Consider the following 113,389-nt stretch of genomic DNA (forward strand, 5'->3'; position numbering starts at 1 on the left):
ACTTGGTTGCGGACATTCTCATTGCCGCTGAAAAAGTGAGCAACATTATCCAGCACCACAAGCCCGGCACCCATTTCGCGAATGGTCTTGCCAAGCCACTGGTAGGCCGGCGACGGTGCCATTCGCCCGCTTGCGTCAAAGGTAGCCAGTTCGGCGTTCAGCGCACCAGCGAGGCTGACCACGCCCATCCAGCCATCGAGGTCCGCGATCTGGATACCGGTGGACTCGAGGATGGCGCTCTGACGCCTGTGAAGCTCGCTGCTGTCATCCTCGCACGTCACGTACAGCGAGACAGCCCGGCGCGTCTGAAGGCCCATCCACAAGGCTCCTGCGGCGACGCTGGTGCATATCTGCTGGCTCAGCAGCGACTTACCCGCGCCACCCGGCGCGTAGAGCATCGTGACCTCACGAGAGGCGACCCAATCCACTACCGTCCAAACGCGCTGCTCAGGCGCTTTCCTCGCCCAAGCGGCAACGTTGATGACGTCAGGTTCATCAACCATCTGGACCGGTACAGGAGCGGCGGCGACTTCGTTGCGAAGCGGCGCGCCGTTGACAGTCACATTGGACGTATCGACAAGCTTAATCTCAGGCCGGTTAAAAGCCGTCTCAATCGTTCTACGGCGGTAGTAAGGTCGGGCTTGCGTCTTGTCCTTGTTGTTAGCAGCATTGACACGATGGCCAAGCGGCGATGCCAGCCAAATGCGTTCAACCTGCTCACGATTTCCAGACAGGATAGCCAAGGAATTGACTAGCGCTTGGTCGGCGCGACTATTATCTTTGCCATCGTGCGAAATGTCGCCATTGTAGCGCGCGGCCATCACCGGGTCACGGTAAAGCAAGGCTACAACTTCAGCATCGCTTTTATTGACAGCGCGGTCAGCCTGAATACCAGCGTCAGCCTCTTTGCCGCCACCCATCTCCTGATGTAAAGTATCAAGAAGCTCTTGGCGACTGGCAATAGGCGCATTGTTGACGATATTGCCGGTCATGGTGAAGAAGCGGTCAGACGAATAAACTTCAACACCGTCGCGACGACGCCCGCACGAGACGTTGCCCTTGACAATGATGTGCAAGCCGGTGCCGCTGGGACTTACCTCAGTATAGCTGTCAAACTCACGACAAATCTTCTCTTGAAGTCGGTTCGCCTCGGGGTCGCCATGCGTGTCGTCAAGGTCAATGCCGGTATAAGGGTCATCGTCACCGAACATAAAGCCGATGCCGCTAAACCCTGTTTCCTCGACAGGCGCGATAGGGCTGCAAGGTCCGACTAGCGATAGAGGCGCTGAGCAAGCTTGCTCAAAGCTACCCCATTCGGCGGGCCGATTAGCAGCCGCTTTCTTGCCGCCGGGCCAAGGCTGGTAAGGAACCTTTGTGGGCTTGGAGCCACCACGAACCTCAAGACGCCAGCACACCCACTGTGAGAGATTACGCAGTTCATTGGGAATGTTGTCGTAGCACGTAGACATAGTAAGCCTTCGGGTCGCTCACCGGTCTTTTCTAGTTCACCCTCTTTACAGGGGATGCCTTCGCAACTAAAAAATACGGGTTCGCAGATTTGGATCGTTTGCGGATCGTTTGTCAGGAAGCCTCAGACCCTCACGGTGCGTGCTGTCACCGTGAGGGTTTTTACTGGCTCACGCGGCAACTTTGGAGTTAATCCACTCTGAGATTTGCGCCTCGGTGAAAAGCGTTCGCCGGCCAAACTTTAGCGGCTTCAACTCGCCGGCTTGAACGGCTCGGTAAATTGTAGCGCGTCCAAGCTTGGTGAACTTCATAACACCCTGAACATCAATCAATTGCGGTAGGGCTGGTGTGGTGTCGATTTGCATTGTGCATGCTCCCGAATGATCTAATGACCACTCAGGTGCCTCAACGTCCCAAATTGCGTCAAGGGAAAAACAGTGTCAAAGCCCAGAAATCGCGCCTGTTCTTTATACGTTCTGCTATTCGTGCTTAAGTTTGCTTATAGTTGCTTTAAAAGCCAGCCTAATACTTGCGATAAAAGCCAGCGAGCTAGCCAGCCAAGCCAGCAGGGTCAGCCTGAAAGCCAGCCAAGTGGGCCAGATACGCAAAAGGGCCAGCATTTCTGCCAGCCCTTAGCGGATGATATAGAAGCCAAGCCCACATTGAAGCAGATGAGTATGCCGGCTACGTGCTGATAAGGGGGTATCGTCTCGTGCTTCAGATCATTTTCGGGGATGATGAGCATACGGCAGCGGATGGGCCGTACGCGCGGCTGATGAAGACCCGTAAGTGGCTTTACCTCTCATCCGCGACCTTGTCGATCGTACACGGCGGACTTTACAACGAAAAGGCTGCATCAAGCCTGCTAAAATTCGTTAAAGCGCCAACATCGGTTGTTGAGCCGGCTCTTGCGATAGGTGTTGCCTATCTTTTGCTGCAATATAGCCTCTTGGTCGGACAGCTCTTATCGACCTACGACATTGTTATTTCTGATAGGTTCATCTTCCGACGATCAGATGACTTAACCTCTGCTCGCGACAGAATTAAAGAGGCAACGAGCCAGCTTCAATCCAGCATCAATGCTTTTCGGCAGGATTTTGCAGTTGCACTTCAAGCTCGACAGAATGAACTTGTAAATCAGATTGCGTTAGAAGGTAAGAAGCTAAACGCCCTGACCGAACAGAGAGTTAAGCTTCAGCAGCAATTATCGGGCAACGGCTCTCTCGCAAAGGTAATGCACGATGAGGGTCGGCAAAACGCGATAAGGGCAAGGCTAATCAACTCTTTAAAGAAGCTAAAATCCTCGCCTTTAGAGGAGCTTGATCCTTCCTACGACCCAAATGTCAAGCTATGCCAGTCGGCACTTCTGGAAGCGGAGCAGGCTTTTAAAATCTTACGCTCCGAAATGCCGTCTGAGAGGCATGGATATAGGTTTGCAGAAGTGATTATCGATACTCTACGTTTGGGGCCGCCTTGGTTATTTGCCGCCCTCGCCTTGCTGCATTATCTGGTGATTTGGCCCTTCAACGGCTGACCTCTCTTTGTAATTGAACTTGTCCTTCGTTGATAAAATTCTCCCAAGCCGACATAAGCTCGATTCTCCGCTCAAGATAATTCGTGCGCAGATACGCCGCCCGCACGGCATTCGTATCCTTGTGGGCAAGTGCCGTTTCCAGCACCTCACCGGGGAATGACGTTGCCTCAGCGCCCCAATCGCGAAAGCAGGAGCGAGCCAATCCATGAGCCGTAATAGCCGGCATAACGGCATGAAGCGTCTTGTTGATGGCCACATCCGATAGCAGCCCGCCGGTAGGGCCGGGGAAGACCCTGCCCACAATAGGCGCGTCGTCGGGCTGGCCAGCGCTGGTGAGCTTCGCACGCGCCCGCTCAGCCATCGTGGAGAGGATCGACAGCGCTTCAGCGCTCAGCGGGACCGTGTGAGCCTCGCGTGCCTTCATGCGCGCCTCAGGGACGTGCCAGAGCGCCTTGTCGCGGTCGATCTCGCTCCACTGAGCGCCGCGTACCTCCATCGACCGTGCGGCGGTCAGGACGCTGAAGCGGAGAGCGAGGGCGGACGTGCTGTCCTTCTCCCTGAGCGCTGCCATGATCGTCGGCACCTCCTGCCATGGCGGCGCTGCGTGGTGCTTGACCTTGCCGGCTACCTCGCGAGGCGATGGCATGATTTTGTCCAGGTGGTTTTTCCACCGGGCCGGATTGCGCCGGTCAATTTCCTCAGTGATGTAAGCGTAATCAATGACAGCCTCGACCCGCTGACGGACTCGCGTAGCCGTCTCGGTCTTGGTGGCCCAAATGGGTGTCAGGATCGCCATTATGTCCGCAACCGTAATGGCAGCGGGCCGTTTGGCTCCAATGTGGGGATATGCGTAAGCCTGAAGCGTGGATGGCCATTGAGCAAGGTGCTTGGCGTTAGGCTCGTTGCCGTTCCTGCCACGCTTGCCTTGACGGTTGGCGATATACTCGACCGCGTAATCCTTGAAGGTTTTCGCCATCGGCTCAGCCGCCGGCTTCAGAATCAAAGCCGGGTTACGATCCGCCGCAACCTCAGCGCGTAGCCGCTCAGCAATCTCGCGAGCCGCTTTAAGCGACTTGGCAGGGTAAGACCCCAAGCCAATCTCAACCGGCTTACCCTTGGCCGCTTCGCCAGCCCAAGTGGCGGTCAGTCTGACCTTGAAGCGGAAAACGAAGTTGATGCCTGACCCGCGACGCCGGACATAAAGATTGCCGCCATCGCTGGTGTAGCCCTCTTTGGCCTTCTTAACCTGAGAGTCGGACAGTAGGTTGATAGCCGCCATAAACCCGCCTTCCACCCGCCTATTCGGGCCATCCCTCAGCCTTACCCTAGGGCTGAGAAATGGGCAAACAGGGGGAAACGTCCTGAGACGCTGAAGTTAGCTAAAAGCCAGCATTTCTGCGGGTTTGAGCTAATTTCTGGCTGTTTTGCATGGCGTAATTGGCGGAAGAGGTGGGATTCGAACCCACGGAGAGCTTGCACCCTCGCTGGTTTTCAAGACCAGTGCCTTAAACCGCTCGGCCACTCTTCCTGACGTGCGGTGCGGCTGCCTATGGCAGCAACGCTTGGCCGTGTTCAAGCCCCTGACCAACGCTGCGGTCATCCGTGCCCGCCCTGCGACGATTTGCGGTACCGCTGTTGCGCGCGCTGTGTCAGAACCGGGCGATCATGAAAGCGGTAACAACTCTCACGCGCGGCCTGGCAGCAGCAGTGTGCCTGATCGCGCCGGCGGCGGCGTCGGCACAGGACGACAGCGGATTCAGCACCTATCTGGCGCAGGTGCGCGGACGCGCGGCGGCGGCAGGCGTGACGAACGCCACGCTCGACAACGTGCTGCCCGCGCTGACCTTCAACCCGCGTGTCGTCGCGCTCGATCAACAGCAGCCGGAGGCGCGCCCCAACGCGCCGGTCCCACGCTTCGCACCGTACCGTACCACGCACGTCGACACCGCCCGTATCTCCCGCGGGCGCGCCACCTACGAGGCGCAGCGTGCCCGGCTGGCGCGCGTCGAGGCGGCGACCGGCGTGCCCGAACAGATCATGGTCGCGATCTGGGGCCACGAAACCAATTACGGGTCGTACACCGGCGATTTCGACACGATCCGCAGCCTCGCCAGCCTCGCCTATGAAGGGCGGCGGCGGCCGTTGTTCGAGGGCGAGCTGATCGCGGCGCTGAAGATGATCGACCGTGGCGTGTCGCGGACGCAGCTCACCGGCAGCTGGGCCGGGGCGATGGGCAATCCGCAATTCCTGCCCTCGGTCTACCTCCGGCTCGCGCGCGACGGCGATGGCGACGGACGGGCCGACATCTGGAACTCCGCGGCGGACACGCTGGCGTCGATCGGCAATTACTTCGTCCAGGCCGGCTGGCGCCGCGGCCAGCCGTGGGGCGTCGCCGCCAACGTCCCGGCCGCCTTCGACCGCACCGAGGTCCGCAACCGGCTCGTCTCGCCACGCTGCCCGCGCGTATTCGAGCGGCATAGCGGCTGGCGGTCGATGGCCGAATGGCGCGCGCTTGGCGTGTCCGCGCAGGGCCGCACGCTCGCCGACGACGTACAGGCGACGCTGATCGAACCCGATGGCCCCGGCCAGACCGCCTATCTGCTGACCGGCAATTACCGCGTGATCCTCGACTATAATTGCTCGAATTTCTACGCGCTCTCGGTCGGTCTGCTCGCCGATGCGATTGCGTCATAGCGGCGGCGCGCTATGGCATGATGCCGACCAATTCTCTTCGCTTCGACACACGGAACCATCGATGACCAAGCTGCTGACCGTTCTTGCGCTTCCCGCTGCCGTCGTTGCGCTGGCGATGCCCGCCGTCGCCTCCGCGCCGCAGTTCGACACGCCTGCGCCGGTCGCGTTCCTTGAGGATGTGTCGACGGGCGCGGTGCTGTTCGCGCGCGACGCCGATCGCCGGATGCCCCCGGCGTCGATGGCGAAGATGATGACGGTCTATACCGCGTTCGAGATGATCAAGCGCGGCGACCTGAAGCTCGACACCGAGTTCGAGGTGCGGCCTGAGACCTGGAAGAGGTGGCACGGCCCGCAGGCGGGATCGACGATGTTCCTGTCGTCGGGCGAGCGCGTTTCGGTCGCCAACCTGCTCTATGGCATCGTCACCTTGTCGGGGAACGACGCGTGCATCGTGCTGGCCGAGGGCATCTCCGGCACCGAGCAGGCGTTCGTCGAGCGGATGAACGAGGATGCCGCGAAGCTCGGCCTGAAGAACAGCCACTTCGGCACCGCGAACGGTTGGCCGGATGGCGGCGTCACCTATGTTACCGCGCGTGATCTCGCCACGCTGGCCGCCGCGACGATCCAGCAGCATCCGAAGCTCTACAAGCAATTCTATTCGCGCCGCGATTTCACTTGGGGCAAGACGATGGGCGCCGGTCAGGCGATCACCCAGGCCAATCGTGATCCGCTGCTCGGCCGCGTCGCCGGGGCCGATGGACTGAAGACCGGCCACACCGACGAGGCCGGCTATGGCTTCACCGGGTCGGCGGAGCAGAACGGCCGCCGGTTGGTCATGGTGCTGGCCGGCCTGACCAGCTTCAACCAGCGCGCGAGTGAATCGGTGCGCTTCATGGAATGGGGCTTTCGCGCCTGGCAGGCCAAGCCGGTCGTCAAGGCCGGCCGCGAGGTCGGCACCGCCACGGTACAGCTCGGCAGCGCGCGCGAGGTGAAGCTCGTCGCGCCGAAGGATCTGAGCGTCACCATCCCGTCGGGCAGCCGTCCGAAGCTCGCCGCCAAGATCGTCTATGACGGTCCGATCAAGGCGCCGATCAAGCAGGGCGCGCATATCGCCGATCTCGTCGTGTCGTCGCCCGGCCTGCCCGAGCAGCGGATGCCGCTGGTCGCCGGTGGCGACGTCGGCGAGGCGGGCTTCTTCGGTCGCGCGTGGCAGGGCCTGTTCGGCTGACCGGCAGCAGCGGGATGACGAAAGGGCGGTTTCTTAGCCTCGAAGGCGGGGAGGGGGCGGGCAAGTCGACGCAGGTCCGCGCGCTCGCCGCCGCCCTCGCCGAACGCGGCATCGACACCGTCGTGACCCGCGAACCCGGCGGCAGCGAGGGGGCGGAGGCGATCCGCGCTCTGCTGATGCAGGGCGACACCACGCGCTGGAGCGCGCGCGCCGAGGCGTTGCTGTTCGCCGCCGCGCGCGCCGATCATGTCGAGAAGGTGATCCGCCCCGCGCTCGACGCCGGTCGCTGGGTAATCTGCGACCGTTATATCGATTCGACACGCGCCTATCAGGGGGTCGCGGGCGGGATCGACGACGCCGCAATCCTCATGCTGCATGGGTTCGGCGCATCGGGGCTGCTTCCCGATCGTACCTTCCTGCTCACGCTTCCGGCGGACGTGGGGGCAGCGCGCGCCGCGGCGCGCGACGGGACCGCCGCCGATCGCTTCGCGCGCCGCGATCCGGGCTTCCACGGCGCGGTCACCGCCGCCTTCGACGCGTTCGCGGTCAGCGATCCGGAGCGGTTCCGCCAGATTGACGCGACCATGCCCGCTTCCGCGGTGACCGCTGCGATGCTCGACGCGTTGGCGGACTTGCTGCCGTGACGACGGTGCGTGGCCACCGCGCCGCGATCGACGCATTTCTGGCCGCGAGCACCGGTGGCGCGCTCCACCATGCCTGGTTGCTTGCCGGGCCGCACGGCGTCGGCAAGGGGACGTTCGCGCAGGCCGCGGCATTGCGATTGCTCGCCGACGCAATGACGCCCGGCGCTCTGCCTCCCGGCTTTAGCGTGCCTGACGAGCATCCCGCGGCAAGGCTTGCGGCGGCAGGATCGCACCCCGATCTGCGCGTGCTGCGGCGGCTCGCGAAGAAGGACAAGGAAGACGAACTCGCACGGTCGATCACCGTCGACCAGATCCGCAGCCTCGGGCCGTTCCTCGGCACGATGCCGTCGCTGTCGCCGCGCCGTGTGATCGTGATCGACGCCGCCGACGATCTCGAACGCCCCGGCGCGTCGAACGCGCTGCTCAAGAGTCTGGAGGAGCCGCCCGCCGGCACGGTGTTTCTGCTGGTCAGTCATGCGCCCGGCCGGCTGCTGCCGACGATCCGCTCCCGCTGCCGGCTGCTCCGCTTCGATCCGCTCGACGATGCCGACATGGCCGCGGTCCTTGCCGAAGCCTTGCCGGAGGCCGATGCCGAGGAGCGCGCGGCGCTGGTGCGGATCGGGGAGGGGCGCCCGGCCGCGCGATCGGCTATGCCGGGCTCGATCTCGGCGCGCTCGACACCGCGGTCGAGGCGATCGGGCGCGATGGCGATCCGATGCTCTCGCGCCGCGCCGCCCTCGCGCGGGCCTTGTCACCCAAGACCGCACAAGCCCGTTACGAGGCGTTCCTCGATCGCGTGCCGACCGTCATCGCGCGAATGACCGCACTGCGCGTCGGTGAAGATTTGCGTGCTGCGCTCGATGCCTATGACGAGGCACGCCAAGTCGCGGCCGCCGCGCGCAGCCTGTCGCTAGACACGCAAGGTACCGTCTACGAGCTGACCGGAATCGTCGCGCGACTGGCGGAGCCCGGTAAGCTTCACGAAGTCAGCCCGTCATTGCGAGCGCAGCGAAGCAATCCAGAACCGGGCCCGTAAGACGTCGTGTGCCTCGCTGCACTCGCAATGGAGGCAGATAGCCGACCGTTCAAGCCGTACGGGTCGAGCCAGCGTCCCACACGCCACCGCGCGCTTGTTCTACCGATCGTCAAACCCTAGGACGACGCCATGGGCGAACCCTTCTACATCACCACCGCGATCAGCTATCCTAATGGCCGTCCGCATATCGGCCATGCCTATGAAGCGATCGCCGCCGACGCCATCGCACGGTTCCAGCGGCAGGCCGGGCGCGACGTCCGCTTTCAGACCGGCACCGACGAGCACGGGCTGAAGATGGTGCAGACCGCGCGCGACAAGGGCGTCGAGGTCCGCGCACTCGCCGATGAAATGTCCGGCTATTTCAGGTCGATGTGCGACGCCTTGAGCATCAGCTATGATCGCTTCATCCGCACGACCGATGCCGATCATCATCTCGCCAGCCAGGCGCTGTGGCGCGCGATGGCGGCCGCAGGCGACCTGTACCTCGACCGTTACGAGGGCTGGTACTCGGTTCGCGACGAAGCCTTCTACGACGAGAAGGAACTGGTCGACGGGCAGGGGGCGAGAAGTTGTCGCCGCAGGGCACGCCGGTGACATGGACCGCGGAAGAGACATGGTTCTTCCGCCTGTCCAAATACCAGCAGCCGCTGCTCGACTTCTACGCCGCCAACCCCGACTTCATCCGGCCGGACTCCCGCCGAAACGAGATTCTGCGCTTCGTCGAGGGCGGGCTGTCCGACTTGTCGGTGTCGCGTACCAGCTTCGATTGGGGTGTGCCGGTCCCCGACAGCCCCGGACACGTCATGTACGTCTGGGTCGATGCACTGACCAATTACCTGACCGGCGCGGGTTATCCCGATGGCGACATGCCGCATTGGCCGGCCGATCTGCATCTGATCGGCAAGGATATCGTCCGCTTCCACGCTGTTTACTGGCCGGCGTTCCTGATGTCCGCCGGCGTTGCGTTACCGAAGACTGTCTTCGGCCACGGCTTCCTGCTCCACCGCGGCGAGAAGATGTCGAAGAGCCTCGGCAACGTCGTCGATCCGCTCGATCTGGCGAACGCCTTCGGCGTCGACGGTCTACGCTATTTCCTTCTCCGTGAGGTCAGCTTCGGACAGGACGGCAGCTACGCCGCCGATGCGATCGTCACCCGCGTCAACGCCGAACTGGCGAATGCCTTCGGCAATCTCGCGCAGCGCACCCTGTCATTCATCGCCAAGAACCTTGGCGGTACGTTCCCAGAGGCCGGGCGCACCGACGTCGCAGACGGGCAGTTGATCGAGGAGGTCGTCGTCGCCTGTGCCGGCTTCAAGGCGGCGTTCGCCGATCTGATGCTCAGCCAGGGCATCGAGGCTTGGATGCGCGGCGTCTTTGCGTGCAACCAATATATCGACGCACAGGCGCCATGGGCGTTGCGCAAGACCGATCCGGAGCGGATGCACGCCGTGCTCGGCACGTTGGTCCGCGCGATCCGGATGCTCGCGATTACGATCCTGCCGGTGGTGCCGGCCGGGGCGGGGCGCGTGCTCGATCTGCTCGGCGCCGACGATCGAACGCACGCGGCGGTCGACGATGACGGCTGGTACGCTCGGCAGGTCGCTGCCGGCTTCGTACTCGCGACGCCGACGCCGGCTTTCCCGCGGCTTGAAATGCCTGTCGAGGCGGAGCCGGCCTGATGCTCGCGGACAGCCATTGCCACCTCAACTACAAGGGGTTGGTCGAGGAACAGCAGGCGGTGCTCGAACGCGCCCGCGCGCGCGGCGTAACCGCGATGCTCAACATCGCCACCAGAGAGAGCGAGTGGGATGCGGTGCTGGCCACCGCCGAACGCGAGCCCGATGTCTGGGCGACGGTGGGCATCCACCCCCACGAGGCGGACGCCCACCCGCACGTCGACACCGCCAAGCTTGTGGCGCGCGGCCAGCACCCCCGCGTTGTCGGCGTCGGTGAGAGTGGGCTCGACTATCATTACGAGCATTCAGATCGCGCGCGGCAGCAGGCGAGCTTCCGCGCGCACATTGCCGCCGCGCGCGCTCTGCAGGTGCCGATCGTCGTCCACACCCGCGACGCCGAGGATGACACGCTCGCGATCCTGCGTGAGGGAATGGAGGAAGGAAGCTTCACCGGTGTGATCCACTGCTTCACCGCAAGCGGTATTTTCGCCGATGCGGCGCTACAACTCGGCCTGTTCATTTCTGTTTCCGGCATCGTGACGTTCCGCAACGCGACCGACTTGCAGCAAACCGCCGCACGTTTGCCGCGTGAGCGGCTCCTGATCGAAACGGATGCGCCGTTTCTTGCGCCCGTTCCGAACCGCGGCAAGCCGGGGGAGCCGGCGTTCGTCGCCGACACCGCGGCGTTTCTCGCCAACCTACGTGGCGAGGAAGTCGAGGATTTACGGTCGTATACGGCGCACAACTTTCACCATCTCTTCAGCAAGACGCTGTCACGGTGAAGGTCCGCATTCTCGGCTCGGGCACGTCCTCCGGTGTCCCCCGGATCGGCAACGACTGGGGCGATTGCGATCCAGAAGAACCTCGTAACCGTCGGAAAAGATCATCAATTCTCGTCGAGCACGACGGTAAGCGTATCCTGGTCGACACCAGCCCGGACATGCGTCAGCAATTGCTCGACGCCGACGTGAACACGTTCGATGCGGTGATCTGGACGCACGAGCACGCCGATCATGTCTTTGGAATCGATGATCTTCGTCAGGTCTACCATGCGCTCGGACGTCCGGTAGAGGGATACGCCCGGCCGCGCACTGCCGCAGCGCTTCGCCGCCAATTCGGCTATGTCTTCGAAGGCAATCGCGGATACCCGCCCACGGTAAATCTCAATGACTTGCCGGATAAACTTCGCATCGGCGCGATCGATATCAGCATCGTCGACCAACCGCACGGCGGCATCACCTCAGCGGGATTGCGCTTCGAAGCCGGCGGCCATGTCATTGGCTATGCCACTGATATCAGCGCAATGACCGCCGACATGCAGCAGCATTACCAGCACCTCGACGTCTGGATCGTCGACGCCCTGCGACGCCGCCCACATCCCACGCATCCCGACCTAGCAACGGTGCTGGGCTGGACCGACGACCTAAAACCACGCCAAACCGCACTAGTCCACATGGATCAGTCGATGGACTACGCCACGCTCTGCGCCGAACTACCGCCGGGCGTAGAACCGGGCTTCGATGGCTGGGAGTGGTCGGCGTGAGCGACAGAGCAATGCAGGCCGCAATCCTATTGATCGTCCTAGTTCTGCCGCTTGCAGCGCTGGTCGCACGGCGTGTGCCGTTAGGAACCACGCTGAAGTACGGCGCTATCTGGCTGGGGATCATAGCCTCCTCGCCATACTTCTTCGCAGTTTTACATAATGTAGATTATCGAGATTGACTGTGAAGCTGGATGGACGGCTACGCGTTACCCTGGCGTCGCCTTGGTCGCCTTAGCCTCCGCCGTCAGCACCAGTTCCGCTGCCAGCAAGGCGCCCGCCTGATCCTGCGCCACAGATGTGCCTTCGACGATATCGTTGATGAATTGCGGGCCGAATGGCAGCGGGACTTTTGAGCAGTCGATGTAGCGCGTGCCCTTGCGATCGGCGATGAACAGATGGTTGCCGCCGGGGTGCCCGGCGATGTCAACGTACTTACGTAGCTCGATATATCCCTCGGTGCCGAGGATGAAGAGTCGGCCGTCACCCCAGGTCGGCAAACCGTCCGGGGTGAACCAATCGACCCGAATATACCCGGCTCCACCGCTGCCGTGGAGCATCATATCACCGAAATCCTCGAACTTCGGATGCTCCGGGTGCGCGAAATTGCCGGTTTGCGACGCGAGCACCTGCGCGCGCGTACTGCCCGTCAGATAGACGAACTGATCGGCCTGGTGGCTGCCGACATCGGTAAGGATGCCACCGTTGCGCGCCGGATCCCAGAACCACGCCGGACGGTTCGACGCGGACAGGCGATGCGGCGCGAGGTTGATGGTCTGGATCACGCGCCCGATCGCGCCGTCGTGCACCATCTGCCCAGCCATTACCGCGGCGGGCACCTCCAGCCGTTCGGAATACATGATCCCGTACTTGCGCCCGGTCTCCTTGATCGCACGGCGCACGTCGGCGAGCTGCGCGAGCGTGGTCACCGCCGCCTTGTCGCTGAGATAGTCCTTGCCCGCGCGCATCACGCGGATGCCGAGCGGTGCACGCAAACTGGGGATCGCGGCGCTGCACACCAACTTGATCGCACGATCCTGAAGGATCTCGTCCTCGCTCCGCGCCAGCTTCGCGCCGGGATAGCGTTGGCGGAACGCCGCGATCTGCTGCGGATCGGTCGCATAGAAGCTGGTGAGCACCCCGCCCCCGCGGATCATCGCATCGGTGATCCCGTAGATGTGGTTGTGATCCATCCGGATCACGGCGAACGGCACGCGGTACTTGGCCTCCGATGCAGGTTTGGCGACGGCGGTTTCGGTCGGCGCGTCGCCGCGGGTCGCGGATTGCGCCAGCGCATCGCCGGCCAACCCCATCAACCCTGCGCTCAACCCCAACCCCAGCACCGAACGGCGATCGGAATGCGTCATCGTCTTCGTCCCCCTCAAACCGTAACCAGCGACGTCGGCCAGGTCATCGCCTCCCCGCGGTCCATCGCCTGTTCGCCGAGCAGCGAGGCCACGCTGGCGTAATAGGCCTGCTGCAACAAACCCGGCAGCGGTTTGCCCGAACGGACCGCCTCGCCGAAGCCTTCGAACTGCAGCATCGTCTCGTCGTACTCGCCCCAGCCGAGCGACTCACCCGGAGTCGTCACCGGCAGTTCCGGAAACCACGTCGCGCCGCCGATCGGGATCGTGCGCTTGTGCCCCCGCTTCACGTCGGCCTGCATCCGCTGCAACGCCAGCGCACGCGCCGGCACCTCCTGATAGATGCGGCCGAGTTCGGGCTCGATCGTTCCCTTGCTGCCCTGGATCTGCTCCTCGCATCCGTAACGGGCGTTGTTGAGCAGCGAGGTGTAGATCACCTTCCTGCCGCCCGCATATTCGTAGATCAGCGCGACATGGTCGTAGACCTCACGCCCGTCCTTCCAGAAGCAGATGCTGCCCGAGCCGATCACCCGGGTCGGCACGCCATCGAGAAACCAGTTGCCGACCTGAAGCTGGTGGGTCGCCAGCTCGGTCATCAACCCTGCCGAGCTTTCGCGGTACAACCGCCAGTTGATCCGGCGATCATCGCTGTCGGCAGGGACCGGGCGACGCCACGCATTGTTGCGATGCCAGCTCGCACGGATCTGCGTGATCGAGCCGATCTCCCCGGCCTTCACGCGGCGCAACGCGTTGAGATAGGTCGGATGGAACATGCGCTGATGCCCGATCTGGAGGATCTTGCCCCGCGCACGCGCGCGCTCGACCATGCGTCCACAATCCGCGATCGTTCGCGCCATCGCCTTCTCGCACCAGACGTGGAGCCCGGCGTCCATCGCGTCGAACGTATGCTGTGCGTGGCGATGGAGCGGCGTCGCGATCACCACCGCGTCCAGTCCGCGTGCGTCGAGCATCGCGCGATGATCGCTGAACTCGGGCGTGCCCGCCGCCCATTTACGCGCCTTGCCGAGGTTCGGTGCATAGGTGTCGCACATCGCGGCGACCACGCAGTTGCGCGTCTTTGCGATATTCTGGATCAGCGCGCGTCCGCGATCGCCGGTTCCGATCACGCCGAGCCGCACCTTGCCCGACCCGGCGGTTTCCGCACCGGCGGCGATCGCCGCCCATGGCGTCGCGGTCGCCATCACGCTGCCGGCAGTGGCCATCAACACACGATCGAGGAACGTGCGACGCGTCACATCGAATATCTTGTCGGTCATCAAACGAACATCCTGGTCGGTGCGGCAGCAGTCTCGAGTTCGAAGAGCATCCGCCTGGTCCCATCATGCAGCCGTCGTGCCGCGGCGTCATCCGCCACGATCAGCGCGGTACTCAACATCTCTGCCATCGCGCCGCTGCGGTCGACGACGATCGCCGTGCGTGGCGCAACGATCGCGGCGGCGTCACCCGGCCGCAGCATCGCCGCGCGCTCGGGCGCATCGATCCCGCCGCCGATCGTCGCCGAGATCGACAGCGCCTCATCGATCAGCGCGACCTCGACCAGCATCTGCTCGGCGTCGCGAGGATCGGGAATGGCGAACGACCACGCGCCGCCCAGCGGGTGCTCGCCAATCACCGCGATCGAGCTTTCCCCCGCCGACAGCAACGCGCAATCGACCTGCGTCTCGCGTAACGCCACCACCGCACGATCGAGCGCATACCCCTTACCGAATCCACCGAAGTCCATCGCGATCGGCGCGGCGCAGGCGATCGTCATCGCGCGTCGATCCAGCCGTACGTCCTTCCAGCCGACCGAGCCATGTCGCGCATCGACACTGGGATCGAACAGACCGGCCGTCACACTGCGCGCATCATCGATACGGACCAACGCGTCGAGCAGGATCGGGTCGTCGATCGCTGCGCATCGTCCGCTGCGCAGCGCCTCGTTCAGCGCCGTCGCCGGCGATGGCCGATGAATCGTCAGCGCGTCATCGACAAGCTCGATCGCGCGCTGCGCCATGGCCAGCGCCTCGGGCGCACCGCCACCGAAGCGGTGCAGCTCGATACGCGTTCCCATCGCGGCGAAGCACAGTTCGCCGGTCGCGGTCAGTGCGCGGGTCGAGACGGCCGGCTGGGTCAGGCCCTCACCTCCCAGCCCGGCTGATAGTCGACCGCCCACAATTTCATCGCCTCGGCGCTGGCGGGCTTGCCCGTCGCCGGGTCGATCGTCAGCACGCTGTTGGTGCGATAGGCGATGTTGCCGAGGTGGCAGAGCGTGGTGCTGATATGCCCCTCGGCGATCGGCGAAGCGAGCGCGCTTGCCTTGCCGCGGATCACGTCCACGAAGTTGCGCGCGTGATAGACGTCGAGCACGCCTTCCCCGACCGTCCCGGTCGTCTCCGACGTTGCAGCCGCCTTGACCTGCCGGGTCTGCTTGCCCGCCAAATCATATAGCTCGAAGCCGTTGCGATCGACGATCGCCGATCCCTTGGTGCCGAGCAACAGCACCCCGCGACCGCGACCGTAGGTCTGCTGCCCGTTGCAGCTTTCGCCCTTCCAGCGGATCACGCGATTGTCGTCATAGGTGAGATCGAGCGCGAGCGAGTCGTACATTTCCCAGTCGTCGCCCGCGTGGAAGCGCTTCGCGCCACGGGCCGCCACCGTGTTCGGATAGGTCAGCCCCATCAGCCAGCGCGCGACGTCCAGTTCGTGCATCGCGTTGTTGCAGATTTCGCCGGTGCCGTACTTCCAGAACCAGTGCCAGTTATAATGGACGAGGTTCGAGCGATACTCACCGCGTGGACGTGGCCCCTGCCACAAATCCCAATTGAGATTGGCCGGAGGCGCGACAACATTGCCCTTGCCGATCGAGCCGCGATTGTTGGCGTACCAGGTCTGCGCCTCATAGATGTCGCCCAACTCCCCGGCGCGGATCAACGCCCCCAGCTGCTGCGTCTCGGGGCTCGAGCGCTGCTGGTTGCCGACCTGCAGCACGCGCCCGGTGCGCTTCTGGGTCGCGATCAGCGCCTCGCCCTCGGCGGGCGCGATCCCGATCGGCTTTTCCATGTAACAATGCCGCCCGGAATCCATCGCGTCGATCGCGAGCTTGGCGTGCCAATGGTCCGGGGTGGCGACGGTGATGACATCGACCGCTTTGCGATCGAGCAACCGGCGGTAATCGCCCTCGGTCTTGATCGCGCTGTTGCCCTTGGCGGCGAAGGCGGCGGCACGCTTGGCGAGCACGTCCGAGTCCACGTCGACAAGGTGGGTGATCGCGACATTCGGCTGCTTGCTGAACGCGCTGAGATGCGCCTGTCCGCGGCCGTTGACCCCGACCACCGCGACGCGCAGCCGGTCGTTCGCGCCCTTGATCTGGGCATAGCTTCGCGCGCTGATCGCGACTCCCAGTGCCGCGCCGGCCCCGGTCAACATCGTGCGACGATCGATCATCGGTGCATTCCCCTCGATATTCGCGGATCTTGATCGATCGGAAGTCGACCCGATCGCCATGGTCCTGCAACAGGATCGGGCCTTGCGCCCGTTCGCCGAACGACGGCCATTTGGCATATTTGCTTTGCGCCACCAGCGCGCGGAACTCGGGCGAGCCACGCTCATATTCGACGACCTTGAAGCCGTTGAGCCAGTGTTCGACATGCCGACCGCGCGAGACGATCACCGCGCGGTTCCACTCGCCTGGCGGGTTGACGCGCTTGCCGAGGCTGCTCGGGTCGGAAAGGTTGCGCGCGGGAATCAGGTCATAGAGGGAGCCGATCGTGCGATTGCCGTCGCGCCCGCGCTTGGCGTCAGGGTGGCGCGCGTCGTCGAGCAATTGATATTCCAGCCCGATCGCCGACCCCTCCCCCTTCGACAGGTCGGGATCGACGAAATATTTGACACCGCTGTTGGCGCCTTCGGTCAGGCGGAAGTCAACCGACAGTTCGAAATTCTTATATTCGCGCGTCGTGACGATGTCGCCGCCGTTGGTCGACTCCGCACCATTGGCGCCCTCGACGGTCAGCAGGCCGTTACCGATCGCCCAGCCCTTGGTCGGGAAGCCGCTTGCCTTGGCAGCCTTCCATCCGGTGCTGGTGCGCCCGTCCCACAACAGCTTCCAGCCCGCGCGGCGCTCGCCGTCCGACAAGCGGTTCGACAGCCAACCCTGCTGCTCCAGTCCGGTGGCCGGCATCGCGAAGCGCGCAGGGCGATCGGTGATCATCCGGACGTTGCGGAACCGGGCCTCTGGATGCCGCGCCGCATCGGCATCGGGAATGGCATGGACCTGAAAGGCGATGAAGCCGCGCGCGTCCATATCGTCGACGACGTCCGCGGCCGGCACACCGTTGATCCAGGTGCGCAGCCGGTTGCCGATCGCCTCGACGCGATAGTGGTTCCAGTCGCCGGAACGGAAGGTCTTCCGTGCCGCCTCGTTACGTCCGAGCGTATACAGCCACTGACGGCGCTGCTCGTCATACAGCCCGCCGCTCCAGGCGCGCTTCGACGGATCGATCTCGGCCTGATAGCCGAATACGACACCGTTGCGATAATCCGGGCGGCTCTGCCCGCGGATCATCACGCCCGAATTGAGCGCGGGATCGGTCTTCGCATCGAACTCGATGATGAAGTCGCCATATTGCGCGTCCGACACCAGCCAGCTGTTGGTCTTGCCCGGCTCGGCGCGCCCGACCAGCTCGCCGCCCGCGACATCGTAGGTGGCGGTGCCGCCGACCTTGTGCCAACCGGCCAGCCCGGCGCGCGGCGTCACGTCGCGCCACGGAGCATTCTGTTGACGGGCTTGCGGCGGCCGCGCCGTGCCTGCGGTAGAGAGCGTCGTGGCCAGCAATGCCGCCGCTGCGAGTGTACGGACCTTCATCGAGTATCCTGCCCTAATGCCGCGGCCGCGCCGATGGCGTGGACCGTCCTGTTTTTCGGATGCTTCCGCACCTCTTCACCTCACGAGCCTAAGTCGCGGCCCGACCACTTGCAATAGAGATGTCAGACATTGGCGTCTGCTTCGCGTTCGGCTACGGTCGATCTCCGGCGCCGTCGCGGTCGATGCGCCCTGCTGACGAAACGGACGTTCGATGCGCAAGACAGAAAGTGGCGGCAAGCTGTATCGCGGGATCGTCGATGCGATCATGACCGACATCGCCGCCGGCATCTATCCCGTGGGTGCGCGCCTTCCCGCCGAACGCGACCTGACCGAGCGGTTCAAGGTGAGTCGCCCTACCGTGCGCGAGGCGATGATCGCCTTGGAGATGCAGGGCATCGTCGAGGCTCGCAAGGGATCCGGGGTTTTCGTGCTCGCGACCGGCGCGGTCGATGCGAGTCGCGAGCTGGATATCGGCGCGTTCGAGATCACCGAAGCGCGACGGCTGCTGGAAGGTGAGGTCGCGGCGGTCGCCGCCACTGAGATCGATGCCGCGCAACTCGCCGAACTCCGCGCCTTGCTGGGGCAAATGGAGCAGAGTGACGTAACGGTTGCCGAAGATGCCGACCGCCGTTTCCACATCGCGATCGCCGAGGCGACCGGCAATGCGGTGATCATCGCCGCCGTCACCGACTTCTGGGACATGCGGTTCCGCTCCCCGCTCGCGCGCGAGGTGCTCGTCAAGGCAGGCAGCCTCGGCACGGAGAGCCGCATGGCGGAACATGGCCGCATCCTCGCGGCGCTTGAGGCGCGCTCGCCGGTCGACGCGCGCAACGCGATGCGCGACCATCTAAGCCGCGTGATCGACCATCTGCTCGACGTGACCGAGACCGAGGCGGTCGAGCGGGCGCGTGCCGAGGCGACACAGCGTCGTCATGCGCTCAGACGCCGCGCGGTTTAAAGCAAGCGAGTGCATTGTCAGCATGGACTGACAATGCTACCTGACAACTCGGTTAGGACACGCTTGGGCGACTGTCACAAGACAGCGCCCGGATTGCACAACGCAGCGTGCCGGCCGACAGGGAGAGGGTTTTTGACCAGTCAGCACCGCTTTAAGCGCCATCTGCACGTCTCGATCAGTCTGATGAGCATGGTCGCCGCCACGCCGCTCGCAGCGCAGACGACCGGCCAGACGCCCTCACCTGCCGCCGCCAGCGCCGATCAGGAACTGCCCGAGGGTCAGGTCGCCGATATCGTCGTCACCGGTTTTCGCGCCGCGCTGAACAACGCGCTCAACCAGAAGCGCAACGAGACGGCCGCGATCGACAGCATCGTCGCCGAAGATATCGGCAAATTCCCCGACTCCAACCTCGCCGAATCGATGCAGCGCATCCCCGGCGTCGCACTGTCGCGTGGTGACGGTGGCGAAGGGCGCAACATCTCGGTCCGCGGGCTCGGCGCGCAATTCACGCGCGTCCGCATCAACGGTATGGAAGGCGTGTCGCAGGTCAGCGGTAGTGATATCCGCGGCGGCGTCGCGACCGGGCGGTCATTCGACTTTGTGACCTTCCCGACCGAGATCTTCTCGGCGCTGTCGGTTCGCAAGACGATGTCCGCCGACGTCGAGGAAGGCTCGCTGGGCGCAACCGTCGATCTGCGCGCGCCCCGCCCGTTCGACCAGAAGAAGGACTTCGTCTTCTCAGGCACCGCTCGCGGCATCTACAACGACATCAAGAAGGACGTCGACCCGCGGCTGTCGGCGCTGTTCTCGAAGAAGTTCGGCGACACGTTCGGGATCCTCGGCAGCATCGCCTATTCGAAGCGCCACATCGACGAATATGCCTATTCGGCAGCCGACGTGGTCCCGACCTATGTCTACGGCCTCGAGGCTCCATCGAGCGTTCCCCGGACATCGACCGACCCGCTGATCGGCAGCGGCCCGAACCGCTCACTGATCCTCCCGTTCTGCACCCCCGTCGGCTACACCTATCGCGGTGTGGCGGTGAACGGCCCCAGCAGCGGGTTCACGCAATCGAACGGCACGCCGATCGGCGCGGACGCCAACAATTGCAGCACCAACAATCCCCGCACCGGCACTGCTGCGGCTTATGATTACATCATGAGCCGCCCCGGCGCGAATGGCCGTCCGGGTGGCGGCGTGTTCCTGCCCCGGCTGCCACGCCCGGTGAAGAGCAGCCAGGACCAGCAGCGGATCGCCGGATCGTTGACGCTGCAATGGAAGCCAAGCGATCTCACCGACATCTCGATCGATGGCCTGTATTCGCGCTTCAAGGTCAACCGCCTCGACACGATGTTCGACGCCCGCTCGTTCGGTCGTGCGCTGTCGAACAACGGTCAGCCGCTCACCTCGGTGCGAGAGATCGAAGTCGACGACAACGGCTCGCTGATCCACGGCCTGTTCGATGGCGTCGATCTCCGCTCGGAGATGCAGGACGAGAAATTCACCTCGGAATACAAGCAGGTAAACCTCAACATCGACCATCGCTTCTCCGACACGTTCCGCGTCTTCGGCCTTGCCGGCATCAACCGTTCGGAACTCGACGTGAACCGCCTTCAGGTCGCGATCGACTCGAACGACACACGCAATTGGTCGATCGACTTCCGCGACAATCCGGACATTCCGAAGGTCGGCTACGGCATCGACACCACCAATCCAGCGCTCTTCCAATATGGCCCGCCGCTCGCCACCGGCGACCAGCGCGGACAATTGTCCAATTTCATCCGGCGCAACACGATCACCAGCAAGACCTTCGAACTGAACACTGAATGGAAAGCGGCCCCCGGTTTCACCGTGCAGGTCGGCGGCCAATATCGCACCAACGAATATGTCGCGCTGGAGCGGCAACTGACCAATACCACGCCATTGACACTGCCCACCGGTGTGTCGGTCAGCGACTTCACCTTCGTGACCAACGGTATCGGCAAAAACCTCGGCGGTCAGCTTCAGGATTTCGTCGCGGTCGATCCCGACAAATTCCGTCGCGCGGTCAATTTCGACACCTATAGCTATTGCAACATTGAATGCGCGCGCGGGACCTACGGCGGGGTCAGCGAGAAATATTCGACCGGCTATTTGATGTTCAAATTCGACACCAGCAACGCGCTGCCGTTCGCACTGCGCGGCGATGCCGGCGTCCGCTACGTCCATACCAAGCTCGACACCTACGGCCCGATCACCGCCGCGGCGCCGGCTGGGGCGCCGTTCGCGTCGCGCTTCGTCATCTCGGAAGTCGGTCGTTCCTATGACGACTGGTTGCCGTCGATGAACCTCGCGCTCGACGTTACGCCCGATCTGATCGCGCGTTTGTCGACGTCGCGGGTCATGTCGCGCCCGTCCTATGGACAGTTGATCCCCGCGGGTAGCGCCAATCTGGTCATTCAGACCGCCTCGTTTAGCAACCCGTTCCTCGAGCCGATCCGCGCCAATACCTTCGACGCGTCGCTCGAATGGTATTTCGCCCCCGGCTCGCTGATCTCGCTCGCCTATTTCTACAAGAATATCGAGAGCTACATCCAGACGACCAGCACGAGCGTCGCCTTCCAGGACATCGGCCTGCCGCTGTCGCTGCTGTCGGGGACGCTGCTGAGCGGCAATGACCAGTTCACCGTTCAGCGGAGCAACAACACGCCCGGTGGCCCGTTACGCGGGTTCGAGGTCAACGTGCAGCTCCCGTTCCGCTTCCTGCCGGGTGCCCTCAGCAATTTCGGCGCGCTCGCCAACTTCACGCGCGTGCGATCGAACATCAACTACATCATCTCCCCGTCGCTCTCGCGCACCGCGCCGCTCGTCGGACTGTCGCCGGAGACCGCAAGCGGCACGCTTTATTATGAGGACAGCCGCTTCAGCATCCGCTCGACCGTCAACTATCGCGCATCGTTCCTGACAGCGGTGCCGAGCGGATCGGTCGACGCGGACTCTACGTCGAACGCCAGTTCGATCTTCGTCGACGCCTCGGCCTCGTACAACCTGACCGAGAACATCAAGCTGATCGCCGAAGTGTCGAACATCACCAACGAAACCAACCGGCTGACCGTCGATACCGTCCGTCAGGACCCGCTCTACACGGCCTATTTCGGGCGCACCTACGCGCTTGCGATCAACTTCCAGCTCTGACCTGACGGATGCCGATGACCGATCAACAACCTGCGCCGCTCAGGGCCGGTGGCAACATTCGCTGGGTGATCTGCGCCTTGCTGTTCTTTGCCACCACGATCAATTATATCGATCGGCAGGTCATCGGCATCCTCAAGCCGACACTCCAGTCGGTGCTTGGCTGGTCCGAGATCGATTACGGCACGATCGTCTTCTGGTTCCAGGCCGCCTATGCGATCGGGCTGCTGGCGTGCGGCCCGATCATCGACAAGGTCGGCTCCAAGCTCGGCTATGCTGCCGCCATCACCTTGTGGAGCGTCGCGGCGATGTTCCACGCGCTGGTGCGCAGCCCCGGCGGGTTCGCGATGGCGCGCTTCGCATTGGGGCTGGGCGAAGCGGCCAACTTCCCGGCCGCAATCAAGTCGGTCGCCGAATGGTTTCCGAAGAAGGAGCGCGCGCTGGCCGCGGGCATCCTCAACGCCGGCGCCAATGTCGGCGCGATCGCGACGCCGATCGTCGTGCCGATGATCGCGCTCAGCTACGGCTGGCAGGCGGCCTTCATCATCACCGGCGCGCTCGGCTTCATATGGCTGGCGGCGTGGCTGCTCTTCTATCGTGCGCCCGCGCATCATCCACGGGTCAGCGCGCAGGAACTGGCCTATATCGCAGCCGATCAGGACAATGACGCGGGCACTGCCCCGATCCCCTGGAGCCAGTTGTTCCGCCGCCGCGCGACCTGGGCGTTCGTTATCGCAAAATTCCTCACCGATCCGGTCTGGTACCTTTTCCTCTTCTGGTTGCCCGATTTCTTCGCGAAGCGGCACGGGCTGGATCTCAAGACGTTCGGCCCGCCGCTGATCGCCGTCTATCTGCTCGCGGACGTCGGAAGCATCGGCGGCGGCTGGCTGTCGTCGGCACTCATCAAGCGCGGCTTCAGCGTCAATGCCGGCCGCAAGCTCGCCTTGCTCGTGTCCGCCATCCTCGTGACGCCGATCGTCTTCGCCAGCAGCGTGTCCAGCCTCACCGCCGCAGTGGCGATCATCGGACTGGCGGCTGCCGCGCATCAGGGCTGGTCGTCGAACCTCTACACGATGGTGTCGGACACCTTCCCGCGCACCTCGATCGCTTCGGTGATGGGGATCGGCGGCGCTGCCGGCGCCATCGGCGGGATGATCATGGCCAAATATGTCGGGCAGGTGCTGGAAACGGTCGGCACCTATGTCCCAGTGTTCCTGTGGGCCGGCAGCGCCTATCTGATCGCGCTGCTCCTCGTCCACCTGCTCGTGCCGCGCCTCGACAACAAGGCGAGCCGCTGATCTAGCGGGGCTCCGGACTGGGTCCGGAGCCCCGCTGTTATTGACCGCCGATAAATCAGGGATGGCGTTACGCCTTACCCCTGCGCAGTCAGCGTCTTACCCAGCGCCTTGTGCCACCCGGCAGCCAGCGCGCCCCGCGCCTCTTCCGTCATCTTGGGTTCGAAGCACGCCCCGCGCGCCCAGGTCGCCGCCAGCGCATCAAGATCCTTCCACACCCCCGTGGCCAGCCCGGCATGGAAGGCCGCGCCCAAGGCGGTCGTCTCGAGATGTCGAGGCCGCTCGACCGGCACCTGCAACATGTCGGCGAGGAACTGGCAGAGCCAGTCGTTGGCCGCCATCCCGCCATCGACGCGGATCGTCGCCGGAGGGTCGCCACCGTCCGCGACCATCGCGTCGGCCAGATCCATGGTCTGATATCCCACCGCTTCCAGCGCGGCGCGCGCCAGATGCGCCTGCGTCGACCCCAGCGTCAGCCCGAAGATCGCGCCGCGCGCGTCCGGGTCCCAATGTGGTGCACCGAGGCCAACGAATGCCGGCACCATATAGACGCCGTGGCTGTCGGGCACCTGCGTCGCCATGTCGTCGGTGTCCCGCGCATGGGTGATGACCCCGATCCCGTCCCGCAGCCACTTCACCGCCGCCCCCGCGATGAAGATCGATCCTTCCAGCGCGTAGATGACCTTGCCATTCAGCCGATAGGCGGGCGTGGTCAGCAGTCGATGCTCGGATGCCACCGCTTCCTCGCCCGTGTTGAGCAGCATGAAGCAACCGGTGCCATAGGTCGATTTGACCATGCCCGTGGCGAAACACGCCTGGCCGAACAGCGCCGCCTGCTGATCGCCCGCCACGCCCGCGATCGGGATCGCTACGTCGAACAATCCCTCGGCGGTGTGGCCGAAGATATGGCTGTTGTCGTGCACCTCCGGCAGCAACGCCATCGGCACGTCGAACAACGCGCACAGCGCCTCGTCCCAGCGCTGCGCATGGATATCGTAGAGCAACGTGCGGCTGGCGTTGGTGATGTCGGTCGCGTGGACCGCGCCGCCGGTCAGCCGCCACAGCAGGAAGCTGTCGATCGTCCCGAAGGCCAGTTCGCCCTTCTCCGCCCGCTCGCGCGCGCCCTCGACATGGTCGAGGATCCACGCCAGCTTGGTCGCCGAGAAATAGGGGTCGAGCAGCAGCCCGGTCTTCGCGCGCACGCTGCGCTCGTGCCCCGCTTCCTTGAGCCGCGCGCACAGTTCGGCGGTGCGACGATCCTGCCAGACGATCGCGTTGTGGATCGCTTTACCGCTCGCGCGGTCCCAGACCACCACCGTCTCGCGCTGGTTGGTGATCCCGATCCCAGCGATACCGGTCGCGCCCACGCCGCTTTCCGCCACTGCTTCGCGAGCGGTCGCCAGTGTGTCGCGCCAGATGTCCTCGGGGTCGTGCTCGACCCAGCCGGGCTGCGGATAATGTTGCGCGAACTCGCGCTGCGCCGTCGACACCGGGGCCGTGCTCACGTCGAAGACGATCGCCCGCGTCGAGGTGGTCCCCTGATCGATCGCCAGAATATGCTGCGGACCCGCCACCCTCTTCTCCTTGTCGATCAAGCGCGTGCGTGCGGCGGCAGATAAGGCCGCACCAGATATTGATAGATCGCCGCGCCGGTTACGCCGCCGACCAACGGTCCCGCGATTGGCACCCACCAGTAATTATCGGGCCCGGGCAGCGCGGAGTCGCCCCACCCCATCAGCCAACAGAACAGGCGTGGACCGAAGTCGCGCGCCGGGTTGATCGGCCAGCCCTCCAAATACCCCGCCGACGCCCCGATGCACGCCACCAGCAGGCCGATGATGAGCGCGCTGGCATTCGCCATCGGCGCCTGCGTGTTGAACTCGTCAGTGATCGCGAAGATGCCGAGCAGCAGGATCGCGGTCAGCACCACCTCGTCCCAAAAGGCATGGACCGGCGTGATATGCGCACCCGGCGCGGTGAAGAACACGCCCGCCGCGCCTCCCCCGGCGCGGGTGAGGCCGTGCGCGCTGTTGAACGCCTCGATCACCGGCCCGAACAATTGATAGACCAGCGCCGCGCCGATCATCGCGCCGACCACCTGCGCCGCGACATAGGGCAGCACCTTGCGCTTGGGAAAGTCCCGGAAGATCGCGAGCGCCAGCGTCACCGCCGGGTTGGCGTGCGTGCCCGAGACCGCCCCCGTCACATAGATCGCCAGCGTCACCGCCAGCCCCCAGGCGATGCAGACGCCCCAATAAGCGGTCGCATAGGGGCTGGGATCGTAGAGGATCAGCATCGCCGCCGCGGAGTCGCCCAGCGTGATGATGATCGCCACCGCCAGCGCCTCGGCGATCAGCTCGCCTCTGAAGCCATGCTGCCCCGTCACGCTTTGTCCTCCCCTCGCGCCTCATGCGGGCGCTCCCCGCTACCTTCCTGTGTTTAAGGCGAAGGTCAATGCAGGTTTGAAGCATCGAACCATCTTGCCGTATGTTATTGCTCATCAACCGCTACGAGGCACCGTTCGTGCAGCATTCGACCTCACCTGCCATCGCCGACGTCGACCTCCTGATCGTTGGCGGCGGGATCAACGGGGCCGGCATCGCCCGCGATGCCGCCGGCCGGGGGCTGTCGGTGATGCTGGTCGAGCAGGACGATCTCGCCAGCCATACGTCGTCAGCCTCCACCAAGCTGATCCATGGCGGGCTGCGCTATCTCGAATATCGCGAGTTCCGCCTGGTGCGTGAGGCGCTGATCGAGCGTGAACGGCTGTGGCGAATGGCGCCGCACATCATCTGGCCGCTCGAGTTCGTGCTGCCGCAGAGCAACTCGCCGCGGCCGGCGTGGCTCGTGCGGCTCGGCCTATTCCTCTACGATCACCTCGGCGGCCGCGAACGCCTGCCGGCGACGCGCACCGTCGCGCTCGATCGCGACGCGGTCGGCAACGGGCTGAAGCCGGGTAATCCCAAGGCATTCGTCTATTCGGACTGCTGGGTGGAGGATAGCCGGCTCGTCGTCCTCAACGCGCGCGACGCCGCCGATCGCGGCGCGACCATCCTGACGCGCACCCGACTGGTCGACGCGCGCCGCGATGGCCAAGGCTGGACGGCCACGATCGCCGATGCCGCGGGACCGCGCGATGTGCGGGCGCGCGCGATCGTCAACGCCGCGGGACCGTGGGTGGCGGACGTGCTCGGCAAGGTTCCCGACGCACGTCGGGACCGTGGCGTGCGGCTGGTGAAGGGCAGTCACATCGTCGTGCCACGGCTCTACGATGGCGCGCACGCCTTCCTGCTCCAGAACCCCGACCGTCGCGTGGTGTTCGCGATCCCGTACGAGCAGCATTACACGCTGGTCGGCACCACCGACGAAGCGTGGCAGGGGCAACCCGGCCGCGCCACCATCGATCAGCAGGAAACGGATTATCTGCTCGGCACGATCGCACGCTATTTCGAGCGGCCTGTGGCGCAGGACGAGATCGTCTGGAGCTATTCCGGCATCCGCCCGCTGTACGACGATCACGCCACCAACGCCTCGGCCGTGACCCGCGACTATGTGCTCGATCTGGATAAAGGTGCAGGCGGCGCACCGATGCTGAGCATCTTCGGTGGCAAGATCACCACCTACCGCAAGCTCGCCGAGCACGCGCTGCAGGAACTCGCCGGCTTCTTTCCTCGGCGGGGCCGGCATGGACCGCGGGCGCCGCGCTGCCGGGCGGTGACATGCCGGGTGCAGATTTCGAACACTACCTCGCGACACTGCAACGACGCTATCTTGCGCTTCCCGCCGAACTGCTCCGACGGCTGGCGCGCGCTTACGGCACCAAGGCGGAGCACCTGCTGGGCGATGCGCAAACCGTCGCGGACCTCGGCGAGAATATGGGCGGCGGCCTGTTCAGCCGCGAAGTCGATTATCTACGAACAGCGGAATGGGCCACCTGTGCCGAGGACATCCTCTACCGCCGCAGCAAGCTTGGCCTGCACGTCCCGCCGGGCACCGCCGAGCGCGTCGACGCCCAGCTAGGCCGCAGTTAGTGAAACAGCCCGTGGCGGCTCACCAGGGCGTTGAAGGCATCTGCCGATAGCGGCGAGGCGAAGACGCACCCCGCGACGAGATCGTCCGCCCACACCACCATAGCGGCGATCATGCCGAGTCCGGGCAGGTTGAGCCAGATCGGCTGGTTGCGGTCCATGCTCGAAAAGGTGAGCAGCCGACAGCCATGTTCGGAAAGGTCGACGACCTTGCACAGCGTGCGGGCCATGCCGCTCTGCTCTGCAGGTGTTTCAAGCTCCAGTCGCGCACGCTTGCTGCGGCGGAAGGGGCGGACGGCGGGGGTATATTCGGCTGCGAACATGGCGGCGAGCCTACGCCGCCATGCTTAACGCGCAGTTAAGGCTATCGCAATTACTTGCGCAGCGTGAGCCCACCACCGAAGCGCTTGTTGAAGCGCGCGACCTGGCCGCCCGAATCAAGCAGCTGACCACGACCACCGGTCCATGCCGGGTGCGCCAACGGGTCGATTTCCAGCGTCATCGTGTCGCCTTCCTTGCCCCAGGTGGAGCGGGTCTCGTACACAGTGCCGTCGGTCATCTGGACCTTGATCATGTGATAGTCGGGATGCGTGTCTTTCTTCATGGTCGTGCTCCGAAATGGCTGGTTCCGACCAGCCTGAAAGGAAGGCGCGCGCCTAATCGAAACGCGCGCCGAAGTCAAAGCCTGTCGCTGTGGGCTACGCGCGCTTGGGCGGATCCGCGATCATCGCGGTGAAATTCGCTTCCGCCGCGACCTGGCCGTTGATCTTCGCGACACCGGCGAACTTGCACACCGACGAACGCTTCTGGACGAACTCGACTTCCAGCGACAGAAGCACGCCGGGCTCGACGGGCTTGCGGAACTTCGCACCCTCGATGGCCATGAAATAGACCAGCTTCCCCGATCCGGCGAGACCGAGGCTTTCGACCGCGAGCACGCCCGCGGCCTGCGCCAGCGCCTCGATGATCAACACGCCGGGCATGATCGGACGTCCGGGGAAATGCCCCTGGAAGAAGCCTTCGTTGATCGTCACGGCCTTGATCGCACGGATCGAGCGATCGCGAACGATCTCCTCGACCCGGTCGACCAACAGCATCGGGTAACGGTGCGGCAGCGCCGCCATCACGGCCACGATGTCGAGCGGACCGATCGGTCCGCCCGTCGTGTCGGTCGGCGCCTCGCTCACCGGCCGGTGGGTGCGCGGGTGGTCGCCGCCGGAGCGGTCGCTGCCGGGGCGGCTGCTGCGCCGGCTGCGTCACCCTGCTGGCCCGGCTGCCAATTGGCGGGCGGGGTGATCCCGACGGTCGGGACCAGACGATCCAGCTCGGCGGTGATCGCCGAGGTGATGTCGGTGGTGGGCTGCGCGAACAGCGCCGCGTTCGGGCGCAATAGCAAGCTGACGTTCTTGGCACGCACCGCGCCGTTCACCGCGTCGGGCAGCTTGGCCGAGATCTGCTCGATCGCATAGGCCTGCGCACGGCTCGCCGGCGCCGTCAGCCGCTGCAGTTCGGCATTGGCGGTCTGCTCGCGGGTTTGGATCGCCTGGGCCTGCGTACGCAGCGACGCCTCGGTCGCACCGGGGGCGGCGGCCGCCTTCTGGTACGCAGCGACGAGCGGCTGCAGCTCGGTCGTGATCGCCTGACGACGCGTGTTCGCCTGATCGAGCTGCGCCTTGTAGGTCGTCTGGATCTGCGTGCGCGCGGTCGCCCAAGCCTTCGAATTGGCCACGGCTGCCTCGGGATCACCGACGGCGATGCCGGCAACCTGTGCGCTGGCGGTAGCGGCGGTGAACGCACCCGGCGTCACGAGCGCGGTGGCGAGCAGGAGGTGCTTGAAGTTGGTCATCAGAACTGAGTCCCTACGTTGAAGGTGATAAGCTTGCGGTCGTCGCCTGCCTGCGAGACCAGCGCCTTGGCGAGGTCGATACGCAGCGGGCCGAACGGCGAATTCCAGTTTACGCCGATGCCGATCGACACGCGCGGCTGCGCCGAATTGCCGAGGAAGCGTTCGTCGAACGGCTGCGACGCGATTTGCGGCGAGTTGGGGACGATGCCGTTACATCCGCCGTTGCCGTTCGGAATGCCGGCGGCGCAGGTCGTCGGCACCAGCACACCCGCGGCGTTGACGTACGAGAAGAGCGGGTTGCCGGCGCCGTCCTTGACTGGCAACGGCAGCACGATCGTGTTGCCACTGGCGTCGGTCGTGGTCGGGAAGACCGCCGTCGGCAGCGGACGCGTGATATTGAACAGGCTGCCGAACTGCGCATAGATCGACGGCCGCAGCCCCATCTCGCGCGCGCCGGAGCCGAGCGGAATCTCGAGCTCGAAGCGGCCGAGGTAATAAGCCGTGCCGCCCAGCGCGTCGTCGACCAACTGGTCGCGATCGGTGATCAGCACCTGCTTGCCCGCGGCGTCGGTGGTATAATAACGACGCTGCACGCGCGGCCCGACGCCACGAATGTCGAAGCCACGGAACTGCGGCTCGCCGAGATAGAAGCGGTCGTTGATACGGATCCGGTCGATCCCCTCCCCGCGCGACTTCTCGAGCGACTTGATATAGCCGCCCTCGCCGACGAACGAGCCGATGAATCCTCCCCCGATGTTCACGAACTTCGAGAAGTCCAGCTTCGAACGGATATATTTCACATCGCCGCCGAGACCGGCGAAGTCTTGGCTGAACACGAAGCGCTGACCCGCGGTCGGGCGCAAGCGGCTGTTGAGGCTGTCGAAGATCAGCGAATAGCCGACCGACGACGTCAGGCGGTTGCCCAGTGAGTCGCAGAGATAGCGCCCGGCCTTCAGCGGATCGCACTTGCCGTTGGTATAGAAGCTGTTCTGGTCCAAACCGACTTCATCATAATTGAAGCCATAACGACCGGCAAGCTGCCAATATTCGGTCAGCGGTACGCCGGTTCGGACCTGGAACCCGGTCGAAACCTGGCTGTACGTGGTGTTGCGATTGGTGCCGATGAAGTTGAACGCATTGTAATCGCGGCGGAAAACATCGACGCCCAGCGCGATGTTCTTGTCGAACACGTACGGCTCGGTGAAGCCGAGCTGGATCGACTTCGAATAGGTCGAATAGTTCACGCCCGCGCTGAGCGTCTGCCCCTTGCCGCGGAAGTTGTTCTGCGTGATGTTCGCCTGGATGATGAACCGCTCGAGGCTCGAGAAGCCGGCCGAGAGCTGCAACTGCCCGGTCGAGCGTTCCTCGACATTCGCATCGAGCACGACGCGGTCGGGCGCGGAGCCCGGCGTCTGCTTGATCTCGAACTTGTCCTGGAAGAAGCCCAGCGAGTTGATGCGGTCCTGCGAACGCTTCACCTGGAAGCTGTTGAAGGCATCGCCCTCGCCCAGGCGCACTTCGCGACGGATGACCTTGTCCTGCGTCTGCGTGTTGCCGGTGATGTCGACGCGCTCGACGTAGGTGCGCTGGGCCTGACCGATGTGGAAGTTGATCGACATGGTCAGCGTTTCGCGATCACGCTGGAACTCGGGCTGCGTGTTGCTGAACGCATAGCCGAACAGCCCGGCCGTCTCGCTCAGATTGTCGACCGTGTCCTCGACCGCCTTGGCGTTATACCAGTCGCCCTTCTTGATCGGCAGCCCCGCGGCGAGCTTCTTGCCGTCGAAGTCGCGGATGTCGCTGTCGACCGTCACGTCGCCGAACTTATAGCGCGGCCCTTCTTCCACCACATAGGTTATGATGAAGTCCTTGCGGTCCGGAGTCAGCTCGGCCACCGCCGAGGTCACGCGGAAATCGGCATAGCCTTCGGTCAGATAGAATTGCCGCAGCTTCTGCTGGTCGTAGGCAAGCCGATCCTGATCGTAGGACGTGCCCGACGACAGCAGGCGATAGAAGCGCGCTTCCTTGGTCGCCATCTGCGCGCGCAGCTTGCCCGCGTCGAACACCTTGTTGCCGATGATGTTGATCTGGCGAACCTTCGACTTTGGACCCTCAGTGACCTCGAAGATCACGTCGACGCGGTTCTGGTCGAGGCTGACCATCTTCGGCTGCACGGTCGCCGCGAAGCGGCCCTGGCGGCGATACAGCTCGATGATGCGCGCGACGTCGGCACGTACCGCCGATCGGGTGAAGATCTGACGCGGCTTGAGGCGGACCTCCTTACCGATCTTGTCTTCCTTCAGGCGCTTATTGCCCTCGAAGATCACGCGGTTGATGATCGGGTTCTCGCGCACGCGAATCACGATATTGCCGGTCGCCGCACCGTCGATCTGCACGTCGGCGAACAGGTCGCTGGCGTACAGGTCCTTGATCGCCTGATCGAGCGTCTCGTTGGTGTAGCTGTCGCCCTGCCGCAGCTTGGTATAGCTCAGCGCGGTCTCCGGCTCGATGCGCTGCGTACCCTCGACCCGCAAGGTCGTGATCGTGCGCGCGGCCGGCTGTGCGATCGCGGGCGCCTGCGCGGCCTGCGTCGTAGCGGCCGCTGGCGTCGTGGCCGCTGCGCGTGCCGGCACCTTGGCGGCGGGGCGGGTCTGGGCTGGGCGCGTCTGGGCGGTCGCGGCCAGCGGCACACCGGCCAGCATGGTGCAGCCCAGCAAGGTCGCCGAGGCACGCGCCCGCGAAGTCGAAGTGTTCAACACCGTCACTGCAATCCTACCCGAGAGTAAACGCCGTCCATCCCAGCGCGGTCGACGGCGCGTGCGCCGCCCTGCCTTACCTTGCTCACCCGATCAACCCGGCCAGATGTCGCCACAGGCCGTAGTTGCCGAGATCGTTGAAGGTCGCCAGCAGCATCAGCGCCAGCACCGCCACCAGCCCGCCGCGATACGCCCACTCCACCGCCTCGGGCGCCACAGGGCGCCGCCGTACCGCTTCGATCGCATAGAAGAGCAGATGCCCGCCATCGAGCATCGGCACTGGCAGCAGGTTGATGAACCCGAGATTGATCGACACCAAAGCGATCAGGAAAACGAACGCGTCCGGTCCCAGCGTCATCTGCTCGCCGGACACCTTTGCGATCGACAGCGGGCCGCCGAGTTCCTTGACCGACCGACGACCCGAAATGATCTGCCCGATCGTCTCGACCATCATCTCGACGATCTGTCCGGTACGCCGCACCGCGATCACCGGTGCTTCGAGCACGCCGACGGGTTCGATCACCGGAGCTGCCGGCGAGATACCGAGCAATCCGACCTTGTAGCTGTTGCCGAAGCGGTCGCGCTGTTCCTGCGTCCCGATCACCGCCTCGACGCTCGCGGGGGTCGTGCCGCGCAAATAGTCGACACGCACCCGCTCCCCCGCGCGGATCTTCACAAAGCGGACCATGTCCTCGAACGTCTCGACCGGTCGTCCGCCCAGCGCCGTCACCCGGTCGCCCGGCTGCAAGCCTGCCGCTGCCGCTGCGGTGCCGGGGATCGCCTGCCCGACCAAGCTGGGCGTCCGCGCGTCGCCGTAAGCGAGCGCGAAGCCGGCGAGGATCAGGATCGCGAGCACGAAGTTCACGAATGGTCCGGCGGCAACGATGATCGCGCGCTGCCAGACCGGCTTCGCCTGGAATGTCTGCGCCCGCTCCGCTGGAGAAAGGGCCAGCCACTCGCCGGTCGGCTGACTGGCCGGGTTCATGTCGCCCGCAAACTTGACGTAGCCCCCCAGCGGCAGCCACGCCAGCTTCCAGCGCGTCCCACGCTTGTCGGTCCACCCCACGACCTCGCGTCCGAAGCCGATCGAGAAGGCGTCTGCCTTCACGCCGAACCAGCGTCCGGCGAGATAATGCCCCATCTCATGGATGAAGACGAGCGGACCGATCACCAGAGCGAAGGCGAAGACGGTCAGCAAAAGTCCGGGTGTCTGGATCAAGCCACGCAATCCTTCACGCGCTCGCCCGCCAACTGTCGCGCTTCCGCGTCGACGTGGAGCACCGCGTCGAGCGTTTCCGGCGCGGCCGGGTCGTAGCGCTGCAACGTATCGTCGACGATTGCGGCGATTTCAAGAAAGCCGATCGCGCCTTTCAGGAAAGCGGCAACCGCCACTTCATTGGCGGCGTTCAGGATCGCTGGTCGTGCGCCCCCGGCATTGACCGCCGCCCGCGCCAGCGCCAGCGAGCGAAAGCGCATTTCGTCAGGGGCTTCGAAGTCGAGCCTGCCAATCTTCACGAGGTCGAGCGGCGCCATGGGCGTCGCCATTCGTTCCGGCCAGGCAAGGCAATGTGCGATCGGCACACGCATATCGCTGGGTCCCAATTGTGCGAGCATCGAGCCGTCGACATAATCGACCAGGCTGTGAATCACCGATTGCCGATGGATGACGATCTCGATCCGGTCGGCGTCGATCGGGAACAGCGCCGCCGCCTCGATCAACTCCAGCCCCTTGTTCATCATCGTCGCGCTGTCGACCGAGATCTTCGCGCCCATCGACCAGTTCGGATGCGCCACCGCCTGCGCAGGCGTCACGGACGCCATGTCCTCCAGCGACCAGTCACGGAACGGCCCGCCGCTTGCGGTCAGGATGATCCGCCGCACGCGATCGACCTGCGCGAGGTCGAGGCACTGAAAGATCGCATTATGCTCGCTGTCCGCCGGCAGCAGCGTCGCACCGTGCCGCGCCGCCGCTGCGGTGATGATCGCCCCCGCCGACACCAGCGGCTCCTTGTTGGCGAGCACCACCGTCCCGCCCTGCTCGATCGCCGCCAGCGTCGGGCGCAAGCCGGCGCAACCGACGATCGCCCCCATCGTCAAGTCCGCGCCGTTCGCCGCCGCCTCGCACACCGCCTGCGCGCCACCAGCGCTGGCGACGCCCGTGCCCGCGAGCGCGGTACGCAGCGCATCCAGGCATGATTCGTCCGCCACCACCGCCAGTTCGGCGTTGGTGCGGATCGCTGCCGCCGCCAGTCCGGCGACGTCGCAATTGGCAGTCAGCGCGCGTACGCGAAACGCCTCCGGCGCGCGCTCGACGAGGTCGAGCGTCGACGTGCCGACCGATCCGGTCGCGCCGAGAATGTTGACCGTCTTCATGCCGATCCGCCCGTCAGAACCAGCACCAGCGCCGCAGCCACCGGTGCGACCGGCACCAGTCCGTCCAACCGGTCGAGCACACCACCATGTCCGGGCAGGATATTGCCCGAATCCTTCACCCCGGCGCGCCGCTTGAGCCAGCTCTCGTAGAGGTCGCCGATCTGCGCCAGCACCGCCAGCGGCGGCGAGCAAAGCGCCAGCCCGAGCGGCAATCCCGCCGTGGCATGAAGCGACAGCCCCAGCGCGCCGGCGGCGATCGTCCCGCCGATCAGCCCGGCCCAGGTCTTGTTCGGCGACAGCTTCGGCGCCAGCTTCGGCCCGCCGATCGACCGACCTGCGAAGAATGCTCCGATGTCGCACGCCCATACCAGCGCCATTGCCCAAAAGGCGTAGAGCAGCCCGTGTTCGTCGTGGCGGCGCAGCACCACCAGCGCCAGCACCGGCACGCCGCAATACACCACACCTGCCGCCAGTCGCGGCATCTTGGTAACGATGACCACGAAGAACGCCGCGCCACCGATCAACCCGAGGGTGAAGAAGTCGTGCGGCTCGATGATCAGCCATGCCGGCGCCATCGTCGCCAGCGGCACGCTCAACGCCATCTGCGCCAGCCGTTTGGTCCTCGCGTCGACATGATGCAGGTCCGACCATTCGGCCATCATGAACAGCGCGATGACGACCGCCAGCAGCCAGAAGGCGATATCACCCACCACGAGCGCGACCGAGGCGACCGCGATCATCCCGACGCTGGCAATCATGCGCAATCGCAGGTTCGACGGCGTCCGCAGCTTGGCGTCGGGTGTCGGCGGGAGCGGAGCGTCGTCGCTCATGCGGGGCTGATCACAGCCCGCCGTAGCGACGCTGGCGACGGCCGAACGCATCGACCGCCGCGGCCAGCGCGTCGGCATCGAAGTCCGGCCACAGCGTCTCGACGAACAGCAATTCGGCGTACGCCGCCTGCCACAACAGGAAATTCGACAAGCGCTGCTCACCCGAGGTGCGGATCAGCAAGTCGAGCGGCGGCAGATCGTGGGTTTCCAGTTGCGCCTCGATCGCCTCGGCGTCGATCGACGCCGGATCGAGCGTACCGTCCGCGGCCCGCGCCGCCAGCGATTGCGCCGCTGCGACCAGTTCGGCTTGCGCGCCATAGTTCAACGCGATCGCCAGGATCGGCCCGCGATTGTCCGCGGTGCGGGCCAGCGCATCGTCGATCAACGCGACGACATCTTCGGGGAAGCGCCGATAGTCGCCCAGCACCCGCAAGCGCACGTCCTCACGCACCAGCTCGGCCAGATCGTTGCGGATGAACAGCTTGAGCAGCTTCATCAACCCGCCGATCTCGTCCGCCGGCCGCCGCCAATTCTCCGAAGAGAAGGCATAGAGCGTCAGCGCCTCGATCCCCATCGACCGCGCCGCGCGCGTTACCGCGCGCACCGCCTCGACCCCCGCGCGATGCCCCATCGCGCGCGGCAGCCGCCGGGCGGCTGCCCAGCGCCCGTTGCCATCCATGATGATCGCCACATGACGCGGCAGGACGGCGGGGGCGGCCTGCGGGATCGCCGCGGTCGCCATCAGAACCGTCCCCGAAGCGCTCGCAGCATCACTTGTTGAGAATTTCCTTCTCTTTCGCCGCCGATACGGCGTCGATCTCGGTGATCGTCGCGTCGGTCAGCTTCTGCACTTCGGTTTCCAACCGCTTGCGATCGTCTTCCGAAATGACGTTCTTCTTCTCGTCGGTTTTCAGCGCATCCATGCCGTCGCGACGCACGTTGCGCACCGCGATCTTGGCCTTCTCCGAATATTGCCCCGCGAGCTTCGCCAATTCCTTGCGGCGCTCCTCGGTCAGATCGGGGATCGGCAGGCGCAACGTCTGGCCGTCGTTGATCGGGTTGAGGCCGAGCCCCGCGGAGCGGATCGCCTTTTCCACCGGGCCGACGTTGGTCTTGTCCCAGACCTGCACCGACAGCATCCGCGGCTCGGGCACCGACACGGTCGCCACCTGGTTGAGCGGCATGTGCGCGCCGTAGACCTCGACGGTCACCGGATCGAGCAGCGACGTCGAGGCGCGGCCGGTCCGCAACCCGCTAAGATCGCCCCTCAACGCTTCGATCGCGCCGTTCATGCGACGCTCGAGATCGGCCTTGTCATACGCGGACATCGATAGTCTCCATCTTCTTCTGCACGACCGTCGACACGCCCTTGCCATCCAGCACGGCGGCGAAATTGCCGTGCTCACGGATGTTGAACACGACGATCGGAATATCCGAATCACGGCACAGCGCCACGGCGCTGGCATCCATCACCTTCAGATTCTTTGCCAGCACCATGTCGTAGCTGACCGTATCATAACGCTTCGCATCGGCGACCTTCTTCGGGTCGGCATCATAGACGCCGTCGACCGAGGTGCCCTTGAACAAGGCGTCGCAATTCATCTCGGCCGCGCGCAACGCCGCGCCGCTGTCGGTGGTGAAGAACGGCGACCCCACGCCCGCCGCGAAGATCACGACGCGGCCTTTCTCCAGATGTCGCTCGGCCCGGCGGCGGATGAACGGCTCGCACACCGAATGCATCGGGATCGCGGACTGGACGCGCGTATCGACGCCGATCGTCTCCAGCGCGTTCTGCACCGCCAGCGCGTTCATGACCGTCGCCAGCATTCCCATATAGTCGGCGGTCGCACGCTCCATGCCGTTCGCCGCGCCGGAAATGCCGCGGAAGATGTTGCCGCCGCCCACGACGACGCACAGCTCGTAACCCTGCGCCCGCACGTCGGCGATCTCCTCAGCGACGCGCGCCGTCACCGCCGTATCGATCGCGAGCCCCCCTGCCCCATCAGGACCTCGCCCGACAGCTTCAGCAGGATGCGTTTGTAGCGGGGCTCGGTCACATGAATTCCGTTGTAATGGGAGGGCGAAGCGGCGCGGACCCTAAGCGGCGGGTGCGCGACTGGCAATGGGTTGACACGATCCGGACGCTCGCCGCGCGTGGCACACATGCGAACCGCCGCCCCGGTCTGGACCGGAGCGGCGGCACGGTATCCGACCGGCACCACGGGAAAGCCCGCGATGCGGCAGATGGATCAGCCCTGCGGCACGCCCGAAGCGGCGGCGACTTCGGCGGCGAAGTCGGACACTTCCTTCTCGATGCCTTCGCCGAGCTGGAAGCGGACATAGTCCTTCAGCACGATCTCGGCACCGGCGTCCTTGCCGGCCTTCGCAACGACGTCGCTGATCTTGGTCTTGCCGTCCATGACGAACAGCTGGCTGACCAAAGCGTGCTCCTTGCGGTACTTGGCGATCGAACCTTCGACCATCTTGGCGATGATGTCGGCAGGCTTGCCCGACTCGGACGCCTTCTCGGTCGCGATCGCGCGCTCGCGCTCGATCTCGCCCTCGTCGAGGTCGTTCTCGTTCAGCGCCTTCGGGAAGGCGGCGGCGATGTGCATCGCGAGCTGCTTGCCCAGGCCCTGCAACACGTCGTCCGACGCGGTGCTCTCCAGCGCGACCAGCACGCCGATCTTGCCCAGACCCGGCGCCTGCTGGTTGTGGACATAGGCCACGACCGCGCCCTGCCCGACGCTCAACTGGCGCGCGCGGCGGATCGACTGGTTCTCACCGATCGTCGCGATGTTGTTGGTCAGCGCTTCGGCGACGGTGGTGCCCGACGGCATCGCCTCGGCCTTGATCGCCTCGACGTCGCCGCCGGTCGCCAGCGCGATCTGCGTCACGTCGCGGACGAAGTTCTGGAACTGCTCGTTCTTGGCGACGAAGTCGGTTTCCGAGTTGACCTCGACCGCCGCGCCCTTGGTGCCGGCGACGGCGACGCCGACCAGACCCTCGGCCGCGGTGCGGCTCGACTTCTTCTGCGCCGCGGCCAGGCCCTTGGTGCGCAGCCAGTCTAGCGCGGCGTCGGTGTCGCCACCGGCCTCGTTCAGCGCCTTCTTGCAATCCATCATGCCCGCGCCGCTCTTCTCGCGCAGGTCCTTGACCATCGCTGCCGTAATATCGGCCATTTGACTGTCCTCAGCTTTGATTGCGTCGACGCGCGACGATCGGGTCGATCGCCGCGCGTCGAACGGGAAACAGGGAGGCTCCCGCCATTACGGAGCCTCCGTGACATTCGCGCGTCGCTTACGCGGCGGCGGGTTCGCCTTCGGCAGGGGCCGGCTCGGCGGCCAGCGCCTCTTCGGCCGGCGGCTCACTCATCGCGCCCAGGTCGACGCCGCGGCTCGCCTGCTGCTGCTGGTTGCCACGGGTCGAAGCGATGGCGATCGCCTCGCAATACAGGCGGATCGCACGCGCGGCGTCGTCATTCGCGGGCACCGGGAAGGCGATGCCGTCCGGCGACACGTTCGAATCGAGGATCGCAACGACCGGGATGCCCAGCGTGTTGGCTTCCTTGATCGCCAGCTCTTCCTTGTTGGCGTCGATCACGAACATCACGTCCGGGATGCCGCCCATGTCGCGGATGCCGCCCAGCGACAGTTCGAGCTTGTCGCGCTCGCGCGTCAGCTGAAGGACTTCCTTCTTGGTGAGGCCCGCGGTGTTGCCCGACAGCTGCTCCTCGAGGTTCTTCAGACGCTTGATCGAGTTCGAGATCGTCTTCCAGTTGGTGAGCATCCCGCCCAGCCAGCGGTGGTTGACGAAATGCTGGCCAGCGCGACGCGCCGCCTCGGCGACCGGCTCCTGCGCCTGGCGCTTGGTGCCGACGAACAGCACCTTGCCGCCGGCCGCGACCGACTGGCTGACGAAGTCGAGCGCGCGCGCGAACAGCGGCACGGTCTGCGACAGGTCGATGATGTGGACGCCGTTACGCTCGCCGAAGATGTAGGGCTTCATCTTCGGGTTCCAGCGGTGGGTCTGGTGGCCGAAGTGCGCGCCGGTTTCGATGAGCTGCTGCATGGAGACGACAGGAGCCGCCATGGTGTGTTTTCCTTCCGGTTGAGCCTCTGGGGAGCGAGTGACGCGACCTTGAAGGCCAGCGCACCGGTTGATGGTGCTCCCCATGCGGGGTTGAGGCGCGAGCCTTAGCCGAAGCCGCCGCACGTCGCAACCTGCGTTCAGATGTTGACACCCGCGAACATAGATGGAACAAGCCGCTGGAACAGAGCGCGAACCATGTTGCTAAACGTCCGCTCTGAGGTTGATTCAGGAACCATGCCGCTGTGCAGGAATTTACAGTGGGACGGTTCGCACGATGTGCGAGGAGGCGATCATGACGACCTTTATGGCAGTAATGGTGTTCGGCGGCGCGGCGGCGCTGGCAATCTATGTGCTCGCCGCCACGGTGCTGCCGCAAGCGGCGCGGATCGCCGGGATCTTGCGCGGTGGGTCGTCCATCGCTCGGTTCGAACCGCTGTCGGCGCTGGTACGCGCCGAACGGCGGATCGCGGTCAGGCGCTGGGCGGCAGGTCCGGTGCTGGCCCCAATGACGTTGCGGTCGCGCGAAGCTGCTTGACCCGCGCATAGCTGGCGACGCTGAACGGCAATGCCAGCAGATAAGCGATCCCGGCCGCAGCGGCGGTCTGCCAGGGCGCGCTGACTGCTGCCGCACCGACCGCGACCACCACCACGATCGCCTCGAACCGGATGTTCGGTCGCAGCTTGAGCGATCCGGTCGAGAAGGTGGCAAGGCTCGACACCATCAACAACGCGACGCCCACCGTCCACGGTGCGACCAGGCGCGGATCGCGCAACAGCGGCGCTTCGGTCACGAACCAGAGAAAGAGCGGCAACAGCGCAAGCGCCGCGCCGGCGGGCGCAGGCACGCCGGTCAGGAAACCTGCCGATTTATGCGGTTGGTCGTCGGCATCGATATTGGCGTTGAAGCGCGCCAGTCGCAGCGCACAGAATACCGCCAGCACCAGCGCCGCCATCCAGCCGAACCGCGGCAGCGCGTGCAGCGACCAGAGATAGAGGATCAAGGCCGGTGAGACACCGAACGAGATCGCGTCGGAGAGCGAGTCGAGTTCCGCACCGAACCGGCTCTCGCCGTGCAACATACGTGCGACGCGGCCATCGAGCCCGTCGAGCACGCCGGCGACCAGCACCATCACCACCGCCAGCTCCCATTGCCCGGAGATCGCGAAACGGATCCCGGACAGGCCCGAGCAAAGCGCCAGAGCGGTTACGGCATTCGGCGCGACCGCGCGCAGCGGCAGCCCGCCCGGCGGGCGACGAAGCGGACGACGGATCGGTGGTCTCATGTCCGCGCGCCTATTGTGATTTGCCGGTGATGCGCAGCACGCCGACGCGCCCGAGCACCGTCTCGCCCGCGACCGCGCGCTGCCCCAGCGCGACCTGCGGTTCGTAGCCTTCGGGCAGATAGACGTCGACCCGGCTGCCGAAACGGATCAGCCCGATCCGCTGCCCGGCCGCCACGATGTCGCCGATCTTGGCAAACCCGACGATCCGCCGCGCGACCAGCCCGGCGATCTGCGTGAAACCGACGCGCCGTCCGTCGAATCCTTCGACGACGAAATGCTGACGCTCGTTTTCCTCGGATGCCTTGTCGAGGTCGGCGTTGAGGAACTTGCCCGAAATATAGACCACCTGCCGGACCGTCCCAGCGATCGGCGAGCGATTGATGTGAACGTCGAATACCGACATGAACACCGACACGCGCACCATCGTCCCCTCGCCGAGATCGCCGATCAACTCGCGCGGCACCGGCACGCGCTCGATCATCGTGATCAGGCCATCGGCGGGCGACACGATCAGATCGTCCCCGATCGGGGTGGTCCGCACCGGATCGCGGAAAAATGCGGCAACCCACAGGGTCAGGCCAAGGAACGGCCAGAAGAAGATCTTCGAGACGATCGTCATCAACAATGTGATGCCGAATGCGATAGCGGTGAACTTCTGCCCTTCGGGATGGACGGCAGGAAAGCGCCACTTGACGGTGGTCGTGACGACCGGTGGCTTGTCGAGCGAAGTCATCGCTTCGTCCTACCGGGGAAGCGCGTGGTGACAACGCCGTAGGTTGATCCCCGCCCCCTTCCCCCTATCGCCGCACCAAACCACCCACTCGAAGGACAAGCGAGCATGGCGAAGATCAAGGTAAAGACGCCCGTCGTGGAGATCGACGGCGACGAGATGACGCGGATCATCTGGGAATGGATCCGCGAGCGCCTGATCAAGCCGTACCTCGACATCGACCTCGATTACTACGACCTTGGCGTCGAGGAGCGTGACCGCACCGACGATCAGGTGACGATCGACAGCGCCAAGGCGATCCAGAAGTACGGCGTCGGCGTGAAGTGCGCGACGATCACCCCCGACGAGGCGCGCGTCGAGGAATTCGGCCTCAAGAAGATGTGGCGTTCGCCCAACGGCACGATCCGCAACATCCTGGGCGGCGTGGTCTTCCGCGAGCCGATCGTGATGAAGAACGTCCCCCGTTTGATCCCGGGCTGGACGCACCCGATCGTCGTCGGCCGTCACGCTTTCGGCGACCAGTACAAGGCCACCGACTTCAAGGTGCCCGGCAAGGGCAAGCTGACCATGAAGTGGGAAGGCGAGAACGGCGAGACGATCGAGCACGAGGTCTTCGACTTCCCCGCAGCCGGCGTCGCGATGGGCATGTACAATCTCGACGAGTCGATCCGCGATTTCGCGCGCGCCTCGCTCAACTACGGGCTCGGCCGCAACTGGCCGGTGTATCTGTCGACCAAGAACACGATCCTCAAGGCGTATGACGGTCGCTTCAAGGACATCTTCGCCGAAGTGTTCGAGAGCGAGTTCGTCGACCAGTTCAAGGCGGCGGGCATCGTCTACGAGCATCGCCTGATCGACGACATGGTCGCCTCGGCACTGAAGTGGAACGGCGAGTTCGTTTGGGCCTGCAAGAACTATGACGGCGACGTCCAGTCGGATCAGGTCGCGCAGGGCTTCGGCTCGCTGGGTCTGATGACCTCGGTGCTGATGACCCCGGACGGCAAGACGATCGAGGCCGAGGCGGCGCACGGCACCGTCACGCGCCACTATCGCCAGCATCAGCAGGGCAAGGCGACGTCGACCAACCCGATCGCGTCGATCTTCGCCTGGACCGGCGGCCTGAAGTATCGCGGCAAGTTCGACGACACGCCCGACGTGACGCGCTTCGCCGAGACGCTCGAGCAGGTCTGCGTCGAAACCGTCGAGAGCGGCGACATGACCAAGGATCTCGCGATCCTGATCGGTCCGGACCAGCGCTGGATGACCACCGAGCAGTTCTTCGAAGCGGTTCGCGTCAACCTCGAGAAGAAGATGGCCAACTGGGCCTGATTTGACGAACGGGCGGCGGACGATCGCTCCGCCGCCTGTTCTTCGGTGCGCCTGCCTTCTCCCGTCGTCCCGGACTTGATCCGGGATCCGGCTTCTTACTTCTATCGGCAGGAAGCGTCGTCCCGGACCAAGTTCGGGACGACGAACAGGGGTGTTCGGTGAAAAACACCGACGATCCTTCATCAAAACCTCGGGTGCCGGTCCGCCCTAGGCTGCGCTGACGCCCTCGGCGGCGACGCGCCCCTACCCACAAACCACACCCCGCACGCGCACGCGCTTCTGCACGTGGTCGACGGGCACGCGCGGCAGCTCCAGCACATAGCGCCCGCCCCGGTCGCATTGCAGCACGAACGCGCCATGCTCGCGCACCAACAATCCGGTTTCGTCGATGGGGGTGCCGATGCTGCTCATGGGCCGCACATGGCGATGTCGTCAGCGGCGCGCAATGCGCCGCCGAAACACGGTGGTGGGCCCGGCAGGACTCGAACCCGCAACCTAGCCGTTATGAGCGGCCAGCTCTAACCATTGAGCTACAGGCCCCGACACCGCGCCGCCCCGTAGCGCCGCTGCGCGCCCGCTGGCAAGCGTCTACGTCGCCCCACCGGTCGCGTGCCCTGCCGCATCCGTCTCGACCGCGGGCAGCAACAGCGTGAACAGCCCCGGTGCGATCACGAAGCGGCCGCCCAATTGGGTGGCGAGATTGCGCACGAGCCGAAGCGCGAATCCCACGCCCAGCAGCGGCGCGCCCTCGTCGCGCAAGGCATCCTCGTCGTCGAGCGCCAGCAGGCTCGCCTCGTCGCGCTCGGCGAAGGCGACCGGTGGCACCAGCGCGAGGGCGAGCGTGCCCACACCCCCGACCAGCGCGGTCGTCAGTTGCTCGCCCGGGGCTGCGGCCGACAGTGCGGCGGACAACAGCCGTGCGATCAACCGCTCGGCATCGTAGGGATCGATCGCCCAATTCGCATCGCGCACCGTCGGCAGCGTCAGTTCTGCGCGCCGCAACGCGGCGAGCGGCGCGAGGTCTTCGGCGATCCGCTGCAACAAGGGTGACGCGGGGGTGACGCCATCGCGCCGCTCCAGCGCATGGCCATCGATCCGCGCGGCGAGGTCGAGGTCCTCGATCGCGCCGATCAGGTCGGTGACGCGGCGCCGGATCTCGTTAGCACGATCGCGATACGGCGAGGCGACCGGCCCGAGCAATTGCTGCTCGATCAATTCCGAGAAGCCCGCGATCGCGCTCGCCGGAGTGCGCAGTTCGTGCACCAGTCGCCGCAATCCCTCGGCTCCGGCCGCGCGCTCGCGCTCCACGCCGCGCTCGGCGCGCTCGTCCGCCCGCGGGCGGCGCGCCTGGCCGCGCATCCCGGTGAAAGCGCCCGTCGCCTGATCGAACATCGGGACGCCTGCGATCCGCCATTCACCCGCGATCGCCGATCCACCCGGCACGCGCAGCCGCGCTCCCGAGAATGGCGCGCGCTTGCGGAACGCACCCGACGCCACGCCGTCCACCGCCGCACCAGCCCATACGCCGGCACGATGATCGAGCGTCAGCCCGATCACCGCGCCACGCGGCGCGGCGTCCAGCCAGCGGATCACCCCGGCCGCATCGGTCTCGAAGCGAAAATCGCTCAGCGGTCGGATCGGATCAGCACCGTCACGCTGGTGCGCGGCGATCCGCTCGACCAGATCGGCGATCTCGAAACGCACGCCGCCCGATGCACCGCTTTGGTCGCTCGCCTGCGCCTCGCGCGGAGCATAGCCGAGCCGGAAATCGGTCGCGCCGAAGCTTTCGAGCGCGCGTTCGACCGACGGGGGCAAGTCATGCCGCTGCCGCAGGACGCTCCGCCCGACCGGGGTCAGCCGCGGGAGCAGCGTCTCCCACTCCGACGCATCGAGTCGCACACCACGCAACGTCGCCATCGCCACGTCGCGCGTATCGATCGCGAACATCGTGACGAGCGGCAGCGGCGCATCGAACAGCGCCAGCCCGCGCGCGCAGGCGATCCGCACGTCCTCCGGCACCCGCTCGCGCAGATTCTCCAGCCGCGTCAGCAGCAGATCGTCCGCCGGAGCCCGCCGACGCGCGATCAGATCGACGAGTTGGCGATAGGTCGCGCGCGCACCCAGTGCCGAGCGCGCCTCGGCTGCCAACACGGTTTTCAGGCTGTCGTTGAAGCGCACGGAAACGATCGACCTCTTGGCTTTTGCGTATTTATCCCACCGCGTTCGTAGAGATGCGACCGCTTCGGAGCCATCGTCGAGTTTTGCGCGTCATCCCGTATTGAAGCAGCTTTCTACAATTGCGTTTGAGCGCAACAATCCTATAGCCGTCCACAAGGCTGGCTATCGCGAAAATACGCGACAAGTTGAGTGAGATATGATGACCCTGGACCGGATCGACCGTGAAATCCTCGCGCTCCTGCAGGAGGATGGCCGGATGACCAACGTCGAACTGGCCGAGCGGGTCGGCCTGACCGCACCGCCCTGCCTACGCCGCGTGCGCGCGCTTGAGCAGGCGGGCGTGATTCGTGGCTATCACGCCGAGTGCGATGCGACCAAATTAGGCTTCCCGATCACGGTGTTCGCGATGGTAAGCCTGCGCAGTCAGGCCGAACAGGACCTCGCGACCTTCGAGGCGCATGTCGCCGCAATCCCGGAGGTGCGCGAATGCCACATGCTCAACGGCGAGATCGACTTCATCCTGAAGATCGTCGCGCAGGACCTTGAGAGTTTCCAGCGCATCCTCACCACCAAGCTGACCTCGGCGCCGAACGTCACCAGCGTCAAGTCGTCGCTGACGATCCGCACCTTCAAGGCACAGGCCGGCGTCCCGATCAGCTGATCGCGCCATCCCAGCCACACGAAAAAGGGGCGACCCGCAGGCCGCCCCTTTTCTGTTTCGATCCGATCCGGTGCGGCTTATGCGACCGGCGGGTGATCAAGGAAATCGATCCACCACGCGGCGATATCCGCGCGCGGCGAACCGGTCACTGCCTGGAACGCGGTCTTCGCGCCGGCCTTGTCGCCCGAATTGGTGAGCGCGATCCCGAGCCGCGTGTTGACGACGTTCGCGTCGACACCACCCTTTTGCAGCGCAGCGCGGTACAGCGCGATCGCCTTCGGATATTCGCCGGTGCCCAGATAGGCGTCGGCGGTGCTGGCGGCGAGCTTGCCGTCCGCCGCCTTCATCGCGCGCGCCTCGACCGCCGCCATCGAACCCTCGTTCGAGATCGACTTGTTCGCCGCGGCCAGCAGGCTGCCGGCATCGGGGCTGCTCGCCGGGATCTTCCCCGCGGCCTTGCCCTCGGTCAGCACCGCCTTCGATTCCCACGGCAGGCCCTGATCGAAGGTCCACTGCGCGTAGATCTCATAGTCGTACTGATCGGCCAGCGCCTTGCCCGAGCGGAGCAGGCGATACAGATCGACCTTCTGCGACTTGTCGAGCGTCGCGATCGACTGCGGCTGGATGCCCCAGACCACCAGCATGTCGCGCCAGTTCTTCGCGGTCGGATAGGCGGTCAGATAGCGACGCATCCATGCGCGCGTCTCGGCGGCATTCTTCGCCTGGTTGTTGCGCGCGATCGCGTAGCGGAAGATGTCTTCCGACGGCTTCTGACCCGCGGCCATCTGCTCGTCGACCATCTTGGCCAGCGCCGCCGAACCACCGGCGATATCGCCCGAGTCCATCTTCAGCTTGACGAGCTGCAACGGCAGGTTCGGGTCGTTGTAGCCGAGCTGCTGCGCCTGCTCGAAGAAGCGCATCGCGCCCGCGGCATCCTTGGCGTTCGCCTGGATCACGCCGCGCTGATAGGCATATTTCGCCTTGTCGGCCGGCGCGGTGCGCGGGCTGGCGATCAGCGCGTCGAGCGGCGCGACGAGGTTGGCGTTGTTCGGACCACCCGGCTGGATGACCTCCAGATTGAGACGTAGCGCGGCGGCGATATACTTCTCGTCGTCGGTTTTGGCGGCAGCCTCGACGGCGGCGACCAGCGGCGCTGCGGTCGCGGCATCCTTGGCGGCGAGCGCAGTCTGCGCCTGCGCGGCCGGGCCACGGACCTCGTTGCTGAGCTTGAGCTGATCGCCCTTCTGCTCTTCCTTCTTCTTCTGTGCCATCGCCGGCTGCGACAATGCGACCGTCGCACCACCAGCCAGAAGCACAGCCATCACGGCGTTCGAAAGGGTCTTCATCGACACGTCTCTCCAGAATTCGCGGGCGTAACGCTCGGTCGCTGCTCTAGTGCCCAGCGCGCGCGTGTACAAGGAATGTACCGTTGCAATGCGTTGCCGCCGCTGAACCGCGATTGAACGCGGCAGGCCGCGGGAGTACGGCGCGGCGATGATCGCCGTTCTCTCGCCGGCCAAGACGCTGGACCTCGAAACCCCGCCTCCCTTCCCCGCCACGCCCGCGCGCTTCGCGACCGAGGCGGCGACGCTTGCCAAGGCCGCCTCGCATCTGACGCAGAAGCGCCTTTCCGAACTGATGAAGATCTCGCCCGCGCTCGCCAAGCTCAATGCCGATCGCTTCCGCGACTTCGACGCCGCCGCGGAACGCCCCGCGCTCTACACCTTCGCCGGCGACGTCTACACCGGGCTGGAGGCGACGACGCTCGACGAGCCGTCGGTGCGCTTCGCGCAGGATCATCTGCGATTGCTGTCCGGGCTCTACGGGCTGCTGCGTCCGCTCGATAGTATGCGCCCATACCGGCTGGAGATGGGCACCCGCTGGGCACCCCGCCGCGACAAGCTCACCGACTGGTGGGGGCCGCGCATCGCCGACGCGCTCGCCACCGACGTCGAGGCGGAGGGTTCGGGCATTGTCCTCAACCTCGCCAGCAACGAATATTGGGAAGCGGTCGCGGGCAGGCTCCCCGCCGGCATCCGCGTCGTCGCGGTCGATTTCCGCGAGGCCGACGATCGCTTCGTCAGCTTCCACGCCAAGAAGGCGCGTGGGATGATGGCGCGCTATCTGGTCGAGCATCACGTCCCCGATCTCGACGGCATGAAGGCGTTCGACACCGCCGGCTATCGCTTTGACGCCGATGCCAGCGACGATGCGCGCTGGACCTTCCGGCGGGTGGCCTGATGCGCGCGATCGTCATCGGCGCCAGCGGCGGGATCGGCGCAGCGCTCGCCGACGCGCTGGCGGAGGAAGAGAATGACGTCGTCCGCCTCACCCGCGCCGACCTGGACCTGACCGACGAGCCGACGATCGCCGCCGCAGCCGCCCGTGTCGGCAAGGCCGATCTGGTGATCGTCGCCACCGGGCTGCTCCACGACCCCGATCACGGCCCGGAGAAGGCCCTCCGTGATCTCGATCCGGTTTGGCTGGCCAAGCAATATGCGGTGAATGCGATCGGCCCCGCGCTGGTCGCCAAGCACTTTCTCCCGATCCTCCCCCGCACCGGTCGCTCGGTGTTTGCGGCGCTGTCGGCGCGCGTCGGCAGCATTTCCGACAACCGGCTCGGCGGCTGGTACGGGTATCGCGCCAGCAAGGCGGCGCTCAACCAGCTGATCCGCACACTGGCGATCGAGGACAAGCGCCGCAACGATCGCGGCATCGTCGTCGGGCTCCACCCCGGCACGGTCGATACGCGCTTGTCGAAACCGTTCCAGCAAAGCGGGCGCGACCTGTTCCAGCCCGATCGCGCCGCGGTACAGTTGCTCGACGTGCTCGACGCCCTGAAGCCGACCGACAGCGGCAAGCTGTTCGCATGGGACGGCGCAGAGATCGCGCCGTGAGCCGCAATGACGTGCGGTGATACCTGGCGTCCTCCCGCCGAAGCGAGCCTGACGCTCGCCCATCCCGGTCGCCGCGGGCGTGACTTTGCGCGACGCGCGGCCTAGACACGCGCCTGAAACGAATCCGTAAAAGAAAGTACATCCAGTTGGCCGACGACACCGTCCTCGCCGATCCTTCCGCTATCGCCCCCATCTCCATCGTCGAGGAGATGAAGACCAGCTACCTCGACTATGCGATGAGCGTCATCGTGGCGCGCGCGCTGCCCGACGTGCGCGACGGGCTGAAGCCGGTGCATCGCCGCATCCTGTTCTCGGCGAACGAAAGCGGGTTCCTCTACAACCGCCCGTATCGCAAGTCTGCGCGCATCGTCGGCGACGTGATCGGTAAATATCACCCGCACGGCGACAGCTCGATCTACGAAGCCCTCGTCCGCATGACGCAGGACTGGTCGATGCGGCTGCCGCTGATCGATGGTCAAGGCAACTTCGGCTCGATGGACCCCGATCCCGCCGCGGCGATGCGTTATACCGAAGCGCGCTTGGCGAAGTCCGCCAATTATCTGATGGACGACCTCGATAAGGACACGGTCGACTTCCAGCCCAACTATGACGGCTCGGAACGCGAGCCGCAGGTGCTGCCGGCGCGCTTCCCCAACCTGCTGGTCAACGGTGCCGGCGGCATCGCGGTCGGCATGGCGACCAACATCCCGCCGCACAATCTCGGCGAAGTCGTCGACGCCTGCCTCGCTTATATCGACAATGGCGCGATCACGACCGAAGAGCTGATGGAGATCGTCCCCGGTCCGGACTTCCCGACCGGCGCGATCATCCTAGGTCGCGCAGGCGCGCGCTCGGCCTATGAGACCGGGCGCGGCTCGGTGATCGTGCGCAGCCGTCACAAGATCGAAACCGGCCGCGGCGACCGTACCTCGATCGTGCTGACGGAAATCCCGTTCCAGCAGGGCAAGAACGCGCTGGTCGAGAAGATCGCCGAGGCTGCCAAGGACAAGCGGATCGAAGGCGTCAGCGACATTCGCGACGAATCGAACCGTGAAGGCGTCCGGATCGTCATCGACCTCAAGCGCGACGCGACGCCCGAGGTGGTGCTCAACCAATTGTGGCGCCACACGCCCGCGCAGGGCTCGTTCCCCGCGAACATGCTCGCGATCCGCGGCGGTCGCCCTGAGCTGCTCAACCTGCGCGACATCATCAGCGCGTTCGTGCAGTTCCGCGAACAGGTCATCACGCGCCGCGCCAAGTTCGAGCTGAACAAGGCGCGCGAGCGCGCCCACATCTTGCTCGGCCTCGTCATCGCCGTCACCAACCTCGACGAAGTCGTACGGATGATCCGTGGCTCGTCGAGCCCGGCCGAGGCGCGCGGCAAGTTGCTGGCGCGCGAATGGCCGATCGCCGAGATCGCGCCGTATCTGCGATTGGTCGAGGCGCTGGAGACCGATGTCGCAGGTGATACGTATCGCTTGTCCGAAGTTCAGGTCCGCGCGATCCTCGACCTGCGCCTCCACCGCCTTACCGCGCTGGGTCGCGACGAGATCGGCGACGAACTCAAGACACTGGCCGATCTCGATCTCCGAATTGCTCGCGATCCTCTCCGACCGCGTGAAGCTCTACGCGGTGATGCGCGATGAATTCCGCGAGGTGCGCGAGCTGTTCGCGACGCCGCGCCGCACCGAGATCGCCGCCGCCGCCGACGGGATCGACGACGAGGATCTGATCGAGCGCGAGGACATGGTGGTGACCGTCACCATGGCCGGCTACATCAAGCGCACGCCGCTTGACGCGTTCCGTGCGCAGGCGCGCGGCGGCAAGGGGCGCGCCGGCATGGCGACGAAGGACGAGGACGTCGTCACCAAGCTGTTCGTCACCTCGACGCACACGCCCGTCCTGTTCTTCTCCACGCTCGGCCGCGTCTATCGCATGAAGGTCTGGCGCCTGCCCGAGGGCGGGCCGGCGACGCGTGGTCGCCCGATGATCAACCTGCTCCCGCTCGAACAGGGCGAGACGATCTCGACCGTGCTTCCGCTGCCCGAGGACGAGGCGGAATGGGGCAAGCTCCACGTCATGTTCGCGACCGCCAAGGGATCGGTCCGCCGCAACTCGATGGATGCGTTCACCAACGTGCCGTCGAACGGCAAGATCGCGATGAAGTTCGAGGGCGAGGATGCCGACGACCGGCTGATCGGCGTGGCGTTGCTCGAAGAGGGCGACGATGTGCTGCTCGCCACGCGCGCCGGTAAGGCGATCCGCTTCGCTGCCGACGAGGTCCGCGAGTTCCAGAGCCGCAACTCGACCGGCGTCCGCGGCATCTCGTTGAAATCCGACGATCATGTCATCTCGCTCTCGGTGCTCCACCGCGGCGACGTGCGCGATCAGGAGGAGCGCGACCTCTATCTGCGCAACGCGCCGTGGAAGGATCGCGAAGGCGATCTGTCGATGCCGCTCGACCGTTTCGAGAAATTGCGTGCCGAGGAACAGTTCATCCTCACCGTCTGCGCCAATGGTTATGGCAAGATGAGTTCGGCGTATGAATATCGCCGCACCGGGCGTGGTGGTCAGGGGATCACCAACATCGACAATATCGCGCGCAACGGCCTGGTCGTCGCCAGCTTCGCGACCACAAAGACCGAGCAGTTGATGCTCGTCACCGATCAGGCGAAGATGATCCGGATGCCGCTCGGCTCCTTGCGGGTGATCGGTCGCGGTTCAGCGGGCGTGCGGCTGTTCAACGTCGCCAAGGACGAGCATGTCGTCTCCGCCGCGCGGATCGACGAGGAGCCCGAGCCCGAGGATGCCGCCGAGGCGATGGTCGCCGAGGAACTGGCTGGCGAGCAGGCGGTTGCCCCTGTCGATGACGCGACGATCGGCGACGATGCCGCCGCCGGCCCGGAGGATGGTGAATGACCGCCACGCCGCTGACCGCCTATAAGGTCCTGACCGCCGAGCAGATGGCGATGCTGGAGCAGGACGGGCGGTTCGGCGGCGCGCCGGTCGACGTGGCGGACGGCTACATCCATTTGTCGACTGCTGCGCAGCTTGCCGAGACGATCGACAAGCATTTCGCCGGCCAGGCCGACCTGCACGTCGCCGCCGTCGACCTCGCCGCACACGGCGATGCGATAAGGTGGGAGGAGTCGCGCGGCGGCCAGCTCTTCCCGCATCTCTACGGCGAAATGCTGCTGGAAACGGTCATTGCCTACGGTCCGCTCGACCGTCGCGCCGATGGCACGGTAAAGCTCCCCACTACCGGCTGATCGCGCTCACGCCACGAACAGGTCGACGACCTCTCGCCCTTCCCCCACCGCCTGCAGCAACAACGTGCGGTGGCAGCGGCACGGATCGCGCTCGTAACACAGCAACGCGCTCGGCAGCTCCTCCACCAGCGCCAGCATCTGCGCCGCCTGCCCCTGCGCCTCGGGCAGCTCCAGCTGATCCTCATACACCGCTGTCAGCGTCGCGACGTCGCCCTTCTTCGCCGCGTCGCGCCCGCGCTTCGGCGTCCCCAGCGCCTTGAGATGCACATAATCGATCCCCGCCTCGGCGAGCGACGCCGCCAGCGACGACTTGGAAAACCCCGGCCGTCGCGACAGTGGCAACGCCCGCACGTCGATCACCCGCCGCACGCCCGCCCCCTGCAACGTCGCGATGAACCCGGCCATCGTCACGCCTTCATAACCGATGGTATAGATCGTCATGCACCCGGAGGTGGTCGCGCGCCGCTGACAAGACAAGCCGCACCCGCTATCCGCGCGGCATGACGTATGACATTCATATAGTGGGCGGCGGGCTCGCCGGGTCGGAAGCCGCGTGGCAATTGGCCGAGGCCGGGTTCAAGGTCCGCCTGTCGGAGATGCGCGGCAGCGGCGACACGACCCCCGCCCACCATACCGACGATCTCGCCGAACTGGTCTGCTCGAACAGCTTCCGCAGCGACGATGCCGACAGCAATGCGGTCGGTCTGCTCCACCAGGAACTCCGCGCGCTCGGCTCGCTGATCCTGCGTGAAGGTGACCGTCACCGCGTCCCGGCCGGCTCGGCACTGGCGGTCGACCGCGACGGTTTCTCCGCCGCCGTCACCGCCGCGGTGGCTGCGCACCCGAACATCACGGTCGTGCGCGAACGGATCGACATCCTCCCCGACACCCCCGCGATCATTGCCACCGGGCCGCTCACCGCGCCCGGCCTGTCGGAACGGATCGCCGCCGAGACCGGCCGCGACTCGCTCGCCTTCTTCGACGCGATCGCCCCGATCGTTCATCGCGACTCGATCGACATAAAGACCGCGTGGTTCCAGTCGCGCTGGAACAAGGGCGAAGGCACCGACTATATCAACTGCCCACTCGACAAGGACCAGTATCACGCCTTCGTCGCCGCGCTGATCGATGGCGAGAAGACTGAATATCGCGAATGGGAAAACGTCCCCTATTTCGAAGGCTGTATGCCGATCGAGGTGATGGCGGAGCGCGGGCCGGAAACGTTGCGCTTCGGGCCGATGAAAGGGGTCGGTCTCGACGACCCGCGCACCGGCCGCTGGCCGTACGCCTGCGTCCAGCTTCGCCAGGACAATGCGCTCGGCACGCTCTGGAACATCGTCGGCTTCCAAACCAAGCTCAAGCATGCCGAGCAGGTCCGACTGTTCCGCACCATCCCCGGGCTCGAGAACGCCGAGTTCGCGCGGCTCGGTGGGCTTCACCGCAATACCTTCCTGCGCTCGCCCGAATTGCTCGACGGGACGTTGCGGCTCCGTTCGCGCCCGAACATCCGCTTCGCCGGGCAGATCACCGGCTGCGAGGGCTATATCGAGAGCGCCTCGATCGGCTTGCTCGCCGGCCGTTTCGCGATTGCCGAACTGCGTGGCGAGACGCTGGCGCCGCCGCCGGTCGAAACCGCGCTCGGCGCCTTGTTGTCGCACATCACCGGAGGCGCGGAGGCGGACAGCTATCAGCCGATGAACGTCAACTTCGGGCTCTTCCCGCCGATTCCCGGCCGCACGAAGAAGGCCGATCGCAAGAAGATGTACACCGACCGCGCGCGTTCGGCACTGGCGGAGTGGCTGGCGGCCTGACCTCTCCCGTCATTGCGAGCGTAGCGAAGCAATCCAGAGCCGGACCAGGACGCCCTGGATTGCTTCGCTACGCTCGCAAGGACCGATCGACGCGACCTACACCGGGATCGCCGTCGTATATTTCGTCATCGACAGCGCGAAGTGCGACGATGCCCCGGCCACCGACGGGTGCCCGAGCATCACCTGCATGAGGAAATGATTATAGTCGCTGACATCCGCCACGACGATCCGCAGCAGATAGTCCCATTCCCCCGACATCGAGAAGCTCTCGACGATCTCCGGCCGCCCATCGACGAACTGCTCGAACGCCTGCCGCGCCTCGATCGCATGGCTCCGCATCCGCACGTTGCACAGCACATTAACCCCGCGCCCCACCGCTGCGGGATCGACCAACCGCACGGTTCGCGTCAGGATCCCCGCCGCTTCCAACGCCTTGACCCGCCGCCAGCACGATGCCGACGACGCCCCGACGCTTTGCGCCAGATCGGCGTTGCTCAGCGTGCCGTCCGCCTGCAAGGCCGAAACGATGCGGCGGTCAATGGCGTCAAGTTGATCGGCCTGGTTCATGGCGAGGGGCTATAACGCTGCAAGCGTTTCATCGAAAGCTCCAGATAGTGCATTTCTGATAAGCATTGATCGCGCCCCTGTGCGATCATCGCGAACATGGCAGATGCAGCGATTACCCGACCCAAAGGAGCAGCAGCCGATTGGACGATCCCACAGGGCTGGGACGCGTACACGGCCGAGGAACACGCCACCTGGGATACGCTGTTCGCGCGCCAGATCGAGATGCTCCCCGGCCGGGTAACGCCGGAGTTCATGGCCGGCCTCGACGTCCTTCGCCTCTCCCGGCCGGGCATCCCCGACTTCGAAGAACTTTCCGAACGGCTGATGAAAGCGACCGGCTGGCAGGTCGTCGCGGTGCCCGGCCTCGTTCCCGACGACGTCTTTTTCGATCACCTCGCCAACCGACGTTTCGTCTCGGGCAACTTCATCCGCCGCCCCGATCAGCTCGACTATCTTCAGGAGCCCGACGTCTTCCACGACGTCTTCGGACACGTCCCCCTGCTCGCGAATCCGGTCTTCGCCGATTACATGCAGGCATACGGACAGGGCGGGCAGCGCGCCGCGGCGATGGGCGCGATCGATCGCCTGTCGCGGCTCTACTGGTACACCGTCGAATTTGGGCTGGTCCGCTCGGGTGAGGGCCTGGCACTCTACGGCGCCGGCATCGTTTCCTCGCGATCCGAATCGATCTTCGCGCTCGACGACGCCTCCCCCAACAGGATCGGCTTCGACCTCAAGCGCGTCATGCGCACGCGCTATCGGATCGACGACTTTCAGCAGAGCTACTTCGTCATCGACAGTTTCGAGGACCTGCTCGACCAGACGCTCAACACCGATTTCGCCCCGCTTTACGCCGAGCTGGAAGGCCAGCCGGATCACGACCCGGAGACGATCCTGCCCGACGACCGCGTCTACACGCGCGGCACGCAAGCGCACGCGCGCGGCTAACCTCTTCACCTGAAAGGCCCGACCATGACCGATCCCGCCAACCCGCTCGGCCTCGCCGGCTTCGAGTTCTGCGAATTCACCTCGCCCGATCCCGACACGCTTGCCGGCCAGTTCGAACAGATGGGCTTCGTCGCCGCGCATCGGCATCCGACCAAGCAGGTGACGCGCTACGTGCAGGGTCGCATCAACCTGCTGCTCAACCGCGAGCCGACCGGTCAGGCCGCGGATTTCCGCGCGCTTCACGGCCCGTCGGCGAGTGGGATGGCGTTCCGCGTCGCCGATCCGAAGTCGGCGTACGACCATGCGCTCGCCGAGGGCGCGACCGCGGTCGACGCGGCAGCGGGGACGCTCGGCGATGGCAGTTTCCCGATCGAGGGGATCGGCGGCAGCTACCTCTATCTCGTGAAGGCGGGCGAGGACCTGTACGCCGATTGGGAGGAAGTCCCCGGCTGGCGCGAGGCCGCCGAGCAGAATAATGTCGGGCTCGATATCCTCGACCACCTCACCCACAACGTCCGTCGCGGCGAGATGCGGACGTGGTCGAGTTTCTACGGCCGCCTGTTCGGGTTCGAGGAGCAGAAGTTCTTCGACATCAAGGGCAAGGCAACCGGGCTGTTCAGCCAGGCGATGATCGCCCCCGATCTCGCGATCCGCATTCCGCTCAACGAGAGCAAGGACGAGACGTCGCAGATCGAGGAATTCATCCGTGAGTACAACGGCGAGGGCATCCAGCATCTCGCACTGACGACCGACGATATCTACGAAACGGTCGAGAAGCTGCGCGCGCGCGGCGTGCGGTTGCAGGATACGATCGAGACCTATTACGAACTGGTCGACAAGCGAGTCCCCGACCACGGCGAGGACCTCGCTCGATTGAAGCGCAACCGCATCCTGATCGACGGCAATGTCGGCGACGAGGGCATCCTGCTTCAGATCTTCACCGAGAATATGGTCGGCCCGATCTTCTTCGAGATCATTCAGCGCAAGGGCAATCAGGGCTTCGGCAACGGTAATTTCCAGGCGTTGTTCGAGAGCATTGAGCTGGACCAGATCCGGCGCGGCGTGGTGAAGGTGGACGCGTAGCGTCCACCAAACGCGCGCACGACGGTGCGCGCCCGCGCCCAGCCGGCACGGGAAGCCGGGCCTTCGGGCACGGCTTTGCCGGGTCCGATGGCCCGGCGTTGACAGGAGAGAGCCATGCCCGACACGTCCCGCTACCATCCCGGCTTCGGTAACCACGTGTCGACCGAGGCTGTGCCCGGTGCGCTCCCGATCGGTCGCAACTCCCCGCAGCGCGTTCCATTCGGCCTCTACACCGAGCAGCTCTCCGGCACGGCCTTCACTGCCCCGCGGCACGAGAATCGTCGTAGCTGGCTCTACCGCCTCCGCCCGACCGCGCAGCACCCGGCCTTCACCCGCTACGACGGCGCGCCGCATCTGCGCGCCGCCCCTTTCGACACCCCTCCGTCTCCCAACCGGATGCGCTGGGATCCGCTACCCTGGCCCGCCACGCCGACCGACTGGCTCGATGGCCTCATCACTTATGGCGGTAACGGCAGCGTCGCCGAGCAGACCGGCGTCGCGATGCACCTTTATGCCGCGACTGCCGACATGGACCGCGCCTTCTTCTCCGCCGATGGCGAGTGGTTGATCGTACCGCAGGACGGTCGTCTCGCGATCGACACTGAACTTGGCCGGATCGACGTCGCCCCGCTGCAGATCGTCGTCATCCCACGCGGCGTCCGCTTCCGCATTGCGCTCCCGGACGGCCGCGCGCGCGGCTATGTCCTTGAGAACCACGGCGCGCCGTTCCGCTTGCCCGACCTCGGCCCGATTGGCGCCAACGGTCTCGCCAATCCCCGCGATTTCGAGACACCCGTCGCTTGGTTTGAGGATCGCGACGAACCCTGCATCGTCATCCAGAAATTCCAGGGCGCGCTCTGGCAGACCACGCTCGACCATTCGCCGTTCGACGTGGTGGCATGGCACGGCAACCTCGCCCCGTATCGATATGATCTGACACGCTTCAATACCATCAACACCGTCTCGTTCGACCACCCCGATCCGTCGATCTTCACCGTCCTCACCTCACCGAGCGACACCCCCGGCACCGCCAATTGCGACTTCGTGATCTTCCCCCCGCGCTGGATGGTCGCAGAGGGCACGTTCCGCCCGCCGTGGTTCCATCGCAACGTCATGAGCGAGTTCATGGGGCTGATCGCCGGCGCCTACGACGCCAAGGAAGGTGGTGGCTTCGTCCCCGGCGGCGCGAGCCTCCACAACCAGATGAACGGCCATGGCCCCGATCAGGCTAGCTACGAGAAAGCGGTCGCAAGCGACTTGAAACCCGTCAAAATCGACGGGACGATGGCCTTCATGTTCGAGACGCGCCATGTCGTGCGCACCACCGAATGGACGCAAGCCTCGCCGACGATGCAGCTCGATTACGATGACGTCTGGCGCGGCTTTCCCAAGGCGACACTGCCACGGTGACCCACCGGGCTGGAAAATGCCGTCGACCCTGCTAGCGTGCGCCTCATGCAGTTTCTCAAGATCCTGTTCTGGTCGCTGCTGGCGTTCGTCGCCGCGGTATTCACGTTCGGCAATTGGACCAATGTCACCGTCCAGCTGTTCGGCGGGCTGGTTGCGGAGGTGAACCTGCCGCTGCTGCTGCTCGTCACTTTCCTGCTCGGCTTCGTGCCGACGCTGATCTACCAGCATTGGGTACGCTTCCGCCTGCGCCAGCGCCTGACCGCGGCGGAACGCGCGACCGAAAGTGCCCTCGCCGCGGTCCGCGGCATCGAGACGCCGCCCGTCGTCACACCGCCTGCGCCCCCTGCGAACGGAGCCGAGTAATGGCCAGCCGCATCTTCGTCGCGCTCGACACTCCCGATCTCGATCGCGCCCGCACCCTGGCGCAGAAGGTTCGCCACCATGTCGGCGGGATCAAGCTCGGTCTGGAGTTCTTCTGCGCGCACGGCCCCGCAGGCATCCGCGCGATGGAAGAGATCGGGCTCCCCGTCTTCCTCGACCTGAAGCTCCACGACATTCCCAATACCGTCGCCAAGGCGGTGCAATCGCTTGCCGGGCTCGCCCCCGCCGTCCTCACGGTGCACGCAAGCGGCGGCCGCGCGATGCTGGAGGACGCCAAGGCCGCCGCGCATCCCTCGACCAAGGTGGTCGCGGTGACGATGCTCACCAGCCTCGACGAGGACGACCTCGCCGCGACCGGGATCGCAGGCAGCGCGCACGATCATGTCCTGCGTCTCGCCGATCTGGCGCGCGAGGCCGGGCTCGACGGCATCGTCTGCTCGGGTGCCGAGGTGAAGGCCGCACATGCCGCATGGCCGAAAGGCTATTTCGTCGTCCCCGGCGTCCGCCCCGCCGACGGCGACATCGGCGACCAGAAGCGCGTCGTCACCCCGCGGATGGCGGTCGACCATGGCGCATCGATGCTGGTGATCGGCCGCCCGATCACGCAGGCCGAGGACCCGGACGCCGCCGCCCGCGCGATCGCCGCGACGCTTTAACGCGTTGTTGGCAGCGTGCGGGCAAGCGCCTAAAGCCGCGCGATGCCCGTCACCGTCAAGATCTGCGGCCTGTCCACGCCCGAGACGCTCGACGCCGCGCTGAAGGGTGGCGCAAGCCATGTCGGCTTCGTCGTCTTCCCGCCCTCGCCGCGCCACCTGCCGCTCGACCGCCTTGCCGGACTCGCCGCGCAAGTCCCGGCGCACGTCCGCAAGGTCGGCGTGTTCGTCGATCCCGACGACGAGCTGCTCGCCGCGACGGTAGCGGCCGGGCGGCTCGATGCGATCCAGCTCCACAAGACCGCGCCCGACCGCGTCGCCGCGCTCCGCCGCCTGTCGGGGTGCGAGACATGGGCGGCGATCGCGGTGAAGACCCGCGCCGACCTCACCGCCGCGCCCGCCTTCACCGGCGCTGCCGACCGCCTGCTCTACGATGCCAAGACCCCGGACGGTGCGACGCTCCCCGGCGGCATGGGCCTCCGCTTCGACTGGCAGCTGCTCGACGGTTTCCGCCACCCGCTCCCCTGGGCGCTATCGGGCGGGCTCGACCCCGCCAACGTCGCCGAGGCGATCGCGCGGACCCGCGCGCCGCTGGTCGACGTTTCGTCGGGTGTCGAGTCCGCGCCCGGCGTCAAGGACGTGGACAAGATCGCCGCCTTCCTGCAACGGGTTTCCGCATCATGAACGCACCCAATTCCTTCCGCGCGCAACCTGACGAGCGCGGACATTTCGGCCCCTATGGCGGCCGCTATGTCTCCGAAACGCTGATGCCGCTGATCCTCGACCTCGAGCGCGAATATCGCGCTGCCAAGGAGGACCCGGCGTTCGCCGCGCAGTTTGACGACCTGCTCGAACATTATGTCGGTCGCCCCTCGCCGCTTTATTACGCCGAGCGACTGACCGACACGCTGCGCGACAGCGCGCCCGATGGAATGGGTGCGCAAGTCTGGTTCAAGCGCGACGAGCTGAACCATACCGGCGCGCACAAGATCAACAATTGCATCGGCCAGATCCTGCTTGCGATCCGCATGGGCAAGACGCGGATCATCGCCGAAACCGGTGCCGGCCAGCATGGCGTCGCCACCGCGACGGTCTGCGCGCGCTTCGGGCTGCCGTGCGTCATCTACATGGGTGCCAAGGACGTCGAGCGGCAGCAGCCGAACGTCTTCCGCATGAAGCTGCTGGGGGCCGAGGTCCGCGCGGTCGAAAGCGGTGCGCGCACGCTGAAGGATGCGATGAACGAGGCGCTGCGCGATTGGGTCGCCAACGTCCACGACACCTTCTACATCATCGGCACCGCCGCCGGACCGCACCCCTATCCGGAGCTAGTCCGCGACTTTCAGAGCGTGATCGGCCGCGAGGCGCGCGCGCAATTGCTCGACCGTACCGGCCGTCTGCCCGACCTGCTGGTGGCCGCGATCGGCGGCGGGTCAAACGCGATCGGGCTGTTCCACCCGTTCCTGGACGACGCCGACGTCAGGATGCTCGGCGTCGAGGCGGCCGGCGAAGGGCTTGAGGCCAAGCACGCCGCCAGCCTTGCGGGTGGTTTCCCGGGCGTGCTCCACGGCAACAAGACCTATCTGTTGCAGGATGACGATGGCCAGATCGCCGAGGCACATTCGATCTCTGCCGGGCTCGACTATCCCGGCATCGGTCCGGAACATGCGTGGCTGAAGGACAGCGGCCGGGTGGACTATACCGCCGTCACCGACCGCGAGGCGCTCGACGCCTTCCAGCTGCTGTGCCGGACCGAAGGCATCATCCCCGCGCTCGAACCTTCGCATGCGATCGCCGCCGTCGCGCATAAGTCAAAGGAAATGCAGAAGGATCTCGATCATCCTCGCCAATCTGTGCGGGCGCGGCGACAAGGATATCTTCACCGTCGCCGAAGCGCTGGGAGTGCAGATTTGACCCGCCTTGCCGATGCCTTCATCGCCGACCGACCCGCGCTGATCTGCTTCGTCACCGCCGGCGATCCATCGGTCGCCGCAACGCCGGCGATCCTCGACGCGCTGGTCGAAGGCGGCGCGGACGTGATCGAACTGGGCATGCCGTTCACCGATCCGATGGCGGACGGCCCCGCGATCCAGGCCGCCAACATCCGCGCGCTCGCCGGCGGGGTAACCACCGCCGACATCCTGCGGATCGCGAAGGAATTCCGCGATCGTCATCCACTTACGCCATTGGTGCTGATGGGGTACGCCAACCCGATGCTGCGCCGTGGGGCCGAGTGGTTCGCCACCGCGCTGCATGACGCTGGCGTCGATGGCGTGATCTGCGTCGATATCCCGCCCGAGGAAGACGATGCGCTCGGGCCGTCGTTGCGGGCGATGGGGATCGATCTCATCCGCCTCGCCACGCCGACCACCCGCGACACGCGGATCGGCGAGGTGCTCGATGGCGCGAGCGGCTTCATTTATTACGTCTCGGTCGCTGGCATCACCGGCAAGCAACAGGCGCAACAGGCATCGATCGAGGAAGCGGTCGCACGGCTGAAGCACGCCACCGACCTGCCGATCGCGGTCGGTTTCGGGGTTCGCACACCCGAGCAGGCCCGCGCGATCGGCCGCGTCGCGGACGGCGTCGTCGTCGGCTCGGCGATCGTCGAGATCGTCGCCGAACATGGTGCCGCTGCACCCGCGCCCGTTGCCGCCTATATCAAGACGCTGTCGGCCGCGCTCGCCGACGCACGAAAGGTTTCCGCATGAGCTGGCTCAGCAACGTCCGCAACGCGTTGTCCGGAATCGTCCCGGGCGGTGCGAAGGCGCAGACCTCGATCACCTCTGGCACAAGTGCAAGGGCTGCGGGACGATGGTCTTCACCAAGGAGCTGGAGGAAAACCTCCACGTCTGCCCGACCTGCGACCATCACGAGCGGATCGGCCCGAGCGAGCGGTTCGAGCATCTGCTCGACCCGGCCAGCATCGACGTGCTCCCCGCCCCGCGCTCGCCGGAAGACCCGCTCAAGTTCCGCGATTCGAAGCGTTACGCCGATCGCCTCAAGGCCGCACGCGCCGGCACCGGCGAGCAGGACGCGTTCGTCAATGCACGCGGCACGATCGACGGTCACCGAGTCGTGATCGGCGTGCAGGACTTCGCCTTCATGGGCGGCTCGATGGGCCAGGCGGTCGGTGAGGCGTTCATCCAGGGCGTCGAGACAGCGGTCAAGGATCGCGCGCCCTTTATCGTCTTCACCGCTTCCGGTGGCGCGCGCATGCAGGAGGGCATCCTCAGCCTGATGCAGATGCCGCGCAGCACTGTCGCGATCCAGATGCTCCACGATGCCGGACTGCCCTATATCGTCGTCCTCACTGATCCGACCTCGGGCGGCGTGATGGCGGCGTATGCGATGCTCGGTGACGTCCATATCGCCGAGCCTAAGGCGACGCTCGCCTTCACCGGCCGCCGCGTGATCGAAAGCACGATCCGCGAGAAGCTGCCCGACGATTTCCAGACCAGCGAATATTATCTGGAGCACGGCATGATCGACATGGTCGTCCACCGTCGTGACCTGCGCGCCAAACTGGCGACCGTGATCGGCTATCTCTGCGGCGAACGTAAGGCCGCCTAACTCCCCTCCCCGTCAGGGAAGGGGCTGGGGGCGGGGAACTCGAACGAGCCTGGTTTCGGACGTGCCCCATCCCGACCCCGAGCTTAGGGCGACCCGCGGTAGATAAAGCCGGATGGATCAAGCCGTGACCACACCCCCGAGGACAGCCGACCACGCCGCCTCCAGCGATGCCGCCGTCCAGGCGCAGCTCGACCGGCTCTGGTCACTGTCACCGGGCGCGGACGTGCTGGGGCTCGACCGGATCACGCGCCTGCTCGCGCGGCTCGGCGATCCGCACCATAAGCTGCCCCCCGTCTTTCACGTCGCCGGCACCAACGGCAAGGGCTCGACCTGCGCGTTCCTGCGCGCTGCGCTGGAGGCGGCGGGTTACCGCGTCCATGTCTACACCAGCCCGCATCTGGTCCGCTTCAACGAGCGCATCCGGATCGCCGGTCGATTGATCGACGACGCCGCGCTGGCGGCGTTGCTGGCGGAAGTGCTCGATCAGGCCGACGGCATCGGTGCCAGCTTCTTCGAGATCACGACCGCCGCCGCCTTCCTCGCCTTTGCGCGCACGCCCGCCGACGCCTGCGTGATCGAGGTCGGGCTCGGCGGGCGGCTCGACGCGACCAACGTGTTGCCTGCGCCGGTTGCGTGCGGGATCGCGGCGCTCGGGATCGACCATCAGGCGTTCCTCGGCGACTCCCTCGAACAGATCGCCGCAGAGAAGGCCGGGATCGCCAAGGCCGGCGTGCCGCTGGTGACGATGGCCTATCCGCCCCCGATCGCCGCCCCCGTCGCATCTGCGGCGCAGGCGTGCGGCGCGCCGTGGTTTCCTCAGGGAACGACGTGGCGCTACACCGCCGATGACCAGCTTCATTATGAGGACGCGGCTGGCACCCTTACCCTGCCGCTGCCAGTGATGCCCGGCGCGCATCAGGACGCCAATCTCGCATTGGCGGTGGCGATGATCCGGCATCAATCCAGCCTGTCGGTGCCGATCGCCGCATTCGAGGCCGCTGCCACGCAGACCCGCTGGCCCGCGCGGCTGCAACGCCTGTCACGCGGGCCGCTGGTCGCTCCCTTGACCGGTACGCCGGTGTGGCTCGACGGCGGGCACAATGCCTCTGCTGGAGAAGCCATCGCCGCGGCACTTCCTCTCCTGATCGGCGGCCCCGAAGCCCGTTCGCTGATCGTGATCCTCGGGATGCTCGCCAACAAGGATGCCGCCGGTTTCCTCGCGCCGTTCGCCGAGATGATCGTCACGCTCATCGCCGTGCCGGTGCCCGGTCACGCCTGCCACGTGCCGGCCGACCTGCTGGCGGTCGCCGCTGCACTGAACGTACCCAATTGTTTGACCGCGCCAGACATTCCCGCCGCGGCCGCGCTAGTCGCCGGCGCGCAGCGGCCTGCGCAGCCGGTGCTGATCGCCGGATCGCTCTATCTCGCCGGTGAAGTGTTGAGCGCGAACGACGAAGCGCCGGACTAACCTTAAATCTGCGATTGACTTGCAATAGCGGACAGGCGACCTTGCGCGGGCAAGAGGAGTCGACTGTTCCATGACCCAGCTTCCCGCCCCCGTCCTGACCATCAATGCCTTGCCGCATGCATTGCCCGACTGTCCCAACGCACGCGTTATCCTGTTCGCGATGCGCCGTATGGGTGCGCACGGCCTCTCGGACGCTCGCGCCGCGCACGGCTTCTTCACCGGCTTCGGCGAGGCGTTCCGACGTCCTTTGCTGTTGATGCGCACGCTGATGACCGATCTTGCCGCCAATGCGACGGTGCCGATCGCGATTGCGCCGTGCTGCTGCGCGCGAATGACCGCGTCGGAGCAAGTGCTGCTCGCGATCGTCGCGCGTGTAGAGAGCCGCACCGACAGCGCGCATCTGTTGATGCAGGACCTGATCGGGCAGCGGCATGTCGACGGCGTATTGGCCAGCGCCGCCGCCCTCGCCGCCGCCTTCGCCGACGAGGGTCGCCCGATCTGCCTTTAGGCGGCTAGGCGGCAGCGCCGTCGCGCGCGTCGCCCGGTCCCTCCGTACCGGCGCTTCCGACCGACCGGTCGACCAGCCCCGATCGGCTCATCCACCAGAACAGCGCCACGCCCGGCAGCGCCAACACGACCGTCAACAGGTAGAAATTGACGTATCCGACCCGCTCGACCAGCGCCCCGGCGCTCGCCCCGGTGATGATCCGCCCGACCACGCTCGCCGCCGCAGAGATCAGCGCATATTGCGCGGCGGTGAAGCGCAGGTCGCACAGCGCCGAGAAATAGGCGACCACCGTCACCCCGCCGATCCCCGACGCGATGTTCTCGAACGTCATCGCGCCGGCGAGTCCGAGGTTGCTGTGCCCCGCCGCGGCCAGCGCGGCGAAGCTGGCGTTGGACACCGCCATCAGCACCAGGCTGATCAGCACCGAGCGCTTCAGCCCCAACCGCGCGTACATGACACCACCGAGGAAAATACCGATCAAATACGCCCAGAAACCGACACCGACGTCGTACAAGGCGATTTCGTCGTTGGTAAATCCGGTGTCGTTGAGCAACAGCCGCAACACCAACTGCCCCAGCGTGTCACCGATCTTGTGGATCAGGATGAATAGCAGCACCACGAACGCGCCCGGACGCGCAAAGAACTGCACGAACGGCCGCCAGATCGCCGCCAACGTGGTTCCGACGCCGCGCCGTGGCTCGACTTCGCGATGCCGCCGCGGCTCCCCGATGACCAAACCCGCTACCATCGCCGGCAATGCGAGCATTGCGGTCGAGAGGTAAGCGGCGGTCCAGCCGTGCCGGGCGGCGACGAACAACGCCAGCGATGCGGCGCCGGCCGACCCGATCCGCCAGCCGTACTGGCTCATCCCCGATCCGACACCCAATTGACGCGGCTCGAGAATTTCGATGCGAAACGCGTCGATCACCACGTCGAACGTCGATCCCGCGACCCCGACCAGGATCGCAGCGGTAACGGTCGCGCCAATACTCGCCTTCGGATCGACCAGCGCCAGATTGGCCACGGCAGCGATGACCAGCACGCCCGCCACGAGCAGCCACGACACCCTCTGCCCCAAAGCGCCGAGCACCGGCAACCGCACGCCATCGACGACCCAGGCCCACAAGAATTTGATATTGTAGACAAGAAACGCGAGGCTGAACGCGGTCACCGTCTTCTTGTCGATCCCGCTCTGCGCCAGCCGCGTCGTCAGCGTCGCGGCAATCATCGCATAAGGAAAGCCAGAAGAAACCCCCAGCGCAAAGGCCGCGAGCGGTCCGCGCTCCAGATAGGGGCGAACACCGTCCACCCAAGTCCGTCCATCCGCCCGCGCCGCCATCCACTTCGCCTTCATTAGTCAGGCGATCGACTTAGCGCGAAAATGCGATCAGGTAAGCCCGGTCATCGGTGATCCACCGCCGAACATCCGCAATCCGCCCGGCAACCGTGGCGGCGATCGACCCTCCGCGGCCGATTCGATCGCGTCGATCGATCCGACAAGATCCCGTTGCGTATAGGGTTTTGCCAGACAGCCGACCGCGACCGTCTCGGCGTCCACCGGGCATGCGCCCGTCACGAACAGCACCCGAATCCCGCGCGCCGATGCCGAGCGTGCGACATCGATTCCGCTGCCATCGGCAAGGTTGATGTCGACGAGCACCAGATCGATCGGCGCGCCGGCTTCGATCACCCGCACCGCGTCGGCGACCCGGTCGACGGTCGCGATGATGGTAAAGCCTTGATCCGTCAGCATCCGCTCGGTGTCGAATGCCACCAAAGGCTCGTCTTCGACGACGAGCAACTTCTCGATCGACCGCTGTCGCCGCCCGAACAACATCGTCTGTTTCGCCCCCGGTATCGTTCCTATCGCTCAACCCCGCTGAACGCATTTATTTCCCGCTGCCGTCCAGATCAGAAACCTTGTTGCGGGCGAGCACAGCCCGTAAGCGACCGACATGGCCGACGAACGTTCCCCACACCGCATCGCCAAGCTGCTCGCGCGCGCAGGCGTGGCCTCCCGGCGCGAGGTCGAGCGGATGATCGCCGAGGGGCGTGTCGCGAAGGACGGCGTCGTACTCGACACGCCCGCCACGGTCCTGCCGTCGCTCGACGGCGTCACGGTCGATGGAGAGCCCGTCGCGGCGGCGGAGCCTACGCGCTTGTTTCTCTTCCACAAACCGACCGGCGTGCTGACCGCGGAGCGCGATCCGGCCGGGCGCGCGACGATCTACGATCGCTTGCCCAAGGATTTGCCGCGGCTGGTTCCGATCGGGCGGCTGGATCTCAACACCGAGGGGCTGTTGCTCCTGACCACCGATGGCGAATTCAAGCGACAGCTCGAACTGCCTGCGACCGGCGTCGAGCGCAGCTATCGCGCGCGTGCTTACGGCCAGGTCAGCCAGGCGCAGCTCGAAGACCTGATCCACGGCATCGAGATCGACGGCATTCGTTACGGCCCGATCGACGCCAATCTCGAGCGTCGCACCGGTGCGAACGTCTGGATCGAAATGACGCTGAGCGAGGGCAAGAACCGCGAGGTGCGGCGCGTGCTCGAACATCTCGGGCTGCGCGTCAGCCGTCTGATACGCACGCGCTACGGGCCGTTCGTGCTCGGCGACCTGCCGGTCGGTGACATTGGCGAGGTTCGTGTCGCGGACCTGATCGCCTTTCGTCAGACCTTGAAGGCAGCTGCGAAACAGCGGCCACCGGTCCCCGACGTCGCCGTACCCGGCAGCCGTCGCGCGCCTGCGCCGCGTCCGCCGATCGGCGGACGCCCGCTCGGCGGCCCACGTCCCTCGACGGGGGTGGGGCGACCGGTTGCGTCTCATCGTACCGCAAGCGCTCCGCAACCCGTGCGGACGCCAGATCGCTCGCCCGCCAAAGCTGCCGCCACTACGCTGCGTCCGCCGCGCGCGACGCCCAAACCAGTCGCGCCCAAGACCGAAGAGCAGCCGCTCACGCCGCAACGTCCGGCACGGATCAAGCGTCAGCCCGGATGGGCCAAGCCGAAACCCAAGCCCGGCGCACGGCCGCGGGGTCGCAAATGAGGATCATCGCCGGCCAATGGCGCGGACGCCCGCTCGCTGCACCGAAAGGTGACGCCACCCGTCCGACCGCAGACCGCACGCGCGAAGCCCTGTTCTCGATGCTCGCCAGCCGCGTCGGCAGCTTCGAGGGACTGGCCTGTGCCGATCTCTTCGCCGGATCGGGAGCGCTCGGGCTGGAAGCCTTGTCGCGCGGCGCGGCAAGCTGCATGTTCGTCGAGCAGGATAAGCCCGCGCTCGACGTCCTGCGCGCCAATGTCGCGAAGCTGGGTGCGACGGGCGCCGACATCCGCCCTGCCTCGGTCATGGCGCTCGGCCCGGCGCGCGCGCCGCTCGATATCGTGATGATGGACCCGCCTTATGCGACCGGCGCGGGCGCGGTGGCTGCCGACAAGCTGGCGCGACTTGGTTGGATCGGTCCTGCCACCTGGGTCTCGATCGAGACCGCAAAGGGCGAAGGCGACGTTCCCGCAGGCTTCGTCGTCGACGCAGACCGGACCCACGGCCGCGCGCGGTTGATGCTGTTGCGGCTCGGCTGAGCGTCAGGCGGCGGCGGTGCGCGGCCGCATCGCCAGCAGCGCGATCAGGCTAACCAGTGACATTCCCGCGAGATAGCCGCCGACCAGCGACAGGCCGCCATTCCGCGCGAGTGTCTCCGCCGCGACCGGGGTCAGCCCGCCGCCGATGATCCCGGCCATGTTGAAGGCAAGGCTCACGCCCGTATAGCGCACGCGCGCCGGGAACAGCCCGGGGAGCCACGCGCCCAATGGGCCGTACACGAACCCCATCGCGAACAATGCGACGGAAAGGCTGGCAAAGATCAGCGGCGGCGACCCCGATCCCAGCCCTGGCGCCAGCACGAACCCGGCGATGATCGCGAAGACGCACCCCCAGGTCAGCACATGCCGCGCGTCGCGACGATCGGCCCAGATGCCCGACAGAACGATCCCAACGGCCATGAACAGGATCGCGCCAAGCTGCATCGACAGGATCGTAGGCCGCGCGATTCCCAGCCGCGTCGTCGCATAGCCGAGCGCGAACGCCGTCGCGATATAATAGACCGCGAAGCACGCGATCGCCCCGGCGGTGCCGCCCAATGCCGCGCGCCAGTGATCGCGCAGCAACTCACCCATCGGCACCGCTGGCGGCGGACCTTCCTCCAGCACGCGCGCGAACGCGGGCGTCTCGGCGATCTTCAGCCGCACCCACAGGCCGAGCCCGACCAGCACGATCGACAGCACGAAGGGGATGCGCCATCCCCAAGCGACGAAATCCTCTGCGCTCATCACCAATCCGAGCAGCAGGAACAGGCCGTTAGCGGCGACGAACCCGACCGGTGCGCCGAGTTGCGGCACCATGCCATAGCGTCCCCGCCAGCCGGGCGGCGCGTTCTCGACCGCGAGCAACGCCGCCCCGCCCCATTCCCCGCCAAGTCCGAACCCCTGTCCAAACCGCAGCAGGCACAGCAGCACCGGCGCGAGGTAACCGGCCTGCGCGTAGGTTGGCAGGAACGCGATCGCCAGCGTCGATCCACCCATCAGCATCAGGCTGACCACCAAGGTTGACTTGCGCCCGATCCGGTCACCGTAGTGGCCGAACGCCCAGGCACCGACCGGTCGTGCGAAGAAGGCTACGGCAAGGCTCGCATAAGCGGCGAGCAACTGCGCGGACGGATCGCCCGCCGGGAAGAACAGCGGTCCGAACACCAGCGACGCGGCCGTCGCGTAGATATAGAAATCGTAGAACTCCACCGACGTGCCGACGAGGCTGGCGAGCAGAATACGGCGGTGCGAGGCAGCCGGCTGATCAGCGGGAAGAGCGGAAGAATACATGCCCCCTTTCCTCGCAGCCGGCTTCCCGCGTCAACGCACAAAATTATGTCATTGTAGTCACGAAATCGGGTTCCATAGACACATGGCAGCAATGTTGACGCGTTAAAGGATGCTGGTGCGATGTCGCTTCCGAGCGCGCAGCGCATATCGCCGGGCAAGCCCCCTCGCCCGGCCATTCCCTGAACTACGGGGCGGTCCTTTCGGGCCGCCCCGATTTTTCTGCCTTACTCCGCGAGGGCGGCGTGAAGCTGCGCCTTGTTCATTTTTGATCGCCCCGCGATGCCTCGCTTGCGAGCTTCCGCATGAAGCGCTTCACGTGTGCGATGGTCGCGTGCACTTGCGGTTTTGGCGGCGACATCGTCGGGTTGCGGGGAAAACTGCTGCCCCTTGCGCGTGTCGGCGCGCTTCTTGGCCGACGTTCGCGCATATTCCTTATCTGACAGCGCTTTGCGCGCTTCTTTGGGCAGGTAGCGCTCACCCGTCTCTTCGCTCGGCTTTCCGGACTTCGTGCCCCAATCCTCTTCGGTCCATTGATGAAGCGAATTGTCGGCGTCCTTGCCGCCTTTATATCCGCCGCCACGCTTCTTGTATTCGGCGACTGCCAGTTGCGCCTTGCGCGCCGACCATTGGCCCTTCCTGCCGCCTTTCGCGCCCGCGATGACGTCGTCCCTCACCTTTTCCCAGAGCGCAGGATCGGACTTTTCGGCGGTTTCGGACATGAGTGCACCTCCGGCACCTCAACCTCCGTCTCCTAGGAAAGTCGCACGCTCAACCGGCGGTGACGAAGCTGTCCATCACGCGCTTGCGCCCGGCCTGCTCGAAATCGATCTCGAGCTTGTTGCCCTCGATTTCCGCGATCGCGCCATAGCCGAACTTCTGGTGGAAGACGCGCTGTCCCACCGACAGGTCGCCACGTCCCTTGTTCCCCAGGCTCACCGCCGACGAGCGGCTTTCGACGACGCGTGCCGGTTCGCGCGTGAAGGTACGGTTCGACCATTCGCCGCCCGGCTTCGCGCCGAGCGTTCCCGCAGCGCGCTGCCACCCGGGTCCGCGCCCGGTGCCGCGCGCGACATCCGCGAACGGATCGGCGCGCTCGGACCAATTCGCGCGCCACAGGCTCTCGCCGCCGGACATGCTCGTCTCGCTCTCGACATGCTGCGGCGGCAACTCGCCGACGAAGCGCGACGGGATCGAACTGGTCCACTGGCCATAGATGCGGCGGTTGGCCGCATGGAGGATCGTCGCCAGCCGACGCGCGCGCGTGATCGCGACATAGGCCAGCCGGCGTTCCTCCTCCAACGAGCGCGTCCCGCCCTCATCGAGCGACCGCTGCGAAGGGAAAAGCCCTTCTTCCCAGCCGGCAAGGAACACGGTGTCGAACTCCAGCCCCTTGGCGGCATGGATCGTCATGATCGTGACCTTGGGATCGTCGCGCGTCGCCTCATTGTCCATGACCAGGCTGACATGTTCGAGGAACGCGCCGAGGTTTTCATATTCCTCCATCGCGCGAACGAGTTCGGTGAGGTTCTCCAGCCGCCCCGCTGCCTCGGTCGACTTCTCCGCCTGGTACATTGCGGTATAGCCGCTTTCGTCGAGGATCTGCCGCGCCAGCTCGGGATGCGGCAGATCGCGCGCCATGTCGCGCCATCGCGCCACGTCGCCGACAAATCGGCCAAGTGCCTTGCGCGCCTGCGGAGTAAGCTCGTCGGTGTCGAGGATCCGGGCCGCCGCGATCGACAGCGGCACACCTTCGGCCCGCGCGAGCTGGTGCAGCTTGGCGATCGCCTTGTCACCCAGTCCGCGCTTCGGCGTGTTGACGATCCGTTCGAATGCCAGATCGTCGGCGGGTTGATTGACGACCCGCAGATACGCCAAGGCGTCGCGAATTTCGGCGCGCTCGTAGAAGCGGAAGCCGCCGACGATCCGGTACGGCAACCCGATCGCAATGAAGCGATCCTCAAACTCGCGGGTCTGGTGCTGTGCGCGAACGAGGATCGCAACCTCGTCGAGGCTTTTGCCGCCGCGCTGCACCGACTCGATCTCGTCACCGACGCGGCGTGCTTCCTCGGGCCCGTCCCAGACGCCGAGCACCCGCACTTTCTCACCCGCGTCGAGTTCGGTCCACAGCTCCTTGCCGAGTCGCCCGCCGTTATTCGCGATCACTCCCGAGGCCGCGCCGAGGATGTGCGGCGTCGAACGGTAATTCTGCTCGAGCCGGATCACCTTGGCACCCGGAAAGTCCTTCTCGAACTTCAGGATGTTCTCGACCTGCGCGCCGCGCCACGAATAGATCGACTGATCGTCGTCGCCGACGCAACAGATGTTGCGCCGCTCCTGCGCGAGCAACCGCAGCCAGAGGTATTGGACCGAATTGGTGTCCTGATACTCGTCGACCATGATGTAGCGGAAGCGTTGCTGATAGTGTTCCAGTACGCCGCGATCACGCTTGAGGATGGTGAGCACGTGGAGCAGCAGGTCGCCGAAGTCGCAGGCGTTCACCGCCTTCAGGCGCTCTTGGTATTGCTGATACAACTCGCCGCCGCGCCCATTGGCATAGCGCTCGCTTTCACCGGCATCGATCTCGGCGGGCACAAGCCCCTTGTTCTTCCACTCGTCGATCAAACCGGCCAGCGACCGGGCGGGAAAGCGCTTTTCGTCGATGTCCGCCGCGAGGACGAGTTGCTTGAGCAACCGTAATTGATCGTCGGTGTCGAGGATCGTGAAGTTGCTCTGCAATCCCACCAGTTCGGCATGGCGACGCAGCATCTTCGCACCGATCGCGTGGAAAGTGCCGAGCCATGGCATCCCCTCCACCGCGTCACCGACCAGCCGACCGACCCGCTCGCGCATCTCGCGAGCCGCCTTGTTGGTGAAGGTCACCGACAGGATCTCCGACGGGTACGCGCGCCGCGTCCATAGCAGATGCGCCAATCGCGCCGTCAGTGCCGCGGTCTTCCCGGTGCCTGCGCCAGCCAGCACCAGCACCGGACCATCGGTCGTCAGCACCGCATCGAGTTGCGGGGAATTGAGGCCGGCCAGATACGGCGGGTCCTGCGTAGCGGCGGAGAGTTCGGTCACCCCGAACAGTTAGGGAACGCAAACGCCCCGGGCAAGCGAAACGGCGAATACTTACAGTCACGCAAGCGTCGTGCGGCAGACGCATCTGCGTAAAGCGGCGCGCGTAGGCGCACCACGTCGGCACCCACGCCGCGACGGCAAGTCGCCCGCTTCGATGCAGAGGCGACGCATGTCGCGGCAGCCGATCCACGCCAGGAGTAACGTCGATGAACCGTTTTCATTTCGCCGCGCTTGCGGCTGCACTTACGCTCGCCATGTTGCCTTCGATCTCCACGGCCGACCCAGGTCGAGTGCCGCTGACCGCTCGGGTCACCGTGCGCGACCTCGACCTTGCCACTCTCGTCGGCCAAAAGCAGTTCCGCCAGCGAGTCGCTCACGCGGCTGTGGTCACTTGCGGCACCGCCTTCGACATTCACGACCGGCTCGACGTTCTGCGCTGCCATCGTGAGATGCGCAACGACGCGCAGGTGCGTCTTGCCGCGCTTACCCGCGCCCGCGCCATCGAACTGGCGTCGAACACGCGCCGCTGATCCGATGCGAGGGTCGGATTTCTTCATGGGAGATCCGGCCTTTGCAACAATTGCGAGGTTGCGAAGAGAGGAACACACGGCGAGCCGCTGCCAAGCTAGACGGCACAGCGGCCCTGGCGGGCTACATCAATCATGCCGCACGCCTGATCTACTTTAATGGTACGCCGAAGACTGTAATCGGCCATCGGTCATCAAACTGTCATGCTACGCGCCGACAGCACGACTCGTCATGGCATCCAATGTCCTTGAGGCGTCGCCTTCGCCACCACCCGCGGCGAAGCGCTCGTTCGACGGTCCGGTTCATCCCGTGGCTCGATTCGTCTTTCTAGCCGTCGTCCTCGTCGGCTTCGGCTATGCCGGGATCAGCGTGCTGATCGACACGCAGCAGGTCGGGGAGCATCTCGCGCTCGGCGTGTTCGCGTTCCTCGGGCTCGCGCTGCTGATCGCGCTGGGGTTCGAGTTCGTGAACGGCTTCCACGACACAGCCAACGCCGTCGCGACCGTCATCTACACCAACGCGCTGCCTGCGCATTTCGCGGTCGTCTGGTCGGGGTTCTTCAACTTCCTCGGCGTGATGCTCTCCTCCGGTGCGGTCGCCTATTCGATCATCACCCTGCTGCCGGTCGATCTGATCCTAAACGTCGGCTCGGGCGCGGGCTTTGCGATGATCTTCGCGCTGCTGTTCGCGGCGGTGATCTGGAACCTCGCGACCTGGTATGTCGGTCTTCCGAACAGCTCCAGCCACACGCTGATCGGTTCGGTGCTCGGTGTCGGGCTCGCCAACCAGTTGCTGACCAGCGACAGCGGCGGGACGTCGGGGGTCGACTGGTCGCAAGCCACGAAGGTGCTGACCGGATTGTTGATGGCACCGCTGATCGGGTTCGGCGCGGCCGCGTTGCTGCTGCTCGTCATCCGACACATGACTCGCAATCCGCAACTCATGACGCCGCCCGAGGGCGACACGCCGCCGCCGCGCGGCATCCGGGCGTTGCTGATATTCACCTGCACGGCGGTCTCGTTCAGCCACGGGTCGAATGATGGTCAGAAGGGCATGGGCCTCATCATGCTCATCCTGATCGGCTGCGCGCCTACCGCCTACGCGCTCAACCGTACCCTGCCCGCCAGCGAGACGCCCGCCTTCGTCCAGAGCGCCGCAGACGCCCGCGCGACGTTGGTCGCCCATGGTGCGACGCCGGTCGATGCCGATCGTGCGCGCGCGGTCCTCAAGGGAGCGCTGAAGAAGCGCGAGGTGCTGAACGGGCAGACCTATGGCGCGGCGATCACCGTGTCGGACCAGCTCGCCCGCAGCGTTGCCGGCTACGGCTCGCTTAGCCAGGTACCCGCGAGCGCTGCGCCGAACATTCGCAACGATATGTATCTCGTCATGGATACGACGCGGATGATCGCCGCCGCAAAGGACAACGGCTTGAACGACGGCGAGAAAGCCGTGCTGACCGATTATCGCACGCGGCTGGAGCGGGGCACGCGCTACATTCCCCTTTGGGTGAAGGTCGCTGTCGCGCTGGCGCTGGGGCTCGGCACGATGGTCGGCTGGAAGCGGATCGTCGTCACCGTCGGTGAGCGGATCGGCAAGCAGCACATGACCTATGGCATGGGCGCGTCCGCCGAACTAGTGGCTGCGGCGACGATCCTCGCCGCCGATCGCTTTGGCCTGCCGGTATCGACCACCCACATCCTCTCGTCGGGCGTCGCCGGCGCTTCGGTAGCGAGCGGGCACGGTCTGCAACGCCGCACCTTGCTCCAGCTCGCCGCGGCGTGGGTGATGACCTTGCCGGTGGCGATGCTGCTTGCTGGCGGGCTTTACTGGCTGCTGCTGTCGATCGTCAGAGCCGGCGGGCTGTAATCCGCCCGCCCGTTAAGTACGGCCGGCTGGATTCAGGCTTCCACGGACAGCAAAGTCACCCCGGCATAGCGCTCTTCGCCTGGGACGAACAGTTCGCTGGGCTTGAAGCGCCGCGGCGTGATCCGGAGCGCCGAAAGTCCGGCCAGTTTGAAAGCGCCGATCTTCGGCTCCTTGGGGGCACCCCGTCCCGCTCCAGCGTCAGCGCGTCGAGATAGATCTCGCCGTGCTTGGTGTAGAGGATGTGCGGCGCCAAGGTGACGCTGCCCCGATTGTACATCGCGGCGATCGCCTGCAATTTGACGATCGCCTCGAAGACGACGGGAACGCTATCGGGCACCGCCGGCGCGGGCCGGCTTTCGGTTTCGGCAGTCATCGCGCGCCTCTTAGCCGATCGCGCCGCATCGCAGCAAGATCGACGAGCGAAACGCTGCGTTCCCGTCGCTATGGTTATCGCGGACCGATCAGCTTTTGCGCGAAATAGGTCATCTGCAGTGCCTGCAAGCGGGCGCCTTGCTCGATGTCGGCGTCGCCCGAATGACCGCCTGCGGTATCCTCGTAGAAGAGGTACGGCAGCCCATATTCCTTGAGGCGCGCCGCAAATTTCCGAGCGTGCTGCGGCCCGACGCGATCGTCCTTGGTGGTCGTCCAGATGTACGGTTCGGGATAAGGGACGCCGCGCTTGATATTGTGATAGGGCGAGATCGTGCGGAGGAACGCCCGCTCCGCCGGCACCGATACCGACCCATATTCGTCGACCCACGACGCGCCAGCCGCGATCTGTTCATAGCGCAACATATCGAGCAGCGGCACCTGGATCGTCACCGCCTTCCACAGGTCGGGATGCTGGTTGAACTCCACGCCCATCAAGAGCCCGCCATTCGAGCCGCCATAGATACCAAGCTTGGCGGGGCTGGTGAGGCGCCGGGCGATGAGGTCGCGCGCGACCGCGGCGAAATCGTCGTAGATCACCTGCCGCCTGGTCTTTCGTCCGGCATTATGCCACGCCGGTCCGAACTCGCCACCGCCGCGGATATTGGCGAGGACGTAGGCGCCGCCGCGCTCGAGCCACAATTTGCCGGTGATGGCCGAGTAACTCGGCGTCATCGGCAACTCGAAGCCGCCATAGGCCGTCATGATCGTCGGCGTGCTGCCATCGTGCGGCGCGTTGCGCGGATGGACGACGAAATACGGAACCTTGGTGCCGTCGCTGGACGTCGCCTCGAATTGGTCAGCGACTAGCCCCGCCGCATCGAACTTGGCGGGGAGCGCCTTGACCTGCACCGGCGCAGCATCGCTGCCCGCGGTGAAGCGCGCCAAAGTCGTCGGCGTCAGGAAGCCCGTGGTCGCCACGAACGCGGTGTCATTCCGATCAGACGTGCCGACGATTCCGAAGCTCGCATTGTCGGGTAGCGGCATCACCTTCGCGGTCCACCCGGTCGCCGACGGCGTGTAGACGCTGATCCGCCCGCGCACGTTGTCGGTGTAATCGAGAATCAGGTGATGGCGGGTGGCATCAACTCCGCCTACCGCCTGCCGCGGGGTCGGTGCGAAGATCAGCGTCGGCGTGATCTGGCCGGCCTCCAGCGCCTTGAGCGGTACGGCGGCCACGCCACCGGTCGGGATCTTGCCCCAAGGCTCGCTGGTCGTGAAGACGACCTGCCCCTCGACCATCGCGGCGGGTGCAGTCCGCGCGGGCAGGTCGAGCTTCTTCACGCCGGTGGCGGTAAACAGCAACCGATCCGCGCCGAAGAAGGTCTTCTGCCGCTCAATGAAAACTGCGCGGTTACCGGCGCCATCGGTCATGACGCTGGCGTAGGTGCCGAGTTGATCGTCGGGTGCCCCGCGATAGACCTCGACGGCTTGCGCCAACGGGACGCTGCGCGTCACCTTCTTGACGACGAACGGATAGCTCGACGCGGTCATCGTGCCCGCGCCCCAATCACGGCTGACCAGCAGATGATCCTTGTCGAGCCACGCCGCGCCTTGCTTGGACGTCGGCAGCACGAAGCCGTTCGCGACGAACTGGCCGGTCGAAAGATCGAATTCGCGATAGGTGACGGCGTCCTCGCCGCCTTCCGACAGTGCTACCAGGCACAGCCGCTCGTCGGGCGAGAGACAGTTGAGGCCCTTGTAGACCCATTTGCGCCCTTCTGCCTTGCTGAGCGCATCGACGTCGAGCAGCGTGCGCCATTCAGGTTGAGGCGCGGCGTAATTCTCGGGCGTGGTCCAGCGAAGGATACCCTGCGGATGATCGGCGTCGCGCCAGAAATTGACGATCCGCCCCATCACCTGCTGCGGCATCGGAATGCGATCCTTCGCCGCGGCGATCGCCAGGGCTTCCGCATGGAATTGCGCATAGCGCGGGTCGCGTTGCAGGCGCGGCAAGGTGCGCGCGTTCTCCGCTGCGACCCAGCGTTGCGCCCGCGAGCCGTCCTTATCCTCGAGCCAAATATAGGGGTCGACCTCCGCCGCGCGTTGCGCCCACGCCGCCCCTGCCGCAACCACCACCGCCGCACCCGCGAGCCACCATCCAATACGCTTACGTCTCATTCTGCTCGCTCCACTCGTCATGTCGGCACCTTGCGGCAGTGACCACGTGGGAACAACCCCGGCACCGGCGCGTCATCGCGCGCACATGAGCGATCAGCCACTGGCCAGCGACGGCCTTCCCCTTCCACGCCGGTATGCGGCGATCGGTGCCCTGTCGTTCGGCACCGCGCTGGTCATCATCGATGGCGGCGTGGCCAATGTCGCCCTTCCGACGATCGCGCGCGACCTGAACGTCGGATCATCGTCGGTGGTGGCGATCGTCACCGTCTATCAGCTGATGCTCGTCATGCTGATGCTGCCGTTCGCCGGGCTTGGGGACCGGATCGGGCTGAAGCGCATGTATCAGCTGGGTCAGCTGTTGTTCACCATCGCGACCTTGCTCTGCTTCTTCGCGAAGAGCTTGCCCTTTCTACTCATCGTTCGGGGTGTGCAGGCCGTCGGGGCGGCCGGGGCGCTTGCGGTGGCATCGGCATTGATCCGGCAAACCTACCCCAGCGCGCAGCTCGGCCGCGGCTTGGGAATCAATTCGGTCGTGGTCGCGTCGTCGGCCGCTGCCGCGCCAACGATCGGCGGGCTGGTGCTATCGATCGCACCCTGGCCGTGGGTATTCGCAAGCGCGATCCCCTTCGCAGTCGCATCGCTTGTGCTCGGCCGCGCGCTACCCGACCCGGCGCCTCGCGACCAGCCGTTCGACGTGGCAGGCGCGGTGATGTGCGCGGCGATGTTCGGGCTGGTCATCGGTGGCGCGGAGAGCGCGGTGCACGGCGACAGCCCGGTGGTGTCGCTGGCGATTGTCGTGCTCGGGCTTGTGGTGGGGCGCTTCTACATTCGGCGTGAACGAGTGGCCGCACAGCCGATCTTACCGATCGATCTGCTGTCGCGTCCGGTGATCGCTTTGTCGACGATCGGCGGGTTCACCGCCTTTACCGCGTCGATGACGTTGTTGCTGTCGACGCCGTTCCGGCTGACGCACAGCTATGGAATGAGCGCTGCGGCGGTCGGGGCGGTGATCGCGCCGTGGCCGTTGACCAACATGATCGTCGCGCCGCTGATGGGCTGGCTCTCCGACCGCGTCCCTGCGGGGTTGCTGGGCGGGATCGGCATGGCGATTTCGACCACGGCGCTGCTGCTGCTCGCCTTCATGCCCGCCGATCCGTCGTGGTTCGACATCGCCTGGCGCATGTCCTTGTGCGGAGCGGGGTTCGGCACCTTCCTGCCGCCTAACGCCCGCCTCATCATCGGCTCGGCCCCGCGCGCGCGCGCCGCCGCGGCGGGCGGGCTGGTGAGCACGGTGCGGCTGGTCGGGCAGACGACGGGGGCTACGCTGGTTGCCGGCTTGCTGGCGCTGGGCGTCGGGGCAGGAGCGACCGCGCCGCTGGTCGCCGCCGGGCTGGCGGTGGTCGCAGGACTTTGCAGTCTCGCACGGCTGCGTCCGTCGATCCGCGATCCCGAGCGTGGCGAGGCTGAGGAGGTTCAGCCGGTCGCGGCGACACGATGACGGGTCAGCCGCGCGCGCCGATCCACGCCAGCCACAGCCAGCCAGCGATCAGCAAGGTCCCACCGATCGGCGTTACCGCACCCAGCCAGCGCGGCAGCCCCAGCGCCATCAGGTAGAGCGTCCCCGCGAAGATCGCGCCCCCAGCGATGAACAACCAAGCCGGGCCACGCGCCTCGAAGCGAAGTGCGACCAGAGCGGCCAGCGCATGGACGAGCTGGTAATGCGCACCGGTCTTCAACCATTCGACCGCGTCGCCCGACGCGCCGTGGGCGCCGAACGCCCCCGCTGCGACTGCGATCGCGCCCGACAGCGCCGCGAGCAACATGATGGCGTTCACGGTCGTTCTCCCCGCCCCACGGATGTTGCTCGGCGATCATCGCACGCGCCGCGCGCGGGTCGCTGGCCTCGATCTGAATACGCAGCCGCTCCTTGTCGCTGGCGCGATACAGTTGCTCGGCGCGGTCGATCTCGCCGGGAGCGATGCCCAGCCCGTTCATCGCCAGTCGCGCCATCTTCACCGCCGACTCGAGAACCTCACGCACCACGGCACGCGCCGGGCCGTTCTTCAGCTTGACCAGCGCACGGCGATCATAGGCGCGGACGTAGAGCGCGGCGCTCGGAAAGGCTTCGTGCACCGCCTCCAGCTGTTCGAGCGTCAGCTGATCCCCGTCCATGCAGAACAGAATCAGCTCCGCCTCCGCCGCCCCCGCCTGTCGCAGCAGATCCAGCCGCGTGCCGTCGCCGTAATAAACCTTCGATCCCAGCTCGCCCGCGATGTCGATCATCTCGATGTCGGTATCGATCAAGGTCACCGGAATGTCCTGCGCCATCAGCATCTGCCCGACGGTCTGCCCGAACCGCCCGTATCCGACGATGATCGCGTTCGCGCCATCTGCGCGCGGCCCGTCCCGGTCGGTCTGCGCGGCGATCGGCTCCTCGCGGAAGCGGCGGGTGAACATCATGAGGAACGGTGTTGTCGCCATCGACAGTGTGATGATCGCGCCGAACAGGCTGGCGGCGTCGGGCGCGATCAACAACGCCTGTTGTGCCTGCGCGAGCAGCACGAAGCCGAACTCGCCGCCCTGGCTGAGCAGCAGGCCCAGCGCCAGTGCCGGACGCCAGCCCATGCGGAACACCAACCCGAGCGTGGTGATAATCCCGGCCTTGGTCGCGATCAACGCCGCGGCCATCGCGACGACGAAGAACGGACGCTCGGCAATCGCTTCGAGGTTGAGCATCATGCCGACAGCCAGGAAGAACAATCCGAGCAAAATTGCACGGAACGGCTCGACGTCCGCTTCCAGTTCATGCCGATACGGACTGTCGGCGAGCATCACCCCTGCCACGAAGGCACCGAGGGCGGTCGACAGGCCGAGGCGCTCCATGACGGCGGCGGCGGCGATCACGGTGAACAGCGCGGCGAAGACGAACATCTCACGCTCGCCCAGATGCCCGATCAGCCGGAACAGCGGGCGTAGCACGAAGCGTCCCGCGGCGACCAATCCAACGATCGCGAGCACCGTGTAGAGCCCGAGCACCCAACCCTCCGGTCCGCTGGTCGCGGCCGGGTTGCGGCTCATCGCGGCGATGATCGTGATCATCGGGATGATCGACAAATCCTGGAACAGCAGGATCGAAAAGGCGCGTTCGCCGAACGGGGTGCGTAGCCGTCCCGAGGATTGCAGCATCGGCAGCACCTGCGCCGTCGAGGACAGCGCCAGCGGCATCCCGACCGCGAGCGCCGCCGCCAGCGAGAAGCGCGCCGCCAGTGCGAGGATCGCCGCGAGCGCGATGCCGCAGGCCACGACCTGGATCAGCCCCAAGCCAAAGATATCTTCCTTGAGCCGCCACAGCCGCTGTGGGCTCAATTCCAGCCCGACGATGAACAGTAGCAGCGTGATGCCGAGTTCGGCGAACCCCAGCTTCGCCTCGGCGTCTCCGACCAACCCGAGCAGATGCGGGCCGACGACCGCGCCGGCGACCAGGAAGCCCAGCGTCGCACCCAGCCCGAGCCGGCGGAACACCAGCACGAACACCAGCCCGCTGCCGAGCAGGATCGTGCCGTCGCGGATCATCGAGATATCAGCGTGTTCCATCAGCCGTCCCGTGCGGCTTGCGCCTGCGACGCTGCGTCGACCGCGGCCTCGAACGCGAGGCGGATCGAGGGGTGGCGCGCGGTCAGCTTCAGTCCCGGCGTGAAGATATCGATCCCCGGCCAGTCGGGTATGTCGCCCTCGCCCGCCAACCAATGTGTCAACGAATCCCGTGCCGTGGCGAGTTCCTCGACCGAGCGACCGACCGCATGGCGCGCCAGCAACGTCGAGGAGGCCTGACCGAGCAGACAGGCGCAGACCTGCGTGCCGAGCGCGGCGATGCGCCCGTCATCATCCAGCCGGACGTCGACCGTCACGCGGCTGCCGCAGATCGGCGACCGCCGCTCGGCCGAGCCGTGGGCGTCGGCCAGGCGATCGGGAAAGGGATTTCCGATCGCCAGCGCGCTGATATCGGGGGTGTAAAGTTCGAGGCTCATGAACGTCCGTCGCTGGTTCCGGAGGATAGATGGGGACCGAACACCGGTTGTCCCTTTCGCCGTCGGTCGACGAAATCGGCCACTGCGCCGCTGGTCGCCACCAGCAGCGGGAAGGTGCGCGCGTCCTTCAGCCACGCCGGGCGGCGCGACGGGCCACCGCCGGTGAGGTCGAGCATCAGCACGAGGAACAGGAAGGCCAGGCTAGCGAGGATCAAACCCTTGAGCGCGCCGAAGCCGAAGCCGAGCGCGCGATCGATCGGGCCGAGCACCGACGTGCGGGTGCGCGCCGCAATCGCGTTGATAATCAGCCGGCTAACCAAGTACGTCCCGCCCGTCAGCAGCACGAACGCCAGCACCGCCGCGCCGGAGACGCTGGCGATCGAGCCCGCCAGTACCTTCGACAACGGCAGGTGGAAGATCTTGAGTGCGAAGATCATCGCCACCCAAGCGAACAGCGCCAACACCTCACCGACGAAGCCGCGCCGCGCACCGCCGATCGCTGTCAGCGCGACGAGCACGAGGACGGCGATGTCGAGCGGCTCCAGGTTCATGCCCACTCCTTTATGGCGCGATCCCGCGGCCGGCTAGGGCCGGATGTTTGCGAAGGTGATGCAAAACGGTGGTTGCGCGCGTGCGCTCGCCGCGCCCTCCGCCGTGCCGGACCGCCAGCCTAGCCGATGTTGGACGCTGTAGGACAGCCCCGCTTACCCTCTGCCGAGCAGGTGATCGACGAACTGCCCCAAGGTGCGGAACGCCGATTGCCGCATCGCGCCGCGCTCGACCGCCGCGGGCAGCAATGCGCGTTCGAAGCCGAGCTTTGCGGCTTCCTTCAGCCGCAACGGTGCATGCGCGACCGGCCGCAGCTCCCCCGACAAGGCAATCTCACCAAAGGCCACCGCATCCGCGGCGATCGGTCGTTCGCTAAGCGCGGACACCAATGCCGCGGCGACCGCGAGATCGGCGGCGGGGTCCTGTATCCGATAGCCGCCCGCGACGTTGAGATAGACTTCGCAGGTCGAGAAGCTGAGCCCGCAGCGCGCCTCCAGCACCGCGAGGATCATCGCCAGCCGCGCCGAATCCCAGCCCACGACCGAACGACGCGGGGTCGCGCCGCTCGCGACCCGCACGACCAGCGCCTGGATTTCGACCAATACTGGTCGCGTCCCCTCCAGCGCCGGGAAGACCGTAGTGCCCGTCACACCCTCGTCACGCTGCGTGAGGAACAGGGCGGAAGGGTTTGAAACTTCAATCAAACCATCGCCGGCCATCGCGAAGACCCCGATCTCGTCGGTGCCGCCGAAACGATTCTTCAGGCTGCGCAGGATGCGATATTGATGGCTGCGCTCGCCTTCGAAGCTGAGCACGGTATCGACCATATGTTCGAGCACGCGTGGCCCGGCGATCGATCCGTCCTTGGTGACATGCCCGACCAGCACCACCGCGGTGCCGCGCTCCTTCGCGAAGCGGATCAGCTCCTGCGCGGTGGCGCGCACCTGGCTGACGGTGCCGGGCGCGCCTTCGATCAGGTCCGAATGCATCGTCTGGATCGAGTCGATCACCAGCAATCGCGGCAGCGTGCCTTGACCCAATGTCGTCAGGATATCGCGCGTGGATGTTGCCGCCGCGAGTCGCACCGGGGCATCGCCAAGCCCCAGTCGTTGTGCGCGCAGTCGCACCTGATCCGCCGCTTCCTCACCGGAGACATAAGCGACGTCATGCCCGGCGCGCGCCAGTGCGGCGGCGGCCTGCAACAGCAAGGTCGACTTGCCGATGCCCGGATCGCCGCCGATCAGCGTCGCCGATCCCGCCACCAGCCCGCCGCCCAGCGCACGGTCGAACTCGGCGATGCCGAACGGCAGCCGGTCGGGCAAGACCGCCTGCGTGTCGAGCGCGGTCATCGCGATCATCCGGCCGCCACCCTGCAGGTTGTGCTTGGCCTGGAACGGAGTCGCGTTGAGCGGCGCCTCCTCAACGAGCGTGTTCCATTCCGAACAATCGGCACATTGCCCCTGCCAGCGATGACTGACCGAGCCGCACGACTGGCAGACAAATCTCTTCTGAACCTTCGCCATTGTTCACACCTAGCGCATCAGGAACGATCAGGGAACACGCATAAGGTGAACAAGACGTTCATCACAGGGCAAGGCGCATTGTTACAGATTCGGAACCCTGCCGGGGCCAGACCGTTTGGACCCGACCCAGTTTTTTGCCAACGAGTATAGGAGTTCCTCGTGAAGCACTTCGCCATCCTCGCCCTTGCTTCGACCGCATTGGTCCCGGGCGCCGCCCTGGCGCAAGCCGCGGCACCAACACCGGCGGCCGGGCAGGCCGCGCCGGCAGCCGGCGCAGCCGTCACCACCGGCGCGACCGTCTATGACACGTCCGGCGGTGTGGTCGGCACGGTCGAGTCGACCGACGGCACCAACGCCGTGGTCAACACCGGCGCCGTGAAGGCCGCCATCCCGCTGACCTCGCTCGGCGCCGGTGCGCAGGGCCCGGTGCTGGCGATGACCAAGGCGCAGCTCGAAGCGGCCGCCGGTCAGCAGCAGGCGCAGGCTTCGGCCGACTTCAAGGCCAAGCTGACCCCGGGCGCGACCGTCTACGGTACGGGCGGCGCGCAGCTCGGCACGATCAAGTCGGTCGATGCCAGTGGCGTGACGCTGACCACCGCCGATGGTGACGCCGTGTTGCCGGTGACCGGCTTCGGCCCCGGACCGCAGGGTATCCTGCTCGGCATGACCGCGGCGCAGCTCAAGGCAGCGATGGCGGGTGCGGCGCCGTCGGGCGGCGCGACCGCAGCAGCGGGTGCCACCGCCGATGCGACGACCGCGACCGCCGACACGGCTACTGCGGAGACGACTGCGACGACGACGCAGAGCGCCGCACCGGCCAAGACAAAGCGCAAGCCGCGCTGAAGTTAGAGGTGGCGGGGTTTCGGCCCCGCCATTTCATGGGCGAAACGCTGTCCGTGCGGTCAGGCACGGGCGGCGTTTTGTTTTTGTGCGAGGCGCGGATGCCGGGACATTGGAACGGCTGCCTGGATAACGCCTCAAGTGCCCGCTCGTCTTTGCGAGCGGAGCGAAGCAATCCAGGGCGTACTGGTCCGGCGCTGAATTGCTTCGCTACGCTCGCAATGACGGTTCTGGACTGCCTTTGGCTGATATTAGATCGTCCAGCAGTCCCGGATCGGGTCCGGGACGAACCCCATAAAGTCAGGCCGCCACCGTCCGTGCCTCTAGCGCGCCGCGGATCGCGGCGATGGCGTCGGCGGCCTTTTCGCCGTCGGGGCCACCGCCCTGTGCCATGTCGGGACGGCCACCGCCGCCCTGTCCGCCAAGCACGGCGACCGCCTGTCGCAGCAGCTCGACCGCGCTAATCTCGCCGGCCAGATCGGCAGTGACGCCGACCGCGATCGAGGCACGGCCGTCGTTGACCGCGACGAGCGCCGCGACCCCCGAGCCGAGCCGTGCCTTGGCATCGTCGACCGCGCCACGCAGCCCCTTGGCTTCGAACCCGTCGAGCACCTGACCGACGAAACCGACCCCGCCGACCGTTTCCGGACCCGCCGGCGCGCCGCCGCTGCCACCACCAAGTGCCAACGCCTTCTTCGCTTCGGCCAGTTCGCGCTCGAGCCGGCGGCGGTCCTCGACCAGCGCCGCGACGCGCGCGGGCACTTCGTCGGGCGACGCCTTGAGCGTCGCTGCCGCCTCGCGCAGCTTCTCGTCGCGGGCGTTAAGCCATTGCCGCGCGGCCTCGCCGGTCAGCGCCTCGACGCGGCGCACGCCCGAGGACACCGCGCTCTCGCCGACGATCTTGAACACGCCGATGTCGCCAAGCGTGCGGACGTGCGTGCCGCCGCACAATTCGATCGAATAGGTCTTGCCGTCCGCTTCGCTGCCCATCGACACGACGCGGACCTCGTCGCCATATTTCTCGCCGAACAGCGCCATCGCGCCCTCGGCGATCGCCTCGTCGGGGGTCATCAGCCGCGTCTCGACGCTGCCGTTGCGGCGGATCTGCGCGTTGACCGCGCGCTCGGCCTCGGCAAGTTCGTCGGCGGTCATCGCGCTGGAATGCGAGACGTCGAAGCGGAGCCGCTCGGGTGCGACGAGCGAGCCCTTCTGCGCGACATGCGTGCCGATCTTCTGGCGCAGCGCCTCGTGCAGCAGGTGCGTGGCGGAGTGGTTGGCGCGGATCGCGGCGCGGCGCGCGACGTCGATCGCGAGCTTGACGGTGTCACCGACCTTCATGGTGCCGGCGGCGATCGTCGCATGGTGGACGAACAGCTTGCCGAGCTGCTTCGACGTTTCGGCAACGTCGGCGTGCAAGCCATTGTCGCTGCTGATGATCCCCGCGTCTCCGACCTGACCGCCGCTCTCCCCGTAGAACGGCGTCTGGTTGACGATCACGTCGACGGTTTCGCCGGTAGCGGCGTGCTCGACGCGTGCACCGTCCTTGACCAGTGCGAGCACGACGCCTTCGCCGACATCGCTGCTGTAGCCCGTGAATTCGGTCGCGCCGACTTCCTCGACCAGATCGAACCACAGATCGTCCGATGCCTTCGCCCCCGACCCCTTCCAGGCCGCGCGGGCGGCGCGCTTCTGCTCGGCCATCGCGGCATCGAAGCCGGCGCGATCGACCTTGAAGTCCTGCGCACGAAGCGCGTCCTCGGTCAGATCATAAGGGAAGCCGTAGGTGTCGTAGAGGCGGAACGCCGTGTCGCCGGCCAGCGTGTCGCCCGGCTTCATCCCCGCGGTGGCGTCGTCGAGCAGCCGCAACCCCTTGTCGAGCGTCTGGCGGAAGCGGGTTTCTTCCTGGCGCAGCGTCGCCTCGATCAGCGGCTGCGCGCGGATCAGTGCGGGATAGGCCACGCCCATCTCGGCGATCAACGCCGGGACCAGCCGGTGCATCAACGGCTCCTTCGCGCCGAGCAGATGCGCGTGGCGCATCGCGCGGCGCATAATCCGGCGCAGCACATAGCCGCGGCCCTCGTTCGCCGGCAGCACGCCATCGGCGACGAGGAAGCCCGAACAGCGCAGGTGATCCGCGATCACGCGGTGGCTCGCCTGGTTGTCGCCGGTGGTGGCGGTGTGCGTCAGCGCGCCGGAAGCGGCGATCAGCGCCTTGAACGTGTCGGTATCATAATTGTCGGTGACGCCCTGCATCACCGCCGCGATCCGCTCCAGCCCCATGCCGGTATCGATCGACGGGCGCGGCAGGTCGCCGACGATCGCATCGGCCTCCTGCACATGTTGCATGAAGACTAGATTCCAGATTTCGACGAAGCGGTCGCCGTCCTCGTCCGGGCTGCCCGGAGGGCCACCGGGGATATGCTCGCCGTGGTCGTAGAAGATCTCCGAACAGGGACCGCACGGGCCATCCGACCCCATCGCCCAGAAATTGTCCTTGGTCGCGATGCGGATGATGCGGTGATCGGGAAGGCCGGCGATCTTCTTCCACAGATCGAATGCCTGATCGTCGGTGTGGAAGACGGTCGCGGTCAGTCGGTCCGGGTCGAGGCCCCATTCCTTGGTGAGCAGGGTCCAGGCGTGGGTGATCGCCTGTTCCTTGAAATAGGCGCCGAAGCTGAAATTGCCCAGCATCTCGAAGAAGGTGTGGTGCCGCGCGGTATAGCCGACATTGTCGAGATCATTGTGCTTGCCGCCGGCGCGCACGCACTTCTGCGAGGAAGTGGCGGTGGAATAAGGCCGCGATTCCAAACCGGTGAACACGTTCTTGAACGGCACCATGCCGGCGTTGACGAACATCAACGTCGGATCGTTCTGCGGCACCAAGGGGGCCGAGGGCACAATCTGGTGCCCGGTCGAGCCGAAATAGTCGAGGAACGAGCGGCGAATGTCGTTGGTAGCGGTCATGGCGCTCGACTTAATCCGCGAAGGCCGCGCTGCCTAGAGGCTGGCGAAAGCAGGGACCGCTAGATGCGCGGTTGTCTGAATTAATCATGTATGCAAAGCCCGCCGCCGGAGAATCGGGGGAATATCAATGAAATTTCTGCTGGGGTTGGCCGCGATCGCCGCGGCATCGACCGCGCATGGCGCTCAGGCGGCGACGATCATTCAGACGGATTCGGAACAGGGCGCGCTGGCGGGCTTCAAGGGCTTCGATACCCGGCTCGGCATGCTCGACAGCGTAATGCTGTCGGTGAGCCTGGCAAAGACGCGCGGCTGGCGGGTGTCGGCGCCGGTCGGCGCTGCGACGACCGCCGATCTGTCGTGGACGATCGACGGGCAGTGGCAGCTTCGCTCGAACAATGCGGCGCTTCCGGAGCCGTTCGTCGCGCTCACCGGGTCGGGCAGCAGCAGCGTCCCGCTCAGCCGGCGCAGCGGGCAGAGCAACTTCGGTTTCTTCGAGGTGGTCGCGACCGGCTCGGCGAATTTCACGTTCGACCCGGCGCCGTTCCTCAACCGTGGCGTGACCTTCAACGGCTATGATTACGGCCAGACCGTCGGTTCGGGCGATACCATGTTCAGTGGCGTGCCGGTGGGCGGGTCGGTCGCCCAGCTTCAGGGCGGATGCGTCGTCGTCAACGGCAACCCGATTGCGCCGGGCGAGGATTTCTGCGGCAGCGCCAATTACAAGCTGACCTACAATTATACGCCGGCGGTGCCCGAGCCGGCTACCTGGGCGCTGATGATCGCGGGGTTCGCGACCACCGGCGCGGCGCTGCGGCGGCGTCGCCGGACCATAGCGACCGCCTGACGCTCAGACCGGTCGATCCAGCGAGGCCGGCGGGGTGCTGAACCACGCCGGCCCGCCGGGCGTCATGTAGAAGCAATCCTCGAGCCGCACGCCGAACTTGCCCGGCAGGTACAGGCCGGGCTCGTCCGAGAAGCACATTCCCGCCGCCAGACGTGTCGTCTCGCCGTGGACGAGGTTGACGGGTTCGTGTCCGTCCATGCCGATCCCGTGCCCGGTGCGATGCGACAGGCCCGGCAGGCGATAGCCGGGGCCGTAGCCGAGCGCCTCGTAATGACGGCGGACAGCATCGTCGATAGCCCCCGCCGCCACGCCGATCTGCGCGGTGCGGAATGCCAGCGCCTGCGCGGCCTTCACCTGATCCCAGACGGTGCGCTGCTCGGTGGTCGCGCGTCCGTGGACCCAGGTGCGCGACACGTCCGATTGATAGCCCTGCACGGTGCAGCCGCAATCCATCAGTACGACCTGTCCATCGGCGACGCGGATCACCTCGCGGCTGCCATGCGGAAGCGCAGCGGCCGCGCCGATCAGCGCCATCGAGAACTCTGCGTCGCCGCCCAGCTTCTTCGTCGCGGCGGTCATCAGCGCGCCGATCTGCGCGCCGGTCATGCCGGCCTCGACGCGTGGGTGCGTCCAGCGATAGGCGGCGATCGTCACGTCGGTCGCGCGCTGCATCAGCGCGATCTCGGCGGGCGTCTTGATCATCCGACAGCCGCGTACGACCGTATTGGCGCTGACCAGCCTGGCGCCGGGCAGTGCACGGGCGAGGCCATCGAAGGCGAAGAAGCGCGCGCTTTCCTCGATCCCGATCGTCCGGCCCGCCAGCTTGCGATCACGCAGGAAGCCGGCAACGACCTTGAGCGGGTCCTCGTCCTCCTGCCACACGCGCACCTCCGCCGGAACCGAGAGCGTCTGACGAACCGAGGGTTCCTCGAAGAACGGGGTGACGATGCACGGCTCACCCTCGACCGGGATCACCGCTGCGGTCAACCGCTCGCTACGGTGCCAGGCGACCCCGGTGAAGTAGATGAGGCTCGACCCCGGCTCGATCAGCACCGCGGCGATATCGGCGGCGCGCATCAGCGCCTGCGCGCGCGACAACCGCGCCTGTCGCTCCGCCAAGTCGATCGGCACCGCGTCGGCGGTCATGTCGGTCAGGCCGGCGAGATCGGGCTCGGCAGCGCGTACTACCGAGGCAGCGAGCAACGCGGCGCCACCGCCCAATAGAGCGCGGCGCGACGGGCGGAAGGGAGCGGAGAACATGGTTGCGAACGATACGGTGCTTGACCGCGCGACCGCAATCCCCTTCCCTATACGCGCATACGGGAGCGATTAATGGCCAAGCGGCTGACCCTTTATATCCTTGCCGGGCTGGTGCTCGGGCTGATCGTCGGGCTGGTGCTCAACACCTGGCTCGACGACGGCTCGCCCGCCGCACAGGTGCGGCTGACCGAAATCGCCGGCTATTTCTCGATCCTGACCAGCATCTTCCTGCGGCTCATCAAGATGATCATCGCGCCGCTCGTCTTCGCGACCCTGGTGTCGGGAATCGCGCAGATGGGCGACACCGCCGCGCTCGGCCGGATCGGCGCGCGCAGTCTCGCCTGGTTCATCACCGCCAGCTTGTTGTCGCTGACGCTGGGGCTGGTGATGGTCAATCTGCTCCAGCCGGGCGTCGGGATCGGACTGGCGCTGCCACCGGCCGGGCAGTCGAGCGGGCTGGAGACGACTGCGTTCAATCTCAAGGATTTTTTCACGCACATCGTCCCCGCCTCGATGGTCGATGCGATGGCGAAGAACGAGATCCTGCAGATCGTCGTCATGTCGGTGTTCGTCGGTGTGGCGATCACCGCGGTCGGCGAGAAAGCCGCGCCGCTCGTCAAAGCGATTGACGCGCTGGTGCACGTCATGTTGCGGGTCACCGATTACGTGATGCGCGTCGCGCCGCTCGCGGTGTTCGCGGCGGTGGCGGGGACGCTGACCGAGCGCGGCCCGGCGGTGATCGGGCAGCTCGCGTACTTCATGGGCAGCTTCTACCTGACCTTGCTGGTGCTGTGGGCGGTGCTGCTTGGGCTCGGCTTCCTGTTCATCGGCTCGCGGATCCGCGAGCTGATCCGTTATGTGCGCGAGCCGTTGCTGGTCGCCTTCTCGACCGCCTCGTCGGAGGCGGCGTACCCGCGGATGCTGGAAGCGCTCGACCGCTTCGGGGTGCCGCCGCGGATCGCGAGCTTCGTGCTGCCGCTCGGCTATTCGTTCAACCTCGACGGCTCGATGATCTATATGACCTTCGCGTCGCTGTTCATCGCGCAAGCCTATGGCATCGACATGTCGCTTGGGCAGATGATCACGATGCTGCTGGTGCTGATGGTGACGTCGAAGGGGATCGCGGGCGTGCCGCGCGCCAGCCTGGTGGTGATCGCGGCGACCCTGCCGATGTTCAACCTGCCCGAGGCCGGGCTGTTGCTGGTGCTGGCGATCGACCATTTCCTCGACATGGGCCGCACCGCAACCAACGTGATCGGCAATGCGGTGGCGAGCGCGGTGATCGCGAAATGGGAGGGCGGGCTCGACCCGCGCGAGTCGCCGGTGATCGCGGGGGCGGCGGCGCCGTCCGGAGACGGGCCGGCGCGCGAGGTGGAGAGCTTCCGGGAGGTTTGAGGGGTTGGCCGCCTGACCGCGGCCACTCCGTCATTCCCGCGCAGGCGGGGATCCAGAACCTCTGACCCTTCGCTTCTTTCGACGGACCTGCGCGTCTGGATTCCCGCCTTCGCGGGAATGAAGGCATTGGTTTTGCGGCAATCAGCAAGTCAATTCCGTGGTGGTTGCCGCCGGTAGCTCAGCGCCTCAGCGATGTGGATGCGACCGACCGTGTCAGACCCGGCGAGATCGGCGATGGTGCGTGAAACGCGAAGGATACGCGTGTACCCGCGCGCCGACAGCTTCATTGCCACCGCCGCCTGCGCCAGTAACTCGCGTCCAGCGGCGTCGGGTGAGGCGAAACGTTCGAGCGTGTCGCCATCCAGCTCAGCATTCGTGCGCAGGCCACTCTCCGCCAACCGCGCCGATTGCATCGCTCGCGCCTCCGCCACGCGGGACGCCACCTCCGCCGAACCTTCGGCCGGGGGCGGCAACGTAAGGTCGACGGCGCTGACCGCCGCGACGTCGACGTGCAGGTCGATCCGGTCGAGCAGCGGACCCGACACCTTCGCCTGATAATCTGCCGCGCATTTCGGTGCGCGTGCGCAGGCCAGCGCGGCGTCCCCCAAATGCCCGCAACGGCACGGGTTCATCGCCGCGATCAACTGGACGCGCGCCGGATAGGTGACGTGCGCGTTGGTGCGCGCGACGCTGACGCTGCCGCTCTCCAGCGGCTGGCGGAGCGAGATCGAGCACCGCGCGCTGGAATTCGGGGAGTTCGTCGAGAAACAGCACGCCGTGATGCGCGAGGCTGACCTCACCGGGCTTCACCTTCAACCCGCCGCCGGTCGGCGCTGCCATGCTGGCGGAGTGATGGGGCGCACGGAACGGGCGCGTGCGGGTCAGCGTGCCGCCGGGCAAGGTTCCCGCCACCGACTGGACCATCGACACTTCGAGCGCCTCGGCCGGGTCGAGCGGCGGCAGGATGCCGGGGAGGCAAGCCGCCATCAGCGACTTGCCCGCGCCCGGCGGTCCGACGAACAGCAGGTTGTGCGCGCCCGCGGCGGCGATCTCGAGCGCGCGCTTGGCGACCTCCTGCCCCTTCACTTGCCGCAGATCAGGGCCTGTGCGCGGCTCTTCCACGTCGCCGGGTTTCGGCAAGGCGAGCAGGCCATGGCCCTTCAGGTGATTGAGCAGCGCGAGCAGATCGGGCGCGGCGACGACCTCGACGCTGCCGCTCCACGCCGCCTCGCTGCCCTGCGCGGCGGGGCAGATCAGCCCCCTGCCCGTCTCGGCGGCGTGGAGCGCGGCGAGCAGCACGCCCGGTGACGGCGCAAGGCGGCCGTCGAGCCCGAGTTCGCCAACGATCACATAGTCGGCGAGCGCCTCGGCATCGACCACCCCCATCGCGGCGAGCAGCCCGAGCGCGATCGGGAGGTCGAAGTGCGAGCCTTCCTTGGGCAGATCGGCGGGCGAGAGGTTCACCGCGATCCGCTTCGGCGGCAACGACAGGCCCATTGCCGCGATGGCCCCACGCACCCGCTCCCGGCTTTCGCCGACCGCCTTGTCGGCCAGCCCGACGACGTTGAATGCCGGAAGGCCGGGGATCAGTTGTACCTGCACCTCGACGTTGCGCGCCTCCAGACCCAGATAGGCTACCGTCGATACGATCGCGACCATTCACACCCCAGCTTCCCGCGCGCCACCGCCGCCTTGCGACGACGTCGAATGGGCAGCAGTGCCTTGCAACTGCAACACACCTGCGCCACATCGGCGCCATGACCCGCCGCCATCCGGCCCTGCGATATGCGCAATTGCTGCTCGGCGGGCTGTTGCTGTTACTCGCGGCGGTGATTGCGCCCTTGCCCGGCCCCGGCGGGGTGTTCCCGATGGCCGCGGGACTGGTGCTGATCCTGCGCAACTCGGCGCGGGCGCGAAGCTGGTTTGCGCGCGCCAAGCGGCGTTGGCCGCGACTCGGCGGGATGGTGGATGTCGCGCTTCGCCGGCGCAGCGCCCTGCGCCGCCGGGCGCGCGATCGTGCCGGGGCGCGTTGACTTTGGCGGCAGCCTCCCTAACGGCGTCCTTCTTTCGGGCCGTCCGCATGGGCGGCCCTTCGACATTCGATTTCGGGACATGAACGATGAAGCGGACCTTTCAGCCGAGCAATCTGGTGCGCGCCCGCCGTCACGGCTTCCGCGCGCGGATGGCCACGGTCGGCGGCCGGGCGGTGATCCGGGCGCGTCGCGCGCGCGGTCGCAAGAAGCTGTCGGCGTAATCACGACGGACTCCCGTCCGTCCGTGGCCACGGCCGCGGTCGGGCGGATGACCAGACGGCCGGATTATCTGGCCGCGAACGCCGGGCGTCGGGTGCCGATGCCCGGCTTCGTGCTTCTGGTGCACCCGCGCGGCGACGGTGTCGCGACGATGCGGATCGGCATCACGGTCACCAAGAAGGTCGGCAATGCGGTGGTGCGCAATCGCATCAAGCGGCGCTTTCGCGCGCTGTCGCGCGAGATCCTGCCCGACCATGGCTGGCCCGGTGCCGATCACGTGCTGATCGGGCGCGAGGCGGCGCTCACCTCCGACTATGCCGGGTTGCGCGAGCATCTGGCCAAGGCGCTGACGAAGAGCCGGAACGTCGCGCCGGGCGGCAACCGATCGCGGCCGAAACGGTGATCGCGCGCGTGCTGATCCTGCTCGCGCGCGGGTGGCAGCTGGGGCCGTCGGTCCTGCTTCCGCCCTCGTGCCGGTTTCAGCCGTCATGTTCAGCCTATGCAATCGAGGCGCTTCGCCGCTATGGCGCGGGCAAAGGCAGTTGGCTGGCAATACGCCGGATCGCGCGGTGCCATCCCTGGGGCGGGCACGGGCATGATCCGGTGCCATAAGGAAAGCGTGGGACGCTGGTGAAGGACGAGAGCAAGAACTTCGTGCTGTTCGCGGTGATCGCGGCGCTGATCCTGTTCGGATGGCCGCTGATCCAGAGCCGCGTCTTCCCGACGGCGAACCCGCCCGCGACCAAGATGGTCGACGGCAAGAACAAGCCGTTGCCCAACCCCGGTGCGGACCCGACCGCCGACTCGCCCGCCGCGATCCGCGATCGCGCCGTGGTGCTGGCGGAAAGCCCGCGCGTGCGGATCGACACGCCCGCGCTGAAGGGCTCGATCAACCTGAAGGGCGCGCGGATCGATGATCTGGTGCTCACCCGCTACAAGGAATCGCTCGCCAAGGATTCGCCGCCGATCCGGCTGTTCTCGCCCGCCGGGACGACCGACGCCTATTTCGCGGGCTTCGGCTGGCGCGCGGATGGCCTGACTCCGCCTCCCGCGGACGCGGTATGGACGTCCTCGGCGCCGTTGCTGACGCCGGGCAAGCCGGTGACGCTGACCGCCACCAATGCGCAGGGGCAGCGGTTCGCGATCGAGATCGCCGTCGACAACGACTATCTGTTCACCGTCAAGCAGACCGTCGCCAATGGCGGCGGCGCGGCGGTGCCGGTCGCGGCTTACGGCCTCGTCAGCCGCGTCGGCGTGTCGAAGGACCCGGACAGCTGGACGATCCACACCGGGCCGATGTCGGTCAACAACGGCGCGGCGCATTACAATCCGAACTTCAAGGACGTCGACAAGGAGCCGACGCGCTTCACGACGACCGGCGGCTGGCTGGGCTTCACCGACAAATATTGGCTCGCCGCGCTCGTCCCCGATCAGGGTCGTGCGTTCGACGGGCAGTTCCGCGCCGGGGCGAACAGCGCCTATCAGGCCGACTTCACCACCGCGCCGCAGATGCTGCCGCCCGGTCGCCAGCTGACGCAGACCGCCAAGCTGTTCGCGGGCGCCAAGGAAGTGAAGCTGCTCGACCGCTACACCGATACCGGCGCGGTGACGAAGCTCGACTATGCGATCGACTGGGGCTGGTTCCGGTTGGTCGAAAAGCCGATCTTCTATTATCTCGACTGGCTGTTCCGGCTCGTCGGCAATTTCGGCGTGGCGATCATCATCCTGACGCTGACGATCCGCCTGCTGGTCTTCCCGATCGCGCAGCGCCAGTTCGCGAGCATGGCGGCGATGCGCGCGCTCCAGCCGAAGATGAAGGCGATCCAGGAGCGCTACAAGGACGACAAGCAGCGCCAGCAACAGGAAACGATGGCGCTGTACAAGGCGGAGAAGGTCAATCCGCTCGCCGGCTGCCTGCCGTCACTGATCCAGATCCCGATCTTCTACGCGCTCTACAAAGCGCTGATGCTGACGATCGAGATGCGGCATCAGCCGTTCGCGCTGTGGATCAAGGATCTGTCGGCGCCCGATCCCGCGACGATCCTGAACCTGTTCGGCTATATTCCGATCACGCTGCCGCACTTCCTCGCGATCGGCGTGGTGCCGGTGCTGCTAGGCATTTCGATGTTCTTCCAGTTCCGCCTCAACCCGACGCAGATGGACCCGGCGCAGCAGCAGGTGTTCGCGATCCTGCCATGGGTGCTGATGTTCGTGATGGCGCCGTTCGCGGTCGGCCTTCAGATCTACTGGATCACGACCAACTGCATTTCGATCCTGCAGCAGAAGTGGCTCTACAGCCGCCATCCGCAGCTGAAGAACGCAGCCGCCAAGTGACCGACATCGATCCCCGCTTCGACGAGGAAGCGATCGAGGCGGCGCGCAAGCGCTTTGCCGGGCCGATCGAGTTCCTGAAGTCGGCGCCTGCGCTGGACTTCCTGCCTGCGGACGAGGTGCCGGAGGTGGCGTTCGCGGGGCGCTCGAACGTCGGCAAGTCGTCGCTGCTCAATGCGCTGACCGGGCGCAAGGCGCTGGCGCGCACGTCGGTGACGCCGGGCCGGACGCAGGAGCTGAACTTCTTCGACGTCGGCGATCCGCTGGCGTTCCGGCTGGTCGATATGCCCGGCTACGGTTTCGCCAAGGCACCCAAGGACATCGTCAAGAAGTGGCGGTTCCTGGTGAACGACTATCTGCGCGGGCGGCAGGTGCTGAAGCGCGCGCTGGTGCTGATCGACAGCCGCCATGGCATCAAGGACGTCGACCGGGAAATCCTCGAGATGCTCGATCGCGCGGCGGTCAGCTATCGGCTGGTGATGACCAAGGCGGACAAGGTGAAGGCCAGCGAGCTGGCGGTGACCGTCGCCGCGACCGAGGCCGAGGCGCGCAAGCGGGCGGCAGCGCATCCGGAGATCATCGTCACTTCCAGCGACGGCGGGATGGGGATCGCCGAACTGCGCGCCGCGGTGGTCGAGGCAATCGGCTGAATTTCGCGCCTCGCTCGCCGCCCTTGAGAACCGGGCATGGCGAGGGCCAACCTTGGATCAAGTCGAGACTTCCACGGAAGTCACTCCGGCATCCACTATTCCGCGAACGGGTAAGCGATAGCTTTCGCGGATCAGCGGACCGCGGAACAAGTCCGGGGTGACGGCGTGTTGAGGGAGACTTCCGGAATTCGCATAGGTCTCGATCAGGTCCGTGGCAGCGATCGAAGGCTCCTTACCAGATCGTCGCGCGGCGGGCGGTGCGGGCGGCTTCGATCTGCTGACGAAGCGCTTCGGAACGGGTCGGCGCGGGAGCATCGGCCGCGAACACGAACGTCGGCGCCTGGACGAATGCGGGCGTCGTTGCACTCAGCGACGTGTCGGTCGGTGGAAAGCTGGCCATGGCAATGCTCCTTCGTTGACGGTCCTTCTCTTGGAACCCGTTCTACAGGCGGGTGACTGACAGCCTATTGAACAGGGCGGTTAACGCCGCGGTCGTCAAAATTCCGCACGGCGTTGCCCTTCGCGTCATTGCCCCTTACGCCGGGCGGCATGAAGCTCATCATCGGCAACAAGGCGTATTCCTCCTGGTCGCTGCGCGGCTGGCTCGCGTGCCGGCAATCGGCGCTCCCCTTCGAGGAGATGGTGGTGCCGCTCTACGACGACGAATGGGATCGCCGCCGCGAGGGCGACGAGTTCGCGCCGTCTTCGGGCAAGGTGCCGATCCTGTGGGATGGCGAGGCGGTCGTGTGGGACAGTCTCGCGATCGTCGACTATCTCGCCGACAAGGTCGGGCGCGATCTGTTTTGGCCGGCCGACGAAGCGGCACGCGCAATGGCGCGGTCGATGGCCGCCGAGATGCATTCCAGCTTCGCGGCGCTGCGCCGCAAGCACACGATGAACATCCGGCAGGTCTATCCGCCGGTGACCCCCGACGACGACGTGCGCGCCGATCTGACGCGGATCTTCGAATTGTGGGCGCAGGCGCGCGCGCGGTTCGGCAGCGGCGGCGACTTCCTGTTCGGCGAATTCGGTGCGGCCGACATCATGTTCGCGCCGGTGTGTACCCGCATCGTCACCTACTCGCTCCCTACCCCGCGCTTTGCCGCCGCCTATGTGCTGGCGGTCCTCCAGCATCCGTTCATGCAGGACTGGATCGCCGGCGCGCAGGAAGAGGAATGGGTGATCGAGAAGTTCGAGCAACCCGTCGCCTGACATGTCACTCGCGTGCGTAGCCGGCGTCGGGCGACCAGCGCATGGCGATATCGGGATAATGGACCATCGAGCGTTCGGGCAGGCTGACCGCGAACAGCACGCACGGCGCGTCGCCGTCGTTGCGCAGGTGATGCGCATTCGCGTCACCCTTTCGGAACACCGCCACGTCGCCGGGGTGCAGGGCGGTCGCGCCATGGTCGTCGACCAGCGTCGCAGTGCCGGAGAGCACGACGAGGATTTCGTCCTCGCCCTCATGCCAGTGCCGCTGCGACGACCAGCCGCCCGGCGGGACCGTCACATGCGTCGCGACGAAGTCCGTGAGCCCGCCCGCCTGGGCAAGATCGCGCACCAGTCGTCCGGAGGCCGCGGCGGCGAAGGGCGGCGGATAGTCGCTGCCCGTGGCGGGCGGTACGCCGTCGACATCCAGCTTCGGCATCGGGAGTGCTCCTTGTGATCGATGTCGTTCACCTCGCCAGTCTATTGATCGGCGCGGAAAGCGTCACCCCCGCGCACGGGCCGGTCTTCGACGTGCTCGAAGCGGCGCTGCTCCCGCTCGGTTTCGACGTCGAGCGCCGCATCAGCGGCGAAGCGCCCGACGGCCCGGTCGAGAACCTGCTCGCCACGCGCGGCGGGCATGGGCCGCACCTCGCCTTCGCCGGGCATGTCGATGTCGTGCCGCCCGGCGATGGCTGGAGCGCCGACGCCTTCGCGCCACGGGAGCGCGACGGCTTGCTGTTCGGGCGCGGCGCGGTCGACATGAAAGGCGCGGTCGCTGCGTTCATCGCCGCGGCGGCGCGCGTGCCGGTAGACGAAGGACGGCTCACGCTGATCATCACCGGCGACGAGGAAGGTCCGGCGACGTTCGGGACGGTGTCGCTGATCGAGCGGATGCGCGAACGGGCACTGCTGCCCGACCTATGCCTCGTCGGCGAGCCGACCTCGGTCGCGGCGCTCGGCGACATGGTGAAGATCGGGCGGCGTGGCTCGGTCAATATCTGGATCGAGGTGCCGGGGCGTCAGGGGCATGTCGCCTATCCGCACCTTGCCGACAATCCGATCCCGCGGCTGGTCGCGATCCTCGCCGCGCTGGATGCGTTGCTGCTCGATCAGGGCAGCGACTGGTTCCAGCCGTCCAATCTCGAGATCACCGATATCACGGTCGGGAATCCGGCAACGAACGTCATCCCGGCGCGTGCTACTGCGCGGATCAGCATTCGCTTCAACGATCTCCAGAACGGGCAGGCACTTGCCGACCGGGTCGCGGCGATCGTCCATTCCCATGCCCCGGATGCGATCGTCACGCCGCGCATCTCGGGCGAAGCCTTCCTGACCGAGCCCGGGCAGCTCTCCGCGCTGGTATCCGCGGCAGTGCTGGATGTGACCGGGCGCACGCCGGAGCTGTCGACCACCGGCGGCACCTCGGATGCGCGCTTCCTGCGCGCCTTGTGCCCGGTGGTCGAATTCGGGTTGCTCAACGCGACGATGCACAAAGCCGACGAAGCCGTGTCGATCGAGGATCTGCACCAGCTTACCGAGATTTACACAAAGATCATCCAGCGCGTGTTTTCGGCGGCAGCGTAGCCTCGTCGTTGCCAGCGCAGCGAAGCAATCCAGGGTTGGACCAGGACGCCCTGGATTGCTTCGCTGCGCTGGCAACGACGGAGTGATCCGGAAGCGGCCCGAGCAGAAGTGTCCTCAGCGCCGGCGGCGTAGCACCACGTACAAGGCTCCCGCGCCGCCGTGGCGCGGATGCGCGTTGCGGACTGCGGCGATTGCGCCGGAAAAGGCGGACAGCCGCAACCAATCGGGGATCGCGGCGCGGATCGCACCGCGCGCATGGGGGCGCTGGCTCTCGGGGCGCGGTGGCTTGCCGGTGATGAGCAGGATGACGCGATCGCCGTGCATCAGCGCCTGACCCAGTCCCATTTCGAGCGCGGCGTGCGCGCTCGCCAGCGTATGCCCGTGGAGGTCGATCGTGCGATCGGGCGCGACCATACCGCCTGCCAACCGCCGGTCCCATCCGCCGTCAAGCGTATGACCCGGCTCACGACGGATGTGAGAGGGCGGAGGGGTCGGGACGCCGGGAACATGCGCGACCTTTACGGGCGCGGGAAGCGGCAGCCGCTCCGACGACGGCGCGGCGACCTTGCGGCCGGGGATCGCGCGCACAGTAGCGCGCACTCGCGCCCACAGCGCCTCCTCGTCAGGGCCGAGGCGTCGTGCCGCCACTCGCCGCCTGCCCTGCCCGCCAGCGCGCATAGCTGCCCCGCGGCAACAGCACGAACGCGGTGCCGCGCGCGCTCATCCCGCCCGCGATCGCGCGTGCTTCCTCGCCCGCACCCCAGAAGGTGTCGAACCGGTTGCTGCCGTTGATCGCGCCGCCGGTGTCCTGCGCGATCCAGATCCCGTTGGCGTCGGTCCGGTCCATCGACAGCAGCACCGGTGCGCCGAGCGGCACGAACTTCGGATCGGCCGCCACGGTCGCGCCGCCGCTGACCGGGAGGCCGAGCGCCCCTTGCGGCGCGCCGGTCAGCTCGCGGAAGAAGACATAGCTTTTGTTCTCGCGCATGATCGCCCGGCCTTCGTCGGGATGCGCGTGCAGCCAGGCGACGATACCCTGCATCGACGACTGGCCGGGACCGAGCAGCCCACGGCTTTTCATCAGCGCACCGATGCCGGTGTAGTCGCGCCCGTTCTGCGTGTCATACCCGATGCGGAGCACGCCCCCTTCGTCGAGCCGGATGAAGCCCGATCCCTGCACCTGCAGGAAGAACAACTCGACCGGGTCAGCGGCATAGCCGAGGATCGGCGCACGACCATCGAGCGCGCCTTCCTCGATCGCGGTCCGGTCGAAATACGGCACGAGTGCCTGACCCTGGACGCGTCCGCGGATCTTCTTGCCCGCCCATGTCGGGGAGAAAGCGCTTAGGTCGACTTCGATCAGATCGTTTGGGCGCCCGTAGATCGGCGCATAGCCTGCGCGGGGGCGACGCGACCCGGCGATCTCGGGAATGTAATAGCCGGTGGCGAAGGCGCGACCGTCGCCGACCTGCACCGCTTCGAACCAGCGCTGGAAGAATGGCGCGGCATTGGCAGGGTCGGTGCGCGCCGCTTCGGTACAGGCCGCCTGCCAGTCGCTCGCGATCGTCAGACCCGACGTGTCGGTGCGGCGCACGAGGCTCGGACAGGAGATGCGAAACGCGTCGAGCGCTGCACCGGCCTGCGCTCCATCGAGCGGGACAGTCGCCAGGTCGATCGCGGGGGTGAGCCCGGCCATCGCCGCGCTGGTCGCGCCGGGCACGACTGCGGCCGCAATGGCGGGAAGCGGAACCGAGGCTACCGGCTGGCGAACCGCCAGCGGTCGCGAAGGAAGCGTCGAAGGGCGCGGCGTCGCGGCGACCGGACGTGGGGACGGCGGCGGGGGGCCGAGCGGCCGCCCGGCCCGACGCAGCCAGCCATCAACAGGGCGCCCGCCACCGCGAGCGTCGCTTTGCTCCGCAACCCGTCCCCCTTTTCTAATTCTTCGTTCAGGCTTCGTCGGTGTCGGCGAGGATCCAGTTCGGATCCGAGGCACGAACAGTGCGGACGAAAGTCCAGACGTCGTGCGTCTGAACCGCATCGCTGGTCGATCCGGCGATGACGTTGCCCTCCGCGTCGCGCGTCACTGCCGCGATGTCGGCATCGAACCGTACTGCGACCCGCGCCTCACCGTTCGCCACGCCCGCGGAAACGATCGTCGCGCGCTCGATCGTGATCAAGCGATTGTCGAGCACCTGTCCCTCGGCGTTGCGCGCCTCGATCGCCTCGGCGAAAGCAGCGTGGACGTCGTCGCTGACCAGATCGCGCAACGCCGCCTCGTCACCCCGCCAGAACGCCTCGAGGATCATGCGGTACGCCGACTTCGCGCCTTCGAGGAAGCGGGCGACGTCGAAGCCCGGCTCGGCCGAGACGATTGCGCGCAGACCGGGTTCGGTCGCGCTGTCAAAGGGGCGCGTGGCGGGCTCCCGGATCTCCGACGTGGTCTCTACCGCGCGCGGGACGGCGGCGGTCACTACCCGCTCCTCCGCAGGCTTCGGCAGCGGTTGTTCGTGGCCGGAGCGCTTGCCCAGAACCGAATAGAGTCGCAGCGCCAGAAAGCCGGCGACCATGGCGAGCAGGACAACGTAGAACACGGCAACTCCAGTAAGCTGGTGTGCGTACATAGGCGCGTGGGCACCGAACATCAAATCGCCCAAGTCCCGCATTGTATCCGCCGCAGCCCGCATCCGCGATTGTCACATCGGCGGGGCGCTGCTAACCGCCCGACACTTTCCCGCGCGGCGCCGCACCGGCGCGCGCCTGGCCTGACGATAGGGGTAGGACGATGGACGAATTTGGCAATGCAGGCGGTGAACCGCTGGCCAACGGCGCCGACACGGCGCCTGCCGCGGGGCTGATCTCGCAATATGTGAAGGACCTGTCGTTCGAGAACCCGAACGCGCCGGCGGTCTATCAGGAGCCGCAGGCCCCGGAGATCAACGTGCAGTTCGACATCGGTGCGGCGCAGGTCGCCGACGAGGTCCACGAGGTCACGCTGAAGATCGAGGTGCGCGCCACCACCGGCGGCAAGACCGCGTTCATCGCCGAGCTGTCCTATGCCGGGCTGTTCGGGCTGCGCAACGTCCCGGCCGATCATGTCCAGCCGTTCCTGCTCGGCGAGGGTCCGCGCCTGCTGTTCCCGTTCGCGCGCCGCGTCGTCGCCGATGCGATCCGTGACGGTGGCTTCCCGCCGCTGCTGCTGGAGCCAATCGACTTCAACGCGCTGTTTCTTCAGCAGGCGCAGGCACAGGGCGTGTCGTTCGGCACCGAAGACGCCGGTCAGGCGTGATCTGACAACGCGGGCGAGGATCGCCGCATGAACCTCGCCCGTGCGCTAGGCTCGATCGGCGGGCTGACCCTCGTCAGCCGCGTGCTCGCGCTCGGCCGCGACACGTTGCAGGCGAGCTATGTCGGCGCGAGTTTCGCGTCGGACGCGTTCTTCGTCGCGTTTCGCCTGCCCAATATGTTTCGCGCGCTCTTCGCCGAGGGCGCCTTCTCCGCGGCGTTCATTCCGCTGTTTAATCGCAAGGTCGCTGAAGGCGGGGGACTCCGGCGGAATCGACTTCGCCGAGCGCGCGCTGGCGCTGCTGTTTCCGGTGCTGCTGGCGATGACCGCGCTGATGCTGGCGGCAGCGTGGCCGCTGACATGGGCACTCTCTGGTGGATTCGAGCGTCAGCATCCGACGGCCGACCAATTCGCCTTTGCGGTGATGCTGTCGCGCTTCACCATTCCCTATCTGCTCTTGATCTCGCTGGTGTCGTTGCTGGGCGGCATCCTCAATTCGCTGCACCGCTTCTGGGTCAATGCCGCCGCGCCGATCCTGCTCAACATCTCGATGGTTGGCGCGTTGATCTTTTTCCACGGCGGCGATCCTTATGCGACCGCGCGTGCGCAGAGCATGTCGGTGACGGTCGGCGGCGTGCTGCAGCTCGGTTGGTTGTGGTGGGCGTGCTGGCGCGCGGGCGTGAGCCTGAAGCTGCGCCGGCCGCGCATCGACGATGACGTCAAGCAGATGCTGAAGTTGATCGTTCCGGCAGCGACCGGCGCGGGGGCGGCGCAGATCAATCTTGCGATTTCGACCGCGCTGGCGGGTGGGTTGCTGTCTGCCGGGTCAATCTCGGCGATCTACTACGCGGATCGGCTCAATCAATTGCCGCTGGGCCTGATCGGGATCGGCCTGGGTACGATCCTGTTGCCGGTCGTGTCGCGGCTGCTGTCGCAAGGCCGGGAGGCCGAGGCGATGGAGACGCAGAACCGCGGGCTGGAGCTGGCATTGTTCCTCACCCTGCCCGCTACCGCTGCGTTCGTCTTCGCCGCGGAGCCGATCGTCCGTGGCCTGTTCCAGCATGGCGCGTTCGACGGCGGTGACACGGTGCGCTCGGCGCAGGCGCTCGCTGCCTTCTCGCTGGGGCTGCCCAGCTATGTGCTGGTCAAGGTGCTGACGCCCGGCTTCTACGCACGCGCCGATACGAAGACGCCGGTGCGGCTGGCGCTCTATTCGGTCGCGATCAACCTGTTGGGCAATCTGATCCTGATCCCGACGCTGGCACATTGGAACATCGGGCAGATAGGGCCGCCACTGGCGACCGCGCTCGCCTCCACCGTCAACGTTGTGTCGCTGTATGTCGTGCTGTCGCGCCGGGGCCATTTCGCGCTCGACCCGCAGGTCAAGCGCAAGGTCCCGCGGCTCGCGATCGCCGCCTTGCTGATGGGCGCAGCGCTCCTGCTGGTCGCGCCCTATGTCGATCCGTATCTGACCGGCAGCTTCGTGACCCGCGGCGTGGCGCTCGCGCTGCTGGTCGGCGCGGGTGTCGCGATCTACGCGCTGGCGTGCGTCGCTACGGGCGCGTATCGCCTCGCCGATCTCAAAACCCTCCTTCGTCGCAGAGCTTCCACGTAATGACCAACATGCGCGTCCTTTCCGGCATCAAGCCCACCGGCAACCTCCACCTCGGCAATTACCTCGGCGCGGTGAAGCAATGGGTGGCGATGCAGGACGACATCCAGGCGTCGGGCGGCGAAACGATGTACTTCATCGCCGACCTTCACGGCCTGACCGAATTCATCGCGCCGGCCGAGATGACCGCGAACACGGTCGAGATGACCGCGACGCTGATCGCCGCGGGGATCGATCCGGCGCGCTCGATCGTGTTCAACCAGGCGCGCGTGCCGGCCCATGCCGAGCTGGCATGGTTGCTCAACAACGTCGCGCGGGTCGGCTGGCTGAACCGCATGACGCAGTTCAAGGACAAGGCGGGCAAGAACCGCGAGGGCGCGTCGGTCGGGCTGTATGACTATCCGGTGCTGATGGCCGCGGACGTGCTGCTCTACAATGCGACCCACGTCCCCGTCGGCGAGGATCAGAAGCAGCATCTGGAGCTGACGCGCGACATCGCGACCAAGTTCAACACCGATTTCGAGGCCGAGCTGTTCACGCTGCCCGAGCCGCTGGTCAGCAAGGCCGCGCCGCGGATCATGTCGCTGCGCGATGCCGCAGCGAAGATGTCCAAGTCGAACCCGTCCGAGCAGTCGGTGGTCAAGCTGGTCGACAGCGACGAGGTGATCGCCGACAAGTTTCGCAAGGCGAAGACCGATCCCGATCTGCTGCCCGCGACGATCGCGGAGCTGGAAGGGCGGCCGGAGGCGCGCAACCTGCTGACGATCTTCGCGGCGCTCGCCGATCGCACGGCCGACGCGGTGCTGGCGGATTATGCGGGCAAAGGCTTCGGGCAGTTCAAGCCCGATCTCGCCGACTTGGCGGTCGCCAAGCTTGGCCCGATCCGCGACGAGATGCTGCGGCTGTTGAACGACCGCAGCGCGATCGATGCGATCCTGCGCGATGGCGCCGATCGCGCGGCGGCGCTGGCGGCGCCGACCTTGCGTCGTGCGCAGGAAGCGATGGGGCTGCTGATCTGACCGATTCGGCGCGTGACGCCATGTCGCGCGCCAACTTTCGGCAATCCACGCCGGGTTGCGTTGGCCAATGCACCGAAAACCGCGCCTTTTTCATTTGGCACAGGGCTTGCTGATCGTTCCGTAACAACGGAGCGACACATGACCGACCACAGCAACACCCCCGCCACTGCCCCCCGCGACAATTTGTTCGGCGTCTGCGCCGCGCTGGGAGAGGATTTCGGCATCAACCCGCTGTGGCTGCGGCTCGGCTTCGCGGTGGCGTTGCTCTTCTCGCTGGAAAAGGTGCTGCTCACTTACGTCGCGCTTGGCGTGCTGGTCCTCGTCAGCCGGCTGCTGTTCCCCAATCGCGTTCGCGCTGCGGTGACCGACGTGCCAGCGGCAGTGGTGAACGAGGCTGAGGAAGAAGAATATCGAAAGGCGGCGTGATTGCGTCTCTGCTGCGGCGCCGCCGGAGGGAAAGCAGAGCGCATGACGTAGGGCCGGGATCGTTCTCTCGTCATTGCGAGCATGGCGAAGCAATGCAGGGCATCCTGGTCCGGCTCTGGATTGCTTCCCCGGCGTTCGCCGGGGTCGCAATGACGGATCAGGTCGGTGCGACCGCGCTCCGCCCCCGGCTCAAGCCTCCAATTGCCCCAGCAACATGTGCACTGCCTGATCGACCTCGCGGTCGCTGTCGCGCAGCGCCTCGATCCGACGGACGGCGTGGATCACCGTCGAATGATCGCGCCCACCGAACTTGCGCCCGATCTCGGGCAGCGAGCGCGTGGTAAGCCGCTTGGCGAGATACATGGCGATCTGCCGCGGTCGCGCCACCGCCCGCGCGCGGCGTGCAGAGAGCAGGTCGAGCGGCTTCAGCTCGAAATGCTCGCAGACCAGTTTCTGGATCTGGTCGATCGTCACGCGGCGCTGATGCCCGCGCAGCATATCGCCGAGCGTCTGCGTCGCGAACTCCAAGTCGATCGTCTTCCCGGTCAGCATCGCATAAGCGGTGACGCGCGTCAGCGCGCCTTCCAGCTCACGGATGCTCGAGGTTATGCGCTCGGCCAGCAGGTCGAGCACGTCGCGGGGTACGCGCGTGTCGGGCATTTCGGCGACCCGCCGGGCAAGCACGGCGTGGCGCAACTCGGGCGACGATGGACGGATGTCGACCACCAGCCCCGACCCGAGCCGGCCGATGATGCGCGGCTCGATCCCGTCCAGCATCTGCGGCGCGCGATCGGCGGCGATCACCAGCCGCTTCCCTGCCGACATGATTTCGTTGACGGTGTGGAAGAACTCGTCCTGGGTCACGTCCTTGCCGGCGATGAACTGCAGGTCGTCGATCAACAGCAGGTCGCAACTGCGCAGCTTCGCCTTGAACGCGAAGGTATCGCGTGCGCGCATCGCCGCGACGAATTCGAACATGAAGCGCTCGGCCGACATCAGCATCACGCGCGCCTGCGGATGATCCTCGAGAAAGCGGTGTGCGATGGCGTTGAGCAGGTGCGTCTTGCCCTGCCCGGTGCCGCCGTGGAGGAACAGCGGGCTGAAGCGTACCGCGCCCGGCGCGGCCAGCGCCTGCGCGGCGTTCAACGCCACCATGTTCGACGCGTCCGCGACGAAGCGCTCGAAGGTTAGCCGAGTATCGAGCGACGGCCGCTCGGCTGCGACGGCAGCGGCGACAGGCGCAGCGGCGGGCGGTGCGGTCAGCGCGGCGACCGGCGCGGAAAGTACCGCCGGCGCGGCGGCACGCACCGCGGTGTCGATCGCCACACTGCGCACGCCCGGCAGCACGGTGCGGAACTCGTGCACCAGTCGGTCGGCATAGTGGCTCTTGACCCAATTGGTCATGAAGGCCGACGGCGCGGTGAGCCGCACATCCAGCGCATCGTCACCGGCGGCCAGCGCGATCGGCGCGAGCCATTGGTCGAACACGCGGGCACCGGCCGAACGGCGCAGGTTGGCGCGGACCTGGGCCCAGGCCCGGGCCAGATCGCTCATCCCGTCATCCACTTCGACCATCAGCGCCACGCACAATTCTCCTGTTGCCGCAACCACATGGTTCGCGGCCCCTGTTTTCAAAAAGTCAAACGTCCCCCCGCCCGCGGCCCCTAGCGCGTTGGCTTCCAGACATTGTCCTTGTGCCGCGCAGCACGAACGGCGGCGCGGTTCAAAGGATTAGGAACAGGCGGGTGAGTCGATCAAGCCCGCAAACGGGTACGATTCCGAAATAAAGCGGATTGACTCGCCATCAGCGGCACAAATGCGTCATAAATCTCGTAAGCAATTGAGAATACGGGGTTATTCTAGACGCTGCCGATTGCTGCCGGGCGCGAGATCGCAGGGATTCCGGGCCTTTTGCGGCGATGCTGCTTTGTTCTTCATGTGACTGATCGCGCACACGAAAACGCCCGCCGGGCGATCCCGACGGGCGTCAATTTCGTGCGCGAGACGCAGGGGCTTACGCCAGCGCGGCAACCCGCTTGGTCAGACGCGAGAACTTGCGCGAGGCGGTGTTGCGGTGAAGCACACCCTTTGCCACGCCGCGCTGCATCTCCGGCTGCGCCGCTGCCAGCGCGGTCGCCGCCGCGGTCTTGTCACCCGCTGCCAACGCGGCCTCGACCTTCTTCACGAAGGTACGGATGCGACCGACACGGGCACCGTTGATTTCGGCCCGGCGCTGGTTGCGGCGGATGCGCTTCTTGGCTTGCGGCGTGTTCGCCATGAACGTCCTCTGATAAGTTTCGAGATCGATGGAAAAAGGCGCTGGGTAAGCCCTGCACCCTCGTAAGGCGCGGCCCATAGCCCGGCCATGCACCAGCGTCAACTCCGCTGGCAGCGCGGACACCAGAAGGTCGAGCGTCCGCCCTCGGCGTAACGCTCCACCGTACCGCCACACGCGCACGGTCCGCCGGCGCGGCCATAGACCGCGAATTGCTTCGAGAAATAGCCCAGCTCGCCGTCGGGGCGCGCATAGTCGCGGAGCGACGATCCCCCGGCGTCGATCGCCGCCTCCAGCACGAGCTGCACCGCGGGCACCAATCGTGCGAGCGCGGCGGCGTCGAGCATACCGGCGGGCGTACGCGGATCGATGCGTGCGTCGTAGAGCGCCTCGCAGACGTAGATATTGCCGAGCCCGGCGACGATCCGCTGGTCGAGCAGCGCAAGCTTGATCGACAGGCGGCGCCCTGCGAGCGCGTGGCGCAGATGCTCGGGCGTGAACGCCTCGCCCAGCGGCTCCGGACCGAGCAGGCGAAAGGCGGGAAAGTCCATGACCTCGGCGGTCGGCAGCAGGTCGACCGATCCGAAGCGCCGCGGATCGTTGAGCGCCAGCACGCGCCCCGCTTCTGTCGCAAGCACGAGATGATCGTGCGGCAGCAGCTCGGTCGGGTCGACGCGCCACCGGCCGGACATGCCGAGATGGAAGATCAGCGAGTCGTCCCGATCGGTGTCGATCACGCCATATTTGGCGCGCCGTCGCAGCCCGGTGATGCGTGCGCCGGTCAGCCGCTGGCGTAGATCGGCGGGGAAGGCGCGGCGCAGATTATCGCGGCGCGGCTCGACGCGGGTCAGCACCTGCCCCTCCAGCACCGGGCGCAGGCCCCGCACGGTGGTTTCAACCTCTGGCAATTCCGGCATCTCTGCCCCCTAGCCGGTCGGTCGCATGGCGGCTAGAGCGGCGCGCATGAGCGAAACCGTCTCCTTCGGCTACGAAGACGTCACCCCGATCGAAAAGACCGCGCGCGTCCGTGGGGTCTTCTCCAATGTCGCCAGCCGCTACGACCTGATGAATGACGCCATGTCCGGCGGGATGCACCGGCTGTGGAAGGACCGGTTCGTGCGCCGCGTGAAGCCGCGCGCGGGTGAGCAGATCCTCGATATGGCCGGCGGGACCGGCGACATCGCGTTCCGCCTGGCGGAAAGCGGCGCATCGGTGACGGTCGCGGACATCAATCCTGAAATGCTGGAGGTCGGGATCGGCCGTGCGCAACAGCGCGGGATCGACGGGCTGGTGTGGACCGAGGCCAATGCCGAGACCCTCACCTTCCCCGACCGTTTCTTCGACGCCTATACGATCGCGTTCGGCATCCGGAACGTCACCGACATCCCGGAGGCGTTGCGCGAGGCGCATCGCGTGCTGCGGCGTGGCGGACGCTTCTTCTGCCTCGAATTCTCGACCAACGTCTGGCCGGGGTTCGCGGAGGTGTACGACGCCTATTCGCATCATCTGGTGCCGAAGCTGGGGCAGCTGCTGGCGAACGATGCCGACAGCTACCGCTATCTGATCGAGTCGATCCGGCGCTTCCCGGACATGCCGACGTTCGAGCGGATGGTCGGCGACGCCGGGTTCGTCCAGACGAAGGTCGAGCCGATCATGGGTGGGCTGGTCGCGATCCACAGCGGCTGGAAGATTTGACCTCCTCGCTCGTCCACACCTGGCGGCTCCTGAAATGGGGCCGGACGCTGGCGCGCCACGGCGCGCTGCGCGGGTTGGAGCGCGACCTCAACACGCCGCCCCGGCTGCGCCGCCTGCTGCGCGTCGCGCGGTTTGGCGCGCGGGTGCCCGAAGTGCCGCGCTATGCCGATGCGTTCGAGGCGCTGGGGCCGGCAGCGATCAAGTTCGGCCAGACGCTGGCCACACGCCCCGACCTGGTCGGCGAAGCGGCGGCTGCCGACCTGCTGCGGTTGCAGGACGCGGTGCCCCCGGTTCCCTATGCGACGATCGCGCAGACGATGCGTGGCAGCTTCGGGCGACCGTTGGAGACGTTGTTCAGCGCGATCGAGGAAGTGCCGGTCGGCGCGGCCTCGATCGCGCAGGTCCACCGTGCGATCACCACCGATGGGCGCACGGTCGCGGTCAAGGTGCTGCGCCCCGGCGTCGAGGAAGATTTCGCGCGCGCGATCGAGACTTATGAATGGGCGGCGGCGCAGATCGAGCCAATGGGGGGCGAGATCGCCCGCCTTCAGCCCCGGCTGGTCATCGAGACGTTCAAGCGCTGGACCGCGCGCGAGCTGAACTTCACGCGCGAGGCGGCGTCGGCATCCGAGCTGGCCGAGACGATGACCTCGGAGCCGAACTTCTTCGTTCCCGCGGTCGATTGGGCACGCACCACCGGCAAGGTGCTGACGATCGAGTGGATCGACGGCATCAAATTGTCCGATCGCAAGGCGTTGCTGGCCGCAGGCTATGACCTGCCCGAGCTGGCGCGCGTGCTGGTCCATGCTTTCCTCCGGCAGGCGATCGCCGACGGCTTCTTCCATGCCGACATGCACCAGGGCAATCTGTTCGCGCTGCCCGGTAATTGCGTGGCCGCGATCGACTTCGGGATCATGGGGCGGATCGACCGGCGCGCGCGCGTCTGGCTCGCCGAAATCCTGTACGGCCTGATCACCGGCAATTACCGCCGCGTCGCCGAAATCCATTTTGAGGCGCAATACGTCCCCTCGCATCACAGCGTCGAGGAATTCGCGACCGCGCTGCGGGCGGTCGGCGAGCCGATGCGCGGCTTGCCGGTCAAGGACATGTCGATCGGGATGATGCTCGACGGCCTGTTCGGGATCACGCGCGACTTCGACATGGTGACGCAGCCGCACCTGCTGCTGCTGCAAAAGACGATGGTGATGGTCGAAGGCGTCGCGACGGCGCTCGATCCCGACATCAATTTGTGGGTCACCGCCGCGCCGTTGGTCGAGGACTGGATCCGCACCGAATTGGGGCCGGAAGCCGCGATTGCGGATCGGCTGGTCGCCGACGTGCGGACGCTTGCCCGGCTGCCCGAGCTGGTGCGGCGGATCGAGGCGCGCTTCCCTGCCCCCGGCGGCGCACCACCGCGTCCGCCGCTCCGCGAGATCGAACGCGTTCGCGTCGGCGGCGGGTGGCGCTATGCGCTGGTCGGTGCGCTCGGCGTGCTGGCGGGTGTCGCGGGCATGATGCTGGCGGGCGGATGGTAGCCGCGCCGGGGCGATCCGGACCGGCGGGGCGCTGGCTGGTGACCCCGGACCGGCTGAGCGGGATCGGGCACGGTCCCGCCCGCGCGCTGCTGGCTGGCCTGCTGGTGGCGCTGGTCGTCGCCGCGTTGCTGGTGCCCGAGGCCACCACCCCACCGGAGTTCCTGCACGACGCGATCGTCGCCACGCTGCGGCATGGTGGCGACTATTATGATGCCGCTCGCGACCTGTTGCGTACCGAGCCGGACGCGCGCGCGGCACGGATGCTGCCGTCGACGCTAGCGGTAGTCGCGGGAGCGATGCCGGCATGGGCCCTGACCGCACTGGTCGCGTGCGGGCTGACGATCTTGCTGTGGCTCGGCGGGTTGCGGCTCGGCGCGTTGCTGGCGCGCAGCGGCGGCGCGCTGCTGATCGTCAGCCTGCTTGCCTTCGGGATCGTGGCGACGGCGGCGCTGTGGCTGGCGGCGCCGCACGCCGGTGCCGCGGCCTTGCTGTCGGCGATCGCCCTGGTTGCACGCCATCGCGCACGCGTGGCGACGTCGATCGCGGTCGCCTGCGCCGCGGCGCTGATCGATCCGGCGGCATTGTTGACGTTGGCGGTGATGGGCGCGCTGGCGCTGCTGGACGGCGACCGCCGGGAGCCGCTGCTGTGGCTTGCCGCCCTGATCCTGGCAGGCTTCGCACTCGAACTGCATCTTCATACGCTGGGCGCGACCCATGCCCCGACGGTGGCGCTGGTCCCCGATGGCGCTTTGGCGCGGCTGGTCGGCGCTGCCTTCCCTGACACGCCCGCAATGATTGGCGCGCCGCTGCTGGTGCTGGCGATGTTCGGCTGGGGAACGCTTGCCGATCCGCTCGGCCCCCGCGTGCTGGCGCTGCTGGTCGCGAGCGTCGCGCTGGACGGCGTGCTGGGGATCCGATCCGCGACCCTGACGATTGCGCTGGTCGCGCCCGGGTTGGCGCTCGCGCCCGCGGGGCTGATGACGCTGGTGCGCGGCACGATCGTGCGGCGACGAATCACGGTGACGAGGATGACGCGATGAGCAGGATCCTGTTGATCGTCGGTGGCGGGATCGCCGCCTACAAGGCGTGCGAGCTGATCCGCGGGCTGCGTGCGGCGGGGCATGAAGTTCGCTGCGTCCTGACCGACGGCGGCGCGCATTTCGTCACTGCCATGACGCTCGCGGCGCTTAGCGAGAACAAGGTTCATACAACGCTGTGGGACCTGAAGGACGAAGCGGAGATGGGGCACATCCGCCTCAGTCGCGAGGCCGATCTGGTGGTGGTCTGCCCGGCCACCGCCGACCTGATCGCGCGGATGGCGGGCGGTCTCGCGAACGATCTGGCTACCACCTTGCTGCTCGCGACCGACAAGCCCGTGTTGATCGCGCCGGCGATGAACGTCCGCATGTGGCTGCACCCGGCGACGCAGCGCAATGTCGCGCAACTGCGTGGCGACGGCGTCGTGGTCATGGAGCCTGACAAAGGCGCGATGGCATGTGGCGAATTCGGACCGGGGCGCCTGCCCGACGTCTCGACGATCGTTGCGCGGATCACGTCCGCGCTGGCGCCAGCGGTCCGCTCGCTGGAGGGCCGGCACATCGTCGTCACCGCCGGGCCGACCCATGAGCCGATCGATCCGGTACGCTATATCGCGAACCGCTCCTCGGGGAAGCAGGGGTTCGCGATCGCCGCCGCATTGGCGCGGCGTGGGGCACGGGTCACGTTGGTTGCCGGCCCCGTCGATTTGCCAACCCCTCCGAACGTCATTCGCCAAGATGTTCAAACAGCTGAGGAAATGTCGAAGGCGGTCGCGGACGCGCTGCCCGCCGACGCCGCAGTGATGGTCGCCGCCGTGGCGGATTGGCGGGTCGAGGACATCGCCCCGCAAAAGCTGAAGAAGGGCGAGGATGCGCCGGCGCCGCTTCGCCTCGCGCGCAACGTGGACATTCTCGCCACGCTGGCGCATGATCCGCATCGGCCGCGATTGCTGATCGGGTTCGCGGCCGAAACCGAGCGGGTGCTCGACCATGCGCAGGCCAAGCGGCAACGCAAGGGAGCCGACTGGATCGTCGCCAACGACGTATCCGGCGACGTGATGGGCGGCGATGCCAATGCCGTTCACCTCGTCACCGCCGAAGGCGTCGAAAGCTGGGAACGCCTTCCAAAAACCGCCGTAGCCGAACGACTTGCCGACAGGATTGCCGATGCGCTCTGAACCGATCAGGATCGCGCTGCGCCGCTTGCCACATGGCGAGGGGTTGCCGCTGCCCGGCTATGCCACGTCCGGCGCGGCCGGGATGGACGTGGTCGCGGCCGAAGACGTGACGCTGGCCCCCGGTGCGCGCGGCGCGATCGCGACCGGCTTCGCGATTGCGATACCGGAAGGGTTCGAGGTTCAGGTGCGCCCCCGGTCCGGGCTGGCGCTCAAGCACGGCGTCACCTGCCTCAACACGCCCGGCACGATCGACGCCGACTATCGCGGTGAGATCAAGGTGATCCTCGCCAACCTGGGCAGCGAGCCGTTCGAGATCCGTCGCGGCGAACGGATCGCGCAACTCGTCCCCGCCGCCGTCACGCTCGCCAGCATGATCGAAGTCGATGCGCTCGACACCACCGATCGCGGCGAAGGCGGGTTCGGATCGACGGGTCGATGATCCTCGCCGCGCTGTTGCTGCTCGGGCAGCTTTCGTCGCTCAATCCACCTAGTGAGTGGACGACGCTGCCGCGGCTGCAACTCGGCCTTGCGGCTGCGCCACCGACACAATTGACAGAGTTCGTCCGGCGTGAGGTCGCGACGACGCACTGCACGTTACCGGCCGAAGCGCGGATGCTCGATCTGGTCGTGCTCATCGGGCAGAACGGCCAGGTGCGCCGGATCGTGCCGCACGCGATCGGCTGTCCAGCGGTCGAGCAATTCGCCGCTGGCATCGTGCTGAGTGCCGCGCGCGACAAGATGCCCGCTCCCTCTTCCGACACGTGGTATGTCACCACCGTCGCGCTGACCCAGCAATGACGCTCGGCCCCGACGAACTCACCCGCTATGCGCGGCATATCGTGCTGCCCGAGATCGGC

General features: G+C 66.2%; 100 protein-coding genes, 2 tRNA genes and 11 pseudogenes (2 of these 113 cut by a window edge). 58 read left to right on the forward strand and 55 right to left on the reverse strand.

What is annotated here, in order from left to right:
* Both QP166_RS07560 and QP166_RS07565 read right to left on the reverse strand, forming a co-directional pair.
* On the reverse strand, nucleotides 1–1,211 hold the 5' portion of the coding sequence (locus QP166_RS07560; RefSeq protein ID WP_333915368.1) for an AAA family ATPase. The gene continues 592 nt to the left of window position 1, outside the view; the window shows 1,211 of its 1,803 coding nt (coding positions 1–1,211); the start codon lies at nucleotides 1,209–1,211; its stop codon lies off the left edge, out of view.
* 426 nt (nucleotides 1,212–1,637) lie between these two features.
* The gene (locus QP166_RS07565) at nucleotides 1,638–1,832 is read right to left on the reverse strand and encodes a helix-turn-helix transcriptional regulator (protein WP_333915369.1); all 195 of its coding nucleotides are present in this window, start codon (nucleotides 1,830–1,832) and stop codon (nucleotides 1,638–1,640) included.
* Between the two features lie 410 nt (nucleotides 1,833–2,242).
* On the opposite strand from QP166_RS07565, the gene QP166_RS07570 reads away from it, so the two are divergent.
* Complete coding sequence (locus tag QP166_RS07570) at nucleotides 2,243–3,001, forward strand: hypothetical protein (RefSeq protein ID WP_333915370.1); 759 nt, start codon at nucleotides 2,243–2,245, stop codon at nucleotides 2,999–3,001.
* Here the strand turns inward: QP166_RS07570 and QP166_RS07575 are convergent.
* Together QP166_RS07575 and QP166_RS07580 are read right to left on the reverse strand one after the other, a co-directional pair.
* Nucleotides 2,991–4,280 (reverse strand): tyrosine-type recombinase/integrase, encoded by a 1,290-nt coding sequence (locus QP166_RS07575; RefSeq protein WP_333915371.1) that lies wholly within the window; start codon nucleotides 4,278–4,280, stop codon nucleotides 2,991–2,993. The genes QP166_RS07570 and QP166_RS07575 overlap by 11 nt on opposite strands.
* Nucleotides 4,281–4,439: 159 nt before the next feature.
* A tRNA-Ser gene (locus QP166_RS07580) sits at nucleotides 4,440–4,529 on the reverse strand.
* A gap of 137 nt (nucleotides 4,530–4,666) precedes the next feature.
* On the opposite strand from QP166_RS07580, the gene QP166_RS07585 reads away from it, so the two are divergent.
* The 7 genes and pseudogenes from QP166_RS07585 to QP166_RS07615 all read left to right on the forward strand — a co-directional run bounded on the left by QP166_RS07585 (nucleotide 4,667) and on the right by QP166_RS07615 (nucleotide 11,822).
* On the forward strand, nucleotides 4,667–5,695 hold the full coding sequence (locus QP166_RS07585; protein ID WP_333917287.1) for a lytic murein transglycosylase: 1,029 nt from the start codon (nucleotides 4,667–4,669) through the stop codon (nucleotides 5,693–5,695).
* 61 nt (nucleotides 5,696–5,756) lie between these two features.
* A complete protein-coding gene (locus tag QP166_RS07590; protein WP_333915372.1) occupies nucleotides 5,757–6,923 on the forward strand; it encodes a D-alanyl-D-alanine carboxypeptidase family protein in 1,167 nt (388 codons plus the stop codon).
* Nucleotides 6,924–6,937: 14 nt separating this feature from the next.
* Nucleotides 6,938–7,567 (forward strand): dTMP kinase, encoded by a 630-nt coding sequence (gene tmk, locus QP166_RS07595; RefSeq protein ID WP_333917288.1) that lies wholly within the window; start codon nucleotides 6,938–6,940, stop codon nucleotides 7,565–7,567.
* A pseudogene (locus tag QP166_RS07600) lies at nucleotides 7,564–8,603 on the forward strand (DNA polymerase III subunit delta'). Before tmk ends, QP166_RS07600 begins: the two are co-directional and overlap by 4 nt.
* Nucleotides 8,604–8,732: 129 nt before the next feature.
* Nucleotides 8,733–10,282, forward strand: a pseudogene (gene metG, locus QP166_RS07605) (methionine--tRNA ligase).
* Nucleotides 10,282–11,061, forward strand: a complete 780-nt coding sequence (locus QP166_RS07610) for a TatD family hydrolase (protein WP_333915373.1) — start codon at nucleotides 10,282–10,284, stop codon at nucleotides 11,059–11,061. The pseudogene metG and the gene QP166_RS07610 overlap by 1 nt, the downstream one beginning before the upstream one ends.
* Nucleotides 11,058–11,822 (forward strand): MBL fold metallo-hydrolase, encoded by a 765-nt coding sequence (locus QP166_RS07615; RefSeq protein ID WP_333915374.1) that lies wholly within the window; start codon nucleotides 11,058–11,060, stop codon nucleotides 11,820–11,822. Before QP166_RS07610 ends, QP166_RS07615 begins: the two co-directional genes overlap by 4 nt.
* Before the next feature lie 206 nt (nucleotides 11,823–12,028).
* Here the strand turns inward: QP166_RS07615 and QP166_RS07620 are convergent, their stop codons facing one another.
* From QP166_RS07620 to QP166_RS07640, 5 genes and pseudogenes are all read right to left on the reverse strand, one after another.
* Entirely contained in the window at nucleotides 12,029–13,186 is a 1,158-nt protein-coding gene (locus QP166_RS07620) for a Gfo/Idh/MocA family protein (RefSeq protein WP_333915375.1), read from the reverse strand.
* A 14-nt stretch (nucleotides 13,187–13,200) separates the two neighbouring features.
* Nucleotides 13,201–14,460: a Gfo/Idh/MocA family protein gene (locus tag QP166_RS07625; protein ID WP_333915376.1), complete on the reverse strand. Its 1,260-nt coding sequence runs from the start codon at nucleotides 14,458–14,460 to the stop codon at nucleotides 13,201–13,203.
* Complete coding sequence (locus QP166_RS07630) at nucleotides 14,460–15,359, reverse strand: FAD:protein FMN transferase (RefSeq protein WP_333915377.1); 900 nt, start codon at nucleotides 15,357–15,359, stop codon at nucleotides 14,460–14,462. The genes QP166_RS07625 and QP166_RS07630 overlap by 1 nt, the downstream gene beginning before the upstream one ends.
* Nucleotides 15,317–16,747: a Gfo/Idh/MocA family protein gene (locus QP166_RS07635; RefSeq protein WP_333915378.1), complete on the reverse strand. Its 1,431-nt coding sequence runs from the start codon at nucleotides 16,745–16,747 to the stop codon at nucleotides 15,317–15,319. The genes QP166_RS07630 and QP166_RS07635 overlap by 43 nt, the downstream gene beginning before the upstream one ends.
* A pseudogene (locus tag QP166_RS07640) lies at nucleotides 16,665–18,050 on the reverse strand (3-keto-disaccharide hydrolase); the annotation flags it as partial. The gene QP166_RS07635 and the pseudogene QP166_RS07640, both read right to left, overlap by 83 nt.
* 211 nt (nucleotides 18,051–18,261) lie before the next feature.
* Here QP166_RS07640 and QP166_RS07645 point away from each other — a divergent pair.
* The 3 genes from QP166_RS07645 (at nucleotide 18,262) to QP166_RS07655 (ending at nucleotide 23,477) form a co-directional block, all read left to right on the forward strand.
* Nucleotides 18,262–19,008, forward strand: coding sequence for a FadR/GntR family transcriptional regulator (locus QP166_RS07645; protein WP_333915379.1), 747 nt, complete (start codon nucleotides 18,262–18,264; stop codon nucleotides 19,006–19,008).
* 132 nt (nucleotides 19,009–19,140) lie between these two features.
* Nucleotides 19,141–22,182 carry a TonB-dependent receptor gene (locus QP166_RS07650; protein ID WP_333915380.1) on the forward strand — a complete coding sequence of 1,014 codons (3,042 nt, stop codon included), beginning with the start codon at nucleotides 19,141–19,143 and terminating at the stop codon, nucleotides 22,180–22,182.
* Nucleotides 22,183–22,196: 14 nt separating this feature from the next.
* Nucleotides 22,197–23,477 carry an MFS transporter gene (locus QP166_RS07655; RefSeq protein ID WP_333915381.1) on the forward strand — a complete coding sequence of 427 codons (1,281 nt, stop codon included), beginning with the start codon at nucleotides 22,197–22,199 and terminating at the stop codon, nucleotides 23,475–23,477.
* A gap of 74 nt (nucleotides 23,478–23,551) precedes the next feature.
* On the opposite strand, the gene glpK is transcribed toward QP166_RS07655, so the two are convergent.
* Nucleotides 23,552–25,048, reverse strand: coding sequence for a glycerol kinase GlpK (gene glpK, locus QP166_RS07660; RefSeq protein ID WP_333915382.1), 1,497 nt, complete (start codon nucleotides 25,046–25,048; stop codon nucleotides 23,552–23,554).
* 17 nt (nucleotides 25,049–25,065) lie between these two features.
* Complete coding sequence (locus QP166_RS07665; protein ID WP_333915383.1) at nucleotides 25,066–25,860, reverse strand: MIP/aquaporin family protein; 795 nt, start codon at nucleotides 25,858–25,860, stop codon at nucleotides 25,066–25,068.
* A 101-nt stretch (nucleotides 25,861–25,961) separates the two neighbouring features.
* Between QP166_RS07665 and QP166_RS07670 the strand changes: the two are divergent.
* Nucleotides 25,962–27,505: pseudogene (locus tag QP166_RS07670) on the forward strand (glycerol-3-phosphate dehydrogenase).
* Here QP166_RS07670 and QP166_RS07675 read toward each other — a convergent pair.
* The 13 genes and pseudogenes from QP166_RS07675 to rpsB form a co-directional block, all read right to left on the reverse strand.
* A complete protein-coding gene (locus QP166_RS07675) occupies nucleotides 27,502–27,825 on the reverse strand; it encodes a PilZ domain-containing protein (protein WP_333915384.1) in 324 nt (107 codons plus the stop codon). The pseudogene QP166_RS07670 and the gene QP166_RS07675 sit on opposite strands and share 4 nt — an antisense overlap.
* Before the next feature lie 50 nt (nucleotides 27,826–27,875).
* Entirely contained in the window at nucleotides 27,876–28,106 is a 231-nt protein-coding gene (gene rpmE, locus QP166_RS07680; RefSeq protein ID WP_159757289.1) for a 50S ribosomal protein L31, read from the reverse strand.
* 94 nt (nucleotides 28,107–28,200) lie between these two features.
* Nucleotides 28,201–28,689, reverse strand: coding sequence for a 3-hydroxyacyl-ACP dehydratase FabZ (fabZ, locus tag QP166_RS07685; RefSeq protein ID WP_333915385.1), 489 nt, complete (start codon nucleotides 28,687–28,689; stop codon nucleotides 28,201–28,203).
* Nucleotides 28,686–29,348, reverse strand: coding sequence for an OmpH family outer membrane protein (locus tag QP166_RS07690; RefSeq protein ID WP_333915386.1), 663 nt, complete (start codon nucleotides 29,346–29,348; stop codon nucleotides 28,686–28,688). The genes fabZ and QP166_RS07690 overlap by 4 nt, the downstream gene beginning before the upstream one ends.
* Nucleotides 29,348–32,050 (reverse strand): outer membrane protein assembly factor BamA, encoded by a 2,703-nt coding sequence (bamA, locus tag QP166_RS07695; RefSeq protein WP_333917289.1) that lies wholly within the window; start codon nucleotides 32,048–32,050, stop codon nucleotides 29,348–29,350. The genes QP166_RS07690 and bamA overlap by 1 nt, the downstream gene beginning before the upstream one ends.
* A gap of 139 nt (nucleotides 32,051–32,189) precedes the next feature.
* Complete coding sequence (locus tag QP166_RS07700) at nucleotides 32,190–33,323, reverse strand: M50 family metallopeptidase (RefSeq protein ID WP_333915387.1); 1,134 nt, start codon at nucleotides 33,321–33,323, stop codon at nucleotides 32,190–32,192.
* On the reverse strand, nucleotides 33,320–34,477 hold the full coding sequence (locus QP166_RS07705) for a 1-deoxy-D-xylulose-5-phosphate reductoisomerase (protein ID WP_333915388.1): 1,158 nt from the start codon (nucleotides 34,475–34,477) through the stop codon (nucleotides 33,320–33,322). The genes QP166_RS07700 and QP166_RS07705 overlap by 4 nt, the downstream gene beginning before the upstream one ends.
* On the reverse strand, nucleotides 34,474–35,307 hold the full coding sequence (locus tag QP166_RS07710) for a phosphatidate cytidylyltransferase (protein ID WP_333915389.1): 834 nt from the start codon (nucleotides 35,305–35,307) through the stop codon (nucleotides 34,474–34,476). Before QP166_RS07710 ends, QP166_RS07705 begins: the two co-directional genes overlap by 4 nt.
* Before the next feature lie 10 nt (nucleotides 35,308–35,317).
* Nucleotides 35,318–36,049, reverse strand: coding sequence for an isoprenyl transferase (locus tag QP166_RS07715; RefSeq protein ID WP_333915390.1), 732 nt, complete (start codon nucleotides 36,047–36,049; stop codon nucleotides 35,318–35,320).
* Between the two features lie 28 nt (nucleotides 36,050–36,077).
* Entirely contained in the window at nucleotides 36,078–36,635 is a 558-nt protein-coding gene (frr, locus tag QP166_RS07720; RefSeq protein ID WP_333915391.1) for a ribosome recycling factor, read from the reverse strand.
* Nucleotides 36,622–37,364 (reverse strand): annotated as a pseudogene (gene pyrH, locus QP166_RS07725) (UMP kinase). The gene frr and the pseudogene pyrH overlap by 14 nt, the downstream one beginning before the upstream one ends.
* Nucleotides 37,365–37,556: 192 nt before the next feature.
* On the reverse strand, nucleotides 37,557–38,489 hold the full coding sequence (gene tsf, locus QP166_RS07730; RefSeq protein WP_333915392.1) for a translation elongation factor Ts: 933 nt from the start codon (nucleotides 38,487–38,489) through the stop codon (nucleotides 37,557–37,559).
* A gap of 118 nt (nucleotides 38,490–38,607) precedes the next feature.
* Nucleotides 38,608–39,399 (reverse strand): 30S ribosomal protein S2, encoded by a 792-nt coding sequence (rpsB, locus tag QP166_RS07735; protein WP_333915393.1) that lies wholly within the window; start codon nucleotides 39,397–39,399, stop codon nucleotides 38,608–38,610.
* A gap of 292 nt (nucleotides 39,400–39,691) precedes the next feature.
* Between rpsB and QP166_RS07740 the strand changes: the two genes are divergently transcribed.
* Nucleotides 39,692–39,934, forward strand: coding sequence for a hypothetical protein (locus QP166_RS07740; protein WP_333915394.1), 243 nt, complete (start codon nucleotides 39,692–39,694; stop codon nucleotides 39,932–39,934).
* Here QP166_RS07740 and QP166_RS07745 read toward each other — a convergent pair.
* Nucleotides 39,870–40,682: a CDP-alcohol phosphatidyltransferase family protein gene (locus QP166_RS07745; RefSeq protein ID WP_333915395.1), complete on the reverse strand. Its 813-nt coding sequence runs from the start codon at nucleotides 40,680–40,682 to the stop codon at nucleotides 39,870–39,872. The genes QP166_RS07740 and QP166_RS07745 overlap by 65 nt on opposite strands.
* 10 nt (nucleotides 40,683–40,692) lie before the next feature.
* A complete protein-coding gene (locus QP166_RS07750; protein ID WP_333915396.1) occupies nucleotides 40,693–41,415 on the reverse strand; it encodes a phosphatidylserine decarboxylase in 723 nt (240 codons plus the stop codon).
* Nucleotides 41,416–41,520: 105 nt separating this feature from the next.
* Between QP166_RS07750 and QP166_RS07755 the strand changes: the two genes are divergently transcribed.
* The gene (locus QP166_RS07755) at nucleotides 41,521–42,741 is read left to right on the forward strand and encodes an NADP-dependent isocitrate dehydrogenase (protein WP_333915397.1); all 1,221 of its coding nucleotides are present in this window, start codon (nucleotides 41,521–41,523) and stop codon (nucleotides 42,739–42,741) included.
* Nucleotides 42,742–42,984: 243 nt separating this feature from the next.
* Here the strand turns inward: QP166_RS07755 and QP166_RS07760 are convergent, their stop codons facing one another.
* The 3 genes from QP166_RS07760 to QP166_RS07770 form a co-directional block, all read right to left on the reverse strand.
* Nucleotides 42,985–43,152 (reverse strand): DUF5818 domain-containing protein, encoded by a 168-nt coding sequence (locus QP166_RS07760; protein WP_333915398.1) that lies wholly within the window; start codon nucleotides 43,150–43,152, stop codon nucleotides 42,985–42,987.
* A 53-nt stretch (nucleotides 43,153–43,205) separates the two neighbouring features.
* Nucleotides 43,206–43,281: transfer RNA gene (locus QP166_RS07765), tRNA-Ile, on the reverse strand.
* Nucleotides 43,282–43,329: 48 nt separating this feature from the next.
* The gene (locus tag QP166_RS07770; RefSeq protein WP_333915399.1) at nucleotides 43,330–44,919 is read right to left on the reverse strand and encodes a sensor histidine kinase; all 1,590 of its coding nucleotides are present in this window, start codon (nucleotides 44,917–44,919) and stop codon (nucleotides 43,330–43,332) included.
* A gap of 199 nt (nucleotides 44,920–45,118) precedes the next feature.
* Here QP166_RS07770 and QP166_RS07775 point away from each other — a divergent pair, with 199 nt between their 5' ends.
* Nucleotides 45,119–45,580: an Lrp/AsnC family transcriptional regulator gene (locus QP166_RS07775; RefSeq protein ID WP_333917290.1), complete on the forward strand. Its 462-nt coding sequence runs from the start codon at nucleotides 45,119–45,121 to the stop codon at nucleotides 45,578–45,580.
* 77 nt (nucleotides 45,581–45,657) lie between these two features.
* Here the strand turns inward: QP166_RS07775 and QP166_RS07780 are convergent, their stop codons facing one another.
* Nucleotides 45,658–46,902, reverse strand: a complete 1,245-nt coding sequence (locus QP166_RS07780; protein ID WP_333915400.1) for a hypothetical protein — start codon at nucleotides 46,900–46,902, stop codon at nucleotides 45,658–45,660.
* 172 nt (nucleotides 46,903–47,074) lie between these two features.
* On the opposite strand from QP166_RS07780, the gene QP166_RS07785 reads away from it, so the two are divergent.
* The 4 genes and pseudogenes from QP166_RS07785 (at nucleotide 47,075) to QP166_RS07800 (ending at nucleotide 51,746) form a co-directional block, all read left to right on the forward strand.
* A complete protein-coding gene (locus QP166_RS07785; RefSeq protein ID WP_333915401.1) occupies nucleotides 47,075–47,821 on the forward strand; it encodes a YaaA family protein in 747 nt (248 codons plus the stop codon).
* Nucleotides 47,821–48,477 (forward strand): SDR family NAD(P)-dependent oxidoreductase, encoded by a 657-nt coding sequence (locus QP166_RS07790; RefSeq protein WP_333915402.1) that lies wholly within the window; start codon nucleotides 47,821–47,823, stop codon nucleotides 48,475–48,477. Before QP166_RS07785 ends, QP166_RS07790 begins: the two co-directional genes overlap by 1 nt.
* A 146-nt stretch (nucleotides 48,478–48,623) precedes the next feature.
* Nucleotides 48,624–51,396, forward strand: a pseudogene (gene gyrA / locus QP166_RS07795) (DNA gyrase subunit A).
* Nucleotides 51,393–51,746 (forward strand): DUF952 domain-containing protein, encoded by a 354-nt coding sequence (locus tag QP166_RS07800; protein ID WP_333915403.1) that lies wholly within the window; start codon nucleotides 51,393–51,395, stop codon nucleotides 51,744–51,746. Before gyrA ends, QP166_RS07800 begins: the two are co-directional and overlap by 4 nt.
* A 6-nt stretch (nucleotides 51,747–51,752) precedes the next feature.
* Here the strand turns inward: QP166_RS07800 and QP166_RS07805 are convergent, their stop codons facing one another.
* On the reverse strand, nucleotides 51,753–52,187 hold the full coding sequence (locus tag QP166_RS07805) for a DUF488 domain-containing protein (protein WP_333915404.1): 435 nt from the start codon (nucleotides 52,185–52,187) through the stop codon (nucleotides 51,753–51,755).
* Between the two features lie 59 nt (nucleotides 52,188–52,246).
* On the opposite strand from QP166_RS07805, the gene trmFO reads away from it, so the two are divergent.
* Nucleotides 52,247–53,557, forward strand: a complete 1,311-nt coding sequence (trmFO, locus tag QP166_RS07810) for a methylenetetrahydrofolate--tRNA-(uracil(54)-C(5))-methyltransferase (FADH(2)-oxidizing) TrmFO (protein ID WP_333915405.1) — start codon at nucleotides 52,247–52,249, stop codon at nucleotides 53,555–53,557.
* Nucleotides 53,558–53,653: 96 nt separating this feature from the next.
* On the opposite strand, the gene QP166_RS07815 is transcribed toward trmFO, so the two are convergent.
* A complete protein-coding gene (locus tag QP166_RS07815; RefSeq protein WP_333915406.1) occupies nucleotides 53,654–54,124 on the reverse strand; it encodes an Lrp/AsnC family transcriptional regulator in 471 nt (156 codons plus the stop codon).
* Nucleotides 54,125–54,220: 96 nt separating this feature from the next.
* On the opposite strand from QP166_RS07815, the gene phhA reads away from it, so the two are divergent.
* The 11 genes and pseudogenes from phhA to QP166_RS07870 all read left to right on the forward strand — a co-directional run bounded on the left by phhA (nucleotide 54,221) and on the right by QP166_RS07870 (nucleotide 64,145).
* Nucleotides 54,221–55,072, forward strand: a complete 852-nt coding sequence (phhA, locus tag QP166_RS07820) for a phenylalanine 4-monooxygenase (RefSeq protein WP_333915407.1) — start codon at nucleotides 54,221–54,223, stop codon at nucleotides 55,070–55,072.
* A gap of 24 nt (nucleotides 55,073–55,096) precedes the next feature.
* On the forward strand, nucleotides 55,097–56,155 hold the full coding sequence (gene hppD, locus QP166_RS07825; protein ID WP_333915408.1) for a 4-hydroxyphenylpyruvate dioxygenase: 1,059 nt from the start codon (nucleotides 55,097–55,099) through the stop codon (nucleotides 56,153–56,155).
* A 114-nt stretch (nucleotides 56,156–56,269) separates the two neighbouring features.
* Entirely contained in the window at nucleotides 56,270–57,565 is a 1,296-nt protein-coding gene (gene hmgA, locus QP166_RS07830) for a homogentisate 1,2-dioxygenase (protein ID WP_333915409.1), read from the forward strand.
* Between the two features lie 45 nt (nucleotides 57,566–57,610).
* On the forward strand, nucleotides 57,611–57,928 hold the full coding sequence (locus tag QP166_RS07835) for a lipopolysaccharide assembly protein LapA domain-containing protein (RefSeq protein ID WP_333915410.1): 318 nt from the start codon (nucleotides 57,611–57,613) through the stop codon (nucleotides 57,926–57,928).
* Nucleotides 57,928–58,602: an orotidine-5'-phosphate decarboxylase gene (gene pyrF, locus QP166_RS07840; protein ID WP_333915411.1), complete on the forward strand. Its 675-nt coding sequence runs from the start codon at nucleotides 57,928–57,930 to the stop codon at nucleotides 58,600–58,602. The genes QP166_RS07835 and pyrF overlap by 1 nt, the downstream gene beginning before the upstream one ends.
* A gap of 42 nt (nucleotides 58,603–58,644) precedes the next feature.
* Entirely contained in the window at nucleotides 58,645–59,283 is a 639-nt protein-coding gene (locus tag QP166_RS07845; protein WP_333915412.1) for a phosphoribosylanthranilate isomerase, read from the forward strand.
* Nucleotides 59,280–60,510 (forward strand): annotated as a pseudogene (gene trpB / locus QP166_RS07850) (tryptophan synthase subunit beta). Before QP166_RS07845 ends, trpB begins: the two are co-directional and overlap by 4 nt.
* The gene (trpA, locus tag QP166_RS07855) at nucleotides 60,507–61,307 is read left to right on the forward strand and encodes a tryptophan synthase subunit alpha (protein ID WP_333915413.1); all 801 of its coding nucleotides are present in this window, start codon (nucleotides 60,507–60,509) and stop codon (nucleotides 61,305–61,307) included. Before trpB ends, trpA begins: the two are co-directional and overlap by 4 nt.
* A pseudogene (accD, locus tag QP166_RS07860) lies at nucleotides 61,304–62,169 on the forward strand (acetyl-CoA carboxylase, carboxyltransferase subunit beta). Before trpA ends, accD begins: the two are co-directional and overlap by 4 nt.
* Before the next feature lie 124 nt (nucleotides 62,170–62,293).
* Entirely contained in the window at nucleotides 62,294–63,637 is a 1,344-nt protein-coding gene (locus QP166_RS07865; RefSeq protein WP_333915414.1) for a bifunctional folylpolyglutamate synthase/dihydrofolate synthase, read from the forward strand.
* Between the two features lie 70 nt (nucleotides 63,638–63,707).
* Nucleotides 63,708–64,145 carry a DUF6628 family protein gene (locus tag QP166_RS07870; RefSeq protein ID WP_333915415.1) on the forward strand — a complete coding sequence of 146 codons (438 nt, stop codon included), beginning with the start codon at nucleotides 63,708–63,710 and terminating at the stop codon, nucleotides 64,143–64,145.
* A gap of 4 nt (nucleotides 64,146–64,149) precedes the next feature.
* Here QP166_RS07870 and QP166_RS07875 read toward each other — a convergent pair whose 3' ends face one another.
* Both QP166_RS07875 and QP166_RS07880 read right to left on the reverse strand, forming a co-directional pair.
* Entirely contained in the window at nucleotides 64,150–65,484 is a 1,335-nt protein-coding gene (locus tag QP166_RS07875; RefSeq protein ID WP_333915416.1) for an AmpG family muropeptide MFS transporter, read from the reverse strand.
* A 48-nt stretch (nucleotides 65,485–65,532) separates the two neighbouring features.
* On the reverse strand, nucleotides 65,533–65,982 hold the full coding sequence (locus QP166_RS07880; protein ID WP_333915417.1) for a response regulator: 450 nt from the start codon (nucleotides 65,980–65,982) through the stop codon (nucleotides 65,533–65,535).
* Nucleotides 65,983–66,100: 118 nt separating this feature from the next.
* Between QP166_RS07880 and QP166_RS07885 the strand changes: the two genes are divergently transcribed.
* Nucleotides 66,101–67,192, forward strand: coding sequence for a pseudouridine synthase (locus QP166_RS07885; protein ID WP_333915418.1), 1,092 nt, complete (start codon nucleotides 66,101–66,103; stop codon nucleotides 67,190–67,192).
* Nucleotides 67,189–67,728: a 16S rRNA (guanine(966)-N(2))-methyltransferase RsmD gene (gene rsmD, locus QP166_RS07890; RefSeq protein ID WP_333915419.1), complete on the forward strand. Its 540-nt coding sequence runs from the start codon at nucleotides 67,189–67,191 to the stop codon at nucleotides 67,726–67,728. The genes QP166_RS07885 and rsmD overlap by 4 nt, the downstream gene beginning before the upstream one ends.
* Nucleotides 67,729–67,731: 3 nt before the next feature.
* Here the strand turns inward: rsmD and QP166_RS07895 are convergent, their stop codons facing one another.
* The 3 genes from QP166_RS07895 to QP166_RS07905 all read right to left on the reverse strand — a co-directional run bounded on the left by QP166_RS07895 (nucleotide 67,732) and on the right by QP166_RS07905 (nucleotide 72,099).
* Nucleotides 67,732–69,021 (reverse strand): MFS transporter, encoded by a 1,290-nt coding sequence (locus tag QP166_RS07895; protein ID WP_333915420.1) that lies wholly within the window; start codon nucleotides 69,019–69,021, stop codon nucleotides 67,732–67,734.
* A gap of 224 nt (nucleotides 69,022–69,245) precedes the next feature.
* Nucleotides 69,246–69,740 (reverse strand): hypothetical protein, encoded by a 495-nt coding sequence (locus QP166_RS07900; protein WP_333915421.1) that lies wholly within the window; start codon nucleotides 69,738–69,740, stop codon nucleotides 69,246–69,248.
* Between the two features lie 49 nt (nucleotides 69,741–69,789).
* Nucleotides 69,790–72,099 (reverse strand): ATP-dependent helicase, encoded by a 2,310-nt coding sequence (locus QP166_RS07905; RefSeq protein WP_333915422.1) that lies wholly within the window; start codon nucleotides 72,097–72,099, stop codon nucleotides 69,790–69,792.
* Nucleotides 72,100–72,305: 206 nt separating this feature from the next.
* Between QP166_RS07905 and QP166_RS07910 the strand changes: the two genes are divergently transcribed.
* Together QP166_RS07910 and QP166_RS07915 are read left to right on the forward strand one after the other, a co-directional pair.
* On the forward strand, nucleotides 72,306–72,629 hold the full coding sequence (locus QP166_RS07910) for a UrcA family protein (RefSeq protein ID WP_333915423.1): 324 nt from the start codon (nucleotides 72,306–72,308) through the stop codon (nucleotides 72,627–72,629).
* 229 nt (nucleotides 72,630–72,858) lie between these two features.
* The gene (locus QP166_RS07915) at nucleotides 72,859–74,493 is read left to right on the forward strand and encodes an inorganic phosphate transporter (protein ID WP_333915424.1); all 1,635 of its coding nucleotides are present in this window, start codon (nucleotides 72,859–72,861) and stop codon (nucleotides 74,491–74,493) included.
* Between the two features lie 55 nt (nucleotides 74,494–74,548).
* Here QP166_RS07915 and QP166_RS07920 read toward each other — a convergent pair whose 3' ends face one another.
* Both QP166_RS07920 and QP166_RS07925 read right to left on the reverse strand, forming a co-directional pair.
* Nucleotides 74,549–74,866: a hypothetical protein gene (locus tag QP166_RS07920; RefSeq protein WP_333915425.1), complete on the reverse strand. Its 318-nt coding sequence runs from the start codon at nucleotides 74,864–74,866 to the stop codon at nucleotides 74,549–74,551.
* 74 nt (nucleotides 74,867–74,940) lie between these two features.
* Nucleotides 74,941–77,043, reverse strand: a complete 2,103-nt coding sequence (locus tag QP166_RS07925) for a prolyl oligopeptidase family serine peptidase (RefSeq protein ID WP_333915426.1) — start codon at nucleotides 77,041–77,043, stop codon at nucleotides 74,941–74,943.
* Nucleotides 77,044–77,128: 85 nt separating this feature from the next.
* On the opposite strand from QP166_RS07925, the gene QP166_RS07930 reads away from it, so the two are divergent.
* Nucleotides 77,129–78,541 (forward strand): MFS transporter, encoded by a 1,413-nt coding sequence (locus QP166_RS07930; RefSeq protein WP_333915427.1) that lies wholly within the window; start codon nucleotides 77,129–77,131, stop codon nucleotides 78,539–78,541.
* Nucleotides 78,542–78,545: 4 nt separating this feature from the next.
* Here QP166_RS07930 and QP166_RS07935 read toward each other — a convergent pair whose 3' ends face one another.
* The 5 genes and pseudogenes from QP166_RS07935 to radA form a co-directional block, all read right to left on the reverse strand.
* Nucleotides 78,546–78,866, reverse strand: a complete 321-nt coding sequence (locus tag QP166_RS07935) for a DUF423 domain-containing protein (protein WP_333917291.1) — start codon at nucleotides 78,864–78,866, stop codon at nucleotides 78,546–78,548.
* 37 nt (nucleotides 78,867–78,903) lie between these two features.
* Nucleotides 78,904–80,637: pseudogene (locus QP166_RS07940) on the reverse strand (cation:proton antiporter domain-containing protein); the annotation flags it as partial.
* Entirely contained in the window at nucleotides 80,637–81,071 is a 435-nt protein-coding gene (locus QP166_RS07945) for an iron-sulfur cluster assembly scaffold protein (RefSeq protein ID WP_333915428.1), read from the reverse strand. The gene QP166_RS07945 and the pseudogene QP166_RS07940, both read right to left, overlap by 1 nt.
* On the reverse strand, nucleotides 81,068–81,622 hold the full coding sequence (locus QP166_RS07950) for a CvpA family protein (RefSeq protein ID WP_333915429.1): 555 nt from the start codon (nucleotides 81,620–81,622) through the stop codon (nucleotides 81,068–81,070). Before QP166_RS07950 ends, QP166_RS07945 begins: the two co-directional genes overlap by 4 nt.
* A gap of 153 nt (nucleotides 81,623–81,775) precedes the next feature.
* A complete protein-coding gene (gene radA, locus QP166_RS07955) occupies nucleotides 81,776–83,143 on the reverse strand; it encodes a DNA repair protein RadA (protein WP_333915430.1) in 1,368 nt (455 codons plus the stop codon).
* Between the two features lie 159 nt (nucleotides 83,144–83,302).
* Between radA and QP166_RS07960 the strand changes: the two genes are divergently transcribed.
* Complete coding sequence (locus tag QP166_RS07960; RefSeq protein WP_333915431.1) at nucleotides 83,303–83,986, forward strand: hypothetical protein; 684 nt, start codon at nucleotides 83,303–83,305, stop codon at nucleotides 83,984–83,986.
* A 297-nt stretch (nucleotides 83,987–84,283) separates the two neighbouring features.
* On the opposite strand, the gene alaS is transcribed toward QP166_RS07960, so the two are convergent.
* On the reverse strand, nucleotides 84,284–86,947 hold the full coding sequence (gene alaS / locus QP166_RS07965; protein ID WP_333915432.1) for an alanine--tRNA ligase: 2,664 nt from the start codon (nucleotides 86,945–86,947) through the stop codon (nucleotides 84,284–84,286).
* A 127-nt stretch (nucleotides 86,948–87,074) separates the two neighbouring features.
* On the opposite strand from alaS, the gene QP166_RS07970 reads away from it, so the two are divergent.
* Nucleotides 87,075–87,791: a choice-of-anchor E domain-containing protein gene (locus QP166_RS07970; protein ID WP_333915433.1), complete on the forward strand. Its 717-nt coding sequence runs from the start codon at nucleotides 87,075–87,077 to the stop codon at nucleotides 87,789–87,791.
* Between the two features lie 3 nt (nucleotides 87,792–87,794).
* On the opposite strand, the gene QP166_RS07975 is transcribed toward QP166_RS07970, so the two are convergent.
* Complete coding sequence (locus QP166_RS07975; protein WP_333915434.1) at nucleotides 87,795–89,051, reverse strand: M24 family metallopeptidase; 1,257 nt, start codon at nucleotides 89,049–89,051, stop codon at nucleotides 87,795–87,797.
* 72 nt (nucleotides 89,052–89,123) lie between these two features.
* Here QP166_RS07975 and QP166_RS07980 point away from each other — a divergent pair, with 72 nt between their 5' ends.
* Nucleotides 89,124–90,446: a dicarboxylate/amino acid:cation symporter gene (locus tag QP166_RS07980; RefSeq protein WP_333915435.1), complete on the forward strand. Its 1,323-nt coding sequence runs from the start codon at nucleotides 89,124–89,126 to the stop codon at nucleotides 90,444–90,446.
* A 149-nt stretch (nucleotides 90,447–90,595) separates the two neighbouring features.
* Here QP166_RS07980 and QP166_RS07985 read toward each other — a convergent pair.
* Nucleotides 90,596–92,105, reverse strand: a pseudogene (locus tag QP166_RS07985) (YifB family Mg chelatase-like AAA ATPase).
* Between the two features lie 98 nt (nucleotides 92,106–92,203).
* On the opposite strand from QP166_RS07985, the gene QP166_RS07990 reads away from it, so the two are divergent.
* The 6 genes from QP166_RS07990 (at nucleotide 92,204) to yihA (ending at nucleotide 95,679) form a co-directional block, all read left to right on the forward strand.
* Nucleotides 92,204–92,479: a hypothetical protein gene (locus QP166_RS07990; protein ID WP_333915436.1), complete on the forward strand. Its 276-nt coding sequence runs from the start codon at nucleotides 92,204–92,206 to the stop codon at nucleotides 92,477–92,479.
* Nucleotides 92,480–92,565: 86 nt separating this feature from the next.
* A complete protein-coding gene (gene rpmH, locus QP166_RS07995) occupies nucleotides 92,566–92,700 on the forward strand; it encodes a 50S ribosomal protein L34 (protein WP_028056723.1) in 135 nt (44 codons plus the stop codon).
* A 47-nt stretch (nucleotides 92,701–92,747) separates the two neighbouring features.
* Complete coding sequence (rnpA, locus tag QP166_RS08000; RefSeq protein ID WP_333915437.1) at nucleotides 92,748–93,101, forward strand: ribonuclease P protein component; 354 nt, start codon at nucleotides 92,748–92,750, stop codon at nucleotides 93,099–93,101.
* On the forward strand, nucleotides 93,098–93,310 hold the full coding sequence (gene yidD / locus QP166_RS08005) for a membrane protein insertion efficiency factor YidD (RefSeq protein ID WP_184032497.1): 213 nt from the start codon (nucleotides 93,098–93,100) through the stop codon (nucleotides 93,308–93,310). The genes rnpA and yidD overlap by 4 nt, the downstream gene beginning before the upstream one ends.
* Before the next feature lie 18 nt (nucleotides 93,311–93,328).
* Nucleotides 93,329–95,032 carry a membrane protein insertase YidC gene (yidC, locus tag QP166_RS08010; protein WP_333915438.1) on the forward strand — a complete coding sequence of 568 codons (1,704 nt, stop codon included), beginning with the start codon at nucleotides 93,329–93,331 and terminating at the stop codon, nucleotides 95,030–95,032.
* Nucleotides 95,029–95,679: a ribosome biogenesis GTP-binding protein YihA/YsxC gene (gene yihA, locus QP166_RS08015; protein ID WP_333915439.1), complete on the forward strand. Its 651-nt coding sequence runs from the start codon at nucleotides 95,029–95,031 to the stop codon at nucleotides 95,677–95,679. Before yidC ends, yihA begins: the two co-directional genes overlap by 4 nt.
* A 232-nt stretch (nucleotides 95,680–95,911) precedes the next feature.
* On the opposite strand, the gene QP166_RS08020 is transcribed toward yihA, so the two are convergent.
* A complete protein-coding gene (locus QP166_RS08020) occupies nucleotides 95,912–96,079 on the reverse strand; it encodes a hypothetical protein (protein ID WP_333915440.1) in 168 nt (55 codons plus the stop codon).
* 149 nt (nucleotides 96,080–96,228) lie between these two features.
* Here QP166_RS08020 and QP166_RS08025 point away from each other — a divergent pair, with 149 nt between their 5' ends.
* Nucleotides 96,229–96,891, forward strand: coding sequence for a glutathione S-transferase family protein (locus QP166_RS08025; protein WP_333915441.1), 663 nt, complete (start codon nucleotides 96,229–96,231; stop codon nucleotides 96,889–96,891).
* Nucleotides 96,892–96,895: 4 nt separating this feature from the next.
* On the opposite strand, the gene QP166_RS08030 is transcribed toward QP166_RS08025, so the two are convergent.
* The gene (locus tag QP166_RS08030) at nucleotides 96,896–97,327 is read right to left on the reverse strand and encodes a cupin domain-containing protein (RefSeq protein WP_333915442.1); all 432 of its coding nucleotides are present in this window, start codon (nucleotides 97,325–97,327) and stop codon (nucleotides 96,896–96,898) included.
* Between the two features lie 14 nt (nucleotides 97,328–97,341).
* Between QP166_RS08030 and dapE the strand changes: the two genes are divergently transcribed.
* Nucleotides 97,342–98,472: a succinyl-diaminopimelate desuccinylase gene (gene dapE / locus QP166_RS08035; protein WP_443027197.1), complete on the forward strand. Its 1,131-nt coding sequence runs from the start codon at nucleotides 97,342–97,344 to the stop codon at nucleotides 98,470–98,472.
* Nucleotides 98,473–98,586: 114 nt separating this feature from the next.
* On the opposite strand, the gene QP166_RS08040 is transcribed toward dapE, so the two are convergent.
* From QP166_RS08040 to QP166_RS08050, 3 genes are all read right to left on the reverse strand, one after another.
* Nucleotides 98,587–99,120, reverse strand: a complete 534-nt coding sequence (locus tag QP166_RS08040) for a Smr/MutS family protein (protein ID WP_333915444.1) — start codon at nucleotides 99,118–99,120, stop codon at nucleotides 98,587–98,589.
* The gene (gene mltA, locus QP166_RS08045; protein ID WP_333917292.1) at nucleotides 99,095–100,168 is read right to left on the reverse strand and encodes a murein transglycosylase A; all 1,074 of its coding nucleotides are present in this window, start codon (nucleotides 100,166–100,168) and stop codon (nucleotides 99,095–99,097) included. The genes QP166_RS08040 and mltA overlap by 26 nt, the downstream gene beginning before the upstream one ends.
* Before the next feature lie 250 nt (nucleotides 100,169–100,418).
* On the reverse strand, nucleotides 100,419–101,063 hold the full coding sequence (locus QP166_RS08050; protein WP_333915445.1) for a Tim44/TimA family putative adaptor protein: 645 nt from the start codon (nucleotides 101,061–101,063) through the stop codon (nucleotides 100,419–100,421).
* 191 nt (nucleotides 101,064–101,254) lie between these two features.
* Here QP166_RS08050 and secB point away from each other — a divergent pair, with 191 nt between their 5' ends.
* From secB to QP166_RS08070, 4 genes and pseudogenes are all read left to right on the forward strand, one after another.
* Nucleotides 101,255–101,758 carry a protein-export chaperone SecB gene (gene secB, locus QP166_RS08055; protein WP_333915446.1) on the forward strand — a complete coding sequence of 168 codons (504 nt, stop codon included), beginning with the start codon at nucleotides 101,255–101,257 and terminating at the stop codon, nucleotides 101,756–101,758.
* A 27-nt stretch (nucleotides 101,759–101,785) separates the two neighbouring features.
* Nucleotides 101,786–103,370 (forward strand): annotated as a pseudogene (gene murJ / locus QP166_RS08060) (murein biosynthesis integral membrane protein MurJ).
* Nucleotides 103,371–103,378: 8 nt separating this feature from the next.
* Complete coding sequence (gene trpS / locus QP166_RS08065; protein ID WP_333917293.1) at nucleotides 103,379–104,386, forward strand: tryptophan--tRNA ligase; 1,008 nt, start codon at nucleotides 103,379–103,381, stop codon at nucleotides 104,384–104,386.
* A gap of 138 nt (nucleotides 104,387–104,524) precedes the next feature.
* Nucleotides 104,525–104,812 carry a PspC domain-containing protein gene (locus QP166_RS08070; RefSeq protein WP_333915447.1) on the forward strand — a complete coding sequence of 96 codons (288 nt, stop codon included), beginning with the start codon at nucleotides 104,525–104,527 and terminating at the stop codon, nucleotides 104,810–104,812.
* Nucleotides 104,813–105,001: 189 nt separating this feature from the next.
* On the opposite strand, the gene dnaA is transcribed toward QP166_RS08070, so the two are convergent.
* The 3 genes from dnaA to mutM all read right to left on the reverse strand — a co-directional run bounded on the left by dnaA (nucleotide 105,002) and on the right by mutM (nucleotide 108,004).
* Nucleotides 105,002–106,387, reverse strand: coding sequence for a chromosomal replication initiator protein DnaA (gene dnaA / locus QP166_RS08075; protein WP_333917294.1), 1,386 nt, complete (start codon nucleotides 106,385–106,387; stop codon nucleotides 105,002–105,004).
* Between the two features lie 439 nt (nucleotides 106,388–106,826).
* On the reverse strand, nucleotides 106,827–107,090 hold the full coding sequence (gene rpsT, locus QP166_RS08080; RefSeq protein WP_333915448.1) for a 30S ribosomal protein S20: 264 nt from the start codon (nucleotides 107,088–107,090) through the stop codon (nucleotides 106,827–106,829).
* Between the two features lie 98 nt (nucleotides 107,091–107,188).
* Nucleotides 107,189–108,004 carry a bifunctional DNA-formamidopyrimidine glycosylase/DNA-(apurinic or apyrimidinic site) lyase gene (mutM, locus tag QP166_RS08085; protein WP_333915449.1) on the reverse strand — a complete coding sequence of 272 codons (816 nt, stop codon included), beginning with the start codon at nucleotides 108,002–108,004 and terminating at the stop codon, nucleotides 107,189–107,191.
* 46 nt (nucleotides 108,005–108,050) lie between these two features.
* On the opposite strand from mutM, the gene QP166_RS08090 reads away from it, so the two are divergent.
* The 7 genes in view from QP166_RS08090 to QP166_RS08120 are tightly spaced (each overlapping or abutting the next) and all read left to right on the forward strand, a layout consistent with a single transcriptional unit that may run on beyond the window.
* Nucleotides 108,051–108,782 (forward strand): class I SAM-dependent methyltransferase, encoded by a 732-nt coding sequence (locus tag QP166_RS08090; RefSeq protein WP_333915450.1) that lies wholly within the window; start codon nucleotides 108,051–108,053, stop codon nucleotides 108,780–108,782.
* Complete coding sequence (ubiB, locus tag QP166_RS08095) at nucleotides 108,779–110,317, forward strand: 2-polyprenylphenol 6-hydroxylase (RefSeq protein WP_333915451.1); 1,539 nt, start codon at nucleotides 108,779–108,781, stop codon at nucleotides 110,315–110,317. The genes QP166_RS08090 and ubiB overlap by 4 nt, the downstream gene beginning before the upstream one ends.
* On the forward strand, nucleotides 110,311–111,357 hold the full coding sequence (locus tag QP166_RS08100; protein WP_333915452.1) for a hypothetical protein: 1,047 nt from the start codon (nucleotides 110,311–110,313) through the stop codon (nucleotides 111,355–111,357). The genes ubiB and QP166_RS08100 overlap by 7 nt, the downstream gene beginning before the upstream one ends.
* The gene (gene coaBC, locus QP166_RS08105) at nucleotides 111,354–112,532 is read left to right on the forward strand and encodes a bifunctional phosphopantothenoylcysteine decarboxylase/phosphopantothenate--cysteine ligase CoaBC (protein ID WP_333915453.1); all 1,179 of its coding nucleotides are present in this window, start codon (nucleotides 111,354–111,356) and stop codon (nucleotides 112,530–112,532) included. Before QP166_RS08100 ends, coaBC begins: the two co-directional genes overlap by 4 nt.
* Complete coding sequence (gene dut / locus QP166_RS08110) at nucleotides 112,522–112,971, forward strand: dUTP diphosphatase (protein ID WP_333915454.1); 450 nt, start codon at nucleotides 112,522–112,524, stop codon at nucleotides 112,969–112,971. The genes coaBC and dut overlap by 11 nt, the downstream gene beginning before the upstream one ends.
* The gene (locus tag QP166_RS08115; protein WP_333915455.1) at nucleotides 112,968–113,330 is read left to right on the forward strand and encodes a hypothetical protein; all 363 of its coding nucleotides are present in this window, start codon (nucleotides 112,968–112,970) and stop codon (nucleotides 113,328–113,330) included. Before dut ends, QP166_RS08115 begins: the two co-directional genes overlap by 4 nt.
* On the forward strand, nucleotides 113,327–113,389 hold the 5' portion of the coding sequence (locus tag QP166_RS08120; RefSeq protein ID WP_333915456.1) for a HesA/MoeB/ThiF family protein. It continues 702 nt past the right edge of the window; only the first 63 of its 765 coding nucleotides appear in the window; it begins with the start codon at nucleotides 113,327–113,329; its stop codon lies beyond the right edge, outside the window. Before QP166_RS08115 ends, QP166_RS08120 begins: the two co-directional genes overlap by 4 nt.

The organism is Sphingomonas sp. LR60 (assembly GCF_036855935.1).
Taxonomy (GTDB): domain Bacteria; phylum Pseudomonadota; class Alphaproteobacteria; order Sphingomonadales; family Sphingomonadaceae; genus Sphingomonas.

Coding starts and splice junctions, on each gene's coding strand:
- trpS (WP_333917293.1), top strand. CDS start 103,379: ATGCGCGTCCTTTCCGGCATCAAGCCCACCGGCAACCTCCACCTCGGC.
- QP166_RS07800 (WP_333915403.1), top strand. CDS start 51,393: ATGACCGCCACGCCGCTGACCGCCTATAAGGTCCTGACCGCCGAGCAG.
- QP166_RS07675 (WP_333915384.1), bottom strand. CDS start 27,825: ATGTTCGCAGCCGAATATACCCCCGCCGTCCGCCCCTTCCGCCGCAGC.
- QP166_RS07885 (WP_333915418.1), top strand. CDS start 66,101: ATGGCCGACGAACGTTCCCCACACCGCATCGCCAAGCTGCTCGCGCGC.
- dnaA (WP_333917294.1), bottom strand. CDS start 106,387: ATGGTCGAAGTGGATGACGGGATGAGCGATCTGGCCCGGGCCTGGGCC.
- QP166_RS07745 (WP_333915395.1), bottom strand. CDS start 40,682: ATGAGACCACCGATCCGTCGTCCGCTTCGTCGCCCGCCGGGCGGGCTG.
- frr (WP_333915391.1), bottom strand. CDS start 36,635: ATGTCCGCGTATGACAAGGCCGATCTCGAGCGTCGCATGAACGGCGCG.
- QP166_RS07990 (WP_333915436.1), top strand. CDS start 92,204: ATGACCCGCCGCCATCCGGCCCTGCGATATGCGCAATTGCTGCTCGGC.
- QP166_RS07655 (WP_333915381.1), top strand. CDS start 22,197: ATGACCGATCAACAACCTGCGCCGCTCAGGGCCGGTGGCAACATTCGC.
- QP166_RS07740 (WP_333915394.1), top strand. CDS start 39,692: ATGACGACCTTTATGGCAGTAATGGTGTTCGGCGGCGCGGCGGCGCTG.
- QP166_RS07620 (WP_333915375.1), bottom strand. CDS start 13,186: ATGACGCATTCCGATCGCCGTTCGGTGCTGGGGTTGGGGTTGAGCGCA.
- tsf (WP_333915392.1), bottom strand. CDS start 38,489: ATGGCCGATATTACGGCAGCGATGGTCAAGGACCTGCGCGAGAAGAGC.
- QP166_RS07575 (WP_333915371.1), bottom strand. CDS start 4,280: ATGGCGGCTATCAACCTACTGTCCGACTCTCAGGTTAAGAAGGCCAAA.
- rpsB (WP_333915393.1), bottom strand. CDS start 39,399: ATGGCGGCTCCTGTCGTCTCCATGCAGCAGCTCATCGAAACCGGCGCG.
- QP166_RS07705 (WP_333915388.1), bottom strand. CDS start 34,477: ATGAAGACGGTCAACATTCTCGGCGCGACCGGATCGGTCGGCACGTCG.
- QP166_RS07690 (WP_333915386.1), bottom strand. CDS start 29,348: ATGACCAACTTCAAGCACCTCCTGCTCGCCACCGCGCTCGTGACGCCG.
- QP166_RS07610 (WP_333915373.1), top strand. CDS start 10,282: ATGCTCGCGGACAGCCATTGCCACCTCAACTACAAGGGGTTGGTCGAG.
- hppD (WP_333915408.1), top strand. CDS start 55,097: ATGACCGATCCCGCCAACCCGCTCGGCCTCGCCGGCTTCGAGTTCTGC.
- QP166_RS08115 (WP_333915455.1), top strand. CDS start 112,968: ATGATCCTCGCCGCGCTGTTGCTGCTCGGGCAGCTTTCGTCGCTCAAT.
- secB (WP_333915446.1), top strand. CDS start 101,255: ATGGACGAATTTGGCAATGCAGGCGGTGAACCGCTGGCCAACGGCGCC.
- QP166_RS07755 (WP_333915397.1), top strand. CDS start 41,521: ATGGCGAAGATCAAGGTAAAGACGCCCGTCGTGGAGATCGACGGCGAC.
- QP166_RS07870 (WP_333915415.1), top strand. CDS start 63,708: ATGACCCAGCTTCCCGCCCCCGTCCTGACCATCAATGCCTTGCCGCAT.
- rpsT (WP_333915448.1), bottom strand. CDS start 107,090: ATGGCGAACACGCCGCAAGCCAAGAAGCGCATCCGCCGCAACCAGCGC.
- QP166_RS07815 (WP_333915406.1), bottom strand. CDS start 54,124: ATGAACCAGGCCGATCAACTTGACGCCATTGACCGCCGCATCGTTTCG.
- QP166_RS07565 (WP_333915369.1), bottom strand. CDS start 1,832: ATGCAAATCGACACCACACCAGCCCTACCGCAATTGATTGATGTTCAG.
- QP166_RS07590 (WP_333915372.1), top strand. CDS start 5,757: ATGACCAAGCTGCTGACCGTTCTTGCGCTTCCCGCTGCCGTCGTTGCG.
- QP166_RS07875 (WP_333915416.1), bottom strand. CDS start 65,484: ATGGCGGCGCGGGCGGATGGACGGACTTGGGTGGACGGTGTTCGCCCC.
- QP166_RS08025 (WP_333915441.1), top strand. CDS start 96,229: ATGAAGCTCATCATCGGCAACAAGGCGTATTCCTCCTGGTCGCTGCGC.
- mltA (WP_333917292.1), bottom strand. CDS start 100,168: ATGGCCGGGCTCACCCCCGCGATCGACCTGGCGACTGTCCCGCTCGAT.
- QP166_RS07970 (WP_333915433.1), top strand. CDS start 87,075: ATGAAATTTCTGCTGGGGTTGGCCGCGATCGCCGCGGCATCGACCGCG.
- QP166_RS07930 (WP_333915427.1), top strand. CDS start 77,129: ATGAGCGATCAGCCACTGGCCAGCGACGGCCTTCCCCTTCCACGCCGG.
- QP166_RS07880 (WP_333915417.1), bottom strand. CDS start 65,982: ATGTTGTTCGGGCGGCGACAGCGGTCGATCGAGAAGTTGCTCGTCGTC.
- radA (WP_333915430.1), bottom strand. CDS start 83,143: ATGGCGAAGGTTCAGAAGAGATTTGTCTGCCAGTCGTGCGGCTCGGTC.
- mutM (WP_333915449.1), bottom strand. CDS start 108,004: ATGCCGGAATTGCCAGAGGTTGAAACCACCGTGCGGGGCCTGCGCCCG.
- QP166_RS08100 (WP_333915452.1), top strand. CDS start 110,311: ATGGTAGCCGCGCCGGGGCGATCCGGACCGGCGGGGCGCTGGCTGGTG.
- QP166_RS08020 (WP_333915440.1), bottom strand. CDS start 96,079: ATGGCCAGCTTTCCACCGACCGACACGTCGCTGAGTGCAACGACGCCC.
- QP166_RS07950 (WP_333915429.1), bottom strand. CDS start 81,622: ATGAACCTGGAGCCGCTCGACATCGCCGTCCTCGTGCTCGTCGCGCTG.
- phhA (WP_333915407.1), top strand. CDS start 54,221: ATGGCAGATGCAGCGATTACCCGACCCAAAGGAGCAGCAGCCGATTGG.
- QP166_RS07710 (WP_333915389.1), bottom strand. CDS start 35,307: ATGAGCGACGACGCTCCGCTCCCGCCGACACCCGACGCCAAGCTGCGG.
- QP166_RS07805 (WP_333915404.1), bottom strand. CDS start 52,187: ATGACGATCTATACCATCGGTTATGAAGGCGTGACGATGGCCGGGTTC.
- QP166_RS08030 (WP_333915442.1), bottom strand. CDS start 97,327: ATGCCGAAGCTGGATGTCGACGGCGTACCGCCCGCCACGGGCAGCGAC.
- QP166_RS07585 (WP_333917287.1), top strand. CDS start 4,667: ATGAAAGCGGTAACAACTCTCACGCGCGGCCTGGCAGCAGCAGTGTGC.
- QP166_RS07980 (WP_333915435.1), top strand. CDS start 89,124: ATGGCCAAGCGGCTGACCCTTTATATCCTTGCCGGGCTGGTGCTCGGG.
- rpmH (WP_028056723.1), top strand. CDS start 92,566: ATGAAGCGGACCTTTCAGCCGAGCAATCTGGTGCGCGCCCGCCGTCAC.
- rsmD (WP_333915419.1), top strand. CDS start 67,189: ATGAGGATCATCGCCGGCCAATGGCGCGGACGCCCGCTCGCTGCACCG.
- QP166_RS07975 (WP_333915434.1), bottom strand. CDS start 89,051: ATGTTCTCCGCTCCCTTCCGCCCGTCGCGCCGCGCTCTATTGGGCGGT.
- QP166_RS07570 (WP_333915370.1), top strand. CDS start 2,243: ATGAAGACCCGTAAGTGGCTTTACCTCTCATCCGCGACCTTGTCGATC.
- QP166_RS08090 (WP_333915450.1), top strand. CDS start 108,051: ATGAGCGAAACCGTCTCCTTCGGCTACGAAGACGTCACCCCGATCGAA.
- QP166_RS08070 (WP_333915447.1), top strand. CDS start 104,525: ATGACCGACCACAGCAACACCCCCGCCACTGCCCCCCGCGACAATTTG.
- QP166_RS07845 (WP_333915412.1), top strand. CDS start 58,645: ATGCCCGTCACCGTCAAGATCTGCGGCCTGTCCACGCCCGAGACGCTC.
- rnpA (WP_333915437.1), top strand. CDS start 92,748: ATGACCAGACGGCCGGATTATCTGGCCGCGAACGCCGGGCGTCGGGTG.
- QP166_RS07945 (WP_333915428.1), bottom strand. CDS start 81,071: ATGAGCCTCGAACTTTACACCCCCGATATCAGCGCGCTGGCGATCGGA.
- QP166_RS07915 (WP_333915424.1), top strand. CDS start 72,859: ATGGCATCCAATGTCCTTGAGGCGTCGCCTTCGCCACCACCCGCGGCG.
- QP166_RS07835 (WP_333915410.1), top strand. CDS start 57,611: ATGCAGTTTCTCAAGATCCTGTTCTGGTCGCTGCTGGCGTTCGTCGCC.
- QP166_RS07760 (WP_333915398.1), bottom strand. CDS start 43,152: ATGAGCAGCATCGGCACCCCCATCGACGAAACCGGATTGTTGGTGCGC.
- QP166_RS07625 (WP_333915376.1), bottom strand. CDS start 14,460: ATGACCGACAAGATATTCGATGTGACGCGTCGCACGTTCCTCGATCGT.
- bamA (WP_333917289.1), bottom strand. CDS start 32,050: ATGCTGGCCGGTGTGCCGCTGGCCGCGACCGCCCAGACGCGCCCAGCC.
- dut (WP_333915454.1), top strand. CDS start 112,522: ATGCGCTCTGAACCGATCAGGATCGCGCTGCGCCGCTTGCCACATGGC.
- tmk (WP_333917288.1), top strand. CDS start 6,938: ATGACGAAAGGGCGGTTTCTTAGCCTCGAAGGCGGGGAGGGGGCGGGC.
- coaBC (WP_333915453.1), top strand. CDS start 111,354: ATGAGCAGGATCCTGTTGATCGTCGGTGGCGGGATCGCCGCCTACAAG.
- QP166_RS07920 (WP_333915425.1), bottom strand. CDS start 74,866: ATGACTGCCGAAACCGAAAGCCGGCCCGCGCCGGCGGTGCCCGATAGC.
- QP166_RS07645 (WP_333915379.1), top strand. CDS start 18,262: ATGCGCAAGACAGAAAGTGGCGGCAAGCTGTATCGCGGGATCGTCGAT.
- pyrF (WP_333915411.1), top strand. CDS start 57,928: ATGGCCAGCCGCATCTTCGTCGCGCTCGACACTCCCGATCTCGATCGC.
- QP166_RS07715 (WP_333915390.1), bottom strand. CDS start 36,049: ATGGCGACCGCGGCGATCCCGCAGGCCGCCCCCGCCGTCCTGCCGCGT.
- QP166_RS07790 (WP_333915402.1), top strand. CDS start 47,821: ATGCGCGCGATCGTCATCGGCGCCAGCGGCGGGATCGGCGCAGCGCTC.
- alaS (WP_333915432.1), bottom strand. CDS start 86,947: ATGACCGCTACCAACGACATTCGCCGCTCGTTCCTCGACTATTTCGGC.
- rpmE (WP_159757289.1), bottom strand. CDS start 28,106: ATGAAGAAAGACACGCATCCCGACTATCACATGATCAAGGTCCAGATG.
- QP166_RS07935 (WP_333917291.1), bottom strand. CDS start 78,866: ATGTTGCTCGCGGCGCTGTCGGGCGCGATCGCAGTCGCAGCGGGGGCG.
- QP166_RS07750 (WP_333915396.1), bottom strand. CDS start 41,415: ATGACTTCGCTCGACAAGCCACCGGTCGTCACGACCACCGTCAAGTGG.
- QP166_RS07775 (WP_333917290.1), top strand. CDS start 45,119: ATGACCCTGGACCGGATCGACCGTGAAATCCTCGCGCTCCTGCAGGAG.
- QP166_RS07925 (WP_333915426.1), bottom strand. CDS start 77,043: ATGAGACGTAAGCGTATTGGATGGTGGCTCGCGGGTGCGGCGGTGGTG.
- hmgA (WP_333915409.1), top strand. CDS start 56,270: ATGCCCGACACGTCCCGCTACCATCCCGGCTTCGGTAACCACGTGTCG.
- QP166_RS07780 (WP_333915400.1), bottom strand. CDS start 46,902: ATGGCTGTGCTTCTGGCTGGTGGTGCGACGGTCGCATTGTCGCAGCCG.
- QP166_RS07785 (WP_333915401.1), top strand. CDS start 47,075: ATGATCGCCGTTCTCTCGCCGGCCAAGACGCTGGACCTCGAAACCCCG.
- trmFO (WP_333915405.1), top strand. CDS start 52,247: ATGACGTATGACATTCATATAGTGGGCGGCGGGCTCGCCGGGTCGGAA.
- QP166_RS07635 (WP_333915378.1), bottom strand. CDS start 16,747: ATGCCAAATGGCCGTCGTTCGGCGAACGGGCGCAAGGCCCGATCCTGT.
- QP166_RS07895 (WP_333915420.1), bottom strand. CDS start 69,021: ATGTATTCTTCCGCTCTTCCCGCTGATCAGCCGGCTGCCTCGCACCGC.
- QP166_RS07910 (WP_333915423.1), top strand. CDS start 72,306: ATGAACCGTTTTCATTTCGCCGCGCTTGCGGCTGCACTTACGCTCGCC.
- QP166_RS07900 (WP_333915421.1), bottom strand. CDS start 69,740: ATGTCCGAAACCGCCGAAAAGTCCGATCCTGCGCTCTGGGAAAAGGTG.